We start from the raw sequence: 115,343 nt of genomic DNA on the forward strand, positions 1-115,343 counted from the left end.
CAGGAGAAGCTTGATGCGCGACGTATTTATCTGTGACGCTATTCGCACCCCGATCGGCCGCTTCGGCGGCGCCCTCGCTGGCGTGCGTGCCGATGATCTGGCCGCTGTACCGCTCAAGGCGCTGATCGAGCGCAACCCGGGTGTGAAGTGGGATCAGGTCGACGAAGTGTTCTTTGGCTGTGCCAACCAGGCCGGTGAAGATAACCGCAACGTGGCACGCATGGCCCTGCTGCTGGCGGGCCTTCCCGAGACTATCCCGGGCGTGACCCTGAACCGCCTGTGCGCCTCGGGTATGGACGCCATCGGTACTGCATTCCGTGCCATCGCCAGCGGCGAGATGGAGCTGGCCATTGCCGGCGGTGTCGAGTCCATGTCGCGCGCGCCGTTTGTCATGGGCAAAGCCGAGAGCGCTTACTCGCGCAACATGAAGCTTGAGGACACCACCATCGGTTGGCGCTTCATCAACCCGCTGATGAAGGGCCAGTACGGTGTGGATTCCATGCCTGAAACCGCTGATAACGTCGCAGACGATTACCAGGTTTCGCGTGCCGATCAGGATGCATTCGCCCTGCGCAGCCAGCAGAAGGCCGCAGCAGCCCAGGCGGCGGGCTTCTTCGCCGAAGAAATCGTGCCTGTGCGTATCGCCCACAAGAAGGGCGAAACCATCGTCGAGCGCGACGAGCACCTGCGCCCGGAAACCACCCTCGAGGCACTGACCAAACTCAAGCCGGTCAACGGCCCGGACAAGACCGTCACCGCTGGTAATGCCTCGGGCGTCAACGACGGTGCTGCTGCACTGATCCTGGCCTCGGCTGAGGCGGTGAAGAAGCACGGCCTGACCCCGCGTGCCCGTGTTCTGGGCATGGCCAGCGGCGGTGTGGCGCCCCGGGTGATGGGCATCGGCCCGGTACCCGCAGTGCGCAAGCTGACCGAGCGCCTGGGTGTGGCCATGAGCGATTTCGATGTGATCGAGCTCAACGAAGCCTTCGCCAGCCAAGGCCTGGCGGTGCTGCGTGAGCTGGGCGTGGCCGATGATGCACCGCAAGTCAACCCTAACGGCGGTGCCATTGCCCTGGGCCACCCGCTGGGCATGAGTGGTGCGCGCCTGGTACTGACTGCGCTGCACCAACTGGAAAAGAGCGGCGGGCGCAAGGGCTTGGCGACCATGTGTGTCGGTGTTGGCCAAGGCCTGGCGCTGGCCATCGAGCGGGTTTGACCTGTTCCGGCCTCTTCGCGGGCCAAGCCCGTTCTTACAGGGGACCACGCCTCCCTTGTGAGGGCGGGCTTGGCCCGCGAAGGGGCCGGACTTATGCGACACAAGGCCAATAGCCAGCGCGGAAGCGGAACGAGTGTGTTACTAAGTATGTCTAGACCTACCTAGGACACTCCAGGAGTAAAGCCGTCATGACCTCAACCTATTACACCGGTGAAGAGCGCAGCAAGCGCATCTTCGCCATCGTCGGTGCCTCTTCAGGCAACTTGGTGGAATGGTTCGACTTCTATGTCTACGCCTTCTGTGCAATCTATTTTGCCCCGGCCTTCTTCCCCTCTGACGACCCCACCGTTCAATTGCTCAATACCGCTGGCGTGTTCGCTGCTGGCTTCTTGATGCGGCCTATCGGTGGCTGGATCTTCGGTCGCCTGGCGGACCGCCATGGCCGCAAGAATTCCCTGATGATCTCGGTGCTGATGATGTGTTTCGGCTCCTTGATGATTGCCTGTTTGCCTACCTACTCGAGCATTGGCACCTGGGCTCCGGCATTGCTGTTGCTCGCCCGTTTGATTCAGGGCCTGTCGGTAGGCGGCGAGTACGGCACCACCGCGACCTACATGAGTGAGGTGGCGCTGCGTGGCCAGCGCGGTTTCTTCGCATCGTTCCAGTACGTCACGCTGATCGGTGGCCAACTCCTTGCCGTGCTGGTGGTGGTGATCCTCCAACAAATGCTGACCGAAGAAGAATTGCGTGCCTGGGGCTGGCGCATCCCGTTCGTGGTCGGTTCCATCGCCGCGCTGATCTCGCTGATGCTGCGCCGCTCGCTGCACGAGACCAGCAATGCCGAAACCCGCAAGGACAAGGATGCAGGTTCCATCAAAGGCCTGTTCCGCAACCACACGGCGGCCTTCATCACCGTGCTCGGCTATACCGCCGGTGGCTCGCTGATCTTCTATACCTTCACTACGTACATGCAGAAGTACCTGGTCAACACCGCGGGCATGAGCGCCAAGAACGCCAGTTTCGTGATGACCGGTGCCTTGTTCCTGTACATGGTGATGCAGCCGTTCTTCGGCATGCTCTCCGACCGCATCGGCCGACGTAACTCGATGCTGCTGTTCGGTGCCTTGGGCACGCTGTTCACCGTGCCGTTGCTGATGGCGCTGAAAACCGTCAGCAGCCCGTTCATGGCCTTCGTGCTGGTGACCCTGGCACTGTGCATCGTCAGTTTCTACACCTCGATCAGTGGCCTGGTGAAGGCCGAGATGTTCCCACCGCAGGTGCGTGCGCTGGGTGTGGGCCTGGCTTACGCGGTAGCCAACGCGATGTTCGGCGGCTCGGCCGAGTACGTGGCCCTGGGCTTGAAAAGCCTGGGGATGGAGAACACCTTTTACTGGTACGTGACGGCGATGATGGCCATCGCGTTCCTGTTCAGCCTGCGTCTGCCGAAACAGGCGGCGTATCTGCACCATGATGATTAAGGACGTTGCATGAGCAACCTACTGTTCGACGCCTATTTCACCGCCCCGGCCATGCGCGAGATCTTCTCTGACCGCGGCCGCCTGCAAGGCATGCTCGATTTCGAAGCTGCCCTGGCCCGTGCCGAGGCCGCTGCCGGCCTGGTGCCGCTCAGCGCGGTTGCGGCCATCGAGACAGCCTGCCAGGCCGAGCGCTATGACGTTCGTGCGCTTGCCGATGCCATCGCCACGGCAGGCAACTCGGCAATCCCGCTGGTCAAGGCGCTGGGCAAGGTGGTCGCCAGTGGTGTTCCCGAGGCCGAGCGCTATGTGCACTTGGGCGCCACCAGCCAGGATGCGATGGATAGCGGGCTGGTGCTGCAGTTGCGTGATGCACTGGGGCTGATCGAGGCCGACCTCGCCACGCTGGCCGAAACCTTGTCGCGCCAGGCCCTGCAGCACGCCGACACACCACTGGTGGGGCGTACCTGGCTGCAGCACGCCACCCCGGTGACCCTGGGCATGAAACTGGCCGGCATCCTGGGCGCCGTTACCCGCCACCGTCAACGGCTGCAGGAGCTGCGTCCGCGCTTGCTGGTATTGCAGTTCGGTGGCGCCTCCGGCAGCCTGGCGGCCTTGGGCAGTAAAGCTATGCCGGTCGCCGAGGGCCTGGCTGCACAGTTGAAACTGACCTTGCCCGAGCAACCCTGGCACACCCAGCGCGACCGCCTGGTGGAGTTCGCCTCGGTGCTGGGCCTTGTTGCCGGTAGCCTCGGCAAGCTGGGCCGCGATGTCAGCCTGCTGATGCAGACCGAGGCGGGTGAGGTGTTCGAGCCTTCCGCGCCTGGCAAGGGTGGGTCGTCGACCATGCCGCACAAGCGCAACCCGGTGGGCGCGGCAGTCCTGATCGGTGCTGCCACCCGGGTTCCAGGGCTGCTATCGACGCTTTACGCAGCCATGCCCCAGGAGCACGAGCGCAGCCTCGGCCTGTGGCATGCCGAGTGGGAAACACTGCCGGAGATCTGCTGCCTGGTTTCAGGCGCCTTGCGCCAGGCCCAGGTGATCGTCGAAGGCATGGAGGTGGACGCCGAGCGCATGCGCCGTAACCTCGACCTGACCCAGGGGCTGGTGCTGGCCGAGGCGGTGAGCATCGTTCTGGCCCAGCGCCTTGGCCGCGACCGCGCCCATCACTTGCTCGAGCAATGCTGCCAGCGCGCAGTCGCCGAACAGCGCCATTTGCGCGCTGTGCTGGGCGACGAGCCGCAGGTGACTGCCGAACTGACCGAACAGGAACTCGACCGTCTGCTCGACCCTGCCCATTACCTTGGTCAGGCCCGCGTCTGGGTGGCGCGCGCCGTGGCTGAACATCAACGTTTCACTGCCTGAAGGAGACCGCTGTGGCGCATTTGCAACTGGCCGATGGCGTACTGAACTATCGACTCGATGGCCCGGATGATGCCCCGGTGCTGGTGCTGTCCAACTCCCTGGGGACCGACCTGGGCATGTGGGACAGCCAGATTCCGCTGTGGAGCGAGCATTTCCGTGTACTGCGTCACGACACCCGCGGTCACGGCGCTTCGCTGGTCACCGAGGGTCCCTACAGCATCGAGCAACTGGGGGGTGATGTGCTGGCGCTGCTCGATGCGCTGGATATCGCCCATGCCCACTTCGTTGGCCTGTCCATGGGGGGCCTGATCGGCCAGTGGCTGGGGATCAATGCAGGCGAGCGCCTGCACAGCCTGACTTTGTGCAATACCGCTGCCAAGATCGCCAATGACGAGGTGTGGAATACCCGCATCGACATGGTGCTCAAAGGCGGGCAGCAAGCCATGGCCGACCTGCGCGACGCCTCGATCGCTCGCTGGTTCACCCCCGATTTTGCCCAGGCTCAACCTGAGCAGGCGCAGCGCATCTGCCAGATGCTCGCGCAGACCTCTCCACAGGGCTATGCCGCCAACTGCGCGGCGGTACGCGATGCCGACTACCGTGAGCAACTCGGCCGTATCCAGGTGCCTACGCTGGTTGTCGCCGGTACCGAGGACGTGGTGACCACGCCGGAACATGGCCGCTTCATGCAGGCCGCGATCATCGGTGCCACCTATGCCGAATTCCCGGCAGCGCACCTGTCCAACGTCGAGATCGGCGAGGCGTTCAGCCTTCGCGTACTTGACTTCCTGCTGGCTCGCTGAGGACTCTGCCATGGATGAGAAACAACGCTACGACGCCGGCATGCAAGTACGCCGCGCGGTACTGGGCGATGCCCATGTGGATCGCAGCCTGGAAAAACTCAACGACTTCAATGGCGAGTTCCAGGAAATGATCACCCGCCATGCCTGGGGTGATATCTGGACCCGCCCGGGCCTGCCACGGCATACGCGCAGCCTGATCACCATCGCGATGCTGATCGGCATGAACCGCAACGACGAACTCAAGTTGCACCTGCGCGCGGCGGCCAACAACGGTGTGACCCGTGATGAGATCAAGGAAGTGCTGATGCAGAGCGCTATCTACTGTGGTATCCCGGCGGCCAATGCCACCTTCCACCTGGCAGAGTCGGTGTGGGATGAACTGGGTGTAGAGTCTCGTCAACAGCCGTGAAGCTCACGCCTGTAGGGGCGGCCTTGGGTCGCGCCTACACAGAGCGCAGCGCCACCGGCCCGGCATTGGCCTCTACAGCCTGCTTGAGCGCCGGGCACATGCCCAGCATGAATGCCGCTTCTGCCACCACGAACAGCGGCCCTATGATCAGCCCACTGATATCGTCGACGAAGGCAGGCTTGCGGCCCTCGTAGTAATGCCCGACGAACTGGATGATCCAGCCCAGCACGAACGCTCCTGCCCCGGCACTGAGCCACAGCGCGGTGCTTTGCAGCGCCAATGCCTGGCCAACCCATAGGCACAGCCCCAGCAGCAAGCCCATCACCAAGCCGAAACGCAGGTCCAGGCGCAGGTAGAACCACACCGACGCCGCAGCGGCCAGCAGGGCAGGGGACAGCCACACTCCGGCCACGTCCCAGCCTGGGCGCGACAGCAGGATGGTCACTGCCAGCACGATCAGCGGAATGCCGACGAAGTGGGTAGCGATATTGCGTGGGTCGCGGTGGTAGCTTGCGTACTGGCTCAGGTGTTCGACGAGGTTTTTCATTGTCGTTCCTCCCTCGGTGGCCTGCCTGCATGGGGGTAGCCTGTGCCGCCGTGGTGGGGGCACAGGCCACTCATGATGCTCAGGATAGCCTGTGGCGCACCACCATCATCAGCTTAGCGAATGGTGGCACTGCGAATGGCTGATGGCCGGGGGATCACAACAGGCTCAACGGGTAACTGACGATCAACCGGTTCTCATCGAACGCGTTGGTGCTGAAGTCCCTGCGCATGGTGGAGTTGCGCCATTTCACCGAAAGATCCTTGAAGGACCCCGACTGCACCACGTAGGCCAGTTCGGTTTCCCGCGCCCATTCCTTGCCGTCGTCGATGCTGCCAGAGGTGACATTGTCACCTTTGATGTAGCGGTTCATCAGGGTCAGCCCGGGGATACCGACGCTGACGAAGTTGAAGTCATGGCGCACCTGCCAGGACCGTTCCTTGGCATTGTCGAAGCTGGAGTTGTAGCTGTCGTTGGCCAGGGTGCCACCGCTGGTGCCGTTGACCCGCAACCAGGCATCGTCGCCACTGACTTTCTGCAGGCCGACGTAGAAGGTGTTGCCCTTGTAGCGTGCAGAGAGCATCGCCGAGGCAGTACGGTTGTCGAGCTGGCCTGCACGTTCGGCGCCGTCTTCCTTGCCGATGAAGTAGCCGAGGTTGGCGCCCAGGGTCCATTCGCCCAGCGGCTGGCTATGTACCAGGTTGATGTACTGCTGACGGTAGATGTCCTTGAGCTGGGCATCCCACAGGCCGATCATCGTGCGCTTGTCGTTGAAGGTGTATTCGCCACCGCCAAAGTTGAAACGATCGGAGGTGAACGCCGCTCGGCCGTTGAGCGACATGTCTTCCATGCTTGCGTCGTTGCGTGGGCTGTTGGCGCGGAACTGACCTGCGTACAGGGTCAGGCCCTCGATCTCTTTCGAGGTGAGCTGGCCGCCACGGAAGGTCTGCGGCAGCGACCGGCCGTCATCCGAGCGCAGGATCGGCAGCACGGGCATCCATTCGCCTACTTTCAGCTCGGTCTGCGACAGCTTGGCTTTCAGCGCAACGCCCAGGCGGCCGAAGTCGTCGGCAGGCCGGCCGTCATCGTGGACCGGTAGCAGGTTGGTGTTGGTGGTGCCTTTGCCGCCGTCGAGCTTGACCGAGTACATGCCCAGCACATCCACGCCGAAGCCTACGACGCCCTGAGTGAAGCCGGAGCGGGCATCGAGGATGAAACTCTGTGTCCATTCCTCGCCCTTGGCTTGGGAGTGCGCCGGGTCGACGAAGTTGCGGTTGATGTAAAAGTTGCGCAGGTTGAGGGTGGCCTTGGCGTCCTCCATGAAACCGCCTTCGGCGGCCAATGCGGGGAGGGCGCAGGAGATGGCCAACAGGCCGGGCAGCAGCTGGCGTGCGGGGTGCGAAATGCTCATCTGTCGTGGATCTCTTGTTTTTATTGGCGAACCGGTGCGCTGCAGCGTGCGGCCTGCAGGGCGGGTCTTTTCTGTCGAATTGGCAACGTGTTGCTGGGGAGGATGGTGCGGGGGAGGGCAGCGGTGAGGCAATTCGTCGCAAGCGGAAGCGGGCGATAATCGAACGGAATGTTCCAGGTGGTTAATTATTTGTCAGGCAGCGTGGTGATGTAAAAACATCCCTGGCAGTCATGGCAGCCAGTAAGCGTTTTCAGGGCTGCTACGCACCCCATCGCCGGCAAGCCGGCTCCCACAGGGATCTGGGCTGCTCCCAAAAGATGGAGGGATGTCCGCTATCTGAGGTGGACCTCAGAACTCTGTGGGAGCCGGCTTGCCGGCGATGGGCCGCAAAGCGGCCCCAATACGCTGGACTGACTGGCACCACCGCCAGGGATGGGCTTGGTGCTTTTAACCCGAGCACTCAGCTCTTCGGTGTTGCCGCCGATGCCTGCTGATTGGCCTGGCCAGTCTTCTCATACCAGCCACCGCCGAGCGCTTTGTACAGGTTGACCTCGCTGGTCAGCTGCGACAGGCGATCGGTGATCAGTGACTGCTGTGCACTGAACAGGTTGCGCTGGGCATCGAGGAAGGTCAGGTTGCTGTCGATGCCGATGCGGTAACGGCGTTCGGCCAGGCGGTAGTAATCCTGGTTCGCTTGCACCAGGTCACGTTGCGCCTGCAACTGCTCTTCGAAGGTCTTGCGCGCCGCCAGGCCATCGGAGACTTCCTGGAAGGCGGTCTGGATGGTCTTTTCATACTTGGCGACGTTGATGTCCTTCTGGATCTTCGAATAGTCCAGGCTGGCCTTCAGGCTGCCGGCGTTGAAGATCGGCAGGTTGATCTGCGGCTGGAACAGCCAGGTCCCCGAACCACCCTTGAACAGCCCGTCCATGTCCGGGCTCAGGGTGCCCGCGTTGGCGGTCAGGCTGATGCTCGGGAAGAACGCTGCTCGCGCTGCGCCAATGTTGGCATTGGCGGCCTTGAGCAGGTGTTCGGCTTCCTGAATGTCCGGGCGGCGCTGAAGAAGGTCCGACGGCAGGCCAGCCGGCACTTCCGCCAGCTGGTCGGCATCGAGCTCCAGCGGCTTGGGCAGGTTGGCCGGGATGCCGGTACCCACCAGCACAGCCAGGCTGTTGAGGTCCTGGGCTACCAGGCGCTGGTATTGCGAGTACTTGACCCGTGCCCCTTCCACAGCGGTGCGCGCCTGGCTGAGGTCGAGCGCCGACGCCACACCGACTTCGTTGCTGCGGCGGGTCAGGTTGTAGCTTTCTTCGTAGGTCTTGAGCGTTTCTTCGGTCAGCTTGAACAGCGCCTGGTCGGCCTGCCAGGTGTAGTAGGCGTTGGCCACGCTGGCCACCAGGGCGATCTGCGTGGAGCGACGCGCCTGCTCACTGGACAGGTAGGTTTCCAGAGCCTGCTCGGTCAGGCTGCGTACGCGGCCGAACAGGTCCAGCTCATAGGCGCTGACACCCAGGGTGGCCGAGTACTGGCTGGTGATGTTGGCTTCGCCGGTGGTCGACAGGTCAGCCGGGACGCGCTGGCGGCTGCCGCTGCCAGTGGCCGAAACCGCCGGGAACAGGTCAGCGCGCTGGATGCGGTACTGCGCACGGTAGGCATCGAGGTTCAGCGCCGCCACGCGCAGGTCGCGGTTGTTGACCAGCGAAGTCTGGATCAACTGCTGCAGTGCCGGGTCGTGGAAGAACTGGCGCCAGCCCTGTTCGGCGGCGGCCACATCGGCCGACTCGGTCGGCGAGTACGCAGGGCCTTGCGGCCACTGCGCAGCCACCGGTGCTTCCGGGGTCTGGTAGTCAGGGATCAGCGAGCAGCCGCCGAGAATGAAAGCGGTTACCGCAAGGGACAACAAAGACTTGGTCATTGCCCAGCCTCATAACGTGGAGTTTCAGGGGTGGCGTCCTTTTCCGGCTTTTTGCTGCCGAACAGCGACGACACTGCGACGAAGAACAGCGGTACCCAGAAGATGGCCAGTACGGTCGCACTGATCATGCCGCCAATTACCCCAGTACCGATGGCATGCTGGCTGCCCGCGCCCGCGCCGCTGGAAATGGTCAACGGTACCACGCCCAGGATGAATGCCAGCGAGGTCATGATGATCGGGCGAAGACGCATGCGGCATGCCTCGATCGCTGCGTCAAACAGGCTCTTGCCTTGCTCGTGCAGTTCCTTGGCGAATTCCACGATCAGGATCGCGTTCTTCGCCGCCAGGCCGATGGTAGTCAGCAGGCCGACCAGGAAGTACACGTCATTGGACAGGCCGCGCAGGCTGGTGGCGATCAGCGCACCGATGATGCCCAGTGGAACGACAAGCACGACGGCGATCGGGATCGACCAGCTTTCATACAGTGCAGCCAGGCACAGGAACACGAACAGGATCGAGAGGGCGAACAGTGCCGGCATCTGCGAGCCGGAGAGTTTTTCCTCGTAGGACATGCCGGTCCAGGAGTAGCCGATACCGTCCGGCAGTTCGCCAGCGATACGCTCCACCTCGGCCATGGCTTCACCGGTACTGTAGCCTGGGGCCGGGGCACCGAGGATTTCCATCGCCTCGACACCGTTGTAGCGCGAGAGCTTGGGCGAACCGTAGGTCCACTCGCCGGTGGCGAAGGACGAGAACGGCACCATCTCGCCTTCGCCGTTGCGCACGTACCACTTCTGCAGGTCTTCCGGGCTCATCCGGGCGTTCGCTTCGCCCTGGATGTACACCTTCTTGACCCGGCCGCGGTCGATGAAGTCGTTGACGTAGCTGGCACCCAAGGCAATCGACAGGGTGTTGTTGATGTCGGAGATGGTCACGCCCAAGGCGCTGGCACGTTCGTCATCGATGGTCAGCTGGTACTGCGGCTCATCGTTCAGGCCGTTCGGGCGCACGCCGCTGAGCACCTTGCTCTGGCCGGCCTTGGCCAGGAACTGGTTGCGCGCTTCCATCAGTTTTGCATGGCCGACGCCCCCACGGTCCTGAAGGAAGACGTCGAAGCCGGTGGCGTTACCCAGTTCCATTACCGCAGGCGGCGCGAAGGCGAACACCATCGCATCACGGAAGCTGAAGAAGTGCTGCTGGGCACGCTCGGCCAGGCCGAACACGCTGTTCTCCTTGGTGCGCTCGTCCCATGGCTTGAGCATGATGAACGCCATGCCCGAGCTTTGCCCGCGACCGGCAAAGTTGAAGCCGTTGACGGTGAACACCGACGACACGGTATCGGCTTCGTCCTTGAGCAGGTAATCACGCATGTTGTCGATCACCACCTGGGTGCGCTCGGCACTGGAACCGGCCGGGGTCTGTACCTGGGCGAACAGTACGCCCTGGTCTTCCTCTGGCAGGAACGCGGTAGGGATGCGGGTGAACAGCCAGATCATGCCGACGACAATCAAGACATAGCCCAGCAGGAACGGCACCTTGTTGCGCAGGATGGTGCCCACGCTGCGCTCGTAGCCGGTCACACCGCGGTCGAAGTTACGGTTGAACCAGCCGAAGAAGCCACCTTTGGCTACATGGTGCTCGCCCTTTTTGAGTGGCTTGAGCATGGTGGCGCACAGGGCCGGGGTGAAGATCAGCGCCACCAGCACCGACAGGCCCATGGCCGAGACGATGGTGATGGAGAATTGCCGGTAGATCACCCCCGTGGAGCCGCCGAAGAAGGCCATCGGCAGCAGTACTGCCGACAGTACCAGGGCGATGCCCACCAGCGCGCCCTGGATCTGCTCCATCGACCGCTTGGTTGCCTCTTTGGGCGGCAAGCCTTCCTCGGACATGACCCGTTCGACGTTCTCCACCACGACGATGGCGTCGTCCACCAACAAGCCAATGGCCAGAACCATGGCGAACATGGTCAGGGTGTTGATGCTGAAGCCCGCTGCGGCAAGGATGCCGAAGGTGCCCAGCAATACCACCGGTACGGTCATGGTGGTAATGATGGTGGCGCGGAAGTTCTGCAGGAACAGGTACATCACCAGGAATACCAGGACCACGGCTTCGATCAGGGTGTGGATAACCCCGCTGATCGATTCGGTGACCACCGGTGTGGTGTCATACGGGAATACCGCTTTCACCCCTGGCGGGAAGAACGGCTCCAGCTCGCTGATGGTCTTGCGCAAGGCCGTGGCGGTATCCAGGGCGTTGGCACCGGTTGCCAGCTTGACCGCAAGGCCCGAGGCCGGCTTGCCGTTGAACTGGGCGCTGATGGCGTAGTTTTCGCCACCCAGGCCGACCTGGGCAACATCACTCAGGCGAACCTGCGAACCGTCGCTGTTGACCTTGAGCAGGATCTTCTCGAACTGCTCGGCGGTCTGCAGGCGGGTCTTGCCGATGATGGTGGCGTTCAGCTGGGTGCCCGGCATCGCAGGCAGGCCGCCGAGCTGGCCGGAGGAAACCTGCACGTTCTGCGCGGCGACCGCGTTCTTGACGTCGACCGGGGTCAGCTGGAACTTGTTCAGCTTGGCCGGATCGAGCCAGATACGCATTGCGTACTGTGCACCGAATACCTGGAAGTCACCCACACCTGCCGTACGCGAAATCGAATCCTGCATGTTGGAAACGATGTAGTTGGCAAGGTCATCCTTGGTCATGCTGCCGTCTTCGGACACCAGGCCGATCACCATCAGGAAGTTCTTCACTGCCTTGGTGACGCGGATACCTTGCTGCTGCACTTCCTGCGGCAGCAGTGGGGTGGCCAGGTTCAGCTTGTTCTGTACCTGAACCTGCGCGGTATCAGGGTTGGTGCCCTGCTCGAAGGTGGCGGTGATGGTCATGCTGCCGTCGGAGTTGCTCTCCGAGGACACATAACGCAGGTTGTCGATGCCGTTGAGCTGCTGCTCGATCACCTGCACCACGGTGTCCTGCACGGTTTGCGCCGAGGCGCCCGGGTAGGTCACGGAGATGGCGATAGCCGGCGGCGCGATGCTCGGGTACTGGTTGATCGGCAGCTTCAGGATCGACAAAGCGCCGACGAGCATGATCACCAAGGCGATCACCCAGGCGAAGATCGGGCGATCGATAAAGAACTTCGACATGGTTTACTCCGCTTTGGCGTCTGCTTTGGCCGCGCTGGCCTGATCAGGGCTGCCCGGTTTCTTGACGTTGGTGGCATCGCTGACCTTGACCTCGACACCTGGGCGCACGTACTGCAGGCCTTCGGTGATCAGGCGGTCGCCCGGGTTCAGGCCTTCTTCGATCAGCCAATCGCTGCCCAGGGTGCGGCTGGCCTTGAGCTGGCGCAGTTCGACCTTGTTCTCCTGGTTGACTACCAGCGCAGTGGGTGCACCCTTGAGGTCACGTGTCACGCCTTGCTGCGGGGCCAGGATGGCATTGCTGTTGACCCCGGCCTTGAGCCGCGCGTGCACGAACATGCCGGGCAGCAGGGTGTGGTCAGGGTTGGGGAAGATGGCGCGCAGCGTCACCGAACCTGTGGTCTCGTCGACCGCCACTTCGGAGAACTCCAGGCGACCTTCCTGCTTGAACAGGCTGCCGTCTTCGAGCACCAGCTGGACGGAGGCGGCGTTGTCGCCGGACTTCTGCAGCTGGCCACTTTCCAGGTCACGACGCAGTTTGAGCAACTCGGCGGTGGACTGCGTGACATCGACGTAGATCGGGTCGAGTTGCTGGATGGTAGCCATGGCATTGGTCTGGCCATTGCTCACCAGCGCACCTTCGGTGAACGACGAGCGACCGATGCGGCCACTGATCGGCGCCAGTACCTTGGTGTAGCGCAGATCGATCTGGGCGCTCTTGAGCGCGGCCTCGGCCTGCAATCGTTTGGCATTGGCGTCGTCGTATTCCTGCTTGGACACCGCCTGTTCGTCGATCAGCTGCTTGTAGCGCTCGGCCAGCGAACGGGTAGCCTGCAGGTTGGCCTGGGCGTTGGCCAGGGTCGCCTCGTAGACGGCAGGGTCGATCTGGTACAGCTGCTGACCGGCCTTGACGTCGCTGCCTTCCTTGAACAGGCGCTTGAGAATGATGCCATTGACCTGTGGGCGCACTTCGGCAACGCGATAGGCGCTGGTGCGCCCCGGCAGCTCGGAGGTCAAGGTGAAGGCCTGGGGCTGAATTGTCACGACGCCGACCAGAGGAGCCTGTGCTGCGGGCGCGGCTTCTTCTTTCTTACAGCCACTTAGCAGAGTTGCCAGGGCGACGGCGGAAACCAGAGCGGTAACGGCTGGCTTGAATTGCATGAGGATCCTCGGGTCGCTAGAGCAGGGAGACGCTCAAGAGTAATGGAAGAGTCTTGTCAGAAAAAATGCTATCAGGTTGGATAAATAGCTTACTAACGAATATACTTACATTCATGGTTGTTTGTAAATACCGTAGGGTGGTACTTGGCTACTATCCGGCCCCTTGATTAGCCCATCCGGAGGCGCCCTTCAGAGGTGACCCCGGCGGATTCCCCACCGGCAGCGTGCCTGTGGGCCCAGATGAGGTTGTACTGCCATGGTCCGTCGAACCAAAGAAGAAGCCCAGGAAACCCGAACTCAGATCATCGAGGCGGCGGAAAAGGCTTTCTACAAGCGTGGGGTTGCACGAACCACCCTTGCTGACATCGCCGAGCTGGCGGGCGTGACCCGCGGTGCCATCTACTGGCATTTCAACAACAAGGCGGAGTTGGTGCAGGCGCTGCTCGACAGCCTGCACGAAACCCATGACCATTTGGCGCGGGCCAGTGAAAGCGAGGACGAGCTGGACCCTCTTGGCTGCATGCGCAAGCTGCTGTTGCAAGTGTTCAACGAGCTGGTGCTCGACGCCCGGACCCGGCGTATCAATGAGATCTTGCATCACAAGTGCGAGTTCACCGATGACATGTGTGAAATTCGCCAGCAGCGCCAAGGCGCGGTGCTGGATTGCCACGAAGGCATTACCTTTTGGCCAATGCCGTACGCCGTGAACAGTTGCCGGCCGGGCTGGATGTGGAGCGAGCGGCCGTGGCCCTGTTTGCCTATGTCGATGGCCTGATCGGGCGCTGGTTGCTCCTGCCAGACAGCTTCGATCTGTTGCGCGATGCCGATAAATGGGTGGACACCGGGCTGGATATGCTGCGCTGGAGCCCGGCGTTGCGCAAATGACACTTTGTTAAGGATTGTGAGGGAGTGTTTTCCCTGAGTATTAAGGGATGATTAATACCTTCAAGGTGTGCCCCTAGCGTCCACGCAACTGCCGGTCTGGCAATGCCACCGCCGCGACCAGCCCGAGCATCGCCACTGCGGCGCTGCCCAGCAGCAGGTACCTGAAGGTTTCCAGTAATCGTGCCTGGGTTGCTGGGTCCGCTTCGCCTGCCTGCAGGCTCCCCAGCAACGGATTACCCAGCAACTCGAACCCACCCTGATGCAGCAGTGCCAGCAATACGCTGGACATGCATGCCACGCCCATCGCGCCGCCCAGTGAGCGGAACAGGTTGGTCGTGCTGGTGGCCACGCCGATGTCCTTGCTCTCCACAGCGCTCTGTGTGCCTACCAGCGATGTCGGGAACTGCAGCCCGCAGGCGATCCCGGTGCACAGCATGAAGAGCGCGCTGAGTACGCCCGACTGTGGTGGGGTGATGGCCATGGCGAAGATTGCCACCGGCATCAGCAACGCACCGGCGAGGATCTGCGGCTTGTAGCGGCCAGTGAAGCTGGTCATGCGCCCGCCGGTGAATGCACCGATAGGCAAGCCGATGGCCAAAGGCAGCAGGTGTAGCGCCGCGCTGTCGGCCCCGGCCCCGGTGATGCCCTGGTAACGCAGGGGCATCAGCATGGTCAGAGAGATCGATTGGAAGCTGGCGAAGAAAATCACCGCCCAGCACAGCACGGCAACCCGGTTGCCGAACAGCCCCAGTGGCAGCAATGGCTCCTGGCAGCGACGTTCATGCCCGATGAACAAGGCCGCGCCAAGCCCGGCGCAGGCGAACAGGGCCACCACGGCGGGCGCAGTCCAGGCATGGCCCTGGCCGACCAGGGTAATGCCCAGCAGCAGGCTGCCCAGGCCAAGGATCAACAAAACCGCCCCCACATAGTCCACCTGGGCCCGCCGCCGTTGCACGGGTATGCCCCGTAGGGCGCGGTGGAGGGCCCACAGGGCGACCAAGCCCAAGGGCAGATTGATCCAGAACACCCAGCGCCACGACAGGTATTCGGTCAGCCAGCCACCTAGCACCGGCCCTGCCACACTCGCTGCGGCATACATGCTGCTGAAATAGCCCTGGTAGCGCCCACGCTCGCGCGGCGGCACGAAGTCGCCGATGATCGCCTGGCTCACCGAGACCATTCCGCCCGCACCGATGCCTTGCAGTACGCGCGCCAGCACCAGTTGCTGCATGTCTTGGGCCAGGGCGCAGGCGATGGAGGCCAGGGTGAACAGACTGATGCCGGTAAGGATCATGCGGCGGCGCCCATACAGGTCCCCCAGCTTGCCGTAGATCGGCACCGCCACGGTCATCGCCACCATGTAGCCCGAAATCACCCAGGCCAGCAGCCCGACGTCATTGAACTGCGCAGAAATGGCGGGCAGTGAGACGGCGACGATGGTCTGGTCCAGGGCGCCAAGGAAAATGGCCAGCATCAACGCGTTGAGCACGTTACGCAGGCCGGCAGGAGGCAGGGCGGCGGTCACGGGGGTACCTTTGTTTGAACGACGGCGGTGGCTTTGCCGGCCCGCGGAACGGGTCGGCATGAAGGGCGCAATTGTAACCCGACTTAGGTAGCTACCTATCCACTATCTGCATCGCCTATGCAAGATCGGCATTGGCGCATTCATCCAGTGCTGCATGGCCGCGTGATATCGTGCATAGGCCGCAGAGCCTTGAATCCTGGGGTTGCACCAGCGTGGTGCAACATTATGTCGCAGGTTTCCAGTGCCGCTGTTTCCCACACCTTTTATTCCTCTGCCTGCATGTCGAGCATGACCGCCCAGATGGCGACGGTTGGAACAGGTCAGGTAGACCCGATTCAGGGGTCGGTAGCAACCGTTCAATTTTACGTATAAGCGGAGTGATCATGCCCAAGGCTTCCCATCAAGATCTGCGTTTTGCCTTCCGCGAGCTGCTCGCTTCAGGTTCCTGCTATCACACGGCGTCCGTGTTCGACCCGATGTCGGCGCGTATTGCCGCTGACCTGGGCTTCGAAGTCGGCATTCTCGGCGGCTCGGTCGCCTCGCTGCAGGTGCTGGCCGCACCAGACTTCGCCCTTATCACGCTGAGTGAATTCGTCGAGCAGGCTACCCGCATCGGCCGGGTGGCCCAGCTGCCGGTGCTCGCCGATGCCGACCACGGTTATGGCAATGCGCTGAACGTCATGCGCACCGTCGTCGAACTGGAGCGCGCCGGTGTGGCTGCGCTGACGATCGAAGACACGCTGCTGCCGGCCCAGTTCGGGCGCAAGTCCACCGACCTGATCCCGGTCGAGGAGGGCGTTGGCAAGATCCGTGCGGCGCTGGAGGCACGGGTAGACGCGTCGCTGTCGATCATCGCCCGGACCAACGCCGGTGTGCTCAGCACCGAAGAAATCATCGTGCGCACGCAGAGCTACCAGAAGGCCGGTGCCGACGCCATCTGCATGGTGGGTGTCAAAGACTTCGAGCAACTGGAGCAGATTGCCGAGCACCTGAGCGTGCCGCTGATGCTGGTGACCTATGCCAACCCGAACCTGCACGACGATGAGCGCCTGGCGCGCCTTGGCGTGCGGATCGTGGTCGATGGCCATGCCGCCTATTTTGCCGCGATCAAGGCCACTTATGACTGCCTGCGCCTGCAGCGCGGTCGGCAGAACAAGTCGGAAAACCTCACCGCCACCGAGCTGTCGCACACCTACACCCAGCCTGAGGACTACATCCGCTGGGCCAAGGAATACATGAGCGTCGACGAGTGACCGGCATGGCGCCGTTCCGCCTGGCGGGCGGCGCTCAACGGGCAAGCACCCTAGGGCATTCGTTGGCCGGTGCTTGCCGATACTGCCGCGCTTGGGGCCCAGCCGTTCAGCGGTTGGCGCGCGCTTGCAGCCAAGCCATCAACTCGACCAGCCCAGGCGGCACATTCCTGGCCTGACAGGCCAGGTAATAGCCTTTGCCGGTCATCACCTTGAGCCCGAACGGCATGCACAGCCTGCCGCTTTTCAGGTCGTCACCTATCAGCGCCCAATCACCTATGGCCACCCCGGTGCCCTGGGAGGCCATTGCCATGGCCATGTCCAAGGTTTCGAAATGCTGCCGGGGCCCTTGAGTGTCGAAGGCGACCCCAGCGGCCTGTAGCCATAGGCGCCAGTCATGCTCATCACGCGAGGGGTGCAGCAGCATGTGGCGCTGAAGATCCCCAACCTCTTTCAGTGGCACCGGCCCTGCCAGTAACGAGGGGGCGCATACCGGCGTGAGCTGTTCATCGAACAGCTTGCACACGTGCAGCCCATGTTTCGGCGCATCGCCGTAGACGACCGCTGCATCGAACCCTTCACGACGAAAATCCACGCCATGCTGCACTGTGGTGGTCAGCTCCACAGGCACATCCGGGCGCAGCGCCTGCCATTCCATCAGGCGCGGCAGCAACCAGCGCATCACGCAGGTCGGCGCCTTGAGCTGGAGGGTCGCGCTGCGCCCGCCCACTTCCCGTACGCCCTGATCGATCAAGGCAAATACCTGCTGCACGCGCGGCAGCCAGTCTTGCCCTTCACGGGTCAGGCTCAGGCCACGGGCCTGGCGCTGGAACAAGGCGTACCCCAGGTGCTCTTCGAGCCCAGCGATCTGCCGGCTGACGGCGCCCTGGGTGATATGCAACTGCTGTGCGGCACGGGTGAAGTTGCAGTGCTGGGCGGTGATCAGGAAGGTGTGCAGGGAGGAAAGCGGTGGTAGGCGTTTCATCGCTCAAGCCATGATTTAAAGACATGGCTAGTATGTTTTTTTTTGCCTTGTCGCGATAGCCCCGGTTGGGTCCAATGAGCGCAGATTCCAACGGATACAAGGTGAAGCGTGATGGCTACCTGCGGCGAAGTACTGGTCAAACTCCTCGAAGGCTATGGCGTTGACCATGTTTTCGGCATTCCCGGCGTGCATACCGTGGAACTCTACCGAGGCCTGGCGGGCTCGTCGATCCGGCATGTCACACCGCGCCACGAGCAAGGCGCGGGCTTCATGGCTGACGGCTATGCGCGTACGCGTGGCACGCCGGGGGTATGTTTCATCATCACCGGCCCCGGGATGACCAACATCACCACCGCGATGGGCCAGGCTTACGCTGATTCGATCCCGATGCTGGTGATTTCCAGCGTGCAGTCGCGCAGCCAGCTGGGCGGGGGGCGTGGCAAGCTGCACGAGCTGCCCAACCAGAGCGCCCTGGTGGCTGGGGTGGCCGCGTTCTCGCACACCTTGATGAGCGCTGATGACTTGCCGCAGGTACTGGCGCGCGCGTTCGCCGTGTTCGATGGCGCCCGGCCGCGCCCGGTTCATATCGAGATTCCGTTGGATGTGCTGGTCGAGCCTGCCGACCACTTGCTACCGGGGCGCCCTGTGCGCAGTAGCCGTGCGGGCGCCGCGCCGCAGGCGGTGGCACGGATGGCCGAACGTCTGGGCAAGGCGCGCAAGCCATTGATCCTGGCCGGCGGCGGTGCGTTGGCTGCCGGCCCTGGGTTGGCGCGCATGGCCGAGTATCTGCAGGCACCGGTGGCACTCACCATCAATGCCAAGGGCCTGCTGCCCTCTGACCATCCGTTGCAGATCGGTTCGACCCAGTCGCTGGTCGCTACCCGTGCGCTGGTGGCAGAGGCTGATGTCGTGCTGGCGATTGGCACCGAGCTGGCTGAAACCGACTACGACGTGACATTCAAGGGCGGCTTTGAAATCCCTGGCGCACTGCTGCGCGTCGACATCGATCCGGACCAGACCGTACGCAACTACCTGCCGGAGCTGGCGCTGGTCGCCGATGCCGAGCTGGCAGCGCAGGCACTGCTCGATGCCCTGCACGACCTGCCACAGCCTGCTCGCGATGGCGCGTGGGGGGCGGCACGCGTAGCGCGCCTGCGCGCGTCACTGAGCGCGACATGGGACCCGCCAACCCTGAGCCAGACCCGTTTGCTGACCAGCATTCTGGAGCGTTTGCCCAACGCTATCCTGGTGGGCGATTCGACGCAGCCTGTGTACAGCGGCAACCTGACCCTGGATATGGACCAGCCACGCCGTTGGTTCAATGCCTCGACCGGCTACGGCACCTTGGGCTATGCGCTGCCAGCGGCGATGGGGGCGTGGCTGGGCAGTGCCGAGCGACCCGCCGCGCGTGCCCCGGCAGTGTGCCTGATCGGGGACGGTGGGCTGCAGTTCACTTTGCCGGAGCTGGCCAGTGCGGTGGAGGCCCAGGTGCCGCTTATCGTGCTGTTGTGGAACAACCAGGGCTATGAGGAAATCAAGAAGTACATGGTCAACCGTGCCATCGAACCGGTCGGGGTGGATATCCATACCCCCGATTTCATCGGCGTGGCACGTGCCTTGGGGGCTGAAGCGGAACAGGTCGGCGATGTGCAGCAGCTGCAGGCGGCCCTGGGGAGGGCCGTGGAGCGTAATGGGCCGACGTTGATCCAGGTCGATCAGAACCAGTGGCAGGCAGCGGTCAAAGGCTGAGCCCGCAAACCATCACCCGGCACTGGCCCGCAGCCGTGCCACATCCCGGATCGGCGGGGCGCCATACAGCCGACTGTATTCGCGGCTGAACTGCGAGGGGCTTTCATAGCCCACCCGATAACCTGCCACCGCCGCCTCGAGGCCGTCGTTGAGCATCAGGCGGCGGGCCTCCTGCAGGCGCAATTGCTTCTGGTATTGCAACGGGCTCATGGAGGTCACGGCCTTGAACCTGTGGTGCAAGGTTGACGTGCTGAGGTTGACCTCACGCGCCAGGTGTTCGATGCGCAGCGGCTGCTGGAAGTTCTGGTTGAGCCAGGTAATGGCTTGGCACACCCGGTGCGTCTGGCTGTTGGCCAGGGCTATTTCATACAGGCGGTAGCCCTGAGGGCCGCGCAGCAGTCGGTAAAGGATCTCCCGGCGGATCAGCGGCGCGAGCATGGCGATGTCACGCGGCGAGTCCAGCAGGCGAATCAGGCGCAGCAGTGCGTCGAGCAGTTGCGGATCGGTCCTTTCCACGTACAGGCCGCGGCCTGAGGGCAGGTTGGGCACCAGCATCGGCCCGCTTTCGGCGATCAACTGGCTGATCTCGGCCGGGTCGAGGTCCAGGCGCAGGCCCAGGCTGGGGTTTTCCGGGCTGGCATCGAGCTTCGCGCCGCTGAGCGGCAGGGTCACCGACACCACCATGTAATGCAGCGGGTCGTAGGCATACTGCTCGTCGCCCAGAAACAGCGTCTTGCTGCCCTGGGCAAGGACACACAGAGCCGGCTGGGCCAAGGTCGGCACCGAGCGCACATTCTCGGTGTAGCGCACCAGGTACAGGTCGTCGATGGCCGACGCGGGGCCGTGTGCCTCGCCGGCATGTCGTCCGATCAGCTCGGCCAGTTCCTGGCGCTGTACTTCCAGAGTCGGATCAATGGACGGGACGGGGGTCATGATGGCTTTCCTCTGCTGACCGACGCAGCATAGGTTTGGGCAAGGGTGGGCGCTAGTCCAAAGCTGCACGTCGATTGCCTGATCCTGCCGCGCGGCAGGATCAGGCAATCGACGTGCAGTAATGGCCTAACGCGCCGCGCGAGGGCGCCACTAACCTTGGCAGCCTGGTTTTCCCGTCCATCTGCTCCAAGGAGATCGTGCAATGGCCCTTCTACAATCGGTCACCCATTTGGCTTTCATCCGTGCCAGCAGTGGTCGCTCGGCAGAGCTCGGCGTGCGTTTGCGGGACCTGCTCGAACCCTCGCTGAGCGCGCCTGGCTGCCTGAGCTTTACTGTACAGCGCTCGCAGGCCGATGCCGATCTTTGGCTGCTCAGCGGGAGCTGGCGTGACCAGCAGGCGATGACAGGTTATTTCGAGTCGCCAGCCCTGCAGGTGTTCGGCGAGCTGGTGCAAGCCCAGGTGGTCAGCAGCCTGGATCTGCATACCTTTGGTTGAATGCCACGCCGCGCGGGGTAGAATCCCGCCCCTCGATCAACGACGCGGATTGCAACAATGGCACGTAAAGAATTCCCGCATTTCGAAGCGGTTTCGGCGATGGTCCCGGTGGAGGGCGGCGGTTACCACGCTGCGATCGCGGTCAAGGCCTTGGGCATGGGGGGAGCGCCGCGTTTCCACAAGGTGCTCGATGGCCAGGTGTTCAAGAGCGCCATGGCGGCCGACGAGGCCGCCTGCGCTGAGCTTGATCGCCTCAAGGGCGTGGGTGAAGAAGGCGAATTGCTCTGGTGATCACACCTGTGGCCTTCTCATCTTGAACAGGTTGCCCAGTTCGAAGTAGTCCGCCGGGCCACCGCCTCGCAAGATCGGCTCGGCGGCCGCGGTATCGTAGATACCCTCCTTGAGCAGGTGCTCAGCGATGTGCACCGCCACCACTTCGCCCAGTATCAGCCAGCTCGGCACCGGCTCCTGGTCGGCCCTTGTGAGCTGGACGATCTGGCTCACCTTGCATTCGAAGGCCACCGGGGTTTCGCCCACGCGGGGCACCTTCACCAGGCTCGACGGGGTTGCGGTCAACCCGCTCAAGTCGAATTCGTTGACCTCTGCCGGTACGGCTGCGCAGCTCTGGTTCATGGCTTCGGCCAGCGGGCGGGTGGCCAGGTTCCAGACGAACTCGCCGGTCTGCTCGATATTGTTCAGGCTGTCTTTGCGCCCGACGCTGCAGAAACCGATGATTGGCGGGATGTAGTTGAAGGCATTGAAGAAACTGTAGGGCGCGAGGTTCAAGCGGCCTTCGCGGTCCTGGGAGGAGATCCAGCCGATCGGACGTGGGCCGACGATGGCATTGAACGGGTCGTGGGGCAGGCCGTGGCCTTTGGCGGGTTCGTAGTAGTACATCTGTGGGGCTTGGGGCCCTACCTCCAGAGGGGACGAGGCGCCTAGTGTGCCAAGCTTGTGCCCGCCTGGAAATGATCAAGCCCGACCGAGGCCGGGCTGGTGGCACGCATCAGGGATCAGCTGATGCGGTGGGCGTTGGTGCGATCGAAGCCGTCTTCGGCGAAGCGTTGTGCGCCAGTGCGGTCGAAGCCGTCTTCGGCGAAGCGTTGTGCGCCAGTGCGGTCGAAGCCGTCTTCGGCAAAGCGTTGTGCGCCAGTGCGATCGAAGCCGTCTTCGGCGAAGCGCTGTGCGCCAGTGCGGTCGAAGCCGTCTTCGGCGAAGCGCTGTGCACCGGTACGGTCGAAACCGTCTTCAGCGTAAGTGGCCGCTTGGCTGTGGGCCGCTGCGAAGCTGTGGCTGTTGGTGCGATCGAATCCATCTTCGGCAAAGGCGCCAGTGGCGAAAACCGAGAAGGCCAGGGTAAGGATCAGTTTGTTTTTCATGGTCGTTGCTCCGTTGGGTTCGAAAGGTGTTTCGTTTCTATGGGTTCAATGCTACGCCGATTAATTTGATTAAAAAGCGCAAAAATCCGCGCTAACAGATCGAATTAGTAGATGTTTTGGGGCCCGCCAATGGCGAACATCGCACTTGGTGAAGCCACCGGAACGCCGGTGAGGCAGTTCGCGTGCAATGGCCTTATCAGCGTATGCAGGATGGCGCAGCGGAATTAATGCGGAGTTAAGGCGGGTATTGGGTTGGCTGAAGGGCCGGTGTCACGGGCGGCAGAACACTCGAACCCTGCACTCAGCGGCATCACAAATGCGTTTTTGCACAATGAAAAAAGGGGCGCCCAGTTACTTGGGCGCCCCTTTTCAAACCGCAGGATCACGGTCAGTCAGTCGTAATCCGCGAATGCTGCTTGGTGTCCTTCATGGTTGCGTACACCAACAACGAACAAGCGATGCACGCTGTGACGTACCAGTAGAAACCGCTCTCCATCCCGGCGCTCTTGAACCACAGGGCTACGTATTCTGCGGTGCCGCCGAAGATCGAGACGGTCAGGGCGTAAGGCAGACCGACGCCCAGCGCGCGAATCTCGGTCGGGAACAGTTCCGCCTTGACCACGGCGTTGATCGAGGTGTAACCGCTGACGATGATCAACGCGGCCATGATCAGGAAGAACGCACCCCACCAGGTCTGGATGGTGTGCAGGGTGCTGAGGATCGGCACGGTGAACAGGGTGCCCAGCACGCCAAAGGCAATCAGGATCGGGCGACGGCCGATCTTGTCGGACAGGCCGCCAATGATTGGCTGGAGGCACATGAACAGGAACAGCGTGGCCGCCGAGATGGTGGTCGAATCACTGATGCTCATGCCGACGGTGTTGACCAGGTATTTCTGCATGTAGGTGGTGTAGGTATAGAAGGCCAAGGTGCCGCCCATGGTCAGGCCGACCACGGTCATCAGTTCCTTGGGGTGGCGCATCAGGGTGCGCATCAGGCTTTCCTTGGCCTTTTCCTTCTTGGTGAACGAGGCGGTTTCTTCCATGCCACGGCGCAGATACAGCGCGACCACCGCGCACAGTGCGCCAATCACGAACGGCACGCGCCAGCCCCAGGCATACAGTTGCTCGGTGGTCAGCGTCTGCTGCAGAACGATCAGTACCGCCAGGGCGATGAGCTGGCCGGAGATCAGGGTGACGTACTGGAAGCTGGAGAAGAAACCACGGCGGTCCTTGCTGGCCATTTCGCTGAGGTAGGTAGCCGAGGTGCCGTATTCACCACCTACCGACAGGCCCTGCAGCAGGCGGGCGATGACCAGCAGGACGGGGGCGGCGACGCCGATGGTTTCGTAACCCGGGGTCAGGGCGATAACCAGGGAGCCGGCGCACATCAGCAGCACAGACGCCATCAACGCAGCCTTGCGCCCCTTGCGGTCGGCGTAAAGGCCCATCAGCCAGCCACCGATCGGGCGCATGAGGAAGCCCACGGCGAAAATCGCGGCAGTGTTGAGCAGTTGTGCGGTGGAGTCGCCGGCCGGGAAGAAGGCCTTGGCGAAATACAGCGAGAATGCTGCGTAGACGTACCAGTCGTACCATTCGACCATGTTGCCGATGGAGCCGCTGAAGATCGACTTGAGGCGGCTGGCGGTGGTTCTTTCTGCGGCGGGCGCGACAGCTGCCCCGGTTGGCAGGGAGGTGGCGTTATCCATCAGGGATACCTTCTCGTTGTTTTTGTGGAGCGCGCCGAAGCGCAGCTTGCCAGCAAGATTGCAGAAGGTGTGCCAAACGGGTGCGTGGTGATTCATTTGAGGGCGCGTCGCGCCGTTGGTGGGCGTGCCGGGGCCACGGGAGGCGCGCTGCTGCTGGCCCGTCGCGGTTGCATCGGCGCGAGCTCGCAGGTGAGGAACTGCAGGGCAGGCCTATGAAAATAGGTAGCAGTAAGCGGATTTTTGCTTATTGAGGTAAGTCTATAGGCGGATTTCCGCTCATTCCCTTGCGATGAAATCCTCGCGTACCAGCCCATGGCGCTGCATTTTTTCGTTGAGGGTGCGCCTGGGCAGTTGCAGGTCGTGCATCACCCCTTTGATTTCGCCCTTGTGCAAGCGCAGTGCCGCGCGCAGGCATTGCGCCTCGAACGCTTCCATCTGCGCTGCCAGGGAAGGGCCTGCAGGCAAGCTGTCCAGCCTCGGCGAACCCAAACCCAGGGCGTGGCGTTCGGCGGCATTGGCCAGTTCCCGCACGTTGCCCGGCCAGTCATGGGACAGCAGCTGCGCCAGTTGCGTACCCGACAGCGGCGGGGCTGAGCGGCCGAGTTTCTGCGCTGCGGCATGGGCGAAATGTTCGAACAACAGCGGGATGTCCTCGCGCCGCTCGCGCAACGGCGCCAGGCGCAGCTCGGCGACATTCAGGCGGTAGGCCAGGTCTTCGCGAAAACGCCCGGCCCGCGCTTCTTCAAGCAAGTCAGGCTTGGTTGCAGCGATGATTCGCAGGTCCACACTGATGCTCTGATTGGCCCCCAGCCTTTCCAGCTTCTGCTCCTGGATCACCCGCAGCAGTTTGGCTTGCTGGGCCAGTGGCATGCTTTCTATTTCATCGAGAAAGACCGTGCCGCCGTTGGCATATTCGAGCTTGCCGATGCGCTTGCCCTGGGCGCCGGTAAAGGCACCGCTTTCGTGGCCGAACAGCTCGGCTTCGAACAGCGACTCAGGAATGGCTGCGCAGTTGAGTGCCACGAAGGGTTTGCCGGCACGCGGGCCGAAGTCGTGCAGGCAGCGCGCCACGCGCTCCTTGCCACTGCCGGTTTCGCCGCGGATGAGCACATTGACCGGCAGGCTGGCCAGGTCCAGCACCTGCCGACGCAATTGTTGCAGGCCTTGGGACATACCCAGAAGCGTGGATTCCAGGCGCGACTTGAGGTCTGCCTGCTCATGCAGGCGGCGGTTCTCCAGCACCAGCTGGCGCTTCTCCAGCGCGCGGCGCAGGCTACCGAGCAGGTGCTGTGGGGTGAAAGGTTTTTCCAGGAAGTCATAGGCACCGTTGCGCATGGCTTCCACCGCCATCGGCACATCGCCATGCCCGGTCAGCAGGATGATCGGCAGGTCCGGGTCATCGGCCTGCACGCGCTCGAGCAGCTGCAAGCCACCCATGCCCGGCATGCGCACGTCACTGATCACGACCCCTGGAAAATGACGGGGCAACTGAGCCAGGCAGTCCTCGGCGCGGGCGAACAATTGCACGTTGAAACCTGACAGGTTCAACCATTGCTCGACGGCGCTTCGAATGCTGGCTTCATCATCGACGACGATCACTGAATTCAACATACAGGCTCCAGGTCACGGGGCAGAGTTAGGCTCAGGCGCGCACCGCCTGGCAGGTTTTCGGCCTGCAGCTGGCCGCCGGCCTCATGGATGATGCCATAGGAAATCGCCAGGCCCAGGCCGAGCCCTTCACCCACGGGTTTGGTGGTGAAGAAGGGGTCGAACACTTTGGCCAGGTCGGGCTCGGCAATCCCGCCGCCGGAGTCGAGCACGCTCAGGCGCCATTGATCGTGCTCGGGCTCGATGCGGATTTCCAGGCGTTTGTAACGTTTGTCGGCCATGGCGTCGAGGGCGTTGCGCAGCAGGTTTATCAGCACCTGCTCCAGGCGGATCGCATCACCGCGCACCCATGCCGGGCGGGCCAGGTAGAGCGCCACTTCGACCTCGTCGTTACGGATGCGTGTGTCCAGCAGGTGCAAGGCCTGATCGACGACGGTCGCCAGGTCCAGCCGCTCGCGCAGGCCGACCGGGCTGTTACGGGCGAAGGTTTTCAGGTGGCTGGTCAGCGCGGCCATGCGCGTGAGCATCTGCTCCAGCGGCTCCAGCGCCTGGCGTGCCTCTTCGTAACGGCCGTGATCGAGCAGCAGGCGCAGGGTTTCCAGTTGCATGCGCTGGGTTGTCAGTGGCTGGTTGATCTCGTGGGCCATGGCGGCTGACATCTGCCCCAGTGCGGCCAGCTTGGCCGACTGCACCAGGCCCTCCTGGGCGGTACGCAGCTCGCGGGTGCGCTCTTCCACCTGGCGCTTGAGCTCTTCGCGGCTGCGCCGGCGCAAGCGGGCCAGGCGCAGCCGCTGGCTGACCAACAGTGCGGCGAACACCAGGCTCAGCCACGCGGCGGCCGCGCCCAGGGCTGCGTTACGGCCATCAGCGGCCAGTTGTGGTTTGCGCAACAGGTGCAAGGTCCAGTCTTCACTTTCCAGCGGCAGGCTTTCCCACAGGTACTCGGCCGGCCCATCAGGCCCCTGCACGCGGCTGAGGGTGCTGTTGCTGGCGAAGCGGGTCAGCACCTGATGCTGCAGCGGTATCAGCGGCTGCTTGTCGTACTGGCGGGTCTCGGCCAGTTCTGCGCGATCGGGGCCGCTGAGCGGTTGCAGTTCGCGGTAGCGCCAGCCGTCCTGGTTGGCGATGAAGGTGATACCGCGGGCGTCGCTGACCAGCAGGATGTCGTTGCCCTGGCGCCACTCGCGTTCAAGTTCGGGAAATTCCAGCTTGACCACCATGGCCCCGAGAAAGCGCCCTTGTTCATCGGTGACTGCACTGGACAGGAAATACCCCGGCACGCCGCTGGTCACGCCCACGGCATAGAAGCGGCCGCTGCCCTGGCTGAGAGTTTGCTTGAAATACGGGCGAAAGCCGTAGTTGGAGCCTACGTAGGTGGTGGGCAGCCGCCAGTTGCTGGCCGCCACGGCAAGCCCGGTGCTGTCGAGCAGCTCCAGGGTGGAGGAATTGGCGGCACCATTGATGCGTTCGAGCTTGCGGTTGAGTGCGTTCTGCACCGGCTCGCTGATCGGGCCGCGCAGTGCCTGGATCAGTTCAGGGTCCAGCGCCAGCACCGCAGGCAGGGCGCGATAGCGTTCGATCAAGGTATGCAGCGAGGTGGCGTACAGCCCCAACTGTTGGCTGGCGCGGCGGGCATCCTCCTCCATGGCTTGGCGCTTGGCCTGTTGCATGGCCCAGCCGGCACTGAGCGCAGTGCCGGCCAGGATCAGCAGGGTGATCAGCCCCAAACGCAGGGCGCGAAAGGAAAATGGCATGGGGCAGGTCCGGATGATGGGGTTGTCCGTACCGTCCTGTCGCCGTCAAGCCAGCGAGAGGACGGTAAGGCTTGCAGGGCCGTTACAGCAGGTTGAAGCCCTTTTGTTGCACCGCCTCTGAGTCCAGGCCGACCTGGACATTGAACGCGCCAGGCTCAGCGACCCGCTGCAGCTGCCCATTGAAGAACTTCAGGTCTTCTTCGCTGATACGGAAGGCCAAGGTCCGCGACTCTCCGGCCTTGAGCATCACTTTCTGGAAGTTCTTGAGCTCTTTGACCGGACGGCTCATGGAGGCCGCGACGTCCTGCAGGTACAACTGGACCACGGTCTCACCATCGACGTTGCCGGTGTTCTTCACCGTCACCTTGGCCTCCAGCGTGTCGCCGCGCTTGAGGTCCTCGTGCGACAGGTTCAGCCCCGACAGTTCGAAAGTGCTGTAGCTCAAGCCGTAACCGAATGGATACAGCGGGCCGTTTGGCTCTTCGAAGTACTGTGAGGTGTAGTTGCCCGGCTTGCCTGGGGTGAACGGGCGGCCAATGCGCGTGTGGTTGTAATACATCGGGATCTGCCCGACCGAACGCGGGAAGGTAATGGCCAGCTTGCCCGACGGGTTGTAGTCACCGAACAGCACGTCGGCGATGGCATTGCCGCCCTCGGTGCCAGCGAACCAGGTTTCCAGGATGGCATCGGCCTGTTCGCGTTCCCAGGCGATCGACAGCGGCCGGCCGTTCATCAGCACCAGCACCAGCGGCTTGCCGGTGGCTTTCAGGGCCTTGATCAGCTCGCGCTGGCTGGCCGGGATCTCCAGGGTGGTGCGGCTGGACGACTCGTGGGACATGCCGCGGGACTCGCCCACCACCGCCACCACCACATCGGATTGTTTCGCTGCCTTGACCGCTTCATCGATCAGCACTGCGGCCGGGCGCGGATCGTCAACGATTTCCGGAGCATCGAAGTTGAGGAAGTTGAGGTAATCGACGATCGCCTTGTCGCCGGTAACGTTGGAGCCTTTGGCGTAGACCAGCTTGGCCTTGCCCTCGACGGCGCGACGCAGGCCTTCGCGCACGGTGACCGAGTGCATCGGCTTACCGTCGGCAGCCCAGCTGCCCATCATGTCGATCGGCGCATCGGCCAGCGGGCCGACCAGGGCAATGGTGCCGGTTTTTTTCAGCGGCAGGGTCTGCTTGCGGTTTTCCAGCAGCACCAGGCTGCGGCGCGCCACGTCGCGGGCGGCCTCACGGTGCAGCCGGTCCTCGCCGTAGTAATCCTTCAGGTCGGTTTCGGCTTTGCCGATACGCACGTACGGGTCCTTGAACAGGCCCATTTCATACTTGGCGCCCAGTACTTCGCGCACGGCCTGGTCCAGTTCGGCCTGGGTCACCTCGCCTGACTTGAGCAGCCCTGGCAGCTCTTCGCCGTACAGGGTGTCGTTCATGCTCATGTCGATGCCGGCCTTGATCGCCAGTTTGGCCGCTTCGCGACCATCATGGGCAACGCCATGGCGGATCAGCTCCTGGATGGCGCCATGGTCACTGATGGTCACGCCCTTGAAGCCCCACTCCTTGCGCAGCAGGTCGTTCATCAGCCAGGTATTGGAGGTGGCCGGTACGCCGTTGATCGAGTTCAGCGCTACCATCACCCCGCCGGCACCAGCGTCGAGCGCGGCGCGGTAGGGCGGCAGGTAGTCGTTGTACATCTTGGGCAGGCTCATATCGACCGTGTTGTAGTCGCGCCCGCCTTCCACCGCGCCATACAGGGCGAAGTGCTTGACGATGGCCATGATGCTGTCGGCGTTGGCCGGGCTGCTGCCCTGGAACGAGCGGACCATCGCCTGGCCGATCCGCGAGGTCAGGTAGGTGTCTTCACCGAAGCCCTCGCTGGTGCGGCCCCAGCGAGGGTCGCGGGCGATGTCGACCATGGGCGCAAAAGTCATGTCCAGGGCGTCGGCGGCGGCTTCGATGGCCGAAGTGCGGCCGACCTTGGCGATGGCGTCCATGTCCCAGGTGGCAGCCAGCCCCAGGCCGATCGGGAAAATGGTGCGCTCGCCGTGGATGGTGTCGTAGGCGAAGAACATCGGAATCTTCAGGCGGCTGCGCATGGCGGCGTCCTGCATGGGCCGGTTCTCGGGGGCGGTGCGCGAGTTGAAGGTACCGCCGATACGGCCTGCGGCGATTTCCTCACGGATCTTTTCCCGTGGCATCTCCGGGCCGATGCTGATCAGGCGCAACTGGCCGATCTTTTCAGCCTCGGTCATCTGGCTGATCAGATGCTCGATGAATGCCTGCTTGTCCTGCAGGGGCGGGGCGGTGGGGGCGGCAAGGGCCGCCTGACTGGCAAGGCCCAAGGCCAGGCCCAGCAAAGACAGTTTCATCATGAATCCCGTTGTCGAGGCCTGTGCCGTATCCACAGTGATACGCGCGCGGCAGAAGTTTTCAGGCGGCTATTGTTGTACGATTTACCGGCATTAATTCCAGCGGCGGATTATGCCTGATTATGTCGCTCGCTGAGGATCGCCCGCGTGCCGGGACAACAACTATAAAAACGATCAGAGACCGAAGGCATGACCCCCCTCGACGAATACCAGCAGCGCCAGATCGCTGAGGCCATAGCGCGCGTGGAACGGCGCACCGATGCCGAGCTGGTGACCGTGCTGGCCCGACGCGCCGATGATTACCCCTATCTTCCACTGTTTTGGGCCGCCGTGCTGGCGCTGGCGGGGCCTGGCCTGCTGCAGCTGGTGCTGGGCTGGCCGGTTGGGCACGCGCTGCTGGTGGCCAACCTGCTGCTGTTCATTGGCCTGTGCGCGCTGCTGCGCATCCCACGCCTGAACGCCTGGTTGGTGCCCCCTGCGCTGCGCCGCTGGCGGGCATCGCGCCTGGCCCGGCAACAGTTTCGCGAGCAGAGACTGCATTGCACGGCCAAGGGGGCTGGGGGGCTGATCTTCGTGGCCGAAGCTGAGCTGCATGTGGAGATTCTGGTCGATCAAGGTATCGATCGGCACCTCGATGCCCGTGCGCGTGCGGTGATCGGCGCCCGCTTTGCCGAGCAGGTGCGCCAGGGCCACACCCTTCTGGGCTTCATCGAGTGCATCGAGGCTTGCGGTGAGCGGCTGTGCGAGCACGTGCCACGCACCCACGCAGGCAACGAGCTGCCGAACCGCCTGGTGATTCTGGAGTGAACCACGCCCATCGCGAAAACCTTCGCCTGAGCCGGGCATCAACGTAGAATGCGCGGCATTGTGCAACGCACTCACCGCTATCCGAGGCACCTGTTTTCCATGTCCGCCAGTACTTCCGCTTCCATCGCGCCGGATGCGCGCGCCCAGTTTCTCGACCTGCTGAGTGCTGCCTTGCACGGCAACACCCTGGTCAAGCTGGTGCTGGCGCGCCATGTCGGCGCCGACCCGACCCTGCAGCGGATCATCGCCAAGCCGGTGCAGGTCAAAGGGCAGGCCAACCTGTCGCTGGTCTACCGCCATCAAACGCGCGACATCACCCGTAACGTGCCGCTGGAGCAGGCCCAGGCATTGATTGCCGGGCTGCTGCCGGAAAGCTTTCGCAATGCCCACTTGTTCGACGCCGAGGGCGAAGTGCAACTGACCTTCAGCAAAAAGGGCAAGCCGATGCTCCAGCGCCACGGTGCGCAGGCGCCGCGCGACGCTGCTGCCAGCACGGGCCACGACCGCGAGAAGAAGCGTTACCTGGAACTGTCGCGCCCCTTCCTGCGTGATCTGGGCGTGACCGACGCACAGGGAGCGCTGATCCCGTCCATGTCGCGCAAGTGGAAGCAGATCAACAAGTTCGTTGAAGTGTTCGATCACGCCCTGGCCAATGCGCCGGTGCCGGCTGAGCAGGTGCTGCGGGTGGCCGACTTCGGCTCAGGCAAGGGCTACCTGACCTTCGCCATGCACGACTACCTGACCAACAGCCTGGGCCGCACGGCGCAGGTGACCGGGGTGGAGCTGCGTCCGGACATGGTCGATTTGTGCAATGCAGCCGCTTCGCGTCTGGAACATCCGGGCCTTGAGTTTCAGTGCGGCGATGTGCGCAGCGTCGTACCCGAGGCCATCGAGGTGATGATCGCCCTGCATGCCTGCGACATTGCAACTGATTACGCGATCCACACCGGAATCCGTTGCAACGCCGCGATCATCATGTGCTCACCGTGCTGCCACAAGCAAATTCGCCCGCAACTGCAAAGCCCAGGCTTGCTGCAGCCGATGCTGCAATACGGGCTGCATCTGGGGCAACAGGCCGAGATGCTCACTGACAGCTTGCGCGCGCTGTATCTGGAAGCCTGTGGTTACGAGACCAAGGTGTTCGAGTTCATCTCGCTGGAGCACACCAACAAGAACAAGATGATTCTTGCCGTGAAACGCAAACAGCCCGCACCGGCGCAAGCGTTGCTGGAGAAGATTGCGCAACTGAAAGCGTTTTATGGCGTGCAGGAGCATTGCCTGGAGACGTTGTTGCGAGGGGATGGCTTGATTTAAACCCGTCACGGGGCTAGCGGCCGGTCGGACCGTGGAGTTACGCTAGCCCCGAAAACGATAAACCTGCGCAGCTCTGCCATCAGCGCGCAGTCAGTGAGATCACCGCGACGCCAGCCACGATTACGAGTATTGAAGCAATTTTTCGGAATAAGCTTGTCGGCGCGATATCTTCGGTTAGCGTATTCGGAAAATACCGTGTTGCTACGTAACCGAAGAGAAGAACAAACAGTGGATGTATGCTGACGACGACGGATACCAGTGCAGCTCCACCACCTGCAGACAATGCAGCCATGAAAAAAACATAGCCGCCTACATCCAAGGTATTGGTGGTGCCAAAAATGCAATATTCTTTGGTGGTTAGTCGCTTCAGGTCTTGAGTGATCAGCTTTCGGCAGAAGGGTACTAGCAAGAGCAGTACCCCGCCAAGTGCGTAGCCTGCAAAGTTGAAAAGCAGTACAGATTCCAGGCTTTTTGTTTTGAGTATTTCATCTGAGATGATGGTGGATGCCGCACCGAAAAAAGCGGACACCAAAATCATTGATAGGTGCCTCTTCTGACCTAATCCGCTCATTGTTTTACGTGAAATACAGAGCAGCAGAATACCCCCGGTTATCAGCACGAATCCACTTGCCTGCCCGTATGTGGGGATCGAATTGAATAGCAATGCTGAGGCGATGAGAACGAACAGCGGTTCCGATTGATGAATCGGGATTACGGCGGAGACGTCCATTTCCTCAAGTGAATAGCTATAGGCGAAATATTGCAAGAATATTGCCAGGCCGGACAGTAAGTTTATACTTGCGGTCCAAGGGTCTAGATCAGTTGGTCGAAGCAAAAAGTAAATGCCAATGGCGAAGAATATGTTGCCAATGCTCAGCAGAAAGGTGAATGAAATATAGTGCGATGTGATGTTATTGATCGCAAATTTGTCCACCATGTTAGAGAGACTCCACAGCAGTGGCGCCATCAGCGAAAAATATAACCAGCTCATGTTGGCCTGCCTAGAACTTCAAGAATCGTAGAGCGGCTATGGTTGAGTAATGCCGTCGAAAAATCATCGGTGTCATGGTCGAAAATGAAGGTATTCTGGTACAGAAACGCTTGAGAACTCTCGTAGGAAACGATGTTGTCTAATAAGTCAGGAGCTTCTTCAAATCTGGAGGAGTGATTTAGTTTTAAAAGTTTTATAGCGTTTCCATAATGTGCAGCCTCATCCCGGGCGGCATTTCTAATCCAAGTTGACAGGCAGTCGGGGCCGAGGCTATCAAAGAGGTTGAAGTCTTGTTTGTACGCCCGTGTACTTGTGATTTCATCGAATGCGATAGAAAGCAATACTGTGAATTCATCGGCGAGAAATGGCGCGATTGACCTAAAGTCTGGTTCCCTTGATCTGATTCTCTCATCGATGGATGCCTCACTTTGTCCGTAGAGAACGCTGTTGATTTTGCGGAGGCCTCGATAATGATTTTGCTCGTCCAAGTGCCAAAGGCAGACAAACTCCAGAAACTCATCGCTCAGGTCAAGATCATTCCGGCTTAAGAGGTAGGTGAGGAAATGTTTTGAGTCAAACTCAGAGCTCATGTCATGCCAGAAATTCTCCTCGCGGCTCTTGATTTTTTCTTTGCAACCAGTAATGGAGGTGGGAGACAGATCATTTAGTAACTCTACAGATGACCAGTCATAGGATTTGAGTCCAATAGCCGTTTTTTTGTAATTCATCGATGCATCCCTCATCTATTCAAGGAAGTTTGCAAACTGCCAGTCTTCGTCGACGCCGGCACCGGCACGCTCGTTTGGAAATAGTGCTTTAGATTTACTAAACGGTGTCCAGTCTGTGTAAGCGCCGACCATATCTCCTAAATAACGCTGAGCGACCTCCAGTACGAGTCTAAAATCAATTTCTTCCGCTTCCACAAGCCCCTGCTTAGGATTAGCAATTGCCCATTTAACGCCAGCCAGGACCCCAGCAGCCACTTGCAAGGTGGTGGCCGAACTCTGGGGGTTAAGACGCTGAGCAGTGGAGTTTTCGAGTACTGAGCCATACCAGTAAGCATTCTTTTCATGGCCCATGAGAAGCACGCCCAGATAATCTGAACCGTAAACGATTTCGTCTCCCCGAAGCACTCGTTTACGCGGTTGCGGCTGCCATAAATTGCCACTAAGTTCATGAATGGAAAGAATAGCGTCATTGCAGGGGTGATAGGCATAGTGGACTGTAGGTCGGTAGATGAGCCCACGGTCGTCTTTATAGGTCAGGTATTCTGACAGTGACAACGCCTCGTTATGGGTAATCAGTAATCCTAGGCAGGGGCCGTAGGCAGGTGTCCAGGTTTTTACGCGCACCGACGCGCCTGGGCGATTCAGATTAATTGACTTACTTTCAGATGTTGTATGGAAGTGACCGTCGTCGGGCAAATGTTGTTCGTGAGTTCCCCATCCCAGCTCTGAGGGCTGGCATCCCTCTCCGATAAAACCATCTACAGACCAAGTGTTTAAGAACTCCCCTGGGTTTTTGGATTTATCTGCTACCTGGGTGTCGTGTTCCGCAACGTGAATGGTCTTGATATTCAGTTGCCAAGCTAATCGCGCCCAGTCTTGGCGTGTAATCGGGCTCGCGTTACTGGATGGATGTAGGTCTTGGGAAATATTGAGCAGAGCCTGTTTGGCGAAATGAGACACCAACCCGGGATTCGCTCCATGAGCAATGATCGCGGTTGGCCCATTATGCAATGCGCGCTTTAATGCGAGCATGCTTTCTCGCAAAGAGTAATTTGTTCTGTTTGCAGGTGGAATGCTGGGATCGGTGTAGTGCCCCGCCCATGGCTCAATGCAGGTATCCAGATACATAGCATTATTTTCATGGCAGAGCGCGATCAGATCTAAGGATGAAACGTCGACTGATAGATTGATGAGAAATGTTTCGTCATCAAGTTCCTTCAGAACGGATCTGTAGTTGTATTTTGTTAGTTTTTGATGAGCCCAAGTGACGCGCAGCCCTTGTTCCTTTGTCTCTTTGTCGTTCACTGAAGGGGCGATGATTTTTAGCGATTTTATTTCGTCGCGTAATTCATTGATAAGGAGAGGGAGTACTGCGCTGGATACCGCTCCGTAGCCAATAATGATGAGTTTCATATGCTAAAGCCCTGATTGGTTTTATAGTGTGAGGCTGCACTCGGTGTGTCGGTAATGTCGTTTGTAGTGTTGCCTTTCAGCGCGCGCTTTCGATGTGCTGTTGTGGGCTAGGTATCGCACTTGAATTTAATGTATCTAGGCGATGCATGACGTGATTTTCAAGATGCTGTTGCCTGGTGTCGCATTTCATCGGGTAACGAAGTTTCGTAGTGTCAATACAATAGCTGTATTGCTAATAGGTCAAGGGTATTCTCGTGAATACCTGTTTTTTCAGATGTGTACTACAGATATGGCGCTGCGTTGCGTGGGATTTTTCTTATTAGTGGGTAGTTCGAGCTAGATATTTGAGATCTGGTGTGCACTTTCGAAAGTGCATGGTTGGTACGTGACTATCCAGGCATAGATACGCCACCCATGAGGGAAGTTGATTCATGCCTTCATGATGCCGGAATGGAGTTCGCATCAAGGGAGTACCTCCCTTGGCATCGCCAACGTGCTGGCCTGGTTGCAGACCAGCGGAAGTCATAGCATCGGCCAAGACATGCTGGCCTGACTCAGGATGCGATGGTCACGATGTGTTAAGCGCTCATGCACGCACGATCAAGGGCACACGGCTTTTGCTTATTGAGAGCGAACCCTGGAAGCGGTCTTAACGGCGCACCGTCGGCACTTCGATCGCCAATGCTGCAGCCCCCAGCGGATGCGTACCCGCATCGAAGAAACGCAGCGCTGTGCCCGCCAGATCACCAAACCGTTCCACAAAGTGCTGCTTCTGATTGATCACCGAAGCCTCGCTCAACGGCCGTATGGCAATCGCAACATGGCGCGGCCGCGCCTGGCGAATGGCGTCGAGCAGATGCTGGTCGCTGCTGTCGAGATGCTGCCCGAACAAGCATAGGCCCTCGCTTTCCTGGGCCAACTGGCCCAGGGACCAGCCCAGGTAGTCCGAGTTGCGGATGGCGCGCAGTTTTTCGTCGCTCCGGTCTTCGTTGACGAACAGCGGCACTTCCCCCGGGATGTTCACGGCAAAGCCGTCCAGCAGTTCGGCGCTTTCGGCGCTGCGCTGACGGGTGGTGCCGTCTGGCAGCTTGAGCAGGTGCAGGCCACCGTGCACATGGAGCACGCGCGTCCCTTCGCTGCGGGTGCGGCGTACGTCAAAGAAACCTTGCTCATCGAACAGCGTGGCGAAGCCCTCAGGTGCATGCTGCACTGCCCAAGGCAGGATCAGGTCATAGTTGCTGGTGTAGACACTACGGTAGCCGCGTAAGGCTTGGTTGATGGACGCCAGGGTCGTCACTGGCATCTTTGGCCATGGCAGGTGCACGGTGCGCACGGCGTGGATCAGCGCTTCCTTGATCGAGTAGTAGCGGTTCAGCGGTGCAGTAGAGTTGATCGCCAGCGCCGCATTGGCGCGCACGGTCTGGTTCAGTGTAGTGAGCACCGGTTCGAACAGTTCGGTGCCCAAGGACTTGAACAAGGCTTGGTCGCTGATCGCCAGCCCTTTCTTGCGGCCGGCGCGCTGGGCCTCTTCGAACAGCGAAAAGTAGCCGAATGGTTTCCACAGCACACGGCTGGCGCCATTGCCCAGTAGCAGGGCTTCGCAAGGGTGGCGGTGGGCGAGTTCCTGCCAGGTGGCGAGGTGGGCGTCTAGTGCGGGCATGATGGGTCCATTCGCTGGAGCGGGAAACGGGGGCGACTTTAGCATGTCATGCAATGTGTGCGAGGGTTGCGCTAGAGCCACGACCAGGTTCGCAGAACGAAAGAGGACTTCAGATGCGCAATTGTTTGATCGGGATGCTGGCCTTGGCAGCGCTGGGGCCGGCCTGCGTGGCATTGGCAACGGACGGCAAGGCCCTCGCCGCAGCCCATGGCATACCCTACCCGGCAGTGATCGCTCACCGCGGCGCCTCCTATGATGCACCGGAATCCACCAAGCCCGCTTACCTGTTGGCCCGTGAGTTGGGCGCCGACTATCTGGAACTGGACCTGCAGCGCACGCGCGACGGCGTGCTGGTTGTGGTCCACGACGATGAGCTGTCACGTACCAGCGATGTCGCCAAGCGTTTCCCCGAGCGCAAACACAGCCCAGTCAGTGCCTTTACCCTTGCCGAGCTCAAGTCCCTGGACGCCGGCAGCTGGTTCAACGAGGCCCATCCGGCACGTGCACGGGCGTCGTTCGCCAAACTGCCGATCCTCACCCTCGACGAAGTCATCGATATTGCCGAAGGCAACCCGCAGCGCCAGCCCGGGTTGTACATCGAGACCAAGGTGCCCAGCCAGTTTCCCGGTATTGAGCGCCAGCTCAAGGAGCGCTTGAAGGCCCGTGGCTGGCTCGACCGGCCTGGGCGCGTGGTAGTGCAGACATTCGACCGCAACAGCCTGGCGCTGCTGCACGAGACGATGCCGCAGGTACCGAAGATTCTGCTGCTGTGGGTGGGTACCAAGGCCATCGCACCGGCCTCGGGACACGATTTCGCGGGTTCAGGCGAAAGCGACAAGGCCGCTTTTTATGCCCGCCAACAACCCAAGAGCCGGGCTGAATTCCTGCGCTGGCTGGACTTGGCCAAGCAGGGCGGTGCAATTGGAACCGGGCCTTCTGCCAAGCGCGGCAAGCTGGGCGAACAGAGCTACGCCGATCTCATTGAGCCATGGATGAACCAGGCCAGCCATGAGCGTGGGCTGTTGGTGCACGTTTATACGCTCGACGAGGCGCAGGACTTCGACGCAGCCATGAAGGCGGGGGTGGACGGGATCTTCACCAACAGGGCGGGTGCGCTATTGCGCTTTTATGATCGCGCGGCTGAACGTGAGTCGGCTGTGCTGAAAAGGCTGGGGTACTGAGCGTTTGAAGGTGTCAAGCCGGCCGGCTTGCGGATGATCTTCGCCTCTAGGGCAGCGATGACGTTGCTGGAACGCCATGCGGGGGATGCGGAGTGGAGCGGGTAGAGGGAATCGAACCCTCGTCGGAAGCTTGGGAAGCTACTGTTCTACCATTAAACTATACCCGCGTCTGCGCTCGACTTTTTACCAGAACCTGCCTGGAATTAGAAGCCCTCGTTATAAACCGGTGAAAAAAAACTGTCGGCGCCCTTAGCCTGCAGGCCATGGCTACAGGGCGCCGATGCACTCAGATTGCCCATGCATGCTGCTCTTGGCTGGCGTTGTACGCAGTACGTGCCCGCACCTGGCGCACGGTCGGCTTGAGGAAACCGAGCAACGCGCTGCGGGTGGCTTCGCAGGCCGTCTTGTTTTCCATGTCCAGGAAGTGCCCGGCATCACGGATCACCGTGAAGTGACTGTTGTCGACATGCTTGCCGAACTGGCGAGCGTCTTCGGCTGTGGTGTACTCGTCACGGTCGCCGTTGATGAACAGCACCGGGATGTCGATGTTACGTGCGCCCCGCAGTGCCCGTTCCAGGTCATGCTGCAGTACCTGATTGATGTGGAAGTGCATCTGCGCATATTCATGGCTGTCCAGGCTGCTGACGTGCCGGTAGTTGAAGCGCTTGAACAGCGATGGCAAGTGCTTGCCGATGGTGTCGTTGACCAGGTTGCCGACCTGGTAGCGATCGCAGGCAGCCAGGTACTGGCAACCGCGGTTCAGGTAGTCGCGCATCGGTTCGTTGATCACCGGCGAGAACGAGCTGACCACCGCCTTTTTCACCATACGCGGCTGGTGCGCCAGCGCCAGCAGGGTGCAGGCACCGCCCCAGGAGAACGACATCACGTGGTCGGCCTGGAAGTGCTCGATCAGCTCAAGCAGGATATGCGCCTCGTCTTCCTTGCTGATCAGGCGTTCCTGGCGGTTGTGCGCCTTGGACTTGCCCGAGTAGGGCTGGTCGTACAGCACGACATTGAACTGTGGGTGCAGGTTACGCACCGTCTGGGCGAACGAAGCCGTGGTGGCCAGCGAGCCATTGATCAGGATGATCGTCTTTTCGGCTGCATCCGCGCGATAGAACTCCGTGTAAACCCGATACTGACCTTGGATATCAAGTACAGCGATTTCTGGCCTCATGTCATCGACTCCTGGCGCAAAAAGGGTGTTCGCGTCACCTAGGGTGCACGTTCTTTATGACAGGTAGGCATTTGCCTGAAGGAATTACCGGGCCCTGTGTCGATCCTTGGCACACGTGTCGACGGTATTGTTTTTGGCGGGCAATCTGCCGTGCTCCAAGGCATCGAGGCCTTGGGTAGCCGACAAAAAGATGTCGTGGCGCGCAGCGTGACCGACGAGTCACGCCCGGACCGACAAGTTAGGAGTCAAGCATCGGGTCTGGTATCCCGCAAGTGCCGGCTGGATAAAATTGTGACTTTTCTCGCCGGGCGGTCGTACGACATGTTGGCCGTGCCTGAACCGGTCTAGATCGAGGCGATTTCTGCAGCCGTGAGCGCCCGGAATTCGCCCGGCGCCAAGCCTGGATCGAGCTGTATCGCCCCCATGGTTTCGCGGTGCAGCCCCACAACCTTGTTGTCGAAGTAGCCGAACATGCGCTTGACCTGGTGATAACGCCCTTCAGTGATGGACAGCTGCGCCGTACGCGGGCCAAGGATGTCCAGGTGCGCGGGGAGGGTAGTCAGGTCTTCGAAGGCGAAGTAGAAGCCTGCGCGAAACGTGTCGATGTAGTGCGCGCCGATTTCATCTTCCGTTTCCACCCGATAGCGCTTGGGCAGCTTCGTCGCCGGCTGCGTCAGGCGCCGGGACCACTGGCCGTCGTTGGTCAGGATCATCAGGCCGGTGGTGTTGTAGTCGAGCCGCCCGGCAATGTGCAGGTCCTCGCGCAACGGCGCAGGCAGCAGGTCGAGTACGGTGCGGTGCTGTGGGTCGTGAGTGGCGCTGACGCAGCCGGGCGGTTTGTGCAGCATCAGGTAGCGCGCCGGGCGCCCGGCCTGCAGCAGCTGATCATCCACCTCGATGCGGCTGAACACACGGACTTCGGCCTGCGGGTCGGTTACCGTTTCGCCATCCACCCGCACGCGGCGCTGTACCAGCAGCAAGCGTACTTGCTGGCGGTTGTAGCTGGGCAGGTTGGCAAGGAAGCGGTCGAGGCGCATGGCGTTGAGGTGGTCCAGGGAGGGGCGCGCAGTCTAGCGCTTTTTTGCCTCGATCCGTGCAGGCGCGTCCTCGGCCAGGCCGGCGCCTGCGGCGCAGCGCGGGCACAGGCAGGATTTGTCGCGCAGTTCATCTGGCAGAGCCTGCAGAACTGCAGGGTCGATTGTCACCGCATAGCACCAGCAGGCTGCGGCTGCGGTACGTGGGTCGGCCAGGGTGCACTGGTTGAGGGCGCCACAGGCAGGGCAGTGCTGGCTGTCATTCATACACAAGTCCGGGATTTTCACTGCAGACGCGGTTGCGGCCGGCCTGCTTGGCACGATAAAGCGCACGGTCGGCGCGGGTCAGCAGGGCTTGTAGGGTATCGCCCGGCTGCAGGCCGCTGAGGCCTATGCTGGTGGTCAGGCGCAACGGCTGTTCGTCATGGCTGAAGGTCAGTTGCTCGGTACGCCGACGGATCTTCTCCGCCACGTCGATCGCTTGCCGGCCTTGAGTTTCACGCAGCAGCACGATGAACTCCTCGCCGCCCCAGCGGCACAGTATATCCGACTGGCGCAGGCTGCCCTGGAGCACATTGGCAAACTGGCGCAGCACTTCGTCGCCTGCCAGGTGGCCGTGGTTGTCGTTGAGCGTCTTGAAGTGGTCCAGGTCGATCAACAGCGCCACCAGCGGGGCGCAATCGCGCTGGGCTTGTTGCAAGGCTTTTGCCGCCAGCAGATCGAAGCTGCGCCGGTTGGGCAGCCCGGTAAGGCTGTCGAGCGTGGCCAGGGACTCGATACTGGCCTGATGGCGCCTGAGCATGGCATGCAGCAGCGACACCACCACCAGGCTGATCATCGCGCAGATCGCCAGGTTGAGGTAGAGCGAGTGGCGAATGCGCGCCAAAGCGCCGGCCTCGCGTTTATCCACCAACAGGTACCAGTCAAGTTCGGGCAGGTGCCTTACGTTGAGAAAGTGGCTGTGGCCCTCGCTGTCTTTGTATTCATGGCTGCCCTCGGCGGGTACCGGCTGCTGAGCCTGCAAGGCATCCAGTTCGGGGTTGTCGCGCAGTGGCTGGCCGACCCGCAGGCCATGCGGGCCGCCGTCGGAGCCGGTGAGCAAGATTTTGCCCTTGGCATCGGTGAACAACACCGAACGCTGGTAACGCCGCTGGTAGGTGTCGATCAGCTTGACCACCGTGTCCACGCTCAGGCCCACCCCGGTCGCACCGATGAACCGCTGCTGGTAGTCCAGCACGCGGTAGTTGATGAACACCGTGAGGCTGTCCTGGTTGGCCATGTCCAGGTCGACGTTGATTTCATAGGGTGCTTTCTGGTCGCGCAGGCGGAAATACCAAGCGTCGCGCCAGCTGTCGGGCTCGACCTGCTTGAGCACACCTTTGGCCTGGTAATAGGTCAGGGTGCGGTCGGAGACGAAGAACGAAGTGAAGGTGTCCTGCTTGCCCATGACTTCGCCAAGGAAGCGCGTGATGCGCTGAGTGTCCTGCTCGCCAGCGAGCACCCAGTCACGCAGGAAAGTGTCCTGGGCCATCATCGAGGCGATCAGTACCGGCCGGATGAGGTCTTTCTGGATTTCCGAATAGACCGTGTCGGAGGTCAGCGGCAGTTCAGTGTTGACGATGCCATCGCGGATCGCGCTGCGGGAGGCGAAATAGCTGAGCAGCGAGGTGGCGATGAAACCGCAGGCCAGCAGCATCAAAATGGTGAGGATCAGCGAGCGGTGCGCGAACAGAGCGGAACGTGAGGGCATGATCATCCCGTGATGTGTGCCGAGGCGATCATTCTAGTGATAAGCCTGGGAAAAGACTGCAGGTTTATTGGGGGTATCCAAGCTATTTCAAATTATTGCGGAAATGGCACTGCACGATGGCGACAATGTCATATTCCTTGTCGATGTTCGCTTTGGCGTCGACGCTCGGCAGCGCCGCTGTACGGGCACCCCAGCGGTCCAGGAGGCCGCCATGTCCTATCGAATTCTGTTGATCGCCCTGTTGGGCCTGATGACAAGCGCGTGCGTGCCCTACCACGAGGGTGGCCGTTATTATCGTACCGATTACTACACCGCTGACCGGTATGTCTCGCCGGGCTATTACCGTCATGACCGCTATTACGTCGCCCCCCAGCCGCGCTACTACTATCAGCCGGCGCCGCGCTACTACCGGCCTGCGCCCGTGCCGCAATACCGTGCGCACCCTCAGCCGGCGATGAAGCAGTGGCATGGCAACCCGCGTTACGACTATGGCAATCGCCAGCGTTATGACTACGGCCGTGATCGCGACCGGCATGATTACCGCAATGACAGCCGGCGGTATCAGAACGACCGCTGGCACTCCAATGGCCGGGGTGATCGTGATCGACGTCCGGAGGGTAGGCGCTCAGGTGACCGCAACTGGCAACGGTGAAGGTGTGTCGGGAGGGGCATCGCGGCCCCGGTCAGGCAAGATCTGCCAAGGGATGGCGCCCCTCCCATACCTTCTCAAAATGGGCCTCGACCACGGCCGCCGGCACTTGCGCAACATCCGGCCAGTGCCAGCGTGGCTGGTTGTCCTTGTCCAGCAGGCGGGCGCGCACGCCTTCGCTGAATTCGGGGTGACGGCAGCAATTGAGGCTCATGCTGTATTCCATCTGGAACACCTGGGCCAATGACAGATGCCTGGCCCGACGGATCTGTTCCCAGACCAGGTGCGCCGTGAGCGGGCAGCCCTCGTGCAGGCGTTGGCCAGCAGCGGCCAATAAGGGGTCGTCATGCTGTTTGAGCCCCTCCAGTGCCCGCCACGCGGCCGCCGGGTCGGCAACATCGAGCAGGGCATCGATCAGCTGGCGCCGCGGCAACCACTGCGCCTGCGGCAGTTCGGCATAGGCACGGTGCTGCTCCGCCTTGAGCAGGCTGTTCAACTGCAGGTCGGTCTGTTCTTGCCAGTTGAGTTGCAACAGCTCTTCGATAAGCCCGTCTTGTTGATGCTCGCCAAAGAATCGGTCCGCCAGGCCCAGATCGATGGCATCCCGGGCGTTGATGGGGGCGCCGGTCAGCCCCAGAAACAGCCCAAGCCTGCCCGGCAGGCGCCCAAGAAACCAGCTGGCGCCCACGTCGGGGTACAGGCCAATACTGATTTCTGGCATAACCAGGCGGCTGCTGGGCGTGACGATGCGTACCCCGGCCCCCTGCAACAGCCCCATGCCGCCCCCCAATACATGGCCGTGGCCCCAGCACAGCAAAGGCTTGGGGTAGGTGTGCAGGAGATAGTCGAGGCGGTATTCGGCGGCGAAGAAGGTGGCTGCCAGCGGTGGCACGCTGCCAGGGTGGTCGCGGCAGGCCTGGGCCAGTGCCCGTACATCGCCGCCGGCGCAAAATGCCTTGGCGCCGTTGCCACGCAGCAATACACAGACTACGCCCGGGTCGCGTGCCCAGTCCTGCAGGTATTCGCCGAGCACTTCGATCATCGGCAGGCTCAGGGCATTGAGCGCCTTGGGCGCGTCCAGTGTGGCAATGCCGATGCGAGCGCCATCGGCGCCGGTAAGTACCTCGCAGTGAATGGTCATGGCTACCTCGTTCAAGTCATCGCTCAAGTATGGCTTGCCTGGGCGATCATGCAGGCCACAGGTCGGACCGATTGACAAGGGCAGATGGCTTACCTAGTGTCGCGCCATTGTTTACGGATGGCCCCATGACTGACGACGATCGCATCAAACTCGAACCCAGCTGGAAAAACGCCCTGCGGGCCGAGTTCGACCAGCCCTACATGCACCAGCTGCGTGAATTCCTGCGCCAAGAGTATGCCGCTGGCAAGGAAATCTACCCACCCGGCCCGATGATCTTCAATGCGCTCAACTCCACCCCGCTCGATCAGGTGAAAGTCGTCATCCTCGGCCAGGACCCGTATCACGGCCCGGGCCAGGCGCACGGCCTGTGCTTCTCGGTGCAGCCGGGTGTGCCGACCCCGCCGTCGTTGGTCAACATCTACAAGGAACTGCAGCGCGACCTGAACATCCCCATTGCCAGCCATGGTTACCTGCAGAGCTGGGCCGAGCAGGGGGTGCTGCTGCTCAACACGACCATGACCGTCGAGCGCGCCAATGCCGCTTCGCATGCCAAGAAAGGCTGGGAATTCTTTACCGACCGGATCATCCAGGTGGTCAGCGAGCAGTGTTCGAACGTGGTGTTCCTGCTGTGGGGCGCGCATGCCCAGAGCAAGCAGAAGCTGATCGATGGCACCAAGCATCTGGTATTGAAGTCGGTGCACCCCTCGCCACTGTCGGCGTACCGGGGGTTCCTGGGTTGTGGGCATTTCAGCCGGGCCAATGGCTTCCTCGAACAGCGTGGTCTGGCGCCGATCAACTGGGCGTTGCCGCCGCTTTGAAGGGCAGGGGGCTCTGAGGGGGGAGTGAGCGGCTGCCTTGCCTGCGTTGTCGATGCAGCGCTGCATGGCACCGGCTTCGCCGGTGATCGCCGGCAAGCCGGCTCCCACATGGATTGCGCCGGCTTTTAGAAGATGGTTGCCTCCCCCAGTAAAGCGCAGGCCTGAAGAATTGCGCGGTCGCGGTGGGGGTAACTGTTCTTGCTCAACTTCTAAAAGTTGGCGCGGTTGGGGTGGGAGCCGGCTTGCCGGCGATGGGCTGCGCAGCAGCCCTGATCACACTGACTGCCTGACATCAACCTCAGGTCACCTTCCACAGGCGTTGCGTTAGCTTCAGTCCTGGCCTTTCACCCAGCATCTGAACAGCGGTTCGGCCAGAAACAGCACGAACAGCAAGCGCATCACTTGCAACGCGGTCACCAACGGCACCGACAACTGCAACGTCTCTGCGGTCAGGCTCATCTCGGCAATGCCGCCCGGCATCATGCCCAGCGTCAGCGAGCGCAGATCCAGCGCAGTCATCACGCTCAACCCCCAGGCGGCAGCGCCCGCGATCAACATGCACAGCGCGGTGGCGAGCAACGTGCGCAGCAAGAACGACGGCGCTCGGCGGAAGAATGTGCGGCTGAAGTGGCAGGCCAGGCCACTGCCGATCAACCATTGGCCGATCTGGCTGGCACCGTCGGGCAGGGCAATCTGCAGGTTGCCCGCCAGGCTTAGCGTGGCGGCCACCAGCAGCGGCCCGAACAGCCAGGGGTTGGGCTGGCGCAAGCGCTGCCAGGCGAGAGCGACCGCCACACCCAGCGGTGCGATCAGTGCCAGCCAGCCCCAGCTCACACTGGCGGTATGATTGAGCGGCACACCGTCACCGATCAGGAACTTGAACAGCGCCGGTACGCACAGCACCACCGCCAGCACCCGCAGGCTTTGCGCCGCAGCCACCTGGCTGAGCACCGCGCCGTTACGCGCGCCGAGGTTGACCATCTCCCCGGAACCCCCGGGCATGCTGGCAAAAAATGCCGTGGCACGGTCTTCGCCGGTACGCCGCAGCAACCAGACGCCCACCCCGCTGGAAACCGTGGTTAGCAGCGCGGCAAAGAAGATCAGCACGAAATGGCTGGCCACCTGTTCGATCACGGCAGGGGTGAAGTGCAGGCCGATACCCAGGCCGATGATGCATTGGCCGCATTTGCGGCCATTGGGGAGTTCCGAGAGTTGCCAGGGCGTCAGGCAGCGCACCAGGATGATCGCCAGCAAGGCGCCGACCATCCAAGGCAAGGGCCAGCCGACCAGGCTGGCGAGATACCCGCCCGCCAGGCCGACCAGCCCTGTCGCCCAGTACAGCGGTAACGACCGATCAGGCATCGGCCATCGCCCGGCGCTGCAGGCTGCGCTTGCGCCAGATACGCAGCAGCGGCAGGCAGAGCATGAACACCACCAGTGCCCAGATGCCCATGCTGATCGAGCTCGACCACAGAATGCCCAGTTCGCCATTGGAAATCGACAGCGCACGGCGCAGGTTCTGCTCCATCAGGCCGCCCAGAATGAAGCCGAGCAGGATGGGCGAGAGCGGGAAGTCCAGCTTGCGCAGGATGTAGCCCATGATGCCGATGCCGACCATCAGGAACAGGTCGAAGGTGGTGGCGTGCACGGCGTATACACCGATCGCGGTGATGATCGCGATTACTGGCACCAGCGCCCAGTTCGGTACGGCGAGGATGCGCGTGAAGATGCGGATCATCGGGATGTTCAGGATCACCAGCATGATGTTGGCGACGAACAGCGATGCGATCAGCCCCCAGACAATGTCAGGTTGCTGTTCGAACAGCAGGGGGCCGGGGGTGATGTTGTACAGGGTCAGTGCACCGATCATCACCGCAGTGGTGCCTGAGCCGGGAACGCCCAGGGTCAGCATCGGCACCAGGGCGCCGCAGCAGGACGCGCCGATGGCCGTTTCCGGGGCAGCCAGGCCACGGGCATCGCCCTTGCCGAACTTGCCACTTTCGCCGGCGATACGCTTCTCGGTCATGTAGGCCACGGCGCTGGCCAGGGTCGCACCCGCACCTGGCAGCACGCCCATGATGAAACCGAGCACGCCACAGCGAACATTGATGACGAACACCGAGGCTGCTTCCTTGAAGTTGAACAGCATGCGCCCCGTGGCTTTGACCGCCTGGTGGCCATGATGAGTCTTCTCCAGCAGCAGCAGGATTTCGCTGATCGAGAACAGGCCCAGCACCAGCACCACGAACTGGATACCGTCGGCAAGGTGCACACTGTCACCGGTGAAGCGGTACACGCCGCTGTTGGCGTCGATGCCCACCGCTGACAGGAACAGGCCGATCAGTGCGGCGATGAAGGTCTTCAGCGGTTTGTCCCCGGCCATGCCGCCCAACGCAACGATGGCGAACACCATCAGCACGAAGTACTCCGCCGGCCCGAAGGCGATCGCCCATTTCGCCAGCAATGGGGCGAACAGCACCATGCCGCAGGTGGCGATGAGTGCGCCGATGAACGAACTCCACGCCGACAGCGACAGGGCAACGCCAGCCAGGCCGTTGCGGGCCATCGGGTAGCCGTCCAGGGTGGTCATCACGGTCGAGGCTTCGCCCGGGATATTCAACAGGATCGAGCTGATCCGCCCGCCGTATTCGCAGCCCAGGTAGACCGCTGCCAACAGGATCAGTGCCGACTCTGGGGGCAGGCCGAGGGCGAAGGCGATCGGGATCAGCAACGCCACGCCGTTGATCGGGCCCAGGCCCGGCAGCAGGCCGACCACGGTGCCGATGAGGGTGCCCGAAAGGGCGGTAACCAGGTTGTAGGGGGTCAGGGCAACGCCAAAGCCCTGGCCCAGGTAGCTCAAGGTATCCATCTGTCAGTTCTCCAGTACGCTCAGCAGGCCGAGGGGCAGGGGCACATCCATCACGCGGTCGAACAGCCAGTAGAGGAACAGGCTCATGCCTACCACCACGAGGGTGCTGTGCAGCCAGCGGCCGCCGTACAAGCGCGCCATGGGGATGCCAACCAGGATGGCGCTGAGGATGAAGCCCAAGGCTTCAAAGGTGCTGGCGAAGACCAGCAGCAGGCCGACGCAGACAGCAATCTTGGTCAGGGTCGCGCGGTCCAGCGCAGGCTCGTCGTCCTTGTGCACGATGGGCGTGGGGCGTATGGCGAGATAGAGCAGGCCAAGGCTCATCAGGCCAAGCATCAACAGCGGGTAGGCCCGTGGGCCGACCGGTTCGTAGGAAAAGGCCGCCTGGTAGGGCCAGGCCATCACGGCCAGGACGGCGCACAGCGCCAGCAGAGCCAGGGCGAAGAGGCGTTGCAGGATCATTGGGAATCCTCATTGGGGTTGCAGTGGCCGTGCAGGCCTTTTCGCCGGCTAGCTGGCTCCCTACGCTGTCGCCGTGGGGGCCGGCTTGCCGGTGATGTGGCCCGTACAGGCGCCCAGGCTTACTGAACCAGGCCAAATTCCTTGGCCAGTGCCTTGTAGTCCGCCACTTGCTTCTTCACATAGGTGTCCAGCTCTGCGCCGGTCATTGCGAACGGGAACAGCTCGCGCTGGTCACGCAGCTTGGCGAAGTCTTCAGAGGCAAGCATCTTGTCGAAGGAGTCCTTCCACCAGGCATACTCCTCGTCGCTCACTTTCGGCCCGAGGTAGAAACCGCGCACCACCGGCCAGACGATGTCGTAGCCCTGTTCCTTGGCGGTGGGGATGTTTTTCATCTCCGGCTCGTCGAGGCGGTTTTCCGAGAACACGGCGAGGATGCGCATGTTGCCGCTCTGGATGTGGGGCATGGAGTCGGAGATATCGGTGGAGCCGACCTGGATATGGCCACCGAGCAGCGCAGTGGCGATCTCACCGCCACCTTCCAGGGCCACGTAGCGCAGGTCGCGCGGGTTGATGCCGGCGGCCTTGGCGATCAGGGCGGTCTGCATCCAATCCTGGCTGCCGACGGTACCGCCAGAGCCGATCACCACCTTGCTCGGGTCTTTCTTCAGCGCTGCGACCAAGTCATCCAGGGTCTTGTAGGGGGAATCGCTTTTCACCGCGATGGCGCCGTAGCTGGTGCCGACTGCCGCCAGCCATTTCACGGCATTTTCGTCGAAGCGGCCGAATTTGCCCTGGGCCAGGTTGAGCAAGGAGCCGCTGGACCATGCCACCAAGGTGCCGGCATCCGCTGGGCGCTGCGCTACCACCGCGTTGTAGGCCACTGCGCCGACACCACCTGGCATGTAGGTGACGCGCATCGGTTTGCTGAGGATCTTCTCCTGCACCAGGGCACTTTGCACCAGCTTGCAGGTCAGGTCGAAGCCGCCACCGGGCGAGGCCGGGGCGATGCATTCGGGGCGTTTGGGTTCGGCGGCGATGGCATGGCCGGCCAGCAGCAGGCAGCCGGTAGCCAGGGCGAGGCGGCGCAATGAAAAGGTCATCGTCTATCTCCGTTAGCGTTGTTGTTATGGGTTACCACAGGGCGACGCTGTAGCTCACCAGCAGCCGTACTTCGTCGGCATCGCGGGCGAAATTCGAGCGGAAGGTAGCGTTGCGCAGGCGCACGGCGACGTTTTTCAACGGGCCGCTTTGAACCACGTACTTGAACTCGGTATTACGTTCCCACTCCTTGCCCTCGCTGCCATCGGCGCGGCTGACGTTGTCGCCGTTGATGTAGCGGGTCATGAAGGTCAGGCCCGGGACGCCCAGCGCTGCGAAGTTGTAGTCGTAGCGTACTTGCCACGAGCGCTCGTCGGCCCCGGCGAAGTCGTTGATCTGCACGAAGTTGACCAGGTATGGGTCGGCACCATCGACATAAGGGAAGGCGCTGTCACCTGACAGGTGTTGGTAGGCGGCGCTCACCTTGTGCCCGCCCAAGGCATAGCTGAACATGCCGTTGACGGTGGTGTTGTCGATGCTACCGGCCTTGGCCTGGCCCTGATCGTCGCTCACGGCCAGGCGCAGGTCGGCACCGAAGGTGCCCGGGCCCCAAGGCTGGGTGGCGACCATGCCGAGGAAGTGCTGGCGGTAGATGTCGTCGAGTTGGGCGAAGTGGTAGCTGCCGGTGATGCGATCGGTGAACTGGTAGTCGACGCCCCCCAGGTCGAGGTTGTCGGCCGAGAACGTGCCGCCGAAGCGGCCGTTCTTGTTGTTCAGGGCCAGGTCTTCCCAGTTGGTGTCATTGCGATCCTTGGCCTTCTCCAGGCGCCCGCCGGTGAAGGTGAGGTTCTTGATCTCTTTGGAGGTGACCAGCCCGCCCTCGAAGGTTTGCGGCAGGATGCGGCCATCGTTGGGCTGCAGGGTCGGCAGTTCGGGGATCAGCGAGCCGATTTTCAGTTCGGTCTGGGACACTTTCACTTTGCCGGTCAGGCCGAGTTTGGAGTACTCATCGGCGGCCTTGCCATCATCGTGGGTCGGCAACAGCCCAGAGCCTGCGCGGTCGGGGCTTGAGTCGAGCTTGATGCCGAGCATGCCCAAGGCGTCCAGGCCAAAGCCCACGGTGCCGTCGGTGTAGCCGGACTCAAAGTTGAGCATCAAGCCCTGGGCCCACTCGTCGCGCTTGGACTGCTGCGCACGGGTGCCGTCGCGAAAGTCGCGGTTGAAGTACATGTTGCGGGTTTCGAAGGTTGCCGTGCTGTCTTCGAAGAAGGCGGCCTGGCTCATCGGGGCGACGCCGGCCAGCGCGAAGGCACAAGCGTAGGCGTATGGGCGTGCGGAAAGGGAACGGGTAGGCGCGAACGCCTGCGGCTGCGATGACAGCATCGAGGATGACTCCGTTATTGTTCTTATTGGTTGCACCTTGCTGGTGCTTTTTTTCGGCGCATGGGGCGACCGTGGTGCGATGCTAGGTAACGAACCTTTCGCTAACCTTTCAGCCTGAAAGGTTTGTTACGAGGGGCTTCACAGACCGGGCTACAGCGGTACACTCCGCGCCACCGCCCCACCCGAGCAGGGAGAATCCGATGCGTGTGCTGCTGGTCGAAGACCACGTACAACTGGCCGAAAGCGTGGCCCAGGCCCTGAAGAGCCATGGCTTGACCGTGGATGTGCTGCATGACGGCGTGGCCGCCGACCTGGCGCTGGCCAGCGAGGAGTACGCCGTTGCCGTGCTCGACGTGGGCTTGCCGCGCATGGACGGCTTTGAAGTGCTGGCCCGCCTGCGTGGGCGCGGCAAGACCCTGCCGGTGCTGATGCTGACTGCGCGCAGCGATGTGAAGGACCGGGTGCATGGCCTGAACCTGGGCGCCGACGACTACCTGGCCAAACCTTTTGAGCTGACCGAGCTGGAAGCACGGGTCAAGGCGCTGCTGCGGCGCAGCGTACTGGGCGGCGAGCGCCAGCAACGCTGCGGTCCGCTGGTGTATGACCTTGATACCCGGCGGTTCACCCTGGGCGAGGACACCTTGACCTTGACCTCCCGTGAACAGAGCGTACTCGAGGCCCTGATCGCCCGGCCCGGCCGGGTGATGAGCAAGGAGCAGTTGGCCGCCCAGGTCTTTGGCCTGGACGAAGAGGCCAGCCCTGACGCCATCGAAATCTACATCCACCGCCTGCGCAAGAAGCTCGACGGCCAGCCGGTGGCCATTGTCACATTCCGCGGCCTCGGCTACCTGCTCGAGCACCGCGATGCGTGACAATGGCAGCCTGCGCGGGCGCTTGCTGGGCAACCTGGCGCTGCTGCTGGTCGTGCTGATGCTGGCCAGCGGCCTGAGCGCCTACTGGAATGGGCGCGAGGCTGCCGATACGGCCTATGATCGGACCTTGCTGGCATCGGCGCGGACCATCGCCGCCGGCCTGTCCCAGCGCGACGGCACCCTCAGCGCGGACGTGCCCTACGTGGCGCTGGACACCTTTGCCTACGACAGTGCCGGGCGCATCTACTACCAGGTGCTGGACATCAACCAGAAACTGATCTCGGGCTACGAGAACCTGCCGCCCCCGCCGCCAGGCACACCGCGTACGGACGATTACCCGGCGCTGGCGCGCTTCTACAACGCCACCTACCTCGGGCAGGACGTGCGCGTGGTCAGCCTGCTCAAGGCTGTGAGCGAGCCGAACATGAACGGCATGGCTGAAATCCGGGTGGCCGAGACCGAGGAGGCGCGGGTGAGCATGGCCCGTGGGCTGATGGCCGACACCCTGCTGCGCCTGGGCATGCTGGCGCTCGGGGCATTGGGGATGGTCTGGTTCGCGGTAAGTGCGGCGCTGCGCCCGCTCGAGCGTCTGCGCAAAGCCGTGGAAGAGCGTCAGCCGGATGACCTGCGCGCGCTGCCGCTGGTACAGGTGCAGCGTGAGCTTGACCCGCTGGTGCGTGCCTTGAATCACTTCACCGAACGCTTGCGAGGGCAGTTCGAGCGCCAGGCGCAATTCATTGCCGAGGCCGCCCACGAACTGCGCACGCCGTTGGCGGCCCTCAAGGCGCGGGTCGAACTGGGCTTGCGCGCGAAACAGCCCGAACAGTGGCACCAGACGCTGGAGTCTGCCGCCCAAGGCACTGACAGACTGACCCATCTGGCCAACCAGCTGTTGTCGTTGGCCCGTGTGGAAAATGGCGCCCGGGCAATCGCCGAGGGTGGCGCTCAGCGCCTGGACCTCAGCCAGCTGGCCCGCGAGCTGGGCATGGCCATGGCGCCGCTGGCGCATAAACGTGGTGTGGCCTTGGCGCTGGAGGCCGCGGCGCCGGTATGGCTCAAAGGTGAGCCGACCTTGCTCAACGAATTGCTCAGCAACCTGATGGACAACGCGCTGGCCCATACGCCGGCGGGCGGTAATGTGATTTTGCGGGTGCTGGCGCCAGCGATACTGGAGGTCGAGGATGATGGCCCCGGTATTCCCGAAGATGAGCGCGAGCGGGTGTTCGAGCGCTTCTATCGACGCAGCGCCCAAGGCACTGGCTTGGGGTTGGCGATCGTCGGTGAGATCTGTCGCGCGCACCTGGCGCAGATCAGTCTGCACGACGGCGAGAAGGGCGGGCTGAAAGTGCGCGTGAGTTTTATCGCTGACTGAGGCCTTGCCTGCGCGGCACCGTTGGCGGGCAGGGCACGGCTAGCGCAGCATGCTGCGCGCTTCCAGCAGCTCGCCAACCTCCAGCTCCGTGCCAAACGGCAACCCCAGGTGGCGATAGGCCGGCAACGCCGCCAGAGGCCGGCTGCGCCCGCGCTGGCTGAGGCAGCGGGCGATCTGCACCACGTCGATGTAGTCGATTTTGTCGGTGCGCCGGTCCAGGTCCTGCACCTGGCTTGGCAGGTTGACCAATTGCTCGGGGAATTCCCATGACGAAAGGATCTTGTCCCCCAGCACAGGCTGGATCTGCTCGATCACGTAGTGCAGGCATACCGGGTCCGAGAGCAGTTCGTTGTGCTCTTCGGCGTAGATCAGTACCGGCAGCGCGCCGATCTGGTTGACCAGGCCGCCGAGGGTAGCCTGGTCAGGCTTGAGGTGGGTGAAGCGGCGGCAGATTTCATAGCTGATGCCCGCCACTTCAAGGCTATTGGCCCAGATATCCCTTAATTTTTGCTCGACTGCCGATGAACGTGCGTGGAAGATCTGTTCGATCACCAGGCCGATGGCCAGGTTGCAGCTGTAGTTGATGCCCAGGCGGGTGATGGCCGTATGCAGGTCGGTGACCTCGATCGCCGCCCGCAGCAGGGGGCTGTTCACTACCTTGATCAGGCGGGCGGAGAGGGCCGCGTCGCGGCCAATCACCTTGCTCAGGGCAGCAACGCTGATTTCCGTGTCCTCGGCGGCCTCACGGATGCTCAGGGCAACTTCCGGAAGGGTCGGCAGGACCAGGTCATCGTTGGCGATGGCAGCCAGCAACTGTGCTTGAACCATCTCGGCCAGCTTGTTCATTTACTTCTCTACAGCAGGGGTGGCGGGCTGGTCAGCGCTGGATTTCCCGGTCGCGATCCAGTTCGTAGGGTAGGCTCGAAACCTGCAGGCGCGGGCCTTGCAGGTTGCCCAGGTGCAGGTTGTCATCCTCCACGGCCTCGGCACTGAGTACCGCTAGCAGTTCGCAGCCCTGGCCTGTGCTAGCGGCAATGACCACTTCGCCAACCGATGAGCCATGGGTCGGCGAGAAGATCTGCGCCCCTGGGGCAGGAATAGCTTGCTGGTCCAGCAGCAGGCGGTACTGGCGTCGCTTGAGCTTGCCCAGATACTGCATGCGCGCGACGATTTCCTGGCCGGTGTAGCAGCCCTTCTTGAAACTCACGCCATCGACCGCCTGCAAATTGATCATCTGCGGGATGAACAGCTCACGGGTCGGGCCCATGACCTGGCCGATGCCGGCACGGACCTGCCCCAGCAGCCAGTCGTTCAGCGGTGCTTCAGGCAATGAGGTTGCCAGTTTTTCGCGCACGCTGGCGGCGGCGTCCGCCGGTACCCACAGCTCCACGCGCCCCTCGGAGACGGCCACGGCGATCAGGCCTTCATGGCGTTCGGTGGCGCCCGCGTTGGTCGGCACCTTCAAACCCAAGGCCAGCAGCGCCGCATCACCGCTTTGCAGGCCAAAACGCGCCCAGGCAGCGCTTTCGTCGCTGAGCGTGGCCTTGGAAAACACAGCGTACTTTTTCAGGTCGGCCAGCTGTGCCTCGAGCAGCTCGCTGGCCATGGCCAGCAGGTAGCCGTTGCCTTCGGGCAGGATGCGGAAGCTCGACTGCATACGCCCCTTGACCATGCAGCGGGCGCCCAGGCTAGCGTACTCGGGGCTGAGGTAGTTGATGTTGCAGGTCAACTGGCCCTGCAGGAACTTGCCGGCATCGGAGCCGCGGACGGCGAGGATGCCCTCGTGGGACAGCGGGCAGTAGAAAGCGGAATCGGCCATGGGGGATCGCGGTGGCTAAAGACTGGCGGCCATCATAGAACGCCAGTAACAAAATAGGTAGGTGACTAGACCAACGCCTCGTGCCGCTTCGTGCGCCTGGCTGTATACTGGCCGCCCATTTGAGGAGGGCCCCATGGTCGAACAAACTGAACTCAACCGGCTTTTCTGGCACAGCCGTCGCGGCATGCTGGAACTCGACGTACTGCTGGTGCCTTTCACCCAGGAGGTCTACCCGACCCTGAGCGAAGCCGATCGCGAACTCTACGTTCGCCTGTTGAGCTGTGAGGATCAGGATATGTTCGGCTGGTTCATGGAGCGTACCGAGTCCGAAGACCCGGAGCTGCAGCGCATGGTTCGCATCATTCTGGACCGTGTCCAGCCCAAGTGAATGTTTCGAGTGCCGTTGGCAGGGTTCGCGCCTGCTGCTGGCGGCCTACCTGATCTGCCAGGTGCTGGCGTTGCTGGCCTTGTGGCTGAGTGCGCTGCCCTGGTGGTTTTCCCTCGCTGTCTCAGGCGCTTGCCTGGCCCACGCCCGCTGGGTGATCCCTCGACGCATACTGCTGACCCATGCTCAAGCCGTCACTGGCCTGCGCCGGGATGCATCGGGCTGGCAGCTTTTCAGCCGTGCCGGGGGCTGGCAGGCGGTGCGCCTGTGTCGCGACAGCGTGGCGCTGCCGGGCCTGGTGGTATTGCGGTTCACCAGGCCTGGGCGCTGGCTGGCCGAGAGCCAGTGCGTTGTCGGCGATGCCACGGCGGCTGATCAGCATCGGCGTCTGCGGGTACGGCTGAAGTTCAGCCGGCGCCGGTGGGCAGAGGTAGCGGCCCGCTAGGCAGGCGCTGCGTCTGCCCTTGCGGTTTGCCTGCCAAAGCGGCATCGACCCTCAGGTTGGGCTCAGGATGGTGTCCTTGGCCTCAGCCAGCATCCCGGGGTAGTCCAGGGTGTAGTGCAACCCGCGGCTTTCCTTGCGCTGCATGGCCGAGCGGATCATCAACTCCGCCACCTGTGCCAGGTTGCGCAACTCGATCAGGTCGCGGCTGACCTTGTAGTTGCTGTAGAACTCGTCGATCTCGTCCAGCAGCAGGCGCACGCGGTGCTCGGCACGCTGCAGGCGCTTGCTGGTGCGCACGATGCCCACATAGTCCCACATGAACCGCCGCAGTTCGTCCCAGTTGTGGGCAATGATCACATCCTCATCCGAGTCGGTGACCTGGCTGGCATCCCAGCAGGGCAGGGCTTTGGGCATGGCGATCTGGGCCAGGCGGTCCTCGATGTCTGCGGCAGCCGAACGGCCGTAGACGAAACACTCGAGCAGCGAGTTGCTGGCCATGCGATTGGCGCCGTGCAGGCCGGTGAAGCTGGTCTCGCCGATGGCGTACAGGCCCGGGACGTCGGTATGGCCGCGATCGTCGACCACCACCCCACCACAGGTGTAGTGGGCGGCCGGCACTACCGGGATCGGTTGGCGGGTGATGTCGATACCGAAGGTCAGGCAGCGCTCATAGACGGTCGGGAAGTGGCTTTTGATGAAGTCGGCCGGTTTGTGCGTGATGTCCAGGTAGACGCAGTCCACACCCAGGCGCTTCATCTCGTGGTCGATGGCCCGGGCCACGATGTCGCGCGGAGCCAGTTCTTCACGGGGGTCGAAACGCGGCATGAAGCGCTCACCATTGGGCAGGCGCAGCAGGGCGCCTTCGCCGCGCAGGGCTTCGGTGACCAGGAAGCTTTTGGCTTGCGGATGATAGAGGCAGGTCGGATGGAACTGGTTGAATTCCAGATTGGCAACCCGGCAGCCGGCGCGCCAGGCCATGGCGATGCCATCGCCGCAGGCACCATCTGGGTTGCTGGTATACAGGTAGACCTTGGCGGCACCGCCGGTAGCGAGCACGGTAAAACGCGCGCCGAAGGTATCCACCTCACCACTGTTGCGGTTCAGCACATAGGCGCCCAGGCACCGCTCGCCGGGCAGGCCAAGGCGCCGCTCGGTAATCAGGTCGACCGCTACGCGTTGCTCGAGCAGTTCGATATTGGGGCGTTTGCGGGCTTGCTCCAGCAACGTGGTGAAAATGGCCGCGCCCGTGGCGTCGGCGGCATGGATGATGCGCCGGTGACTGTGCCCGCCTTCGCGGGTCAGGTGAAATTCGAAACCGCCATCGTCAACGCTGGCGTGCTCATCGCGGGTAAAAGGCACGCCTTGCTCGATCAGCCACTCAATGGCTTCGCGGCTGTGCTCGACGGTGAATCGCACCGCCTCTTCATGGCACAGGCCGCCACCGGCGTTGAGGGTGTCCTCGACATGGGACTGCACGGTATCGGAATCGTCCAGCACCGCCGCCACGCCGCCTTGCGCCCAGAAGGTCGAGCCATTGGCCAGGTCGCCCTTGCTCAGTACGGCGATGCGCAGGTGGGCGGGCAGGTTGAGTGCCAGGCTGAGACCGGCTGCGCCGCTGCCGATCACCAGGACATCATGTTGGAATTGTTGGCTCATGTCGGGACACTAGTAATCTTTGGAGGGGGCACGGCACAATAGTCACGCGTAGATGGCATTGTGAAACTATCGTGAATAGCGGCCGGGTTGCCTTTATAGCAGCCTGTGGTGGCCAATTTCCATGCCACTTGCGACGTAAGGGTAATCTTCCTGGGAACTTTCCTACATGGCTGGAAATCCTAGGAAGGCTGCCCGTGCGCCACCATTTCGCGCGGCGACGCGAGGCGGCGGCTCTATCCGGGCTGACACCTGCGTATCCGAAACCTGATTATCGACGCTGCCGGCCTTGCCCGCGCTGCGTCTTCCGTGCGAGCCAGTCAAGGGCCGCAGGAAACTTGCTTGGAGGAGAGAACTTTTGCGAAAAGCCCGAGTCTATGTTTGCAAGCCTGAACGATGGCTGATGCAACGCTCCTTCGAGTCCACTGAGGAGTGTTCATGCTAACCCAGGAAGAGGATCAGCAGCTTGTAGAGCGCGTGCAGCGCGGCGACAGGCGAGCGTTCGATCTGTTGGTGCTGAAGTATCAGCACAAGATTCTCGGGTTGATCGTGCGGTTCGTTCACGATACCCACGAGGCCCAGGATGTGGCGCAGGAAGCCTTTATCAAGGCCTACCGTGCGCTTGGCAATTTCCGCGGCGACAGCGCGTTTTATACCTGGCTGTACCGCATCGCCATCAACACGGCGAAGAACTATCTGGTGTCCCGTGGAAGACGGCCGCCAGACAGCGATGTGAGCTCCGAGGATGCGGAGTTTTACGACGGCGATCATGGCCTCAAGGATCTCGAGTCCCCAGAACGCTCCCTGTTGCGGGATGAAATCGAAGGCACAGTCCATCGCACCATCCAGCAACTGCCCGAAGATTTGCGCACGGCACTGACCCTGCGTGAGTTCGACGGGTTGAGTTACGAAGACATTGCCAGTGTCATGCAATGTCCGGTGGGTACCGTGCGCTCTCGAATCTTCCGCGCTCGGGAGGCCATAGACAAAGCCCTGCAGCCGTTGCTGCAGGAAACCTGAGACAGCGGCGATAGCCAAGAGAGGAACCGCCATGAGTCGTGAAGCTTTGCAGGAATCGCTGTCCGCGGTAATGGATAACGAAGCGGACGAACTGGAATTGCGACGGGTGCTGAGCGCCGTCGACGATGCCGAAACCCGTGCCACCTGGTCGCGTTACCAGGTTGCCCGCGCAGCGATGCACAAGGAGCTGTTGCTGCCGAAACTGGATATCGCCTCGGCGGTGTCTGCCGCCCTGGCTGACGAAGCCGTGCCGGCCAAGGTCAACAAAGGCCCATGGCGCAGCATTGGCCGTCTGGCCGTTGCCGCTTCGGTGACTGTCGCTGTGCTGGCGGGTGTGCGCATGTACAACCAGGACGAGATCACCGGTGCCGAACTGGCTGCGCAACAACCTGCCCAACAGGGCCTGAGCATGCCACAAACTCAGGGCCCAGCCGTTTTGGCAGGCTATAGTGAAAGCAGTGAGCAACCGACCGGGCCGATGGCCAATGGCGTGCTGCAGAACCAGGCCGGCTGGGATCAGCGTCTGCCGGGCTATCTGCGTCAGCATGCGCAGGAATCCGCGCTCAAGGGTACTGAAACTGCCCTGCCGTATGCCCGCGCCGCCAGCCTGGAAAACCGCTAAGTAAGGAGGATCATGCGCGCGCTACCTCTCTTGTCGCTGCTTTTAGGCAGTTGCATGACGGTGCCAGCGTTGGCAGCCAATTCGTCGCCTGAGGCAAGCGAATGGCTGAGCAAGCTGGCACAAGCCGAACAGAAGCAGAGTTATCAGGGCTCCTTCGTTTACGAACGAAATGGCAGCTTCTCCTCCCACGATATCTGGCATCGGGTGCATGACGGCAAGGTCAGCGAGCGGCTGTTGCAGCTTGACGGTACCACTCAGGAAATCGTGCGCGTGGATGGCAAGGTGCAATGTATTGGCGGTGCCTTGGCAAGTGGTGTGAGCGACTTGCCTGATGCCGCGCCGCGCATGCTCGACCCCCTCAAGTTGATGAGCTGGTACGACTTGGCTCTAGCAGGCAAGTCACGTGTCGCCGGGCGCGATGCGGTCATTGTCACCCTGACACCGCGCGACCAGCATCGCTACGCATTCGAATTGCATCTGGACAGCAAGACCGGCCTGCCGCTGCGCTCGTTGATGCTCAACGACAAGGGGCAATTGCTCGAACGCTTCCAGATGACGCGCCTGGATACCGATGACTTGCCAACCGATGCCGATCTGAAGGCCAGTGCCGCCTGCAAACCGGTGGAGCGGGTGGCCAGCACCAAGACCGAAGCGGTCGCAGGCTGGCGCTCGGACTGGCTGCCGCCGGGTTTCGAGCTGATCAACAGCGCGGTGCGGCGTGACCCGTCTCGCAACAGCACCGTCAGCAGTCTCATGTACGACGATGGCCTGGCGCGCTTCTCGGTGTTTCTGGAGCCGGTTACCGAAGATGCCAGTGCAGATGTACGTACTCAACTGGGCCCCACCTCTGCCGTTTCACGTCGCCTGAACACGCCCAAGGGCAAGGTGATGGTCACCGTGGTCGGCGAAATTCCGCTGGGTACCGCAGAACGCGTCGCACTCTCGATGCGGCCACAGGATGCTCAGGCGCGCCAGTAATGGCGCCCTTTTTCGGCTCATGCCAAGGCGCACGGACATGCAGCTGAAATGAAATTAAAGCATTGTCATTTGCAATCCATCTGTAAATTTTCTATAGGTCAGGCTTCTTGGAGTCTGACCTTTCCTGCTTTTGCAGGCGGTCTTATGTTAACTACGCTCGTTGTGACGGGAGCCGTATGTCAATACCACGCTTGAAATCCTATCTATCGATGTTCGCCGCCGTGCTGATGCTCGGCCAGGTGCTGACTGCCCAGGCCGAGGAAGCCTTGCCTGACTTCACTACTCTGGTCGAGCAGGCCTCGCCGGCAGTGGTCAACATCAGTACCAAGCAAAAACTGCCGGACCGCCGTATTGCTGCCGGGCAGATGCCGGACCTCGAAGGGTTGCCGCCGATGTTCCGTGAGTTCTTCGAGCGCAACATACCGCAGCAGCCGCGCTCGCCCCGAGGTGACCGTCAGCGTGAGGCCCAGTCGCTGGGTTCAGGCTTCATCATTTCCAGTGACGGCTATGTGCTGACCAACAACCACGTGGTTGCCGATGCCGACGAGATCATCGTCCGTCTGTCGGATCGCAGCGAGCTGCAGGCCAAGCTGGTCGGCACCGACCCGCGCACCGACGTGGCCCTGCTCAAGGTCGACGGCAAGAACCTGCCCACCGTCAAACTGGGCGACTCCGAGAAGCTCAAGGTGGGTGAGTGGGTGCTGGCCATCGGTTCGCCGTTCGGTTTCGATCACTCGGTGACCAAAGGGATCGTCAGCGCCAAAGGCCGCACCCTGCCCAATGACACCTATGTGCCCTTCATTCAGACCGACGTGGCCATCAACCCGGGCAACTCCGGTGGGCCGCTGTTCAACATGAATGGCGAAGTCGTGGGTATCAACTCGCAGATCTTCACCCGTTCGGGTGGTTTCATGGGTCTGTCGTTCGCCATCCCGATCGATGTCGCGCTCGATGTTTCCAATCAGTTGAAGAAAGACGGCAAGGTCAGCCGCGGCTGGCTGGGTGTGGTCATTCAGGAGGTCAACAAGGACCTGGCTGAATCCTTCGGTCTCGACAAGCCGGCCGGCGCCCTGGTGGCGCAGGTGCTGGAAGATGGCCCGGCAGCCAAGAGCGGCCTGCAGGTGGGCGACGTGATCCTGAGCATGAACGGCCAACCGATTGTCATGTCGGCCGACCTGCCACACTTGGTCGGCACCCTGAAAGCTGGCGCCAAGGCCAAGCTGGAAATCATCCGCAATGGCAAGCGCCAGAACCTGGATGTGACCATTGGTGCGATGCCTGATGACGATGCCGATATCGGTACCGGCACGGGTGCCGATGGCAGCGCAGAGCGCAGCAGCAACCGCCTGGGTGTTTCCGTCTCCGACCTGACTGCCGAGCAGAAAAAGTCCCTGGAGCTCAAGGGCGGCGTGGTTATCAAAGAAGTCCAGGATGGCCCGGCTGCCATGATTGGCCTGCGTCCAGGTGACGTGATCAGCCACTTGAACAACCAGGCGATCGCCTCGGCCAAGCAGTTCACCGAAATTGCCAAGGAGCTGCCGAAGAACCGTTCGGTATCCATGCGCGTGCTGCGCCAGGGCCGTGCCAGCTTCATCACCTTCAAGCTGGCCGAATAAGCCGGCTTGTCAGTCGCAAAGGGCAGCTTCGGCTGCCCTTTTTCATGAACGTTCACAATTATTGGGGGCACTCAGCCTGTATCGTGCGTCAGAGGAATCTCCCATATCCCTGCTGGTTGAGGTACAATTCCCGGCTATTTTTCGGCGGGCGTCCGGCTCGCAGCCTTTTCGAGTGTTGACCCGTGAGTGATTTGAGTCATATCCGCAATTTCTCCATCATCGCCCACATCGACCATGGCAAGTCGACGCTGGCCGACCGTTTCATCCAGTTGTGCGGTGGCCTGACGGCACGCGAAATGGAAGCTCAGGTTCTCGACTCCATGGACTTGGAGCGCGAACGCGGGATCACCATCAAAGCCCACAGCGTCACGCTTCACTACAAGGCGCTGGACGGCAAGACCTACCAGCTGAACTTCATCGATACCCCCGGCCACGTCGACTTCACCTATGAAGTCTCGCGTTCCCTGGCGGCGTGTGAGGGTGCGCTGCTGGTGGTGGACGCCGGCCAGGGCGTCGAAGCCCAGTCCGTCGCCAACTGCTACACCGCCATCGAGCAAGGCCTTGAGGTCATGCCGGTCCTGAACAAGATGGACCTGCCCCAGGCCGACCCTGATCGGGTCAAGGACGAGATCGAGAAGATCATCGGCATCGACGCCACCGATGCGGTAGCGTGCAGTGCCAAGAGCGGCATGGGCGTCGACGAGGTGCTCGAGCGTCTGGTCCACACCATCCCCGCGCCTGTGGGCGAAATCGATGCCCCGTTGCAGGCGTTGATCATCGACTCCTGGTTCGACAACTACCTGGGCGTGGTTTCGTTGGTGCGCGTGCGCCAGGGCCGCGTCAAGAAGGGCGACAAGATCCTGGTCAAGTCCACCGGCAAGGTGCACCTGGTCGACAGCGTGGGTGTGTTCACCCCGAAACATACCCAGACCGCTGACCTGAAAGCCGGTGAAGTTGGCTTCATCATTGCCAGCATCAAGGACATCCATGGTGCGCCGGTCGGCGACACCCTGACCCTGTCCTCGACCCCCGAGGTCGAAATGCTGGCAGGCTTCAAAAAGATTCAGCCGCAGGTTTATGCCGGCCTGTTCCCGGTCAGCTCCGACGATTTCGAGGACTTCCGCGACGCCCTGCAGAAGCTGACCCTGAACGACTCGTCGCTGCAGTACATGCCCGAGAGCTCCGACGCACTGGGCTTTGGCTTCCGTTGCGGCTTCCTGGGCATGCTGCACATGGAGATCATCCAGGAGCGCCTGGAACGCGAGTACGACCTGGACCTGATCACCACCGCGCCAAGCGTGATCTACGAGCTGGAACTCAAGACCGGCGAAACCATCGTGGTCGACAACCCGTCGAAGCTGCCTGACGTTTCATCTGTCACCGACTTCCGCGAGCCGATCGTCACCGCGACCATCCTGGTGCCGCAGGAGCATCTGGGCAACGTCATCACCCTGTGCATCGAGAAGCGTGGGGTACAGCGCGACATGCAGTTCCTCGGCAGCCAGGTGCAGGTGCGTTATGACATGCCGATGAACGAAGTGGTCCTGGACTTCTTCGACCGCCTCAAGTCGACCAGCCGCGGCTATGCTTCGCTGGACTATCATTTCGATCGCTATCAATCGGCTAACCTCGTCAAGCTGGATGTACTGATCAACGGCGACAAGGTCGATGCCCTGGCATTGATCGTGCACCGCGACAACGCGGCCTACAAAGGCCGTGCGTTGACCGAGAAGATGAAGGAACTGATCCCGCGGCAGATGTTCGATGTGGCGATCCAGGCAGCCATTGGCGGCCAGATCATTGCGCGGACAACCGTCAAGGCGCTCAGAAAGAACGTACTGGCCAAGTGCTACGGTGGTGACGTCAGCCGTAAGAAAAAGCTGCTGGAGAAGCAGAAGGCCGGTAAGAAACGCATGAAACAGGTGGGCAACGTGGAGATTCCACAAGAAGCCTTCCTCGCCGTGCTCAGGTTGGATAGCTAGGTCCTATGTCGCTAAATTTCCCGCTGTTGCTAGTCATCGCCGTAGCCGTTTGCGGTCTGTTGGGCTTGATCGACCTGCTGTTCCTGGCTCCGCGCCGGCGGGCGGCGGTCGCCAACTACCAGGGTAGTGTCACTCAGCCAGAAATGGCGGTGGTCGAGCGCCTGAACAAGGAACCGCTGCTGGTCGAGTACGGTAAGTCGTTCTTCCCGGTGCTGTTCATCGTACTGGTGCTGCGCTCTTTCCTTGTGGAGCCGTTCCAGATTCCTTCGGGGTCGATGAAACCGACCCTGGAAGTGGGCGATTTCATCCTGGTGAACAAGTTCTCGTATGGCATTCGCCTGCCGGTGATCGACAAGAAGGTCATCGAGGTGGGTGACCCGCAACGCGGTGATGTGATGGTGTTCCGCTACCCAAGCGACCCGAACGTCAATTACATCAAGCGTGTGGTGGGCCTGCCAGGCGACCAGATCCGCTACACCAGCGACAAGCGGCTGTTCGTCAATGGCCAGCCAGTGGCCGAGCAATTGGTCGGTGCCGAGCCAGGTACCCTGGGCAGCGCCGAGCTGTTCAAGGAAAAACTTGGCGAAACCGAGCACTTGATCCGCAAGGAAATGACCCGTTATCGCATGCCGCCGGACCAGCAGTGGACCGTGCCGGCTGGCCATTACTTCATGATGGGCGACAACCGCGACAACTCCAACGACAGCCGTTACTGGGATGACCCGAACATTCCCAAGGAACTGCACGGCATGGTTCCGGACCGGAACATTGTCGGCAAGGCCTTCGCGGTCTGGATGAGCTGGCCAGAGCCAAAGCTCAGCCACTTGCCCAACCTGTCGCGGGTCGGCCTGATCCATTGATACCCTTCGGCGCTGTCCAGCAGACAGCGCCGAATGCATTTCTGACATAGGCTGTGTTCTCAGGGATCGAGAGATTCGTTGCTCGCCGCGACGGGCCACAGCCAAACAGTCTTTCAGGATGTTGATTTGAACAACGCGTTGAACAACCAGCGGGTGGCTGCATGAGCGCTTCCCTTGCCCGTCTCGAGCGCAAGCTCGGTTACACCTTCAAAGACCAGGACCAGATGGTGCTGGCCCTGACCCATCGCAGCTACGCCGGGCGCAACAATGAGCGCCTGGAGTTTCTTGGCGATGCCATTCTCAACTTCGTGGCCGGCGAGGCGCTGTTCGAGCGCTTCCCGCAGGCCCGCGAAGGGCAGTTGTCGCGCTTGCGTGCCCGTCTGGTCAAGGGTGAGACCCTGGCCCGTCTGGCCCGTGGTTTCGACCTGGGTGAGTACCTGCGCCTGGGCTCCGGTGAGCTCAAGAGCGGCGGTTTCCGCCGCGAGTCGATCCTGGCCGACGCCCTCGAAGCCCTGATCGGCGCCATCTATCTTGATGCCGACATGCAGACCGCCCGCGAGCGCGTGCTGGCCTGGCTGACCGACGAGTTCGAAAGCCTGACCCTGGTCGATACCAACAAAGACCCGAAAACCCGCCTGCAGGAGTTTCTGCAGTCGCGTAGCTGTGAGCTGCCTCGCTACGAGGTGGTGGACATCCAGGGCGAACCGCACTGCCGTACCTTCTTCGTCGAATGCGAAGTGGTGCTGCTGAACAACAAGAGCCGTGGCCAGGGCGTGAGCCGGCGTATTGCCGAGCAAGTCGCCGCCGCCGCCGCATTGATCGCCCTGGGCGTGGAGAATGGCAATGACTGAGAACAATCCGACCCGCTGCGGTTACGTGGCCATCGTCGGCCGCCCCAACGTGGGCAAGTCCACCTTGCTCAACCATATCCTCGGCCAGAAGCTGGCGATCACCTCGCGCAAGCCACAGACTACCCGCCACAACATGCTCGGCATCAAGACCGAGGGTGATGTGCAGGCGATCTATGTCGATACCCCCGGCATGCACAAGGCCAACGACAAGGCCTTGAACCGCTACATGAACCGCAATGCCTCGGCGGCCCTCAAGGACGTCGATGTGGTGATCTTCGTGGTTGACCGTACGCGCTGGACCGATGAGGACCAACTGGTGCTCGAACGCGTTCAGTACGTGACCGGCCCGCTGATCATTGCCGTCAACAAAACCGACCGCATGGACGAGAAAGCCGAGCTGATCCCGCACCTGCAGTGGCTGCAGGAGCAACTGCCCAATGCCGAGGTGGTACCCATCTCTGCCCAGCAAGGTCACAACCTCGACGCACTGGAGGCGCTGATCGCCAAGCACCTGCCGGAAAACGATCACTTCTTCCCGGAAGACCAGATCACCGACCGCAGCAGCCGTTTCCTGGCCGCTGAACTGGTGCGTGAGAAAATCATGCGCCAGCTGGGTGCTGAGTTGCCCTACCAGATCACCGTGGAGATCGAGGAGTTCAAGCAGCAGGGTCATGTGCTGCACATCCATGCGCTGATCCTGGTTGAACGTGACGGCCAGAAGAAGATCATCATTGGCGACAAGGGCGAGCGCATCAAACGCATCGGCTCCGACGCCCGCAAGGACATGGAAACCCTGTTCGACGCCAAGGTCATGCTCAACCTCTGGGTCAAGGTCAAAGGCGGCTGGTCCGATGACGAGCGCGCACTGCGCTCGCTGGGCTACGGCGACCTGTAACCCTTCCAGTGGCCCGGATCTCTCCGGGCCGCTTTGCTTTCAGGCCACACTTCATGGAACAACCTGTCGGCCAACCAGCCTACGTGCTGCACAGCCGTGCCTATAAGGAAACCAGCGCGCTGGTGGACTTTTTCACGCCGCAAGGGCGCGTGCGCGCGGTGTTGCGCCGAGCACGGGGCAAGGGTGGCAGCCTGGTGCGGCCGTTCGTGCCGCTGGAAGTGGAACTGCGCGGGCGCAGTGAGCTCAAGAACGTCGGGCGCCTGGACAGCATGGGCGTCGCTGCCTGGCTGCATGGCGATGCACTGTTCAGCGGCCTCTACCTCAATGAGCTGCTGATGCGCCTGCTGCCTGCCGAGGCACCACAACCCGAACTTTTTGAGCACTACGCACTGACCCTGCAGGCCCTGGCCGCCGGGCGGCCGTTGGAGCCCCTGCTGCGCTCCTTCGAGTGGCGCCTGCTGGAAGACCTGGGTTACGCCTTTGCGCTTGACCACGACGTCAGCGACGAGCCTATCGAGGCTGATGGGCTTTACCGCTTGCAGGTCGATGCCGGCCTTGAGCGCGTTTACCTGGTGCAGCCTGGTTTGTTCAATGGCGCGCAGCTGTTGGCCCTCGCCCAGGCGGACTGGGATGCACCTGGTGCTCTGCTGGCGGCCAAGCGCCTGATGCGTCAGGCGCTGGCGGTCCATCTGGGGCCAAAACCGCTGGTCAGTCGGGAACTGTTTCGCAAGCGCTGAGCACGTCGTATGCTGTGGGGCTAAATCTTCAGGAGAGCCTTTCGTGACTCAAAGCAACCGTATGCTTCTCGGCGTCAACATCGACCACGTGGCTACCTTGCGCCAGGCCCGCGGCACACGCTATCCGGACCCGGTCAAGGCTGCGCTGGATGCCGAAGAAGCAGGCGCCGATGGCATCACCGTGCACCTGCGCGAAGACCGCCGGCATATCCAGGAGCGCGATGTGGTGTTGCTCAAGGACGTGTTGCAAACCCGCATGAATTTCGAGATGGGCGTCACTGAAGAGATGATGGCGTTCGCCGAGAAGATTCGCCCGGCACACATCTGCCTGGTGCCTGAAACACGCCAGGAACTGACCACAGAGGGCGGCCTCGACGTGGCTGGCCAGGAGGCACGGATCAAGGCAGCGGTAGAGCGCCTGTCGCGCACTGGCGCTGAAGTGTCGCTGTTCATCGACGCCGACGAGCGGCAGATCGAGGCATCCCGCCGCGTCGGGGCCCCGGCGATCGAATTGCACACCGGCCGTTATGCCGATGCTCAAACGCCGACTGAGGTGGCTGAGGAGCTCAAGAGGATCGTCGATGGCGTCGCTTTTGGCGTCGGCCAGGGGCTGATCGTCAATGCCGGCCATGGTCTGCATTACCACAACGTCGAGGCGGTGGCGGCAATCAAGGGCATCAATGAATTGAACATTGGCCACGCCTTGGTGGCCCATGCACTGTTCGTAGGTTTCAAGGCGGCGGTGGCAGAGATGAAGGCGCTGATCGTTGCAGCTTCGCGCTGATCATCGCTGCGTGGCTGTTTGCGGACGGTGCAGGGGTTAGTGCCGTCAGTCAGGCAGTTTGGGGCCGCTCTGCGGCCCTATCGCCGGCAAGCCAGCTCCTACAGGTACAGCGCAGTTCTTGAGGTTTGCGCTGGATCTGTGGCGGCCTTGGTGGCCCAAGATTAGTGCCAGTCAGTCAGGCAGTTTGGGGCCGCTCTGCGGCCCTATCGTCGGCAAGCCAACTCCCACAGGTACAGCGCAGTTCTTGAGGTTTGCGCCTTACCTGTGGGAGCCGGCTTGCCGGCGATAGGGCGGTTAGCAACTGACTGGCATGACGCTGCGCAAAGCCTTCATTTGCGCGCCAACAGGGTGGCGCGGCGTGGGGCGGGCAATCCCTCAATGGTCTTGCTGTGGTCGTGCGGGTCGAGGAAGTCCCCCAGCGACTGGTAGCGCATCCACTCGGTGCTGCGCTGCTCCTCCACACTGGTCACACTGACATCCACACAGCGCACATCGCTGAAACCCGCACGGCGCAACCAGCGCTCCAGCGCCGGTACCGATGGCAGGTACCAGACGTTGCGCATCTGCGCATAGCGGTCTTCAGGCACCAGTACCTGCTGCTCGTCGCCCTCGACCACCAGCGTCTCCAGTACCAGCTCACCCCCTTTGACCAGGCAGTCCTTGAGCGCCAGCAGGTGCTCGATGGGGGAGCGGCGATGGTAGAACACCCCCATGGAAAAGACCGTGTCGAAACCTTCCAGGTTGGCTGGCAGCTCTTCCAGCGCAAACGGCAGGTGCCAGGCCGGCAAATCGGGCAGGTACCGCTGCACGGCCTGGAACTGGCAGAAAAACAGCCAATTGGGGTCAACGCCGATGACCATGTCGGCGCCTGCACCGAGCATGCGCCATTGGTAATAGCCGTTGCCGCAACCCACATCGAGCACACGCTTGCCCTGCAGGTTCAGGTGCGGAGCCACGCGCGACCACTTCCAGTCCGAGCGCCACTCCGTGTCGACATGCACGCCGAACAGGTCGAACGGCCCTTTGCGCCAAGGCGACAGGCCCATCAGGGCCTGGCGCATCTGCGCGCGGGTGGCATCGTCGCAGTCACAGTCCAGCCGCAGGCCGTCGACCAGGTCGATTTCGCTTGGCAGCAGTGCCGGCAGGGCGTCCAGCGCACCGCGCCAGCGCTCGAGATCGCCGTGGCCTTTCTCCAGCTTGGCTTGAAGTTGCGCTTGCAGGCCTTGCGACCAGCAAGCCAGTGGGGTGCCCGCCAGGCGGCGGACGAGAGGGGACAGATCGATCATGGCAGGGCTATCAGCGAGGCGAAATTAAGGCATTGGAACCACGGCACCACCTTGCTGAAGCCTGCCGCGTGCAGGCGCTCGGTGTGGGTGTGCAGGGTGTCGGGCTTCATCACGTTCTCGATGGCGCTGCGCTTCTGGGCGATTTCCAGTTCGCTGTAGCCATTGGCACGTTTGAAGTCCAGGTGCAGTTCATTGAGCAGATCCTGCTCTTGGTCATCGGCGAAACGCAGCTTTTCCGAGAGGATCAGTGCGCCACCGGGCAGCAGTGCCTGACGGATGCGGCCAAGCAACGCCAGGCGCTGTTCCGGGGCGATGAACTGCAGGGTGAAGTTCATCGCCACGACCGAGGCGGGCTCGAAGGGCAGGGCCAGTATGTCGGCCTCCAGTACCTGAACCGGCAGCAGTTCCTGGAACATCGAGTCCTGCGCGGTGAGGTACTGGCGGCAGCGCTCGACCATGGCGGCGGAGTTGTCCACGGCGATGACCCGGCAGCCCTCGCTGCGCACATGGCGGCGCAGCGCCTGGGTAACGGCGCCCAGCGATGCGCCGAGGTCATACAAAGCGGTATCAGGCTGGGCGAAGCGCGCGGCCAGCACACCAAGGTTCTCGACGATGGTCGGGTAACCGGGCACCGAGCGCTTGATCATGTCCGGGAACACACGCACCACGTCTTCGTTGAACACGAAGTCGGGAACTTGCTCCAGAGGCTGGGAGAAAAGGCGGTCGGGTTGTTTGCTCACGGTGAATCCAGGCGGCTGACGATTGGCAGGGCCGGCATTCTAGCCAAACCGTGCCAAGGATGCATGGTCGGCTGACCAGCGCTGTGCGTTCAGTCGACCCGCACCGCGCAATCGAAGGTCTGCACCGGCCGAACTTCCGGGGCCCAGGGCTGCTGATAGACCAGCACCAGATGGCCTTCGCCGGCGGCGCGGGCTTCGAAGCGCCAGGTGGATAAGCCCGCGCTGCCGACGATGCCGGCGTCCTCGGGCGCGCTGTAAACCTCGGGGCCAAGGCTGCGCAAGATGTTCGAGGCCGGGTTCTGCACCAGCCAGCGGTAGCCGGTGGAGGGATTACTGGGCAGGGTCAGGGTGAGCGGCTGGCCGATCTTGAGGCGCTGGGGGCATTCACTTTCAGCGTCAAGTTCGACGGTGTGCCTGGGCTGCTGGGCGCAGGCGGTGAGCAGGGCAAGGCTCAGGGGAACGAGCAGACGAGGGGCAGTCATGGTGGCTCCAGAGGCTGGCGAAGGCCTGAGGATAACCGAACAGAGAGGGGTTTTGTGTTGTCAGTGCCGGCCTCACCGCCTGCAAGTCGGCCCCCACCGGTACTCCACTGAACCACAAACAATTGGAATACCGGGGGTGGCCTTACAGGCGATGGGGCCGTCGCGGGTCAGAACAGCACTTTGGCCACGTCGGCAAAGCGCTTGGCGAAGTGTACGGTCAGCCCTTCACGCAGGTAGTCAGGCAATTCTTCGAAATCCCCGCGGTTGGGCTCGGGCAGGATCAGTTCGAAGATCTTCTGCCGCCGCGCCGCGATGACCTTTTCGCGTACGCCACCAATCGGCAGGACCTGGCCGGTGAGGGTCAGCTCGCCGGTCATGGCCACCCCTTTTTTCGGTGCCTGGTCACGGGCCAGCGAGAGCAGTGCGCTGGCCATGGTGATACCGGCGCTCGGGCCATCCTTGGGCGTGGCACCTTCCGGCACGTGCAGGTGAACGAAGGCTTCGTTGAAGAACGCCGGATCGCCGCCGAATTGCTTGAGGTTGGAGCTGACGTAGCTGTAGGCGATCTCGGCAGACTCCTTCATCACATCACCCAGCTTGCCGGTGAGCTTGAAGCCGCGATTGAGCGTGTGGATGCGGGTTGCCTCGATCGGCAGGGTCGCGCCACCCATGCTGGTCCAGGCAAGGCCGGTAATCACGCCTTTGCCTGCCAGCACCTGCTCACTGCGGAACACAGGTATGCCGAGTGCGGCCTCCAGGTCCTTGGTGCCGATCTTGAGCTTGGCATCCGGGGCATCCAAGAGCTTGATCACCGCCTTGCGCACCAGTTTGCCCAGCTGTTTTTCCAGCTGGCGGACGCCGGCTTCGCGGGCATAGCCCTCGATCACGGCGCGCAGGGCGCTATCGCTGATGGCCAGGCTGGTCTTGGCCACGCCGGCCTTTTCCAGCTGTTTGGGCCAAAGGTGGCGCTTGGCGATGGCCAGCTTCTCTTCGGTGATGTAGCCGGACAGGCGGATCACTTCCATACGGTCGAGCAGTGGGCCGGGGATCGAGTCCAGCGTGTTGGCGGTACACACGAACAATACCTTGGACAGGTCCAGGCGCAAGTCCAGGTAATGGTCGAGGAAGTCGACGTTCTGTTCTGGGTCCAGGGTTTCGAGCAGCGCCGAGGCCGGGTCGCCCTGATAGCTCTGGCCCATCTTGTCGATTTCGTCGAGCATGATTACCGGGTTCATCACCTCGACATCTTTCAGCGCCTGCACCAGCTTGCCTGGCTGGGCGCCGATGTAGGTGCGCCGGTGCCCCTTGATCTCGGCCTCGTCGCGCATGCCGCCGACACTGAACCGGTAGAACGGGCGGCCGAGCGATTCGGCGATGGATTTGCCGATGCTGGTCTTGCCCACGCCAGGCGGGCCCACCAGCAGGACGATCGAACCACTGATCTCGCCCTTCCAGGCGCCCACGGCGAGGAACTCCAGAATGCGTTCCTTGATGTCATCGAGGCCCGCGTGATGCTGGTCGAGCACCTTGCGCGCATGCTTGAGGTCGAGCTTGTCCTTGCCGTATACGCCCCAGGGCAGGGCACTGGCCCAATCCAGGTAGTTGCGGGTGACGGCGTACTCGGGGGAGCCGGTTTCAAGGATGGCCAGCTTGGCCATTTCTTCATCGATGCGCTTTTTGGCCTGCTCTGGCAGGGTCTTGCCTTGCAGGCGCTGTTGGAACTGTTCGAGGTCGGCACTGCGGTCGTCCTTGGTCAGGCCAAGCTCTTGCTGGATGACCTTGAGCTGTTCCTTGAGGAAGAATTCGCGCTGGTGCTCGCCGATCTGCCGGTTGACCTCGGCCGAAATCTCATTCTGCAGGCGTGCGACCTCGACCTCTTTGCGCAGCATCGGCAAGACCTTTTCCATGCGTTTGAGCATGGGCACGCAATCGAGCACTTCCTGCAACTGGTTGCCGGTGGCGGAGGTGAGGGCGGCGGCAAAGTCGGTAAGAGGCGATGGGTCGTTGGGGCTGAAGCGGTTGAGGTAGTTCTTCAGCTCTTCGCTGTACAGCGGGTTGAGCGGCAGCAGTTCCTTGATCGCGTTGATCAGGGCCATACCGTAGGCCTTGACCTCGTCGGTCGGCTCGCTTGGCTGGCGTGGGTATTCGACTTCGACCAGATAAGGCGGGCGATGGTGCTTGAGCCAGGTGCGGATGCGCACGCGAGTCAGGCCCTGGGCGACGAACTGCAGTTTGCCGTTTTCGCGGCTGGCATGGTGCACCTTGACCAGGGTGCCGTACTCGGGCAAGGCCGCGGTGTCGAAATGGCGGTGATCTTCGGGCGGGGTGTCCATGAAGAACAGGGCGAGGCAGTGATCCGGTGTCTTGGCCACCAGATCGAGGGTTTCGGCCCAGGGTTCTTCGTTGACGATGACCGGCAGTACTTGTGCGGGGAAGAACGGGCGGTTGTGAATCGGAATCACGTAGACCTTGTCTGGCAATTGCTGGCCGGGCAGGGCTAGTGCGTGGCCAGGCGCGCTTTGGGCCTGACCCTCAAGGTGTTCAATTTCGCTGTTTTCGTCGGGTTGTTCCGGAAAATCCTGCTGGTCGCTCATGGGGCACCTGCGTGAATGGCTATGGTGCTTAGATGGGGCGCTGGCTCATGGGTTTCAAGCTTCAAGCTTCAAGCTTCAAGCTTCAAGCTTCAAGCTGCAAGAAAAAAGCGGGACCGCGCAGGCCCCGCTCTCGCTTGTAGCTTGTAGCTTGCAGCTTGCCGCTTGCAGCTTACTCGGCCAGTTTGTAAGCGATGATGTAATCGCCCATTTTGGTGCCCAGGGAACCGTGGCCGCCGGCGACGATCAGCACGTACTGCTTGCCGTCCTTGCCGGTGTACGTCATCGGCGTGGCCTGGCCACCCGCTGGCAGGCGGGCTTTCCACAGCTCCTTGCCATTGTTCACGTCATACGCACGCAGGTACTGGTCCAGCGTGCCGCTGAGGAAGCCCACACCACCGGCAGTGACGATCGAGCCGCCCATGCTCGGCACACCCACCGGCAGGCCGATCGGAATCGGCGTGCTGTCACGGGTGGTGCCGTTCTTGCGCTTCCACACCACCTTGTTGGTGAACAGATCGATGGCTGCCACGTAACCCCAGGCCGGCGCCTGGCACGGAACGCCCAGCGGCGACATGAACGGGTGCATGATCACGGCGTAAGGCGCGCCAGTGTTGGGCTGAACGCCGCTGGTTTCACTTTCGCGCTTGCTGCCGGCGGCAACCTGTTCGCGCGGCACCATCTTCGACACGAAGGCCATGTAGTTCGGCGAGGTGAACAGCAGTTGGCGCACCGGGTCGACCGAGACGCTGCCCCAGTTGAACACGCCGACGTTGCCTGGGTATACCAACGAGCCTTGCTCGGACGGTGGCGTGTACTGGCCCTCGTAGCGCAGTTCACGGAACTGGATACGGCATAGCATCTGATCGAACGGCGTGGCGCCCCACATGGCCTGTTCAGTCAGGTCCGGGCCCAGCAGGTTGAGGTCGGAGCGGGCTTGGGTCGGTGCAGTGTGGTCACCCTTGACCGCACCTTGCGGCACCGGGATCTCACGGATCGGCACGATGGGGGTACCATCACGACGGTCGAGTACGTACAGGCTGCCCTGCTTGGTCGGTACGATGATCGCGGGCTTGACGCCTTCCTTGGTCTTCAGGTGAACCAAGGTTGGCTGGCTGCCGACGTCCATGTCCCACAGGTCGTGGTGAGTGAACTGGTAGTTCCAGCGCGCCTTGCCGGTGGCAAGGTCCAGGGCCACCACGCCAGCGCTGTACTTCTCTGCACCCGGGGTGCGGTTGGCGCCATACTGGTCGGGTGTCTGGTTGCCCAGCGGCAGGTAGACCATGCCCAGGTCTTCATCGACGCTGGCCAGCGACCACATGTTGGCCGAGTTGCGGCTGTAGGTCTTGCCCGGGGCCAGTGGCTGGGTGTCTTCGGGGTTGTTGCTGTCCCAGTTCCAGACCAGGCGACCATCGTGCACGTCGTAGGCGCGGATCACGCCGGAGGGCTCGTTGGTCGACTCGTTGTCGGTGACATGGCCGCCGATGATCACCAGGCTGCGGGTGATCGCCACCGGCGAGGTGGAGTAATAACCGCCGGCAGTGAACGGCCCGATACCGGTAGTCAGGTCGATCGCGCCCTGGTTGGCGAAGCCTTCGCAGACTTTGCCGTTGTCGGCATTGATGGCGATCAGGCGGGCGTCGGCCGTCGGCAGGTAGAGGCGGCGCGGGCAGGCTTGAGCGACAGCCTGGCCTGCGTCGGAGACTTTCGGCGCCGGGCTGCCATCGCGGCTGACGTAGTTGTTCTCGTCATAATACGAAACGCCGCGGCAAGTCATGTGGGCGAAGCCCTTGAAGGTACCCACCGGGCTCTTGATCTGCGGGTCGTAGCGCCAGATCTCGGCGCCGGTGTCCGGGTCCAGGGCCAGCACCTTGCTGTGGGCGGTGCAGGCGTACAGCATGCCGTTGGCCTTCAGCGGCGTGTTTTCGTTGGTCAACTCGACCGGGTCGTTGTCCGTTGGCAGGTCACCGGTGCGGATGCGCCAGGCTTCTTCCAGGCGGTAGGCATTTTGCGGGGTGATCTGGCGCAGCGGCGAATAACGGTCACCATGCTCGGTGCGGCCATAGGCTTGCCAGTCGCCGTCGGGCATCGCGGGGGCGGCACTGCCCATTTCGCTGTTGTCGCGGCCCAGTTCGCCAAACACTTCACCCGGGTGGGTGAACTGGCTGCCCAGCGCGCAAGCGCCCGAGGCGAGCACGGCAACGCTGAGCAGGGCGGTATTGGCCTTGTTGCCCGGCCCGGTCAGCGGGCGGCGTGCCCAAGGCAGCAGCAGCACAACGCCGATGGCGAACCAGATGGCCAGGCGTGGCACCAGTTGCCACCAGTCCAGGCCCACCTCCAGCAGTGCCCAGGCCGTGCTGCCCAGCAGCACCAGGCCGTACAGGCCCAGGGCAAGCCGGCGCTGAGCCAGCAGCAGTGCGCCCGCCACGGCGAAGCCGATACCGGCGATCAGGTAATAAAGTGACCCGCCGAGCTGGCTGAGCTTGATACCGCCCGCCAGCAACGCCAGGCCCATCAATAGCAGCAGTACGCCTATCAGGCGCGGTAGCCAGCGGCTTCCATTCTTGGCACCGTCAGTGCTCATCGTATGTTCTCCGTTAGGTGAAGGGTTGTCAGAAAGTGCTTTGGATCTTCAGGCCGCCGATCAGGGCATCGTCCACCTGCGACACCCCGCCCGGATGGCGGATGTACTGCAGGTTCGGGCGCACCGTGAGCCAGTCGGCCAAGTGAATGCCGTAATAGAGTTCAGCGCTGTACTCGGTGTCCTGCACGGGCAGGTAACCGGGATTGTCGTAGTCGTAAAGGCCGGCTGCCTGGTTGGCCAGGCGGGCGTTCTTGCGGTAGGCGGGGTTGACGTGCACGCGGGCGAGGGCGAAACCGATGTCGTCCTTGGCGCGGGCATCGAAGGGGCCCTTGTATACCAGTCCTGCCTGCACATAGTTGTCGATGGCATTGGTCTTCTTGTCGTGCACTGTGGCATTGGCGAACAGGCTCAGGCCGCGCGACTGGTCAGTGGCCAGCGAGGTAACCTGCTGCTGGGCACCGATCCACAGGCCGTGCTTGCTCGAACTGCTGCGGTAGGTGGCGCCACTGATGGCGGCCGGCCGGCCGTCGCTGTCCTTCAGAACATCCTGTGCCTTGGCATTACTGTAGTAGTACCCGGCGCGATATTCCCCTTTCAGGCCATTGACCCGCGGGCTCCACACCAGTTCGATCGGCATTACGGCACCCTGGGTACCGCTGCCGCTGAGTTTGAAACCGTTGCCAGATTCCAGGTTGGAGGGGTTTTGTTCGAACACGCCGACCTGAGCGTAGAGCGCGTCGTTGATGTTGTAGCGCACGCGCAGCGCCCACTGGCTGACGGGCCAGTTGTACCAGATGCCGCCAACCCAGTTGCCCACCTGCGAGCCGCAGAAGGCCAGGTTCTGGAAGTCGCACGGGAAGCTGTTGAAGTCCTCGCCTTCACCGAAGCGGCCGAATTTCACGTCCAGGGCGCCATCGAAGTATTTCTGCCTGATCCACATCTGGGTCAGCCGCCAGGTTTCACCGCGGCCCCAGACTTCCTGGGCTGAAGTGAAGCCGCCGACCCGCGGGTCGTTGATGCGGTCGTTGCTGATATTGTCCCCGTGGCGTCCGGTGATGGTCAGCTGCAGTTCGGTGTCTTGCCAGCCCAGGATCTTTTCCAGGTCCAGGTGGCTGCCAAAGGTGAACTGGTCGCTGTAACGCGCGGTGCGATCATGGTCGTAGCCGCCGTGCAGGTTGCTGCCCATCTCGCCGGTGTAGCCGAGGTTGAAGTCGTAGCCTTTTTCCAGCAGTTCGCTGCGGGTGCCGCCCCAGTCACCCAGCATCCATGGCGAGTCGCTGGCGAACATTTCACTGGCGCTGGTGGTGGACGTAAAACAGGCGGTCATGGCAAGCAGAGCGGTGCCGGTGTAGCGAATGTTGGGCAGTGAGAACATGAGATAGCGCTATCTTTTGATTGTCGAAAAAACGGCAAGCGCACCGATGAGCGAGCTCTTCGATGGAAATGGCGACAGGTGAGGTAAGTGAAGCGATTCAGCTTGCGGCGGGGAGGATATAGGGGAACTTGTAAGAAAAAAAGACAAATTGTCGCAGTGGATTATTGTCGCAGCGGTAACAGTGAGGGAAAGGGGCGCAGCGCGCCCCTAGGTGGTCAGAAGGTTGTACGCAGGCCCACTTCGACGCTGCGCCCCGGCGCCGGCGCGATATCGCGCAGAATCGAACTGGCGTAACGCACGGTCTGATCCGTCAGGTTTTCACCGCGCACGAACGCCAGCCACTGGCTCTGGCCGATATCGAAGCGATAGCCGACACTCGCGCCCAGGGTGGTGTAACCCTCGGTGCTGGTCTCGTTCGCCGGCTTGCGATGCTGCGACGCGGCATGCTGCACATCCACACGCGCCTGCCAGCGGTCCCGTTCCCAGACCAGTGCGCTGTTCAGGCGCAACGGCGCGATGCGCGGCAGCGGCTCGCCGCTGTCGAGGTTCTTGGCACGGGTATAGTCGCCCGACAGCTCCAGGGCGAAACTGCCGTAGCGGTTTTCGACCAACTGCCAGCGGTCCTGGGCTTCGACCCCGTAGAAGCGCGCCCGTACGCCCCGGTACTGATACTCAGGGAAGCCGCCATCGTCGTGATCATGGTCGTCGTCGCCATCATCGTGGTCATGGCCCTCGCGCAGGGTGCCCGTGCCAATCAGGCCGATGTAGTTGCGAAAGTGGCTGTAGAACACCCCGACGCTGCCCTTGTGGGTGCCATTGTCGAAGCGCAGCGCCAGGTCGGCGGAGAGGGCTTTTTCCTTGTTCAGGCTGGCGTCGCCGACTTCATAAGCCCCGGTGGCGACGTGGGCGCCGTTTGCGTAAAGCTCGTAGAAGGTCGGGGCCCGCTCGGTGTAACCGACGTTTGCAGCGAGCGCCCAGACCGGGTCGAGTTGATACACCGCCCCCGACGACAGGCTCAGGGCATTGAAGCTGCTGGCGCTGTCGGCATCGACGAAGTTTTCGTTGCCTTTGGCATCCGGGTCGACGCGGGTGTGTTCCAGGCGCGCACCCAGGCTCAGGTTGAGCCGTTCGGTGGCCTGCCATTGCTCGAGCATGAACAACGCCAGGCTATCGGTATCGGTGTGCGGCACGAAGGCTTCTTCACCCAGCGCCGAGAATTCGTTGCGACTGACCTGGGCGCCGATCACGCCTTCCACAGGGCCGATCGGTTGGTGCCTGGCCTCGATCCGCGCCTCATAGCCCTTGTTCTTGAAGGTGGTGTGCACTTCGCCTTCTTCGATTTCGCTGTGCTCGTAATCGGTGTAACCGGCATCGAGCTTGACCGAGCTGAAGGGGCCATCGAGGTCACGCAGTTCCGAGGCGAAGCCGTAGTGATCCTGCTTCATGTCCAGGCGCACGCCGGACTCGGCCACTGAGCCGTAGTTACTGTCGTAGCGGCTGTAGGACAGGCCCGCATAGCCGTGATCCCAGTGGTAGGACCCGCCCACTGCGCCGCCATCCTGGCGACCGTCGCTGTTTTCCAGGCGGTGCTTGCTGCCGGGCTCGTCAGCGTCACGCACCTTGGAACTGCGGGCGTAGCCCGGGATGCGCAGGTCGTTGAACTGGCGGCTGTTGGCATCCAGGTGCAGGGCGAAGGTGCCGTCACCGGCTTCCAGTTTGCCGGCACTGCTGCGCGTGGTATCGGCACCGCCGTAGCGTAGTTCGCCGGCACCGTGAATACCCTCGATGGGCGCATCGGGGATGCGGTTGTCGAAGGTATTGACCACCCCACCGATGGCGTTGCCGCCGTAGAGCAGGGCGGCGGGGCCCCGGACGATTTCGACGCGCTCGACGGTGACCGGGTCCAGTGGCACGGCATGGTCGTAAGACAGCGCCGAAGCGTCGAGGGCGCCGACGCCGTTGCGCAGGATGCGGATACGGTCACCGTCCAGGCCGCGAATCACCGGGCGGCTGGCGCCTGGGCCAAACCAGGTGGAGGCGACGCCGGGCTGTTTGTTGAGGGTTTCGCCCAAGCTTCCGTGCTGCTGCTGCAGCAGGTCGTCGCCTTCGAGCACGGTGGTGGGAGCAGCCAGTTCGCGGTTGCCCAGAGGGTTGGCAGTGATGACCTGGGGATCGAGCTCAACAGCCTGGCTGGGTGATGAGACGAGCAAAAGCGCAACGGCGAGCGGAGAGAGGCGTAGGGGAGAGCACAACATGGAAAGTAGCGGTCCTTGGCAGAGGTAATATATTGTTACTATATAACGTCGCTATTTCAGCACAGAGGTTTCACCGCTTGCCAGTGGTTTTTGTAATGGCAGTGCTGCGCCCCCTTCATCACTACACTCGTGTAATGTGCGCATCTTTTTATCCGCGGGAGTACTGGCATGAGCACGGCCAACCACAATGCGCTGCACGGCAAGACCCTCGAGCAGATCCTCACCGAGCTGGTGGCGCACTACCAATGGCAGGGCCTGGCCGAACGCGTGGATGTGCGCTGCTTCAAGAGCGACCCGAGCATCAAGTCGAGCCTGACCTTCCTGCGCAAGACGCCCTGGGCCCGGGAGAAGGTCGAGCAGCTGTACGTGAAACTGCAGCGCAACGCCTGAGATGCCGCGTCATCCCTGGCTGACCCTGGCCGCAGTGCTTGGCTGGTTGGGCCTTGCTGTGCAGGTCTACCTGGTGCTGCTGGCGCGCTGGCAGGAAGCGGCGAGCCTGATCGGCGGGCTGATCAATGTGTTCGGCTATTTCACGGTGTTGACCAATACCCTGGTGGCGACGGTGCTCAGCTATGCGGCGTTCGGGCGGGAATCGCGCGCCAAGCGCTTGTTCCTTTCGCCTTCGGTAAGTTCCGCTGTGACCGCCAGCATCGTGCTGGTGGCGCTGGCCTACAGCGTGCTGCTGCGGCACCTGTGGCAACCCCAGGGTTGGCAATGGCTGGCGGACGAACTGCTGCACGATGTGATGCCGGCGCTTTACGTTGTGTACTGGTGGTTCGCCGTGCCCAAGGGGCATTTGCGGCTCTGGCACCTGGGGCCGTGGGCGCTGTACCCGGCGGTGTACTTTGGCTATGCACTGTGGCGGGGGAGTGAGATCGGGGTTTACCCGTATCCGTTCATAGACGTTGCAAGCCTTGGCTACGGGCAGGTCATGCTCAATGCTCTGGGCGTGCTGGCCGGGTTTTGGGCCATTGCGTTGGTATTGCTCGGGCTCGATTGTTGGCGCGGGCGCTGGCTTGCCAGGCCGGTGCAGGCCCCTTCGCGGGTGAAACCGCGAAAGGACCGGGCCTGACAACACAGGTCACTCGTCGTCCGCTGTGCCTTCTGCCCGCCAATAGGCAGCCGCTTTGAGGGCATCTTCGGGGGCACCCTTCTCCAGCAGCAGCGCCTTGGCCTGCCGGGTCAGCGATTTCTCCAGTGCCACCCAGCTGTACAGCTTGCCCTCAGGCAAGCTCAACCCCTGCACCAGCGCGAGTAGATCCTCATCCCGCTTCACCCAGATCACTTCAACCTCAGCCTTGCTCGGCAGCGCTTGGCGCTCCTGCTCATCTTCGATCTGGATGATCGCCAGTACCCGCCGGCCTGCCGGCAGTTCTTCAAGGCGACGGCCGATGGCCGGAATCGCTGTTTCGTCACCAATGAGCAGGTAGCTGTCGAAGATGTCCGGGACCACCATCGAAGCCCGTGGCCCGGCAATGTTCAGCGTCTGCCCCGGTTCAGCCTGTGCGGCCCAAGTGGATGCAGGGCCATCGCCGTGCAGGACGAAATCGATGTCCAGTTCCTGGTTGGCCAGGTCGATGCGCCGCGGCGTGTACTCACGCATGGTGGGCCGCGCTCCGCCGTCGCGGCCCATGTTGCGGGCGTCGATGGCCTGCTGTTGTTCGGTGTTTTCGGCGAACAGCAGCTTGATATGGTCGTCACTGCCCAGGCTGGTGAAGCCTTGCAGCTCGGGGCCGGTGAGGGTGATGCGGCGCATGCGCGGGGTCAGGTCGGTGACCCGCAGCACCTGCAGGCGACGCTGGCGGATTTCGTGATTGACGCGGTGGATGGTGTCACTCATGGAGATTCTCCGTAGCAGGGGCCGGCCCGTCGGCGATGGCCTTGGCAGTGTCGTTGAGCAGGGCGCGGACCCGCTCGATTTCTTCCGGTGTCCAGCGGCCGCTGTGCATATGCAGGGCGTGGCGCAGGTTGCCGACGGCTTCGTGAATTTCTGGTGGGCGGTCGTGACCACGCAGGGCGCGCTTGCCGACTTCGATGCGCATGCGCACGCCGTCCAGGGCCACGGCCTGGTCAGCCAGGGCGGCGCTACCGGCTTGGGTGATGGCGTAGAGACGTTTGCTGCCTTGCACCTGGCCGTAGATCAGCTCCGCTTCCTCGAGAAAGTTGAGGGTGGGGTAGATGACCCCGGGGCTGGGCGTGTAGCTGCCATCGAACAAGTTCTCGATCTGGCGGATCAGGTCATAGCCGTGCCCAGGTTGCTCGGCCAGCAGCGACAGCATCAACAGCTTCAGGTCGCCGGGGGCGAATACCCGTGGGCCGCGTTCACCCCGGCCGGGCCGGCGCTCGAAAGGGTCGTGGGCGGAATGTTCACGCATGGCAGCGAGGCTCCGTGTGTTTAGATATATCGCAAGATATTACTCAAGATATATCTAAACACAAGCGGTCAAATGCCGATGGTTATCATTCAAATATTAGATGGGTTACTCGGGAGCATCGCAATCTTCGGTGGTTTGCACGCGTTCGGATTGCCAGGCTCAAGGTAGGGCATGAGGATCGGCGCCATGCCCTTGAGCACCTGCACCGGCAGCGCCGAGGTGAACTTGAACGCCTCTGCGGAGCGCCCGGGCACGAATGCGGTCAGCGTGCCGAAGTGGTTGTCACCGAGGAAGAATACGAAAGTGGCGGTGCGGTTCAGCGAACGCGAGCCGATCAACCGGCCACCGGCGCCGAAGCTTTCGATGCGGTTGTCGCCGGTGCCGGTCTTGCCGCCCATCACCAGCGGGGTGCCGTCATGCAGCTTGAAGCTGCCGGAAATACGCCGCGCCGTGCCTGCGTCGACCACTTGCGACATGGCACCCTTGAGTGCCCGGGCGACTTCCACGGGGAGAATTCGCTGGCCACGGTCGGGGTCGCTGCTCAGCTTGGTTTCATAAGGCGTATCGGCGGCGAAGTGCAGCGTATCGATGCGCAGTGTGGGCAGGCGCACACCGTCGTTCTGAATGATGCCGACCAGCTCGGAAAGCGCCGCCGGCCGGTCGCCGGAGCTGCCGATGGCGGTGGCCAGCGACGGCACCAGGTGGTCGAACGGGTAACCCACGCCCTTCCAGCGCCGGTGAATATCGAGGAAGGCTTCGATTTCCACCATGGTGCGGATACGGCTGTCGCGGGCACCCTGATGGCGGCTCTTGAACAACCAGCCATAGACTTCCTGACGCTCGAAGCGGCTGGCATTGACCATCTCTGTGATTGAGGCGCTCGGGTTCTTCAGCAGGTAGCCGAGCAGCCACAGGTCCAGCGGGTGAACCTTGGCGATGTAGCCTTGGTCGGGCAGGTCATATTTGCCTGGGCCGTAGGCCTCGTACATCTCTGCCAGGCGGCCATCGGTAAGTTTGCTCAGGGCGCGCTTGTCTTCCTTGAGGTGCGCGCGCACGAAAGCATTGAATGTTTCCTGGCCCGCTGCCGGGAACAGATAGCGGTGTACTGCGGCCAGGCGCTGCGGTGTGACGCGCATGCTGTCGAGGAAGGTATCCAGGCGTTGCTGCGAGGTTTTGCGCTGGTACTTGCGCCAGAAGCGCATCAGGTAGCTGGTGCCTTCCTTGTCGGCAAAGCGTGCCAGGTATTCCTGGCGGCGCGGGTCCGAATCGTCCTTGAGCAGTGGCACGCGGTTGAATGGCTGTTGGTAGGTCACATAGCGCACCAGATCGCGCATCAGGCGAATGAAGGGCAGGTTGATCGACTCGCGCAGGGCTGCCTTGAGCGTCGGGTTGCGGCTGTTGTCCTCCTTGCGGAAGTTGTTGAACACGTGCATGCCGCCGCCGGTGAAGAACGCTTCGCCGGTGTTGGCCGAGTACTTGCGCTCCAGCGCCGCGTCGAGCATGGCATCCAGGCTCTGGTTCTTGCTGTTCTGCGCCAGCCATTCCAGCGACCATTGGGTGATGCGATCGAGTTCGGCGACCTCGACCTTCTTCAACTCGGCGGCTGGCATGCCGGCGTACTTGTCGTGCAGCTCGGCGATTATCTGCAGGTAGGTGGTGAGCACTCGCAGCTTGGCCGTCGATCCCAGCTCAAGCTTGCTGCCTTCGTTGATGTCGAAGGGCTGGTCGGTGCTGTCAGTCTGCACCCGCACCCGTGAGCCATCGGCAGTGCGCTCGAACAAGGTGAAGCTGTAGCGCACCTGGTCGGTGGTCTTGCTGGTGAGCAGGCGCTCGCCGATCAGGCCAATCTGTGCAGCGAATTCAGGGTCGGAGAGGTTCTTCAGGTACTGGCTGACCTGTAGCTGAAGGTCGGCCTGCAAGGTGCTCGTTGCCGAGAGGTCGAGGCGGTCAAGGTCATACAGCGGGCGGTTGAGCATGCCTGACAGGCGGTTCCGGGCCAGGCTGATGCCTTTGTTGGTGATGATCGGAACGATGGTTGGCTGTGCCACCCAGTCCCGGTACAGCGCCTTGCTGGCCAAGGCTGCGTCGGCCAGGGCGCGATCGATGATGCCGTTGGCAGCGAGCACGCGGATGTGCGAATCGGTGAGTTCGGCCAGCTCGACGCGGCCCTTGGTCAGGTAATGCGAGGGGCGGCGCTGGGCAATCATCAACGACAGTACCTGACGCAGGGCCAAGCCGCGTGCGGCCATGCTGTCGGGGTCTGTTGCGGTCGAGGTGAGGGCCTGGTTGACCTGGTCGAAATCGGCGCCGTACCACACACGCAGGCCTTCGGCCATGCCATGCACTTCGCCATGGCCGGGCACCGCCGACAGCGGCACGCTGTTGAGGTAGTCGCGCACGATGCGCTGGCGGGCTTCGGTGGTATCAGGCCCGCCCTGATAGGCACGGACGCTGGCGGAAATCATCTGGCGGATCTTCTCGGCACCGGAGACAGTCAGGCCGTCCGGTGAATGGCGGTATTTTTCCAGCTGCGTGGCCAGGGTGCTGCCACCGGCGGACTGGCCGGGCAAGGCCAGGTATTTGGCCACCTGGCTGTAGGCGGCCTTGGCGAAGCGCGGCCAATCGACTGCCGGGTTGTTTTGCGGGTCCTTCGGGTCCAGCAGGTCGCGGTTTTCGATGAACAGCAGGCTGTTGACCATCACGGGTGGGATTGCGGCGAAGTTCGGGTACAGGTATTGCGGGTAGTTGTACTGGTACAGCGTCTCGCCGCGGCAATCGGTGATCGACAATCCGGCCTGGATTTTCTCGATGTAGGGGGCGAACAGGCCGTGATCCACGTAGTTCATCAACGCAGGCGAAAACCGTACCTGCTCGCTGATCAGGTAGTCGCGCTTGAGCAGCCGCGGCAGGAACTCGCCCAGCGCGCTATAGCCCAGGCGTTTGTCGAACGGCCCCTCGCCGGGGTAGACGATGGCATCACTGGGGCCGGGCTGCAGCGAATAGGTAAGGGTGCTGGCCAGCTTGCTGAATTCGCGGGACTGCAGGTCCGATGTACGGAACTCGTCATAGGCGGCGAAGCCGATGGCGGTGATCGCGACCAGCAGGATCAGCAGGATCAGCCGCCACCAAAGCCGACGCTGACGTGGGGGCTTTGGCTGCGGCGTCTCGGCCAGAGGTGTTTCGGGTGCTTCCGTTCTGGATGGTTCCGATTGCCACAGTGCGCCCATAGTCTTCAATCCGGCCAGGTATTTTCGTCTTGCTTGTCTGAAGCTTAGACGTTGAAGGCAGTAGGTGAAAAATTTGTAGAAAGTGCAGAAACCTCATGTGCCCTCTGCGCCTTTGGTGTGGGTTTTTTCGTACAACCCTGTTGCCGGGGTAGCTGGGGTGAGCCAGGAGGGTGCAGCAGACGTGCGGGTTTCTCTCCAAATTTTTGGTTATTTATAGTGAAAAGCCCTACAGCGAGCTTCCTATACTGCTCGGCCCCTTCGCCCTGCCGGGCCGCTCTACACCGGCACACGGGCCGGCCCACAAGGCCAGCCTGGCAAGCCAACGCCACGCCTATCGGCATGGCCGGCGCTGCACGAAGGTCTAATCCAATAACAAAATGAGGTTGTATTGCTATGCCAGTCGGCAACCACCCTGCCCATGGCGAGACCGCACAAGGCGGCCCGCTCAAGCGTGAACTGGGCGAACGGCACATCCGCCTGATGGCGCTGGGCGCCTGTATCGGCGTCGGTCTGTTCCTCGGTTCGGCCAAAGCCATTGAGATGGCCGGCCCTGCGATCATGCTGTCCTACATCATCGGGGGCCTGGCGATCCTGGTGATCATGCGCGCCCTTGGCGAGATGGCCGTGCACAACCCTGTCGCCGGGTCATTCAGCCGCTATGCCCAAGACTACCTTGGCCCGTTGGCGGGCTTTCTGACCGGTTGGAACTACTGGTTCCTGTGGCTGGTGACCTGCGTTGCGGAAATCACCGCCGTGGCGATCTACATGGGCATCTGGTTCCCGGACGTGCCGCGCTGGATCTGGGCCCTGGCGGCGCTGGGCAGCATGGGCGCGGTGAACCTGATCGCGGTCAAGGCGTTCGGCGAGTTCGAATTCTGGTTCGCCCTGATCAAGATCGTCACCATCATCGCCATGGTCCTGGGCGGCATCGGCATCATCGCCTTCGGCCTGGGCAACGACGGTGTGGCAGTCGGCATCTCCAACCTGTGGAGCAACGGCGGCTTCATGCCCAACGGCGTGACCGGTGTGCTGATGTCGTTGCAGATGGTCATGTTCGCCTACCTGGGCGTGGAAATGATCGGCCTGACGGCCGGCGAAGCCCGCAACCCGCAAAAAACCATCCCGCAGGCCATTGGCTCGGTGTTCTGGCGCATTCTGCTGTTCTACGTCGGTGCCCTGTTCGTGATCCTGTCGATCTACCCGTGGAATGAAATCGGCAGCCAGGGCAGCCCGTTCGTCATGACCTTCGAGCGCCTGGGTATCAAGACTGCCGCCGGCATCATCAATTTCGTGGTGATCACCGCCGCCCTTTCGTCCTGCAACGGCGGTATCTTCAGCACCGGGCGCATGCTCTACAGCCTGGCGCAAAATGGCCAGGCGCCGGCTGTCTTCGCGCGCACTTCAAAAAGCGGTGTGCCACGCAACGCGTTGCTGCTGTCCATCGGCGCCTTGCTGCTGGGTGTGCTGGCCAACTACCTGGTGCCGGAGAAGGTGTTCGTCTGGGTGACATCGATCGCGACCTTCGGCGCGATCTGGACCTGGGTGATGATCCTGCTGGCGCAGCTCAGGTTCCGCGCCGGGCTATCGGCCGCCGAGCGCACGGGCTTGAAGTACCGCATGTGGCTTTGGCCGCTGAGCTCCTACCTGGCACTGGCCTTCCTGGTACTGGTGGTGGGCCTGATGGCGTACTTCGAGGATACCCGTGTGGCGCTGTACATCGGGCCGGCGTTCCTGGCACTGCTGACGGTGCTGTACTACACGTTGCGCCTGGCGCCCAAAGCAGTACACGGGGTAGCCAGTTCCGCTTCCTGATCTGCAACTGCAGGGGCTGCAAAGCGGCCCCCGCGTTCGCTCAGGCCGCCACCTCATCGTGCGGCTCAAAGCTGTCCGCCCGCGCCAGTTGCCACATCCGCGAATAGAACTGCCCGTTCACCTCGCCATTGAGCAGCTCCCCCGGTTTCAAGAACACATGCATTTGTGAGAACAGCTTGATTTCGGTGGCCGAGGTGCGCCGCACCAAGTGCTTGGCTTCCAGTTGCGCCGGGTGTTCCAGGCCGGCCGCTGCGAGCATTTCTGCCAGGGCGCGCAAGGTGTTGTGGTGGAAATTCACTACCCGCTGGGCTTTGTCCGGGACCACCAGCGCACGCTGGCGCAGCGGGTCTTGCGTAGCGACGCCAGTGGGGCACTTGTTGGTATGGCAGCTCTGCGACTGAATGCAGCCGATGGCGAACATGAAGCCGCGCGCTGAGTTGGCCCAGTCGGCACCGATGGCCAGCACGCTGGCGATGTCGAAGGCGCTGACGATCTTGCCGCTGGCGCCGAGCTTGATCTTGTCGCGCAGGTTCAGACCCACCAGGGTGTTGTGCACGAACAGCAGCCCTTCGCGCAGCGGCACGCCGATATGGTCGGTGAACTCCACGGGGGCCGCCCCGGTACCGCCTTCCTTGCCATCGACCACGATGAAGTCGGGGAGGATGCCGGTTTCCAGCATGGCCTTGGCGATGCCCATGAATTCCCAGGGGTGGCCCAGGCAGAACTTGAAGCCCACCGGCTTGCCGCCGGACAGCTCACGTAGTTGAGCGATGAACTGCATCATTTCGATGGGGGTGGAGAAGGCGCTGTGGCGCGATGGCGAAATGCAGTCCTCACCCATGAGAATACCGCGGGTCTCGGCAATTTCCTGGGTTACCTTGTGCTTGGGCAGGATGCCGCCGTGGCCGGGCTTGGCGCCCTGGCTCATCTTGATCTCGATCATCCGCACCTGCGGGCTGCGCGCCTGGGCGGCAAAGCGCTCGGGGTCGAAGCGCCCGTCTGCCGTACGGCAGCCGAAGTAGCCGCTGCCCAGCTCCCACACCAGGTCGCCGCCGTGTTCGCGGTGGTAGGGGCTGATGCTGCCTTCGCCGGTGTCATGGTGGAAGTTGCCCAGCTTGGCCCCTTGGTTGAGCGCGCGGATGGCATTGGCGCTCAGCCAGCCAAAGCTCATGGCAGAAATGTTGAAGATCGATGCCGAATACGGCTGGCTGCACTGCGGTCCGCCAATGTGGATGCGAAAGCTTGCAGGGTCGGCCAGCGGCGCCGGGCGCATGGAGTGGCCGATGAACTCGAAGCCGGACTCGTACACGTCGATCAGCGTACCGAAGGGTTTGTCCGACGCCTCGTTCTTGGCCCGCGCGTACACCAGCGAGCGTTGCGCGCGGGAAAAGGGCAGGGCATCGCTGTCGGCTTCCAGCAGGTACTGGCGGATCTCCGGGCGAATACCCTCGACCAGGTAGCGGATGTTGCCCAGTATCGGGTAGTTGCGGCGTACCGCGTGGCGTCGCTGCAGCAGGTCGAACAGGCCGATCAGGCTGAGCACGGCCGTGGTCAGGGTGAATGGCCACAGCCATTGGTGGTGGAGCAGCGGCAGGCTCGCCAGGGTGAACAGAACACAGGCGGCAAACACTGCGTAGCGACTGAGAAGTGACAGGCTCATACGGGGTCCTTACGATGGCGCGGTCAGGCTCAGGGCCTGGGGAAACCCCGACCATAGCCCGGTTGGGCAGCGCTGAACATGAAAATCGGCTTATCGAAAATCATTCGCGCAGCAGTCTCTGCCGCCACCGTTGCTGCTCGTCATCCGTGGTTAGCACAAGGTAGGTGTATCGGTTGGCGACTCGCACGGCCACCGGCACGCCATCGCGGTACAACACACGATTGCCGCCGGCCGCCGGTACCTTCGCTCCGGGCAGCAGCGACCCAATCAGGTTCAGCGGGTCACTGGCACTGACCACCACCAGCGCGCCCTCCATCTCGCGTCGGCGCACCTGGCGCAGCAGCCCGACTGCCTCCGGCAGGGCGAACTGCTCACCGGCCAAGCCGGCGATGAAGCGCCCGCCGCGAATCTCGCCGCGCGCCTCAAGCCGGTGGTAGCAACGCAGCAGCTCACGCCAGGGTGGCAGTACATCACTTTCGCGCGCCAGCAGCCGCCAACAGATCACGCCATAGCGCCTCAACAGGGTGCGAGCGACGTGTTCCAGCCGTTGCCCGTGGTCATCTTCGGCATTGCCCCTGCGTAACAATGCCCAGCGCCCGGCGTGTGCCATGCTGGTGGAAATCGGCGCATGGCCGCGCCGGCTGTTGCGCGCTGAGCGTTTCGCCGCCGGGGTGATCAGGCTACGCAGCCCTGTAAAGCTGTCGGCGCTCGCCAGGCCGGAACCGACCAATTCCTGTAACGCTGTTTCCAGCTCGCTGGGCAGCAAGTGGGCTCGCTGGGTCAATTCGTCGAAGAACAGTGCACCGTGCGCCTGCAGTACTTCGTGCACACGTTTGGCACGCGGGCTCAGCTCATCCAGAGCCGGCGCAGGCACCAGGCTGCGCCACAAGCCCAGGTGTTGACGTGGCAGCAGCACCAGCGGCGTACTCGCCAGCGTACTGCTCGACACCTTGCCCGCCAGGCGGCTCCAGGCGAACTGCCCGCTGCGGCACACCTCATCGAGCCAGTGCGTGCTGTAGTCGTTGATTCTTGCCGGCAGTAGTTCTGCCTCCCAGGCGCCAGCCGCGCCAGGGAACCCCTGCAACTGGTCGAGCACCTCGGCCACGGCTTGAGGCCCACGCAGTTTTTCGTCGGCCGCCAGGTGCTGCCAGTCAAACAGAAAGCGCATGAAGTCCTGCAGACTTACCGGCTCGATCTCCCGGCGCAGGCGTTTGACGGTATAGCGATGGATACGCGCCAACAGGTGGCGTTCGCACCATTGCCGTTGGACCTCTCCCGGGCTGAACTGGCCGCGCAGTACGTAGCCCTCTGCTTCCAGGCGGGCCAATGCCTGTTCGATGGCTGGCTGCGGCTTGCCCAGTGGTGCGGCGATCTGCGCCAGGGTCAGGGGGCCGTGGCCGCTCAGGCGGGCGCGCAGCAGCTCGCTCAGAGCGCTGTCCGGGTCCAGGGCCTGGTCGAAGCCGGGGAGCACATTGAGCTCGGGCTCCAGGCGTGCATCCGGGTACACAGTTTGAAGCAGGCTCAGGCGCTCGCGGGCCAGCCACAGGTGTTGGTCGGGCAAGCGTAACGCTCGGCCTGCCTTGGCCAGTTGCCGCAGCAGCAAGGCCCAGCCCGGGTTGGCCTGGACTTCGTGCTGGCTGACGGCGCCCAAGGTCATCAAGGCTTCGTGCATCTCGTCGGCGCTGCCGGGTTGCGGCCAGGCCTCTGCCTGGACAGCGCTGATGGCATCGGCGTCCAGCGCGCCCAGGTCATCGCTACTGTGCACCTCGTTCCAGCGCCGGTTGAGTACCGCCTGGGTGCGGCGCTCCTCCAGTGGGGCATCGTCAAGGAATGCATAAGGCCTGGCATTGAGGATGGCCGAGGCCAGCGGCGAGGGGGCCGGCAGGTCGCGGCACAGCAAGCGCACCTGGCCACTCTCCATGCGCCTCAACAGGGCCAGCCAGCCCTCGCTGTCCATGGCTTCGTGCAGGCAGTCGTCGAGGGTTTGCTCGACCAGCGGGTGATCCGGGATTTGCCGTTCACCGACGATGTTTTCCAGGCAGGCGATCTGGTCGGGGAAGACTGCGGCGATCAGGTCTTCACTTTTCATGCGCTGGACCTGTGGCGCGACCTTGCGCCCCCCGACGTAGCGTGGCAAGGCCATCGCCACGGCTGCGTTCCAGCGCCATCGCACACCGAACAACGGGGCCTCAAGCAGGGCCTGGATGAGTATCTGCTCGGCGCTGCGACTGGACAGGTAGCGCCACACTTCGTCCAGTTCGAAACTGTGGCTGGTCGACAGCGACAGCACGATGGCGTCCTCGCTGGCTGCCGCCTGCAATTCGAAATTGAACGTGCGGCAGAACCGTTTGCGCAGGGCCAGGCCCCAGGCGCGGTTGATGCGGCTGCCATAGGGCGAATGGATGATCAACTGGGTGCCGCCGGACTCGTCGAAGAAGCGTTCCATCACCAGTGTGCTCTGCGAGGGCAGGGCGCCCAGCACTTCACGGGTACGGCCCAGGTAATCGAGCAGTTGGCTGGCGCAGGCCTCGTCCAGTGCATAGGTACGCTGCAGCCAAGACAGCACTGGGGCGAAAACGCCGTTACTCAGCCCCAACTGCTCATCGATGCGTGCCTGCAGGCGGGCAACGGCGGCGGACAGTTCATCACTGCGTCCCGGCGCCTCGCCAAGCCAGAACGGAATGGTCGGCGGCAGGCCGTGGGCATCTTCGACCCTTACCCGGCCGGGTTCCACCCGCAGGATGCGGTAGGACGCATTGCCCAGCTGAAAGATGTCGCCAGCGATGCTCTCCACGGCAAAGTCTTCGTTGACGCTGCCGATGTTCAGCGCCTGCGGCTCCAGCAGCACTGCATAGTCGGCGGTTTCGGGGATGGTCCCGCCGCTGGTGAGCGCGGCCAGCTGGCTACCCCGGCGCCCGCGCAAGGTGCCAGTCACTGCGTCGCGGTGCAGGTAGGCGCTGCGGATGCCTTGGCGCCCGTTGTAGCCCTCGGCGAGCATGCTCAGCAGGGCCTGGTAATGTTTGCTGTCCAGCGCTGTGTAGGGCGTTGCCTGGCGCAGGCAGTCGAACAATGCCTGTTCCTGCCACGGCTGGTTGCTGGTTTCGGCGACGATCTGCTGAGCCAGTACGTCCAGTGGCGCTTGAGGTATGTGCAACAGGTCGAGCTCGCCTTGGCGCACGCAGTCGAGCAAGGCGGTGCACTCGATCAGGTCATCCCGCGAGGTGGCGAACAGGCGCCCTTTGGGGATGCCGTCGACCTGATGCCCGGAGCGGCCGACCCGCTGCAAAAAGCCGGCGATAGAGCCTGGCGAGGCGATCTGGCAAACCAGGTCGACATCACCGATATCGATGCCCAGCTCCAGGGAAGCGGTGGCCACCAGCACCTGCAACTGGCCGTTTTTCAGGCGCTGCTCCGCATCCAGGCGCAGCTCCTTGGCCAGGCTGCCGTGGTGTGCGGCCACGGCCTCGTGGCCAAGGCGGTCGCTGAGGTGGCGGGTGAGGCGCTCGGCCAGGCGCCGAGTGTTGACGAAGACCAGCGTGGTGCGGTGTTCGCGGGCCAGCGCTGCCAGGCGATCATAGACCAGGTTCCACACATCCGTGGCCATCACCGCGCCCAAGGGTACAGGGGGCACTTCAAGGGCAAGGTCGCGCTGGCGGGTGTGGCCGATATCGACGACCGCGCAGGGCCGTTGGTGGCCAACCAGAAAGGCTGCCACGCGCTCCACCGGACGCTGGGTGGCAGACAGCCCGATGCGCCGCAGCCTGCGCCCGGTGAGCGCCTGAAGGCGCTCCAGGGTCAGGGCCAGGTGCGCGCCGCGCTTGTTGCCGGCCAAGGCGTGAATCTCATCGACGATCACCGTGTGCACGCCGCTCAGGCCAGCACGGCCCGAGGCAGACCCCATCAGTACGTACAGCGACTCAGGTGTGGTCACGAGGATGTGTGGGGCCAGCTTGCGCATGGCCGCGCGCTCTTTTTGCGGCGTGTCGCCGGTGCGTACGGCAGTGGTGATGCGAGGGGGCGTCAGCCCTTGGTCTACCAGTGCCTGGCTGATGCCCTCCAGCGGCGCCTGCAGGTTCAGGCGGATGTCGTTGGACAGTGCCTTGAGCGGCGAAACATACACCACCTGGGTTCGCGCAGGCAGTTCGCCCGCGTGTTCAAGGCCCTGGCGAAACAGTTCATCGAGCACCGCGAGAAAGGCGCTCAAGGTTTTGCCCGACCCGGTCGGCGCTGCCAGCAGCGTCGATTGGCGCGCGTGAATCAACGGCCAGGCGCGGGCCTGGGCGTCGGTGACCGTGGCGAAATGGCGACGGAACCAGGTGCCGATCGCCGGGTGGAAAAGCTCCAGCACGGGGTGCTGTTGGGCAGGCAGGTTCATGAGAAGGTTATGGAGGGGCGCTGGCGGATTGGCAAGGGACCGTTCGTCTGTGCAACCGCCTTGCCCGGTAACAGGGCCCTATGGGATCCTCAGCGGCTTTCAAGAGCGAGCCTGACCATGCCCAACGTTATCCGCATTGCCGCTGCCCTGCTGATCGACCCATCGGGTCGAACCCTGCTGGTACGCAAACGGGGTACCCAGGCGTTCATGCAGCCTGGGGGCAAGATCGATGCGGGGGAAACGCCGCTGCAGGCGCTGGTGCGCGAACTGCAGGAGGAATTAGGGGTGTGCATTGACCCTGCTCAGGCCATCCCGATGGGCCGTTTCAGCGCCCCGGCCGCCAACGAACCTGGCTACGAGGTGCAGGCCGAGCTGTTCCGGGTCGACAGCGCCGAGACCGTGGTCCCGGCGGCGGAAATCGAGGAAGTGCTCTGGTTGGCCGCAGACCAGGAATCGATGCCTGAGCTGGCGCCGCTGACCCGCGACCTGATACTGCCGCTCTACCGCAAGGCCCTCAGCGTACCGCGCTGACCCCATCGAGCGTGGCGAACGAGGTGTCCTTGGCGGTGAGCAGGAAGTCGCGCATGTAGGGGGCATCGAGCATGTCGGTGCGCACGGCCGCATACAGCGTGGCGAACAGGCCTTTCTCGCCAAGGCGTTTGCCCTTCACATAGCCGCGCGAGCTGTACTCATGCAGCGCCCAGTGCGGCATGCCGCAGACCCCGCGGCCGCTGGCCACCAGTTGCATCATCATCACGGTCAGCTCCGAGGTGCGCACGGCCGCCGGCTCGATGTCGGCCGGTTCCAGGAAGCGGGTGAAGATATCCAGCCGATCGCGCTCCACCGGGTAGGTGATCAGCGTCTGGTCGAGCAGGTCCTGGGGCACGATGTAAGGCTTGTTGGCCAGCGGGTGCTGGTTGGCCACGGCGAGCATGGCTTCATAGGTGAACAGCGGTACGTAAGTGATGCCGGCAAGGTCCAGTGGGTCGGAGGTCACTACCAGGTCCAGGTCGCCACGGGCAAGGGCGGGCAGTGGCGCGAATGCGAAGCCTGACGCCAGGTCCAGCTCCACTTCCGGCCAGGCATCGCGGAACTGGTCGATGGTGGGCATCAGCCACTGGAAGCAGCTGTGGCATTCGATGGCCATGTGCAGGCGCCCGGCAGTCCCCCCCGCCAGGCGGGCGATATCACGCTCGGCGCTGCGCAGCAGCGGAAGGGTGGCATCTGCCAGCTGCAGCAAGCGCAGGCCGGCGCTGGTGAAGCGGATAGGTTTGGTCTTGCGTGCGAACAGCGGCAGGCCCAGGCGTTCTTCAAGCTCCTTGAACTGATGCGACAGTGCCGACTGGGTCAGGTGCAGCCGTTCTGCGGCCTCCACCAGGCTATCGGCCTCGCGCAGGGCATGAAGGGTTTTCAGGTGGCGGATCTCCAGCACGGCTGACTCCGAGAGCATAATTTGTGTGAACAGCGAATGAGTTGAGTTTCTCTCATGTTGCGCTGGCTGTCGACTGGACCTTGCGCCGCACCACTGGGCGGGGTTCATCAAATTGTCACGCAACTGTGGCAGCGCGCCCGAATGAATTTCATCAGACTCGCGCTCTACTGGGGATCTGCATTCTGGTGTTTCTTTCATGCGGGCTTTTTTGCTTTTTTTCGTGTTCTTTCTCAGCGTGCCAGCGAGCCTCGCCGATCAGCGTTGTGACACTCATGTCCCGGTTCAACGGGCCGAGGCGGGCGATCTGAGCCTGGTTTACCAAAGTGTCGGCGCGCCGCAGGACCCTGCGTTGCTGCTGGTCATGGGGCTGGGTGGGCAATTGATCCACTGGCCCGATGACGTGGTCCAGGCCTTGTGTCTGCAAGGCTTTCGGGTCATTCGCTATGACAACCGTGACGTTGGCCTGTCGCGCTGGAACCAACAGCCGGCCTCGGCCAACCTCACGGTCGAGCTGTTGCGCTACAAGTTCGGCCTGCCGGTTGCCGCGCCCTATACGCTGACCGACATGGCCGGTGACGGGCTGCGCCTGATGGACGCATTGGGGATTGGCCAATTCCATGTGCTGGGTGTGAGCATGGGCGGGATGATCGCCCAGCACATGGCCGCGATTGCGCCGCAGCGGGTGCGCAGCCTGACCCTGGTCATGTCCAGCTCTGGTGCGGCAGGGCTGCCGGCGCCGGCGCCAGCCGTGGTGCAGTTGCTGGCCCGGCGCAGTGCGCCGAACCGGGAAGTGGCCATCGAGCAGCAGGCTGACCTGCTGGCGGCATTGGGCAGCCCGCGGGTGCATGATGACCGGGCCGCTTTGTTGCAGCAGGCTGCGGCGGCTTATGATCGGGCGTTCAACCCTGAAGGTGCCAAGCGCCAGATCATGGCGATCCTGGCCGAGCCAAGCCGGGTAGCGCTACTCAACCAGCTGCGCGTTCCGACATTGGTGGTGCACGGTACGGCTGACCCGTTATTGCCGGTGATGCATGGGGTGCACCTGGCGGCGCATATCCGTGGTAGCCAGCTGCGGCTGATCCCGGGGTTGGCACATCGTTTCCAGGAACCCTTCAAGGCACCCTTGCTGGGGGCCGTGCTGCCTTATCTGCAGTCACATCGTGAGGACGTGGCGCACCTTGCCGGGTTATGACAGTGCGCAGGCCCGTCAGGTGGGCGTTCAGCCCAACCCGTACTTTTTCACTTTGTCGAACAGCGTGGTCTTGGCCATGCCCAGCTCCTGGCTGGCTTGGCTGAGGTTGCCGCCGGTGCGCTGCAGGGCATCGCTGAGCAGATTGCGCTCGAACGCCTCGACCGCTTCGGCGAAGCCCAGCCCTTGGCTGGCGCCACCGCTCGGGCCTTTCTTGAATGCCGGCAGGCCCAGGGCATAGCGCTCGGCAACGTTGCGCAGTTCACGCACATTGCCGGGCCAGTCGTGGGCCATCAGGCGCGACAGGGTCTGGCTGTCCAGTGTCGGTACTTCCCGGTCGAAGCGCAGCGCCGATTGCTGCAGGAAGTGTTCGAACAGCTGCAGCACGTCTTCACGGCGTTCGCGCAACGGTGGTAACTCCAGGGTCACCACGTTGAGGCGGTAGTACAAGTCGCTGCGAAACTGCCCGCTTTTGCCAAGCGAATCGAGGTCGGCCTTGGTCGCAGCGATCACGCGGCAGTCCACCGCAATGCTCTGGTTCGACCCCAGGCGCTCCAGGGTGCGCTCCTGCAATACCCGCAGCAGCTTGATCTGCAGGTTGATCGGCATGCTCTCGACTTCATCGAGGAACAGCGTGCCGCCGTTGGCATGCTCGATCTTGCCGATACGACGCTTGCCCGCGCCGGTGAACGCATTGGCCTCGTGGCCGAAGATCTCGCTTTCGAACAGGTTTTCCGGCAGGCCGCCACAGTTGAGCGCCACAAAAGGTTGGCCCTGGCGTCGGCTGAAATCGTGCAGGCAACGTGCGACCAGCTCTTTGCCGGTGCCGGTCTCGCCCTCGATCAGCACGTTGGCCGAGGTGTCGGCAACGTTGGCAATCAGCTCGCGCAGTTGCTCCATGGCGGGGGAGCGGCCAATGATGCGGCCTTCCAGGCTGCTCTTTTCGGCCAGTTGGCGGCGCAGGGCCAGCACTTCGCGCGAGAGCCCGCGCTGTTCGAGTGCGCGGCGCACCACGTCGACCAGGCGTTCCGGCGAAAAGGGCTTCTCCATGAAGTCGTAGGCACCATTGCGCATGGCGCCGACGGCCATGTCGATATCGCCATGGCCGGTAATCAGGACCACCGGCAGGCTGCGGTCGCGCGCCTTGAGGCGGTTGAGCAGTTCCAGGCCGTCGATACCCGGCAGGCGGATGTCACTGACGACGATGCCGGCGAAGTCATCGCCGATCCGTTCCAGGGCCTGTTCGGCGCTGCCGACCCCCTCGCAGGCGATATCTTCCAGGGCCAGCGCCTGCTGGCAGCCGAGCAGCACATGCGGGTCGTCTTCGACGATCAGGACGGTAAGAGGCGCTTGGTTCATGGGAGCTCTGCCGGTTCATTAGGGGGGGACACCAGTGGCAGGGTGAGAACGAAGGCCGTTCCGCCACTGACAGGATGCTCGACGTTGAGGCTGCCCTTGGCGGCGGCAGCAAGGCTCGCCGACAGGGTCAGGCCCAGGCCCAGGCCGTGTTCGCCCGGTTTGGTGGTGAAGAAGGGTTCGAACAGGTGCTTGCGCGCCTCGTCATCGATACCGTGGCCATTGTCACGTACCCGCAGGCGATACTTGTCGCCCTGCAACTCGCCCTCCAGCCACAGCTCAGGTGCCGGCTGGGTTGCCATGGCATCCAGGGCGTTGCCGATCAGGTTGACCAGAATTTGCTCCAGGCGGGTCTGGTCAATGGCCAGTTGCAGGTCGTCGAACTGGCTGTGCAGCTTCAGGTGACAGCCACTGATGCGAGTGGCCAGCACCTGCAAGGTGGCCTCCACTGCCTTGGCCAGCGAGGCCTGGCCGCGGTCGTCACCGCGGCGGGCGAACGAACGCAGGCTGGCGGTGATGCGGCCCATGCGATCGATCAGTTCGTTCATGGTGCGCAGGTTGGTACTGGCGGTGTCCAGCGCGCCTCGTTCGAGAAAGCGCACGGTGTTGCCGGACAGTGTGCGCAGCGCCGCCAGGGGCTGGTTGAGCTCGTGGGCGATGCTGGTGGACATCTGCCCGATGGCGGCCAACTTGCCGGCCTGAACCAGTTCGTCCTGGGCGTGGCGCAGGGTCTGCTCGGCGTGACGGCGTTCGCGGATTTGCCCCTTGAGCCTTTCGTTGCTGGCGCGCAGGTCGGCAGTGCGCTCAGCGATGCGCCGCTCCAGCTGGCTGTTGGCCTCCTCGAGCGCTTCGCGTGCAGCCAGGCGGGTGGCGATCACCTTGCGCCGCTCGTTCCAGGCGATACCCAGGATCGCCAGCAGGGCGAACGCCACGCCTACCAGAATGCCTTGCACCATCGACTCGCGGCGCAGGTCCTGCAGGGGAGTGAGCAGGGTGAAATGCCAGGGCGTATCCACCAGGCGCCGGGTTTGCGCCAGGTAGGCGACCTCATGCGGTTTGCCGTGGGCGGTTTCACTGTTGGCCGGGAACGTCAGTTTCTCTACGCCATCGGCGAGCGTCTCACGGGCCAGTGGCTGCAGCTCGTTCAGCGGCCACCAGTAATATTGCAGGCTGCGCGCCAGGCGCTCCTTGATCTGCGGGGTCATGGGGCGCACCGACTTCAGGCGCCGCGCCGGGTCGCTGGAGAGGATGATGATGCCGTTTTCGTCGCTGACGAACGCTTCCAGGCGGGCGCGCTGCCAGCGCTCTTCCAGGGTGTCCAGGCGTACCTTGATCACCGCTACGCCAATGATCTTGCCGTGTTCTTCAAGGCCGTGGGCCAGGTAATAACCGGCCTCGCCGGTGGTGCTGCCAATGCCGTAGAAACGGCCCGGCTCGCCGCGCACGGCGGTCTGGAAATAGGCGCGGAAAGACAGGTCTTCACCGAGGAACGAGTCGGCATCGCGCCAGTTGCTGGTAGCCTGTACCCGGCCATTGGTATCGAGCACGAAGATGGCCCGGCTGCGGCTGCGGCGGTTGAGGCCTTCGAGGTATTCGTTGACGGCCTGGCGTGAGCCGCCGTCGGGGTCGGTGAGCAGGTGCGAGACGCTGTCTTCGAGCTCCAGCAGGCTCGGCAGGTAGGTGTACTTGCTGATTTCGCTTTCGACCGTACGCGCATGCAACTCCAGCTGGCGCTCGCCGTTTTCACTCAGGGCGCGTATGCCGTTGCTCTCGCTGATCAGGTAGCCAGCCAGGCCCAGCCCGACCATCAGCAGGATGATCAGGGGCGGCAGCAGCAATTGGCGGATCAGGCGGGATTTCACGGCAGGCTTGGCAGGGAGAAGAAGCGAGGGGTCGCATTTCATCACAGTGGCCTTGTCACGACCAGCATCCGCTGCCCGGTGAAGCCCTGGGCAGCGGTTACTGTGGCCGGCTCAGTGTTGCAGGATCTTGCTGAGGAAGTGCTGGGTGCGTTGGTCGCGGGTACCTTGGTCACCGAAGAACTCTTCCTTGGTGCAGTCTTCGATAATGCTGCCCTTGTCCATGAAGATGACCCGGTTGGCGACCTTGCGGGCGAAGCCCATCTCGTGGGTCACGCACATCATGGTCATGCCTTCGTTGGCCAACTGCACCATCACATCCAGCACTTCGCTGACCATTTCCGGGTCCAGCGCCGAGGTCGGCTCGTCGAACAGCATGACGATCGGGTCCATGGCCAGGGCGCGGGCGATCGCCACACGTTGTTGCTGGCCACCGGAGAGTTGGCCTGGGTGCTTCTTGGCGTGGGCGCTGAGGCCGACCCGCTCGAGCAGGGCCAGGCCCTTCTTGGTGGCCTCCTCTTCACTGCGGCCCAGTACCTTGCGTTGAGCGATGGTCAGGTTCTCGGTGATGGTCAGGTGCGGGAACAGCTCGAAGTGCTGGAACACCATGCCGACGCGCGAGCGCAACTTGGGCAGGTTGGTCTTGGGGTCGGCGATCGACGTGCCATCGACCACGATGTCGCCTTTCTGGAACGGTTCCAGGGCGTTGACGCACTTGATCAGTGTGGATTTACCCGAGCCCGAAGGGCCGCACACCACCACCACTTCACCTTTCTTGACCTCGGTGCTGCAGTCGGTCAGTACCTGGAAGTCGCCGTACCACTTGTTGACGTTCTTGATGGAAATCATACGGTGATCCTTTTTTGCAGGCGCTTGACCAGCCACGAAGCGGAGAAGCTGATGAGGAAATAGACGACCCCGGCGAAGATCAGGAACTCATGGGAGCGCCCAATGATGTCGCCGTTGGAACGGGCTGAGTTGAGGAAGTCTACCAGGCCCACGGTGTAGACCAGCGAGGTGTCCTGGAACAGGATGATGCTCTGCTGCAGCAGCAGCGGGGTCATCTTGCGGAAGGCCTGGGGCAGGATGATCAGGCGCATGGTCTGGGCGTAGTTCATGCCCAGTGCTTGCGCGGCGCCCATCTGGCCTTTGGAAATCGACTGCACGCCGGCGCGGACGATTTCACAGAAGTAGGCGGCCTCGAACATCATGAAGGCCACCACGCACGAGGTGAAGGCACCCACCGGGGTGTCCTCCCCGGTGATCCAACGCAGCACGAAAGGCACGGCCAGATAGAACCAGGTGATCACCAGCAGCAGCGGGATCGAGCGGAAGTAGTTGACGTAGGCACCGGCGAGGTTCGAAAGCAGCTTGCTCGACGACAAGCGCATCAATGCCAGGAGGGTGCCCAGCACGATACCGCCGATCACGCCCATGACCATCAGCTTGAGGGTCATGACCATACCTTCCCAGAGGGCGGGCAGGGCCGGGATGATTTCGCTGAAATCCATTTCCATTTACTTGCCCCCCACGGAAATCAGGCCAGGCACGGCGACTTTTTTCTCGATCAGGCGCATCAGCAGCATCAGGCCCATGTTCAGGGTGAAGTAGATCAGCGTGGCCAGGGTGAACGCCTCGAACAGGTTGGCGGAAAACTCTGCGGTCTGTTTGGTCTGTGCCAGCAGCTCCATCAGGCCGATCAGCGACGCCACCGAAGAGTTCTTGAACACGTTGAGGAACTCGGAGGTGAGCGGCGGAATGATGATCCGGTACGCTTGCGGCAAGAGCACGTTGTTGTAGATCTGCGGCAGGCTGAAGCCCATGGCGCGGGCGGCAGCTTCCTGGCCGCGCGGCAACGCCTGGATGCCGGTGCGCACCTGTTCGCACACGCGGGCAGCGGTGAACAGGCCCAGGCAGATGACCACGCTGATCAATGCCGAGGTGGTCGGGTTGAGGTCCTGCTTGAACCACTCCTGCAGGCCTTCAGGCAGCAGGTCTGGTATCAGGAAGTACCAGATGAACAGTTGCACCAGCAGCGGTACGTTGCGGAACAGCTCTACGTAGGCGGTGGCGATACCCGCTACCAGGCGGTTCGGCACGGTACGCATGACGCCAAGCAGCGAGCCCAGCAGCAGCGCGATGATCCAGGCGGAGATGGCGATGGCGATGGTCCAGCCCAGACCGGTGATGTACCAGTCCAGATAGGTTTCGCTGCCCACGCCGGTGGACTTGAAGAACACGCCCCAGTCCCAGTTGTAATTCATCGGGATTTCCCCTCAGACGGTTGTTTCACGGGCACCTTCGAGCATCCGGGGGCGCTTGGCGCCCTCGGAGGAAAGGTTAGACACTAATGAGTGGCTTGCAGGATTGATTCGTGCGCGTGCGCACCAGGCCACTAACTGAGGATCAGGATTTCTTCTCGTCCGCGGCCTTGTCGGTCGGCTCGGCGATCAGCTTTTTCAGTTCATCGCTCATCTGGAAGTTGAGGTTCAGACCTTTAGGCGGGATCGGCTGCATGAACCACTTCTCGTAGCTCTTGTTGACCTCGCCGGATTTGAAGTAACCCACGATGGCATCGTCGACGGCTTTCTTGAAGCTCTTGTCACCCTTGCGCATCATGCAGCCGTAGATCTCGTAAGACTGCGGCGTGCCGGTGATCACCCAGTCCGCAGGCTTGCGCGCTTTGGCCATTTCACCGGCCAGCAGGGCATCGTCCATCATGAAGGCCACGGCGCGGCCGCTTTCGAGCATGTTGAAGGCTTCACCGTGGTCCTTGGCGGAAATCACGTTCATCTTCATCTGCTTGTCGGCGTTCATCGCCTTGAGGATGCGCTCGGAGGTGGTGCCGGCGGTGGTCACCACGTTCTTGCCGCCCAGGTCGGTAAAGTCTTTATAGGAGGGTTGGCCATCCTTGACCTTGGTCAGCAGGCGCGTGCCGACTTCGAAGATGCCCACCGAGAAGGCGACTTGCTGCTGGCGCTCGACGTTGTTGGTGGTGGAGCCGCACTCAAGGTCGACGGTGCCGTTCTGCACCAGCGGGATACGGGTCTGGGAGGTGACGAGGTTGTACCTGACCTTGATGTCGGTGCCCAGTTGCTTCTTCAGGGCGTCGACCACGGCCATCTGGATGTCGTGGGAGTAGCCCACAGGCTCGGGTTTACCGGCCAGGTAGGAAAACGGGATGGAGGAGTCGCGGTGGCCCAGGGTGATGGTGCCCGAATCCTTGATCTTCTTCAGGGTGCCGGTCAGTTCTTCGGCCATGGCCGGCGAAGCGATCACAGCGGCCGCGATGGCGGCGCCCAGCAATTGACGAACGATACGCATCAAATTTTCCTCGACGTGTTTGTTTTTTTTATGGAGCCGTTGGCGGACTCTTTCGTTCAACGAATACAGCAAGAAGCGAGTGCATTCGGCTACCAAGTGTAGAGCATGAGTCGTGCCAAGCCCTGTGACAGATCATAACCCCGCGCAAAGCCTGGGCATGAACCCTCTGTGAAGGTTTTTCTGCACCACGGATTGGTCGGAACACCGAATGAGTTGATAAGTCGCGTTCGGCAATCCGAACGATTACTTGCACCGCGCTCCGCTCCCAGATTTAAGTATCACCTGAGGGCGCGAAACACATGATGAGCTCGCTGGCTAACCACCAGGAGCTCATACCGTGTCCGCCATTGCGATTCCTTCCGATTCCGTCGATGCCTTCATCGCCGGCCAGTTGCCAGGCTGGTTGAAGTCTGCCGATGTCGATCTGCTTCTCACCCTGCACCGGGCGTTGCGTCATCAGCAGGCCGCTGCTGAAGGCGTCAGAAACCTATTGGCGCAGATGCCAAGCATCGAGGCCTTTGCCACGCCGCTGCTCGAGACTGCGCTGGGGCAAAGTGGCCTGGCCGACGCAGACGTGCGCAACATGAAGGTCTACATCGAGAACGATGTGCCTTTGCCCAGTGCGGCGCCCCGACTGCATACCCCGTGGACGACGCTACATAGCAACCAGCCTTTGCTGACGGCGGCGTTGCACAACTTTCATGAGGCCGAGACGCGTCCCTCGGTTCATCGCCGTGCCCATCTGCAGGACGTTCACGGCATCAAGCTGCCGCTGGCATTCGAAGCGTTTGCCAGCTGTTGCAGAACGCTGGATATAGGGGGGCGCTACCAGGAAATGTTGCACGCGCGGCTGTTTCCGAAAAGCAGGCCCCCTGCGCCAGAGGGGTTTGCCCGCGCGGCGGTGGAGCGTGTGCTCGAAGAAAATCTGCGCGCGAAGATGGAAGTTGCGGTGCGCATGGCCAGGATCAAGTCCGAGCTGGACGATGTCGACTACCTGCGTCTGTTGCCTGTGTGCGCAAGCAAACCTATCGTGCCGGCGGCATCAGGCCTCGCCACGCCTCGCCAGCTGTACCTGTTGGGCAAACGCATCCATGGCCCCGTGGCCTTCGAGATGCGCGACAGTGCCGCAGGGCCGCTGTCGGGAATCATCAGTTGGATACCACAGGATCCCTCCCGGCAGATCGCCAGGTACCCCACCTGGGCCGCCCTCTATCAGTCGTTGTCCAAACAGCTGCGTGCGCCCCATTACCGTTCGTTTTTCTGTCGATTCATCAGTGAGCGTGATAAACCGACCTTCACGGCAACCCTCGAACGCCTGATCCAGGCGAGCGACGGCAAGCAGCCAGTTGATCTGGATGGGCGCAATTTCTCGATCGATATGCCCTTGTTCGCCTATCTGCGGGCCCAGCAGGTGGACAAGATACTCGATGATGCAAGGGTCCTGGCGGTGCCCACCGGTGACGAGACTGCGATCGAGCGACATCAGCGCCTGGAAGTGCTCAAGAGTGCTGGCTTCGATCTGCTCAACCTGGCGGCGCTGTTCGTTCCGGTGTTGGGCGAGGTGATGATGGCCGTGGCAGCGGTGGACGTTGTCAGCGAGGTGTACAAAGGTTATGCCGACTGGCGCATTGGCGATCGCCAGGGGGCGCTGGATCACCTGTTTGGCGTGGCAGAGAACCTGGCGGTCGGCACGGTGATCGGCGCCGCGCAGGTAGGCGTAGGCCGGGTGCTTGAGCGCATGCCTTTTGTCGATGCACTTACCCCCTTGCACGAGGGTGAGGGGCGATACCGGCTGGCGGACCGGCCCGTTTCAGCTCACCACATCGACGGTGGTGGGGCACTTTTGCGCAGCTTAGGTGGGCGTTGGGCGCAAATATCAGACCAAAGTGCCGAAACGCTACTACGCGTCACCGGGTTAGAGCAGGATCACCTGCGCCACGTGCACCTGCAGGGCGAAGCTCCTCCTGCTCGCCTGCTCGATGCCCATGAGCGCCACGAACTCCATACCCTTGAGCCGCACCTGCAGGGGGCCGCCCTGGAGCGTGAACTGGCAGCTCGGCAAGATCAGCCTTCTGCTGCTGGCGCATTGCTGATCAGGGTCTTCCCTGGGCTGTCCGTTCGCGGCGCTGAAAGCGTGCTCGAACAGGCCAGTGGTGAGCAGGTCAAGGCGTTGCTCACCACTGGCCGTATACCCTTGGAAATGGCCGAGCGCGCCCGTTGGCTCTTGCGCGAAAGTCGCCTGGACCGTGCGTTGCTGGGGTTCGAGCACCAAGGCGCGGTCAACGATGCCACTCAGCGCCTGGTGCTCAAGTGGGTCAACGAACTCGCGCCCTGGCCGGCTTCGGTTCGCATTGAACTGCGCCTGGGCGAAGCGAAGGGGCGGCTGCTCGCATCGGTGGGAAGCACCACTGCGACCCGCGTACGGTGCCTTGTGCAGACCGAGCAGGGCTATCAGCTGAGTGATGCCCCGCAGCCAATGATTGGCCAAGGGTTGTTGGCCTGCCTGATTCAGACACTTGAGGAGGGCCAGAAAGTGGCGCTCGGGGAGGGCTTGGTAGACGCCCGTGCTTTGGGCAACAGGGTTGCTCAAGCGGCCAGCGCTGACCGGCAAAAGACAGCTCAGTTGATGGGCTTGCGGCCGATCGCAGAACGCTTTCGCCCGCCGCAGCGCTTCGCTGACGGCCGTTTCGGTTATGCACTCAGTGGAAGGGGAGAGAGTAGCCGTCAGGCGATTCGCCGCGGGATACATGAAATCTTCCCAACCCTGACCGACGCACAACTTGACGCCTACCTGGGCGACCTGATGCAGCGCCGCATCGGGCTCTGGGACCACCTCAGCACGCTGCAGCGGCAGCTGGATAGCTTGCGCGACGCGCTGGATGCCTGGCAACGTGAGCGCGTGAGCTTCTTGGATGGGCGCAGGCGACAACGTGTGGCCAGCCAGATCCGCCGGGCCTGGCGGCGCAAGACGGCAGGCTTGGCAGGTGACGATTTCAGCCTGCATATCGAGGGTGAACGGGTGGGCAGCCTGCCGATCCTCCCCGAAGGCGTCGAATTCGCTCATGTCCAGCGGTTGACGTTGCGTAACATGAGCCTCGACCACATGGATGAACAGTTCCTGCTCAGGTTCAGCGGCGTTCGTGAGCTCGACCTGCGGGACAATCAGTTGGTCACCCTGCCGGCAGGCCTGGAGCGCCTGACCGCTCTGCGCAGGCTGCATCTGGCAGGGAACCGGATTGCCTTCGATGCTCAGAGCAATCTCCGGTTGGCAAGCCTTTCCATGCTGCAGCAGCTGGATCTGACCTACAATCCGCTGGGCCTGGTCCCCGACCTTTCCGGGTTGCGCCACTTGCGCGAAGTATCGTTGCGCGCCACAGGGCTGCAAGCGTTGCCCGACGCTTCGGCGTTGCCGTGGAGGGGGCTTGTCGATTTCCGTGAAAACCAGATCCGCCAAGTCACCGATGATCTACGCAACCTCAATGGTCGATTGCAGCGCCTGTCGTTACACGACAACCCGCTGGATGAGGCCAGTGAGTCATTGCTTGCGCGCAGTGCCAGCAGTGACTACCCCGCGAATCGGCGCAGCTCTTACCATCACGCCATCGCCGATGCCAACCTGCAAGAGCGGTGGTTGGGCAGCATTACCGGGGACTTGCTGGAACAGCGCAGAGCGCTATGGGCGAGGTTGGCCGAAGAGCCGCAATCGGCAGACCTGTTCAGGTATCTGGCGGATTTTGCCAGGTCTGACGATTTCCGTGACCACCCGCGCTACTACCGTGCCAGGGTATGGCGGATTCTTGAGCTTTGTGCAGACAACACCGATGTGCGTGAGGCCGTTTTCTGGCAGGTGCAAGGGCCCAGAACCTGCGAGGATCAGTTGCTGCTCATACTCAGCCAACTGGAAGTCAGGGCCCACATCGCCTTGCACAGCGCGGAGGCTGGCACAGCGCGCGCCGAAGCCACCTTGCTACGGCTGGGGCGCTCGCTCTATCGCCTCGATCAGGTCGACAGTATCGCGAGCCGGCACATCGAGGAGATGCGCCAGAACCCTTACGCGTCGGTGGATGACATTGAGGTTTACCTTGCCTATCGGGTCAACTTGGCTGACCCCCTGGGCTTGCCGGCCCAGCCCCAGCACATGCATTACCCCGAGCATAGCGGTGTAACGGGAACACGGATTCTGCGCGCCCGCGCACAGGTCGTTGCCGGTGAAAGTACCGAGGCACTGAGCAATGCGCTGGCGCAGCGGGAGTTTTGGCAAGGCTATGTGCGCAATCGCTACGCCGAGCGTTTCGAAGCGCTCGCTGCGCCTTACCATGAGCAGTTGGAGGCTTTCGAGCGCGAGACGGGCGAGTCTGGCGAGCAGCTTTACCTTGAGCGTGCCGATGCATTGATGGCCGCGCTCAATGCCGAGGAGCGTGCGCTTTACCTGGAGCTGGCCAGGGAGGCATACGAGCGGGAAGTCTGAGAACCGGCGACCGCCTGGCGGTCGCCGTGCAAGGTTCAGGCAGCGTCGCTGCGAGCATCGCTTTGCGCAAGGTAATCGGCCAATGCGCGTTGCTCGCTCTCGCTGGTGAACAAACCCAGCTTGGTCCGCCGCCAGAGGATGTCCTGGGCACTGATGGCCCACTCGCTATCGCGCAGGTAATCGACTTCACGGGCGAACAAACCACCGCCGATCGCCTGGCCAAGATCGTCAGGGCCGTTGACCCCCTCCAGCAGCTGCCAGGTGCGGCTGCCATAGGTCACGGCCCAGCGCTTGGCGATATCCACGGCAAGCCATGGATGCTGGGCCAGCAGTTCCTCGACCAGTACCTGAGGCGTGCTCATGCCTTCACCGCCGGGCAGTGCTGAGCTGGCGGTCCAGCTCTGGCCCATCTGGCTGAAGAACGGCTTGAGTTCTGCCATGGCCGACTCGGCAAGCTTGCGGTACGTGGTCAGTTTGCCGCCGAACACCGACAGCAACGGCGCCTCGCCCTGAGTTGCCGACAGTGCCAGGGTGTAGTCACGGGTGACTGCCGACGGGTTGTCCGATTCGTCGTTGCACAGCGGACGCACGCCAGAGTAGGTGTGCAGGATATCGCCGGCGCTCAACTGATGATTGAAATGAGCGTTGACCACGTCGAGCAGATAGCCGGTTTCCTGCTCGGTGATCGCTACCTTGGCGGGATCGCCGCTGTATTCGCGATCGGTGGTGCCGACCAGGGTGAAGCGGTCCAGGTACGGGATGCAGAATACAATCCGTTGGTCCTCGTTCTGCAGGATGTAGGCATGATCCCCTTCGTACAGGCGCGGCACGAGGAGGTGGCTGCCCTGGATCAGCCGAATGCCGTACGGCGCAGTGAGCTTGAGGTCATCCTTGATGAACCGGGCGACCCACGGACCGGCGGCGTTGACCAAGGCGCGCGCGCGAATGGTCTGCAGGCTGCCGTCGGCATGCTGCAGCTCTACCTGCCACAGGCCGTCGACACGTTCTGCGCGCAGGCAGCGGGTGCGGGTACGAATGTGCGCGCCATGTTCGCGTGCGGCCATGGCGTTGACCACCACCAGGCGGGCGTCGTCGACCGCGCAGTCGGCATATTCGAAACCGCGGGTGATCGCCGGTTTGAGCGGGTAGCCCGGGCCGAAGCGCAGGCTGCGCGAGGCACCCAGACGCTTGCGTTTGCCCAGGTGATCGTAAAGGAACAGGCCGGCACGGATCATCCACGCCGGGCGCAGGTGCGGGCGGTGCGGCAGCACGAAGCGCATCGGTTTGACGATGTGCGGTGCCTTGGCCAACAGCACTTCGCGCTCGGCCAGGGCCTCCCGTACAAGGCGGAATTCATAATGTTCCAGGTAACGCAGGCCGCCATGGATCAGCTTGCTGCTGGCCGACGAGGTGTGCTGGGCCAAGTCGTCCTTCTCGCAGAGGAAGACCTTCAGGCCACGCCCTGCGGCGTCGGCAGCAATGCCCACGCCGTTGATGCCACCGCCGATCACGGCAAGGTCATAGCAATCGGCAAGTAGGGGCTGGGACGAAACGGGCTGGGACACGGGCAAGGCCTCCTGGGGCTGTTCACATCGAATATGAACATTAATGTTCGTTTCCGAAAATACTAGCGCAACAGAACGCCCATCGCCAGTCACCGTTTATAGAAAAAACTGATCGGATGGCAAGAAAGTGAACAATATCGAAAATTACGAGCCCTTCCGGGCCCGCTTGCGTTTCACACCACGTCGAGGCGGATCTTGTTCTGGTTGAGCAATTCACTCAATGCAGGCGATGGCGGCTGGTCGGTCACCAGGCAGTCGACCAGGCTGATCGAGCCCAGACGTACCATGGCGTTACGCCCGAATTTGCTGGAGTCCGCCGCCAGGATGACCTGGCGGGCGTTGGCGATGATCGCCTGAGATACGCGTACCTCTTGGTAATCGAAATCCAGCAGGCTGCCGTCTTCATCGATACCGCTGATGCCGACCAAGGCGAAGTCGACCTTGAACTGGCTGATGAAGTCGACGCTGGCCTGGCCGACCACGCCACCGTCACGGCGTACGGTGCCACCTGCGACCAAGACCTCGAAATCATCCTTGGCTGCCAGGATCGCGGCCACGTGCAGGTTATTGGTGATGACCTTCAAGTGGCTGTGGTTGAGCAGCGCCCGGGCAATCGACTCGGTGGTGGTGCCGATATTGATGAACAGCGAAGCATGATCAGGAATTTGCCGGGCCACGGCATCGGCAATGCGCTGTTTTTCGTCACGCATCTGGTCGGCGCGCATGGCGTAAGCAGTGTTCTCGATACTCGAGTCATAGGCTGCCCCACCGTGGTAGCGGCGCAGCAGATTGAGCTCAGCGAGCTGATTGATGTCGCGACGGATGGTTTGCGGAGTGACGACGAATAACTGCGCCATTTCCTCGATGCTGACGTAGCCGCGTTCGCGGACCAGCTCGAGGATTTGTTGTTGGCGTGGGGGCAGATTCATGGGCGGTCCTTATGGGCTGCCGGACAAATTCTGCAATGATGCCGTAGGAAACAGACTACGGCCAGTAGGCCATGGCATGGCGGGGCCGCGAAGCAGCCCCTGCCCAGGGTGATCAGGCCTCGTGATCTTCCCAGTCGCGGGTGCGCTCGACGGCTTTGCGCCAGCCGGCGTAGAGTTTTTCCTTCTGCGCTTGCTCAAGCTGCGGGCTGAATTCGCGCTCGATGATTGCCTTGTCACGCAACTCGTCCAGGCCACTCCAGAAACCACAGGCCAGGCCCGCCAGGTAAGCGGCGCCAAGGGCCGTGGTTTCACGCATTTTCGGGCGCTCTACGCAGGTGCCGAGGATGTCGGCCTGAAACTGCATGAGGAAATTGTTGGCCACCGCGCCACCGTCGACGCGCAACTCGGAAAGGCGTTGGCCGCAGTCCTGCTGCATGGCGTCGAGCACGTCGCGGGTCTGATAGGCGATCGACTCCAATGCCGCGCGGATGATGTGGTCGACTTTCACCCCGCGGGTCAGGCCGAACAGCGCGCCACGGGCGTAAGGGTCCCAGTACGGTGCGCCCAGGCCAGTGAAGGCGGGCACCAGGTACACCCCATTGCTGTCCTTGACCTTGCTGGCGAAGTACTCGGTGTCCAAGGCATCGTTGACGATCTTCAGTTCGTCGCGCAGCCATTGCACGGTGGAACCGCCGTTGAACACTGCGCCTTCCAGGGCATAGGCCACTTCACCTCGTGGTCCGCAGGCAATGGTGGTGAGCAGGCCGTGGGACGAGGTTACGGCTTTGTCGCCGGTGTTCATCAGCAGGAAGCAACCCGTGCCATAAGTGTTCTTGGCCTGGCCGGGTTCCACGCACATCTGGCCGAACAGCGCTGACTGCTGGTCACCGGCGATACCGGCGATGGCGATGCCGCTCTTGGTGTGGCCGTAGACTTCGGAAGACGGGCGCACCTGGGGCAGCATCTGGCGCGGGATGCCGAGAATTTCGAGCAGCGTGTCATCCCACTGCAGGCTGTGGATGTTGAACATCAGTGTGCGCGAAGCGTTGGTGTAGTCGGTGACATGCACCTTGCCGCCGGAAAACTTCCAGATAAGCCAGGTATCCACGGTGCCGAACAACAGCTCGCCGCGTTCGGCCCGCTCACGTACGCCCTCTACATTGTCGAGGATCCACTTGAGCTTGGTGCCGGAGAAGTACGGATCGGTGACCAGGCCGGTGGTCTCGCGAATGTATTGTTCATGCCCGTCGCGCTTGAGTTGTGCGCAGATCTCTGTGCTGCGGCGGCACTGCCAGACGATGGCGTTGTACACCGGGCGCCCGGTTTCCTTGTCCCACACCACGGTGGTTTCACGTTGGTTGGTGATGCCCAATGCGGCGACCTGGGCATGGCTGATGCCGGCCTGCGCCAGGGCTTCGACCATGGTCGCGCTTTGTGTGGCGAAGATCTCCATCGGGTCATGTTCGACCCAGCCGGCTTGCGGATAATGCTGGGCGAACTCGCGCTGGGAGGTGCCAACCACATTGGCGTCACGGTCGAAGATGATCGCCCGCGAGCTGGTGGTGCCCTGGTCCAAGGCGATGATGTAGTTCTTGTCCTGGGTATCTGTCATGGTCATAGGCCTTGCAAAATGAGGAGGTCAGGGCGCCAGCATCAGTTGGCTTGAGTATCGCCCTGGCGATTGCCGTTTGTCTCTGGGTCCGCGCATTGAGCCGTCGGCAGGTTGCGGGCGATCAAGCCACGATAGGTCGCAGCACCCAGGCAGGCACCGAAGATCGGCGCGAACACCGGAACCAGGAAATAAGGGATGTCCCGACCGCCAGTGAAGGCGATTTCGCCCCAGCCGGCCAGGAAGGTCATCAGTTTGGGCCCGAAATCGCGGGCCGGGTTCATCGCGAAGCCGGTCAGCGGGCCCATGGCGCTACCGATCACGGCGATCAACAGGCCGATCAGCAGCGGTGCCATCGCACCACGGGGCAAGCCGTTGTTATCGTCGGTCAGGGCCATGATGACCGCCATCAGGATTGCAGTGATCACCACTTCGACCAGAAACGCTTGTGCGGTGGAAAGCGATGGGTGCGGGTAGGTGGAGAACACCGCCGCCAGCTCCAGGCTTTCGCGACTGCCGCGCAGCATGGCGTGGGCTTGTTCGAAATCGAAGAACAGGTTGCTGTACAGGGTATAGACCAGCGCTGCGCCGCAGAAGGCGCCACAAACCTGGGCCAGCATGTAGAACGGCAGTTTGCGTTTGTCGAAGCTTGCGAACAGGGTAAGGGCGATGCTCACGGCCGGGTTCAGGTGCGCACCAGAGATGCCGGCGGTGAAGTAGATCGCCATGCTCACGCCGACGCCCCAGATGATGCTGATTTCCCACAGGCCAAAGCTGGCGCCCGCGACCTTGAGGGCGGCGACGCACCCTGTGCCGAAAAAGATGAGCAGTGCCGTGCCGAGGAATTCGGCCAGGCATTGGCTGGACAGCGTAGGTTCGCGTAGAGCAGTCGTCATGTATGACCTCTTTGTTTTTGTTGTGAGGCGCTAAGCGCTCGACAGCAAAGTCCGGCGTCCATCCCCATTGACCCCGGGCACAGGTAGGAATGCACTTAAAAAGTGCACCATTTATTCAGAAACGAAAAAATATAGACAAGAAACGCTTATGTCAAAGGTCGAAAGTGAACGATCAGTCACGATCTGAGCGTTGAATGCGGTCCTGAATCACAAGCTAGAGCGGCGTGTCAGTTGCTAACTGGCTGGAGTGTAGGATTTGCCCTAAAGTAGCCGCCGAATTGTCTCGGAGCGGAGCACTGCATGACCCCGGCCCTCGATCTTCTGAAAAAAACGCGCGCGCCACATCGCGTGCACAGTTACGAACACGATCCCAAGTCGGCGTCTTATGGGCTGGAGGCGGCTGAAAAACTGGGGCTGGAACCGCAGCAGGTGTTCAAGACCTTGTTGGCCAGCAGTGAGAAGGGTGAGTTGCTGGTTGCTGTAGTGCCTGTTGTGGGAACGCTGGACCTCAAGGCGCTAGCTCACGCCGCCGGCGTAAAAAAATGCGAGATGGCTGACCCCATGGCAGCTCAGCGTGCCACCGGCTACCTGGTGGGTGGAATCAGCCCGCTGGGGCAGAAAAAGCGTCTGCGCACCTTCATCGACGAATCGGCGCAGCGTTTTGCAACTATCCATGTCAGTGCGGGGCGGCGGGGATTGGAAGTCGAACTGGCTGCCGCTGTACTGGCCGAGCACACCCAGGGCACCTTCGCCAGTATCGGCCGGGGTTGACCAGCGCAAGGGGCCGCCTGGCAGCCCCTTGGCCGAATCGCCGAATCAGGTCGCTGAGCTGTAGCGACGCACCCCGTTCTCCTGCCGTGGCAACTGCGCCGCGACACTGCCAGGGACCGGGAACAGCACCAAGTGGTCAGCTTTCACGCTAATGCCGACCTGCTCGCCTACCTGGTGATCGACATGGCTGGGGAAGATCGCTTCCAGCTGGCTGCCTGTCGGCAACTGCAGCCGGTACAGCGTCGATGCACCCAGGAAGCTCTTGCCCACGATGCTCGCGCGCAGAGCGCTGTTCGCGTCCGGGACGATATCGTCAGGGCGCAGCAGCACGTCTACCGAGCTGCCGGGCGCCATGATGTAGGCGCGGTTACCCCGCAGCTCACCGAGCTCGGTGTTGACTGCCTCATGGCTGCTCATCTGGCCACGTATGAAATAACCCTGGCCGATGAAGCTGGCGACGAATGGCGTCTGCGGCTCATGGTAGAGGTTGTAGGGCGTGTCCCACTGCTCCAGCCGGCCTTCCTTGAACACACCCACATGGTCGCTGACCGCGAAGGCTTCTTCCTGGTCATGGGTCACCAGAATCGCGCTGGTACCGCGGCTTTTGAGGATGTCACGGACCTCGTGGCTCAGGCGCCGGCGCAACTCGACGTCCAGGTTGGAGAACGGCTCATCGAGCAGCAGCAATTGCGGCTCGGGGGCCAGCGCGCGGGCCAGGGCCACGCGCTGTTGCTGGCCACCAGAGAGCTCGTGTGGATACCGCCCGCCGAGCCCACCGAGCTTGACCAGGTCGAGCATTTCCTCGACCACCTGCCCCTGGGCGGGGTGCTTGGCGATGCCGAAGGCAATGTTTTGCGCCACGGTCAGGTGGGGGAACAGCGCATAGTCCTGGAACACCATGCCTATGCGGCGCTTCTCCGGGGACAGGGTGAAACCGGCGCGGGAAATCACTTCGCCCGCGAGCTGGATCTCACCTTCGTGGACCGGCTCGAAGCCGGCGATGGCGCGCAAGGTGGTGGTCTTGCCGCACCCCGACGAACCCAGCAGGCAACCAATGTCGCCTGCGTTCAGGTGCAGGTTGAGGTTCTGGACGATGCGCTGGTCGCCGTAGCCGCAGGCGAGGTTGCGCAGGTTGAGCAGTAGGGTTTGACTCATGCGTGGTGGTAAGCCGGTTCGACAAGGAATTCGAGAAGGGCCTTCTGTGCATGCAGGCGGTTTTCAGCCTGGTCCCACGCGACCGAACGGGGGTCGTCGAGCAGGTCATGGCTGATTTCCTCGCCGCGATGGGCGGGTAGGCAGTGCATGAACAGGGCATCGGGTGCCGCCAGGTCAAGCAGTTCGCGGGTGACCTGGTAAGGCGCGAAATGCGCCAGACGCCGTGCAGTTTCCTCTTCTTGGCCCATGGAAGTCCAGACATCGGTGGTCACCAGATGCGCGCCACGTACGGCTTCACGCGGATCTCGGATGATCTGCACGCGATCTGCGCCCAGTGCCATGAAGCGTGGGTCCGGGTCATAACCCTCCGGGCAGGCGATACGCAACTGGAAATCGAACTGCCGGGCGGCCTCGATGTACGAGTTGCACATATTGAAACCATCGCCGATCCAGGCCACGGTCTTGCCTTGGATGGCGCCACGGTGCTCGTGGAACGTCTGCATGTCGGCCAGCAATTGGCACGGGTGCGACTCATCGGACAGGCCATTGATCAGCGGTACACGCGAATTGGCGGCGAATTCGGTGAGGGTGCTGTGCGCGTGGGTGCGGATCATCACCGCATCGACCATGCTCGACAGCACGATGGCGCTGTCGCTGATCGGCTCGCCCCGGCCCAGCTGGGTGTCGCGTGGCGACAGGAAGATGGCCTGGCCGCCGAGCTGGATCATGCCGGCTTCGAACGACACCCGGGTCCGGGTGGAGGATTTCTCGAAGATCATGCCCAGCACACGATTTTTCAGCGGTTCGAACAGCACGCCGCGCTTGCGCAGGTCCTTCAGCTCGATGCCTCGGCGGATCACACCGAGCAATTCGTCGGTGGTGAAATCCAGCAGGGAGAGAAAGTGCCTAGCGCTCATGATTGACTACCTTATCTGCAACGGTATGCAGGTCGACCGTATGGTTTTTTTGACAACGGGAGTGACCTGCGGCGTAAGCCGCACGGGGCGGACGAAATCGGGAAAGGCGCAATACTATAATTAAATGTCGCCTGAAACCAAGAGGGGTAACAGCGGCTCTGTTGCAAAGGGTGTCATTACCCCTTGAGCCTGCGCTGTTTTTTATTTGCTACACAGGTTTTACACGGCTTGCTGGCAATTTGGCAAATGGCTGTCGCAAATCGTGCGCCTGATGTCGGGAGATTCACACAGCGAAGCGCGCTGGCAGGGTGCGGGGCGGGGGCCCATAGTCGAGGTTCGATAATTGCGAGGCAGAGGCCGCCATGACCAAGACCCTGCACCACCGTGCCTGCCACCTGTGTGAGGCGATCTGCGGGCTGAACATCGAGGTGAGCCACGAAAACGACGGGAGCGCGCGCATCAGCGCGATCAAGGGCGATCCCCAGGACCCGTTCAGCCGTGGCCACATCTGCCCAAAGGCCGTGGCGCTGCAGGATATCCAGGATGACCCGGACCGCCTGCGCCAACCGCATCGACGGGTTGGGGGCCAGTGGCAGGCCATCAGCTGGGAGGAGGCGTTTGCCCTGGCCGCCGACAAGCTGTGGTCGATACAGCAGGCGCATGGGCGCAACGCCGTGGCGGTTTACCAAGGCAACCCGAGCGTGCACAACTATGGCTTGATGACCCACAGCAACTACTTTCTGGGGCTACTCAAGACACGCAACCGTTTCTCCGCAACTTCGGTGGACCAGTTACCGCAGCACCTGACCAGTTACCTGATGTACGGCCACGGCCTGCTGTTGCCGGTCCCGGACATCGATCACACCGATTTCATGCTGATCCTCGGTGGCAACCCGTTGGCCTCCAATGGCAGCATCATGACCGTGCCGGATGTGGAGAAGCGCCTCAAGGCCTTGAAAGCCAGAGGCGGGCAACTGGTGGTGGTGGACCCGCGGCGCAGTGAAACTGCGGCCATCGCAAGCCAGCACCTGTTCGTGCGCCCCGGCGGCGATGCGGCGTTGCTCTGCGCTTTGCTCAACACCCTCTTCGACGAAGGCCTGGCGAGAGGTTCGCATCTGCCAGTCAACGGCCTGGAGCAGGTGCGCACGGCGATCCAGCCGTTCACCGCCGAGGCCATGAGCGCCCAGTGCGGCATCGACGCTGCCAGCATTCGCCAGCTGGCGCGGGATTTCGCCGCTGCGGACAAGGCGGTCTGCTATGGCCGCATGGGTGTGTCGACACAGGCGTTCGGCACCCTGTGCCATTGGCTGGTGCAAGTGATCAATCTGGTAACCGGCAACTTGGATCGTCAAGGTGGTGCACTGTGCACCGAGCCTGCCGTGGACCTGGTGGCCAGTACCTCGGGCGGGCATTTCAATGCCTGGCAGAGCCGCGTATCGGGGTTGCCCGAGTACGGTGGTGAACTGCCCGTGGCGGCCTTGGCCGAGGAAATGCTCACGCCGGGCGAGGGGCAGGTGCGGGCCCTGGTCACCGTGGCCGGTAACCCGGTGCTGTCCACACCCAATGGCAGGCAGTTGGACGTGGCGCTGCAGGGGCTGGAGTTCATGCTCAGCATCGACCTGTACATCAACGAGACGACCCGCCACGCTGACCTGATCCTGCCGTCTACCTCGGCACTGGAAAACGACCATTACGACAGCACCTTCAACCTGTTGGC

92 protein-coding genes, 1 tRNA gene and 1 pseudogene (1 of these 94 only partly in view) are annotated in these 115,343 nt (G+C 62.4%); 37 read left to right on the top strand and 57 right to left on the bottom strand.

The window, feature by feature from the left end; translation table 11 throughout:
* Positions 1–10: 10 nt before the first annotated feature.
* The 5 genes from pcaF to pcaC all read left to right on the top strand — a co-directional run bounded on the left by pcaF (position 11) and on the right by pcaC (position 5,268).
* Positions 11–1,216, top strand: coding sequence for a 3-oxoadipyl-CoA thiolase (pcaF, locus tag ACIPZC_RS14775; RefSeq protein ID WP_400627694.1), 1,206 nt, complete (start codon positions 11–13; stop codon positions 1,214–1,216).
* A 188-nt stretch (positions 1,217–1,404) separates the two neighbouring features.
* Positions 1,405–2,694 (top strand): MFS family transporter, encoded by a 1,290-nt coding sequence (locus ACIPZC_RS14780; RefSeq protein ID WP_241804782.1) that lies wholly within the window; start codon positions 1,405–1,407, stop codon positions 2,692–2,694.
* Positions 2,695–2,703: 9 nt separating this feature from the next.
* Positions 2,704–4,056, top strand: coding sequence for a 3-carboxy-cis,cis-muconate cycloisomerase (locus ACIPZC_RS14785; RefSeq protein WP_400627696.1), 1,353 nt, complete (start codon positions 2,704–2,706; stop codon positions 4,054–4,056).
* Positions 4,057–4,067: 11 nt separating this feature from the next.
* The gene (gene pcaD, locus ACIPZC_RS14790) at positions 4,068–4,859 is read left to right on the top strand and encodes a 3-oxoadipate enol-lactonase (protein ID WP_400627698.1); all 792 of its coding nucleotides are present in this window, start codon (positions 4,068–4,070) and stop codon (positions 4,857–4,859) included.
* 10 nt (positions 4,860–4,869) lie between these two features.
* On the top strand, positions 4,870–5,268 hold the full coding sequence (pcaC, locus tag ACIPZC_RS14795; protein ID WP_241804785.1) for a 4-carboxymuconolactone decarboxylase: 399 nt from the start codon (positions 4,870–4,872) through the stop codon (positions 5,266–5,268).
* Between the two features lie 34 nt (positions 5,269–5,302).
* Here pcaC and ACIPZC_RS14800 read toward each other — a convergent pair whose 3' ends face one another.
* From ACIPZC_RS14800 to ttgA, 5 genes are all read right to left on the bottom strand, one after another.
* Positions 5,303–5,815 (bottom strand): DUF962 domain-containing protein, encoded by a 513-nt coding sequence (locus tag ACIPZC_RS14800; protein WP_241804786.1) that lies wholly within the window; start codon positions 5,813–5,815, stop codon positions 5,303–5,305.
* Between the two features lie 154 nt (positions 5,816–5,969).
* Positions 5,970–7,223, bottom strand: coding sequence for an OprD family porin (locus ACIPZC_RS14805; RefSeq protein WP_400627701.1), 1,254 nt, complete (start codon positions 7,221–7,223; stop codon positions 5,970–5,972).
* 460 nt (positions 7,224–7,683) lie between these two features.
* Positions 7,684–9,138, bottom strand: coding sequence for an AdeC/AdeK/OprM family multidrug efflux complex outer membrane factor (locus ACIPZC_RS14810; RefSeq protein WP_241804788.1), 1,455 nt, complete (start codon positions 9,136–9,138; stop codon positions 7,684–7,686).
* On the bottom strand, positions 9,135–12,287 hold the full coding sequence (gene ttgB / locus ACIPZC_RS14815) for a multidrug efflux RND transporter permease subunit TtgB (RefSeq protein ID WP_241804789.1): 3,153 nt from the start codon (positions 12,285–12,287) through the stop codon (positions 9,135–9,137). The genes ACIPZC_RS14810 and ttgB overlap by 4 nt, the downstream gene beginning before the upstream one ends.
* 3 nt (positions 12,288–12,290) lie before the next feature.
* The gene (ttgA, locus tag ACIPZC_RS14820; RefSeq protein WP_012312947.1) at positions 12,291–13,445 is read right to left on the bottom strand and encodes a toluene efflux RND transporter periplasmic adaptor subunit TtgA; all 1,155 of its coding nucleotides are present in this window, start codon (positions 13,443–13,445) and stop codon (positions 12,291–12,293) included.
* Positions 13,446–13,701: 256 nt separating this feature from the next.
* On the opposite strand from ttgA, the pseudogene ACIPZC_RS14825 reads away from it, so the two are divergent.
* Positions 13,702–14,330: pseudogene (locus ACIPZC_RS14825) on the top strand (TetR family transcriptional regulator).
* A gap of 73 nt (positions 14,331–14,403) precedes the next feature.
* On the opposite strand, the gene ACIPZC_RS14830 reads toward ACIPZC_RS14825, so the two are convergent.
* Positions 14,404–15,855 carry an MDR family MFS transporter gene (locus ACIPZC_RS14830; protein WP_400627704.1) on the bottom strand — a complete coding sequence of 484 codons (1,452 nt, stop codon included), beginning with the start codon at positions 15,853–15,855 and terminating at the stop codon, positions 14,404–14,406.
* 383 nt (positions 15,856–16,238) lie between these two features.
* Here ACIPZC_RS14830 and ACIPZC_RS14835 point away from each other — a divergent pair, with 383 nt between their 5' ends.
* Positions 16,239–17,108, top strand: a complete 870-nt coding sequence (locus ACIPZC_RS14835) for an oxaloacetate decarboxylase (RefSeq protein ID WP_241804793.1) — start codon at positions 16,239–16,241, stop codon at positions 17,106–17,108.
* Positions 17,109–17,214: 106 nt separating this feature from the next.
* Here the strand turns inward: ACIPZC_RS14835 and ACIPZC_RS14840 are convergent, their stop codons facing one another.
* Positions 17,215–18,090, bottom strand: coding sequence for a LysR substrate-binding domain-containing protein (locus ACIPZC_RS14840; RefSeq protein WP_400627706.1), 876 nt, complete (start codon positions 18,088–18,090; stop codon positions 17,215–17,217).
* A 111-nt stretch (positions 18,091–18,201) separates the two neighbouring features.
* On the opposite strand from ACIPZC_RS14840, the gene ACIPZC_RS14845 reads away from it, so the two are divergent.
* The gene (locus ACIPZC_RS14845; protein WP_400627708.1) at positions 18,202–19,839 is read left to right on the top strand and encodes a 5-guanidino-2-oxopentanoate decarboxylase; all 1,638 of its coding nucleotides are present in this window, start codon (positions 18,202–18,204) and stop codon (positions 19,837–19,839) included.
* Between the two features lie 12 nt (positions 19,840–19,851).
* Here ACIPZC_RS14845 and ACIPZC_RS14850 read toward each other — a convergent pair whose 3' ends face one another.
* On the bottom strand, positions 19,852–20,772 hold the full coding sequence (locus ACIPZC_RS14850) for an AraC family transcriptional regulator N-terminal domain-containing protein (protein WP_400627710.1): 921 nt from the start codon (positions 20,770–20,772) through the stop codon (positions 19,852–19,854).
* Between the two features lie 202 nt (positions 20,773–20,974).
* Between ACIPZC_RS14850 and ACIPZC_RS14855 the strand changes: the two genes are divergently transcribed.
* Positions 20,975–21,268, top strand: coding sequence for an antibiotic biosynthesis monooxygenase family protein (locus tag ACIPZC_RS14855; protein WP_400627712.1), 294 nt, complete (start codon positions 20,975–20,977; stop codon positions 21,266–21,268).
* A 57-nt stretch (positions 21,269–21,325) separates the two neighbouring features.
* Positions 21,326–21,559: a hypothetical protein gene (locus ACIPZC_RS14860; RefSeq protein ID WP_349976197.1), complete on the top strand. Its 234-nt coding sequence runs from the start codon at positions 21,326–21,328 to the stop codon at positions 21,557–21,559.
* Here the strand turns inward: ACIPZC_RS14860 and ACIPZC_RS14865 are convergent, their stop codons facing one another.
* The 6 genes from ACIPZC_RS14865 to bglX form a co-directional block, all read right to left on the bottom strand.
* Positions 21,560–22,165 (bottom strand): flavin reductase family protein, encoded by a 606-nt coding sequence (locus ACIPZC_RS14865; RefSeq protein WP_400627715.1) that lies wholly within the window; start codon positions 22,163–22,165, stop codon positions 21,560–21,562.
* Positions 22,166–22,281: 116 nt separating this feature from the next.
* Positions 22,282–22,647 carry a heme utilization protein gene (locus ACIPZC_RS14870; RefSeq protein ID WP_349976199.1) on the bottom strand — a complete coding sequence of 122 codons (366 nt, stop codon included), beginning with the start codon at positions 22,645–22,647 and terminating at the stop codon, positions 22,282–22,284.
* 388 nt (positions 22,648–23,035) lie between these two features.
* A complete protein-coding gene (locus tag ACIPZC_RS14875; protein ID WP_241804801.1) occupies positions 23,036–24,355 on the bottom strand; it encodes an MFS transporter in 1,320 nt (439 codons plus the stop codon).
* A 276-nt stretch (positions 24,356–24,631) separates the two neighbouring features.
* Positions 24,632–25,966 carry a sigma-54-dependent transcriptional regulator gene (locus tag ACIPZC_RS14880; RefSeq protein WP_400627718.1) on the bottom strand — a complete coding sequence of 445 codons (1,335 nt, stop codon included), beginning with the start codon at positions 25,964–25,966 and terminating at the stop codon, positions 24,632–24,634.
* Positions 25,960–27,717 (bottom strand): ATP-binding protein, encoded by a 1,758-nt coding sequence (locus ACIPZC_RS14885; RefSeq protein WP_400627720.1) that lies wholly within the window; start codon positions 27,715–27,717, stop codon positions 25,960–25,962. Before ACIPZC_RS14885 ends, ACIPZC_RS14880 begins: the two co-directional genes overlap by 7 nt.
* 82 nt (positions 27,718–27,799) lie before the next feature.
* Positions 27,800–30,091 carry a beta-glucosidase BglX gene (gene bglX / locus ACIPZC_RS14890; protein ID WP_400627722.1) on the bottom strand — a complete coding sequence of 764 codons (2,292 nt, stop codon included), beginning with the start codon at positions 30,089–30,091 and terminating at the stop codon, positions 27,800–27,802.
* Between the two features lie 186 nt (positions 30,092–30,277).
* Between bglX and ACIPZC_RS14895 the strand changes: the two genes are divergently transcribed.
* Together ACIPZC_RS14895 and ACIPZC_RS14900 are read left to right on the top strand one after the other, a co-directional pair.
* A complete protein-coding gene (locus tag ACIPZC_RS14895; protein WP_400627724.1) occupies positions 30,278–30,895 on the top strand; it encodes a TPM domain-containing protein in 618 nt (205 codons plus the stop codon).
* A 99-nt stretch (positions 30,896–30,994) separates the two neighbouring features.
* Positions 30,995–32,209, top strand: coding sequence for a class I SAM-dependent methyltransferase (locus ACIPZC_RS14900; protein WP_400627726.1), 1,215 nt, complete (start codon positions 30,995–30,997; stop codon positions 32,207–32,209).
* A 79-nt stretch (positions 32,210–32,288) separates the two neighbouring features.
* Here ACIPZC_RS14900 and ACIPZC_RS14905 read toward each other — a convergent pair whose 3' ends face one another.
* From ACIPZC_RS14905 to ACIPZC_RS14920, 4 genes are all read right to left on the bottom strand, one after another.
* A complete protein-coding gene (locus ACIPZC_RS14905; RefSeq protein WP_400627728.1) occupies positions 32,289–33,200 on the bottom strand; it encodes an EamA family transporter in 912 nt (303 codons plus the stop codon).
* Positions 33,197–33,928, bottom strand: coding sequence for a hypothetical protein (locus ACIPZC_RS14910; RefSeq protein ID WP_241804808.1), 732 nt, complete (start codon positions 33,926–33,928; stop codon positions 33,197–33,199). The genes ACIPZC_RS14905 and ACIPZC_RS14910 overlap by 4 nt, the downstream gene beginning before the upstream one ends.
* 15 nt (positions 33,929–33,943) lie before the next feature.
* Entirely contained in the window at positions 33,944–35,341 is a 1,398-nt protein-coding gene (locus tag ACIPZC_RS14915; protein WP_400627730.1) for a saccharopine dehydrogenase C-terminal domain-containing protein, read from the bottom strand.
* A gap of 649 nt (positions 35,342–35,990) precedes the next feature.
* Positions 35,991–37,001: a DUF4917 family protein gene (locus ACIPZC_RS14920; protein ID WP_400627732.1), complete on the bottom strand. Its 1,011-nt coding sequence runs from the start codon at positions 36,999–37,001 to the stop codon at positions 35,991–35,993.
* Between the two features lie 113 nt (positions 37,002–37,114).
* On the opposite strand from ACIPZC_RS14920, the gene ACIPZC_RS14925 reads away from it, so the two are divergent.
* Positions 37,115–38,182 (top strand): glycerophosphodiester phosphodiesterase, encoded by a 1,068-nt coding sequence (locus ACIPZC_RS14925; RefSeq protein WP_400627734.1) that lies wholly within the window; start codon positions 37,115–37,117, stop codon positions 38,180–38,182.
* A gap of 93 nt (positions 38,183–38,275) precedes the next feature.
* Here ACIPZC_RS14925 and ACIPZC_RS14930 read toward each other — a convergent pair.
* The 5 genes from ACIPZC_RS14930 to ACIPZC_RS14950 all read right to left on the bottom strand — a co-directional run bounded on the left by ACIPZC_RS14930 (position 38,276) and on the right by ACIPZC_RS14950 (position 42,143).
* A tRNA-Gly gene (locus ACIPZC_RS14930) sits at positions 38,276–38,349 on the bottom strand.
* Between the two features lie 119 nt (positions 38,350–38,468).
* Positions 38,469–39,359, bottom strand: coding sequence for an alpha/beta fold hydrolase (locus tag ACIPZC_RS14935; protein ID WP_400627736.1), 891 nt, complete (start codon positions 39,357–39,359; stop codon positions 38,469–38,471).
* Between the two features lie 344 nt (positions 39,360–39,703).
* Positions 39,704–40,396: a pseudouridine synthase gene (locus ACIPZC_RS14940; protein ID WP_400627738.1), complete on the bottom strand. Its 693-nt coding sequence runs from the start codon at positions 40,394–40,396 to the stop codon at positions 39,704–39,706.
* Positions 40,397–40,429: 33 nt separating this feature from the next.
* Positions 40,430–40,660: a cysteine-rich CWC family protein gene (locus tag ACIPZC_RS14945; protein ID WP_400627740.1), complete on the bottom strand. Its 231-nt coding sequence runs from the start codon at positions 40,658–40,660 to the stop codon at positions 40,430–40,432.
* Positions 40,653–42,143 carry a sensor domain-containing diguanylate cyclase gene (locus ACIPZC_RS14950; protein ID WP_267821307.1) on the bottom strand — a complete coding sequence of 497 codons (1,491 nt, stop codon included), beginning with the start codon at positions 42,141–42,143 and terminating at the stop codon, positions 40,653–40,655. The genes ACIPZC_RS14945 and ACIPZC_RS14950 overlap by 8 nt, the downstream gene beginning before the upstream one ends.
* Positions 42,144–42,354: 211 nt before the next feature.
* Between ACIPZC_RS14950 and ACIPZC_RS14955 the strand changes: the two genes are divergently transcribed.
* Positions 42,355–42,795 carry a hypothetical protein gene (locus ACIPZC_RS14955; protein ID WP_400627742.1) on the top strand — a complete coding sequence of 147 codons (441 nt, stop codon included), beginning with the start codon at positions 42,355–42,357 and terminating at the stop codon, positions 42,793–42,795.
* Between the two features lie 31 nt (positions 42,796–42,826).
* On the opposite strand, the gene ACIPZC_RS14960 is transcribed toward ACIPZC_RS14955, so the two are convergent.
* Positions 42,827–43,933, bottom strand: coding sequence for an enoyl-CoA hydratase/isomerase family protein (locus ACIPZC_RS14960; RefSeq protein WP_400627744.1), 1,107 nt, complete (start codon positions 43,931–43,933; stop codon positions 42,827–42,829).
* A gap of 125 nt (positions 43,934–44,058) precedes the next feature.
* On the opposite strand from ACIPZC_RS14960, the gene ung reads away from it, so the two are divergent.
* The gene (gene ung, locus ACIPZC_RS14965; protein ID WP_241804817.1) at positions 44,059–44,751 is read left to right on the top strand and encodes a uracil-DNA glycosylase; all 693 of its coding nucleotides are present in this window, start codon (positions 44,059–44,061) and stop codon (positions 44,749–44,751) included.
* A gap of 330 nt (positions 44,752–45,081) precedes the next feature.
* On the opposite strand, the gene ACIPZC_RS14970 is transcribed toward ung, so the two are convergent.
* The 5 genes from ACIPZC_RS14970 to ACIPZC_RS14990 all read right to left on the bottom strand — a co-directional run bounded on the left by ACIPZC_RS14970 (position 45,082) and on the right by ACIPZC_RS14990 (position 50,503).
* Entirely contained in the window at positions 45,082–46,113 is a 1,032-nt protein-coding gene (locus ACIPZC_RS14970; protein ID WP_400627746.1) for an AbrB family transcriptional regulator, read from the bottom strand.
* Positions 46,106–47,620: a tripartite tricarboxylate transporter permease gene (locus tag ACIPZC_RS14975; RefSeq protein WP_241804819.1), complete on the bottom strand. Its 1,515-nt coding sequence runs from the start codon at positions 47,618–47,620 to the stop codon at positions 46,106–46,108. Before ACIPZC_RS14975 ends, ACIPZC_RS14970 begins: the two co-directional genes overlap by 8 nt.
* A 3-nt stretch (positions 47,621–47,623) precedes the next feature.
* Positions 47,624–48,082 (bottom strand): tripartite tricarboxylate transporter TctB family protein, encoded by a 459-nt coding sequence (locus tag ACIPZC_RS14980; protein ID WP_400627748.1) that lies wholly within the window; start codon positions 48,080–48,082, stop codon positions 47,624–47,626.
* Positions 48,083–48,201: 119 nt separating this feature from the next.
* A complete protein-coding gene (locus ACIPZC_RS14985) occupies positions 48,202–49,182 on the bottom strand; it encodes a tripartite tricarboxylate transporter substrate binding protein (RefSeq protein WP_241804821.1) in 981 nt (326 codons plus the stop codon).
* Positions 49,183–49,213: 31 nt separating this feature from the next.
* Positions 49,214–50,503 (bottom strand): OprD family porin, encoded by a 1,290-nt coding sequence (locus tag ACIPZC_RS14990; RefSeq protein WP_400627751.1) that lies wholly within the window; start codon positions 50,501–50,503, stop codon positions 49,214–49,216.
* 200 nt (positions 50,504–50,703) lie between these two features.
* On the opposite strand from ACIPZC_RS14990, the gene ACIPZC_RS14995 reads away from it, so the two are divergent.
* Together ACIPZC_RS14995 and ACIPZC_RS15000 are read left to right on the top strand one after the other, a co-directional pair.
* Entirely contained in the window at positions 50,704–51,375 is a 672-nt protein-coding gene (locus ACIPZC_RS14995) for a response regulator (RefSeq protein WP_241804823.1), read from the top strand.
* Positions 51,368–52,747 carry a sensor histidine kinase gene (locus tag ACIPZC_RS15000; RefSeq protein ID WP_241804824.1) on the top strand — a complete coding sequence of 460 codons (1,380 nt, stop codon included), beginning with the start codon at positions 51,368–51,370 and terminating at the stop codon, positions 52,745–52,747. Before ACIPZC_RS14995 ends, ACIPZC_RS15000 begins: the two co-directional genes overlap by 8 nt.
* A gap of 39 nt (positions 52,748–52,786) precedes the next feature.
* On the opposite strand, the gene ACIPZC_RS15005 is transcribed toward ACIPZC_RS15000, so the two are convergent.
* Both ACIPZC_RS15005 and ACIPZC_RS15010 read right to left on the bottom strand, forming a co-directional pair.
* Entirely contained in the window at positions 52,787–53,593 is an 807-nt protein-coding gene (locus ACIPZC_RS15005) for an HDOD domain-containing protein (protein ID WP_267821332.1), read from the bottom strand.
* A 31-nt stretch (positions 53,594–53,624) separates the two neighbouring features.
* Entirely contained in the window at positions 53,625–54,566 is a 942-nt protein-coding gene (locus ACIPZC_RS15010; RefSeq protein ID WP_400627754.1) for a YgfZ/GcvT domain-containing protein, read from the bottom strand.
* A 133-nt stretch (positions 54,567–54,699) separates the two neighbouring features.
* Between ACIPZC_RS15010 and ACIPZC_RS15015 the strand changes: the two genes are divergently transcribed.
* Both ACIPZC_RS15015 and ACIPZC_RS15020 read left to right on the top strand, forming a co-directional pair.
* The gene (locus tag ACIPZC_RS15015) at positions 54,700–54,954 is read left to right on the top strand and encodes a succinate dehydrogenase assembly factor 2 (protein ID WP_008094993.1); all 255 of its coding nucleotides are present in this window, start codon (positions 54,700–54,702) and stop codon (positions 54,952–54,954) included.
* Positions 54,938–55,396, top strand: coding sequence for a protein YgfX (locus ACIPZC_RS15020; protein WP_400627757.1), 459 nt, complete (start codon positions 54,938–54,940; stop codon positions 55,394–55,396). The genes ACIPZC_RS15015 and ACIPZC_RS15020 overlap by 17 nt, the downstream gene beginning before the upstream one ends.
* A gap of 51 nt (positions 55,397–55,447) precedes the next feature.
* Here ACIPZC_RS15020 and nadB read toward each other — a convergent pair whose 3' ends face one another.
* Positions 55,448–57,052, bottom strand: coding sequence for an L-aspartate oxidase (gene nadB / locus ACIPZC_RS15025; RefSeq protein ID WP_267821337.1), 1,605 nt, complete (start codon positions 57,050–57,052; stop codon positions 55,448–55,450).
* A 435-nt stretch (positions 57,053–57,487) separates the two neighbouring features.
* On the opposite strand from nadB, the gene rpoE reads away from it, so the two are divergent.
* The 10 genes from rpoE to pdxJ all read left to right on the top strand — a co-directional run bounded on the left by rpoE (position 57,488) and on the right by pdxJ (position 67,394).
* Positions 57,488–58,069 carry an RNA polymerase sigma factor RpoE gene (gene rpoE / locus ACIPZC_RS15030; protein WP_003252049.1) on the top strand — a complete coding sequence of 194 codons (582 nt, stop codon included), beginning with the start codon at positions 57,488–57,490 and terminating at the stop codon, positions 58,067–58,069.
* Between the two features lie 31 nt (positions 58,070–58,100).
* Positions 58,101–58,691: a sigma-E factor negative regulatory protein gene (locus tag ACIPZC_RS15035; protein ID WP_241804834.1), complete on the top strand. Its 591-nt coding sequence runs from the start codon at positions 58,101–58,103 to the stop codon at positions 58,689–58,691.
* Positions 58,692–58,703: 12 nt separating this feature from the next.
* A complete protein-coding gene (locus ACIPZC_RS15040) occupies positions 58,704–59,669 on the top strand; it encodes a MucB/RseB C-terminal domain-containing protein (RefSeq protein WP_400627760.1) in 966 nt (321 codons plus the stop codon).
* Between the two features lie 209 nt (positions 59,670–59,878).
* Positions 59,879–61,285, top strand: a complete 1,407-nt coding sequence (locus ACIPZC_RS15045) for a DegQ family serine endoprotease (protein WP_400627884.1) — start codon at positions 59,879–59,881, stop codon at positions 61,283–61,285.
* Positions 61,286–61,467: 182 nt separating this feature from the next.
* On the top strand, positions 61,468–63,267 hold the full coding sequence (gene lepA, locus ACIPZC_RS15050; RefSeq protein WP_241804837.1) for a translation elongation factor 4: 1,800 nt from the start codon (positions 61,468–61,470) through the stop codon (positions 63,265–63,267).
* A 5-nt stretch (positions 63,268–63,272) separates the two neighbouring features.
* The gene (lepB, locus tag ACIPZC_RS15055; RefSeq protein ID WP_241804838.1) at positions 63,273–64,127 is read left to right on the top strand and encodes a signal peptidase I; all 855 of its coding nucleotides are present in this window, start codon (positions 63,273–63,275) and stop codon (positions 64,125–64,127) included.
* A gap of 161 nt (positions 64,128–64,288) precedes the next feature.
* Positions 64,289–64,978, top strand: a complete 690-nt coding sequence (gene rnc / locus ACIPZC_RS15060) for a ribonuclease III (RefSeq protein ID WP_012312992.1) — start codon at positions 64,289–64,291, stop codon at positions 64,976–64,978.
* A complete protein-coding gene (gene era, locus ACIPZC_RS15065; RefSeq protein ID WP_046787792.1) occupies positions 64,971–65,873 on the top strand; it encodes a GTPase Era in 903 nt (300 codons plus the stop codon). Before rnc ends, era begins: the two co-directional genes overlap by 8 nt.
* A gap of 53 nt (positions 65,874–65,926) precedes the next feature.
* Positions 65,927–66,610, top strand: coding sequence for a DNA repair protein RecO (recO, locus tag ACIPZC_RS15070; protein WP_400627764.1), 684 nt, complete (start codon positions 65,927–65,929; stop codon positions 66,608–66,610).
* A 61-nt stretch (positions 66,611–66,671) separates the two neighbouring features.
* Positions 66,672–67,394 carry a pyridoxine 5'-phosphate synthase gene (pdxJ, locus tag ACIPZC_RS15075; RefSeq protein WP_372490472.1) on the top strand — a complete coding sequence of 241 codons (723 nt, stop codon included), beginning with the start codon at positions 66,672–66,674 and terminating at the stop codon, positions 67,392–67,394.
* 329 nt (positions 67,395–67,723) lie between these two features.
* Here pdxJ and cmoB read toward each other — a convergent pair whose 3' ends face one another.
* The 7 genes from cmoB to ACIPZC_RS15110 all read right to left on the bottom strand — a co-directional run bounded on the left by cmoB (position 67,724) and on the right by ACIPZC_RS15110 (position 78,707).
* On the bottom strand, positions 67,724–68,680 hold the full coding sequence (gene cmoB, locus ACIPZC_RS15080) for a tRNA 5-methoxyuridine(34)/uridine 5-oxyacetic acid(34) synthase CmoB (RefSeq protein WP_241804841.1): 957 nt from the start codon (positions 68,678–68,680) through the stop codon (positions 67,724–67,726).
* Positions 68,677–69,420, bottom strand: a complete 744-nt coding sequence (cmoA, locus tag ACIPZC_RS15085) for a carboxy-S-adenosyl-L-methionine synthase CmoA (RefSeq protein ID WP_241804842.1) — start codon at positions 69,418–69,420, stop codon at positions 68,677–68,679. Before cmoA ends, cmoB begins: the two co-directional genes overlap by 4 nt.
* 89 nt (positions 69,421–69,509) lie before the next feature.
* A complete protein-coding gene (locus ACIPZC_RS15090) occupies positions 69,510–69,902 on the bottom strand; it encodes a protease inhibitor I42 family protein (protein WP_267821355.1) in 393 nt (130 codons plus the stop codon).
* A 167-nt stretch (positions 69,903–70,069) separates the two neighbouring features.
* Complete coding sequence (gene lon / locus ACIPZC_RS15095) at positions 70,070–72,496, bottom strand: endopeptidase La (RefSeq protein WP_400627767.1); 2,427 nt, start codon at positions 72,494–72,496, stop codon at positions 70,070–70,072.
* Positions 72,497–72,665: 169 nt separating this feature from the next.
* Complete coding sequence (locus ACIPZC_RS15100) at positions 72,666–75,077, bottom strand: glucose/quinate/shikimate family membrane-bound PQQ-dependent dehydrogenase (RefSeq protein ID WP_241804845.1); 2,412 nt, start codon at positions 75,075–75,077, stop codon at positions 72,666–72,668.
* A gap of 28 nt (positions 75,078–75,105) precedes the next feature.
* A complete protein-coding gene (locus ACIPZC_RS15105) occupies positions 75,106–76,452 on the bottom strand; it encodes a carbohydrate porin (RefSeq protein ID WP_400627769.1) in 1,347 nt (448 codons plus the stop codon).
* A gap of 215 nt (positions 76,453–76,667) precedes the next feature.
* Complete coding sequence (locus ACIPZC_RS15110) at positions 76,668–78,707, bottom strand: TonB-dependent receptor (protein WP_400627771.1); 2,040 nt, start codon at positions 78,705–78,707, stop codon at positions 76,668–76,670.
* A gap of 168 nt (positions 78,708–78,875) precedes the next feature.
* On the opposite strand from ACIPZC_RS15110, the gene ACIPZC_RS15115 reads away from it, so the two are divergent.
* Complete coding sequence (locus ACIPZC_RS15115) at positions 78,876–79,097, top strand: VF530 family DNA-binding protein (protein WP_012313003.1); 222 nt, start codon at positions 78,876–78,878, stop codon at positions 79,095–79,097.
* Position 79,098: 1 nt separating this feature from the next.
* Entirely contained in the window at positions 79,099–79,779 is a 681-nt protein-coding gene (locus ACIPZC_RS15120; protein ID WP_400627773.1) for a Pr6Pr family membrane protein, read from the top strand.
* A gap of 9 nt (positions 79,780–79,788) precedes the next feature.
* Here ACIPZC_RS15120 and ACIPZC_RS15125 read toward each other — a convergent pair whose 3' ends face one another.
* The 3 genes from ACIPZC_RS15125 to ACIPZC_RS15135 all read right to left on the bottom strand — a co-directional run bounded on the left by ACIPZC_RS15125 (position 79,789) and on the right by ACIPZC_RS15135 (position 84,309).
* Positions 79,789–80,547: a siderophore-interacting protein gene (locus ACIPZC_RS15125; RefSeq protein WP_400627775.1), complete on the bottom strand. Its 759-nt coding sequence runs from the start codon at positions 80,545–80,547 to the stop codon at positions 79,789–79,791.
* Positions 80,540–81,082, bottom strand: coding sequence for a PadR family transcriptional regulator (locus tag ACIPZC_RS15130; protein ID WP_241804849.1), 543 nt, complete (start codon positions 81,080–81,082; stop codon positions 80,540–80,542). Before ACIPZC_RS15130 ends, ACIPZC_RS15125 begins: the two co-directional genes overlap by 8 nt.
* 89 nt (positions 81,083–81,171) lie before the next feature.
* Positions 81,172–84,309: a transglycosylase domain-containing protein gene (locus ACIPZC_RS15135; RefSeq protein WP_400627777.1), complete on the bottom strand. Its 3,138-nt coding sequence runs from the start codon at positions 84,307–84,309 to the stop codon at positions 81,172–81,174.
* 393 nt (positions 84,310–84,702) lie between these two features.
* Between ACIPZC_RS15135 and ACIPZC_RS15140 the strand changes: the two genes are divergently transcribed.
* Positions 84,703–86,121, top strand: a complete 1,419-nt coding sequence (locus ACIPZC_RS15140) for an amino acid permease (RefSeq protein ID WP_400627779.1) — start codon at positions 84,703–84,705, stop codon at positions 86,119–86,121.
* A gap of 40 nt (positions 86,122–86,161) precedes the next feature.
* On the opposite strand, the gene ACIPZC_RS15145 is transcribed toward ACIPZC_RS15140, so the two are convergent.
* Together ACIPZC_RS15145 and ACIPZC_RS15150 are read right to left on the bottom strand one after the other, a co-directional pair.
* Positions 86,162–87,781: an FMN-binding glutamate synthase family protein gene (locus ACIPZC_RS15145; protein ID WP_400627781.1), complete on the bottom strand. Its 1,620-nt coding sequence runs from the start codon at positions 87,779–87,781 to the stop codon at positions 86,162–86,164.
* Positions 87,782–87,881: 100 nt separating this feature from the next.
* Positions 87,882–92,156, bottom strand: a complete 4,275-nt coding sequence (locus tag ACIPZC_RS15150) for a DEAD/DEAH box helicase (protein WP_400627783.1) — start codon at positions 92,154–92,156, stop codon at positions 87,882–87,884.
* Between the two features lie 117 nt (positions 92,157–92,273).
* Between ACIPZC_RS15150 and ACIPZC_RS15155 the strand changes: the two genes are divergently transcribed.
* Positions 92,274–92,687 (top strand): NUDIX domain-containing protein, encoded by a 414-nt coding sequence (locus ACIPZC_RS15155; RefSeq protein WP_400627785.1) that lies wholly within the window; start codon positions 92,274–92,276, stop codon positions 92,685–92,687.
* Here the strand turns inward: ACIPZC_RS15155 and metR are convergent.
* Complete coding sequence (metR, locus tag ACIPZC_RS15160) at positions 92,671–93,588, bottom strand: transcriptional regulator MetR (RefSeq protein WP_241804855.1); 918 nt, start codon at positions 93,586–93,588, stop codon at positions 92,671–92,673. The genes ACIPZC_RS15155 and metR overlap by 17 nt on opposite strands.
* Before the next feature lie 196 nt (positions 93,589–93,784).
* On the opposite strand from metR, the gene ACIPZC_RS15165 reads away from it, so the two are divergent.
* Positions 93,785–94,780, top strand: coding sequence for an alpha/beta fold hydrolase (locus ACIPZC_RS15165; RefSeq protein ID WP_400627787.1), 996 nt, complete (start codon positions 93,785–93,787; stop codon positions 94,778–94,780).
* 27 nt (positions 94,781–94,807) lie between these two features.
* On the opposite strand, the gene ACIPZC_RS15170 is transcribed toward ACIPZC_RS15165, so the two are convergent.
* The 6 genes from ACIPZC_RS15170 to ACIPZC_RS15195 all read right to left on the bottom strand — a co-directional run bounded on the left by ACIPZC_RS15170 (position 94,808) and on the right by ACIPZC_RS15195 (position 101,316).
* Positions 94,808–96,136, bottom strand: coding sequence for a sigma-54 dependent transcriptional regulator (locus ACIPZC_RS15170; protein WP_267821381.1), 1,329 nt, complete (start codon positions 96,134–96,136; stop codon positions 94,808–94,810).
* Entirely contained in the window at positions 96,133–98,037 is a 1,905-nt protein-coding gene (locus ACIPZC_RS15175; RefSeq protein WP_267821383.1) for an ATP-binding protein, read from the bottom strand. The genes ACIPZC_RS15170 and ACIPZC_RS15175 overlap by 4 nt, the downstream gene beginning before the upstream one ends.
* 69 nt (positions 98,038–98,106) lie before the next feature.
* Positions 98,107–98,841 carry an amino acid ABC transporter ATP-binding protein gene (locus ACIPZC_RS15180; protein WP_241804858.1) on the bottom strand — a complete coding sequence of 245 codons (735 nt, stop codon included), beginning with the start codon at positions 98,839–98,841 and terminating at the stop codon, positions 98,107–98,109.
* Entirely contained in the window at positions 98,838–99,509 is a 672-nt protein-coding gene (locus ACIPZC_RS15185) for an amino acid ABC transporter permease (protein WP_241804859.1), read from the bottom strand. The genes ACIPZC_RS15180 and ACIPZC_RS15185 overlap by 4 nt, the downstream gene beginning before the upstream one ends.
* Positions 99,510–100,256 (bottom strand): amino acid ABC transporter permease, encoded by a 747-nt coding sequence (locus tag ACIPZC_RS15190; protein WP_241804860.1) that lies wholly within the window; start codon positions 100,254–100,256, stop codon positions 99,510–99,512.
* Between the two features lie 142 nt (positions 100,257–100,398).
* Positions 100,399–101,316 (bottom strand): glutamate/aspartate ABC transporter substrate-binding protein, encoded by a 918-nt coding sequence (locus ACIPZC_RS15195; protein WP_400627793.1) that lies wholly within the window; start codon positions 101,314–101,316, stop codon positions 100,399–100,401.
* 337 nt (positions 101,317–101,653) lie between these two features.
* Between ACIPZC_RS15195 and ACIPZC_RS15200 the strand changes: the two genes are divergently transcribed.
* On the top strand, positions 101,654–105,784 hold the full coding sequence (locus tag ACIPZC_RS15200) for an NEL-type E3 ubiquitin ligase domain-containing protein (protein ID WP_400627795.1): 4,131 nt from the start codon (positions 101,654–101,656) through the stop codon (positions 105,782–105,784).
* Between the two features lie 35 nt (positions 105,785–105,819).
* On the opposite strand, the gene glpD is transcribed toward ACIPZC_RS15200, so the two are convergent.
* The 4 genes from glpD to ACIPZC_RS15220 all read right to left on the bottom strand — a co-directional run bounded on the left by glpD (position 105,820) and on the right by ACIPZC_RS15220 (position 110,783).
* The gene (gene glpD, locus ACIPZC_RS15205; protein ID WP_400627797.1) at positions 105,820–107,349 is read right to left on the bottom strand and encodes a glycerol-3-phosphate dehydrogenase; all 1,530 of its coding nucleotides are present in this window, start codon (positions 107,347–107,349) and stop codon (positions 105,820–105,822) included.
* A 173-nt stretch (positions 107,350–107,522) separates the two neighbouring features.
* Positions 107,523–108,278 (bottom strand): DNA-binding transcriptional repressor GlpR, encoded by a 756-nt coding sequence (gene glpR, locus ACIPZC_RS15210; RefSeq protein ID WP_241804864.1) that lies wholly within the window; start codon positions 108,276–108,278, stop codon positions 107,523–107,525.
* Between the two features lie 112 nt (positions 108,279–108,390).
* Positions 108,391–109,890: a glycerol kinase GlpK gene (gene glpK, locus ACIPZC_RS15215; protein WP_267821395.1), complete on the bottom strand. Its 1,500-nt coding sequence runs from the start codon at positions 109,888–109,890 to the stop codon at positions 108,391–108,393.
* Between the two features lie 41 nt (positions 109,891–109,931).
* Complete coding sequence (locus tag ACIPZC_RS15220) at positions 109,932–110,783, bottom strand: MIP/aquaporin family protein (protein WP_349976223.1); 852 nt, start codon at positions 110,781–110,783, stop codon at positions 109,932–109,934.
* 300 nt (positions 110,784–111,083) lie between these two features.
* Between ACIPZC_RS15220 and ybaK the strand changes: the two genes are divergently transcribed.
* Entirely contained in the window at positions 111,084–111,554 is a 471-nt protein-coding gene (ybaK, locus tag ACIPZC_RS15225; protein ID WP_241804867.1) for a Cys-tRNA(Pro) deacylase, read from the top strand.
* A gap of 45 nt (positions 111,555–111,599) precedes the next feature.
* On the opposite strand, the gene ACIPZC_RS15230 is transcribed toward ybaK, so the two are convergent.
* Together ACIPZC_RS15230 and argF are read right to left on the bottom strand one after the other, a co-directional pair.
* On the bottom strand, positions 111,600–112,709 hold the full coding sequence (locus tag ACIPZC_RS15230; protein WP_400627800.1) for an ABC transporter ATP-binding protein: 1,110 nt from the start codon (positions 112,707–112,709) through the stop codon (positions 111,600–111,602).
* Positions 112,706–113,626 (bottom strand): ornithine carbamoyltransferase, encoded by a 921-nt coding sequence (argF, locus tag ACIPZC_RS15235; RefSeq protein ID WP_046787764.1) that lies wholly within the window; start codon positions 113,624–113,626, stop codon positions 112,706–112,708. The genes ACIPZC_RS15230 and argF overlap by 4 nt, the downstream gene beginning before the upstream one ends.
* Before the next feature lie 362 nt (positions 113,627–113,988).
* Here argF and ACIPZC_RS15240 point away from each other — a divergent pair, with 362 nt between their 5' ends.
* On the top strand, positions 113,989–115,343 hold the 5' portion of the coding sequence (locus tag ACIPZC_RS15240; protein ID WP_400627803.1) for a molybdopterin oxidoreductase family protein. The gene runs 754 nt beyond the window's last position; only the first 1,355 of its 2,109 coding nucleotides appear in the window; the start codon lies at positions 113,989–113,991; its stop codon lies off the right edge, out of view.

The sequence above is a fragment of the Pseudomonas sp. NPDC089743 genome, from assembly GCF_044748785.1.
In the GTDB taxonomy this organism is placed as follows: domain Bacteria; phylum Pseudomonadota; class Gammaproteobacteria; order Pseudomonadales; family Pseudomonadaceae; genus Aquipseudomonas; species Aquipseudomonas putida_X.

Bases quoted from the DNA above. Each gene is read 5' to 3' on its own strand.
- ACIPZC_RS15040 (WP_400627760.1), top strand. From the start codon at position 58,704: ATGCGCGCGCTACCTCTCTTGTCGCTGCTTTTAGGCAGTTGCATGACG.
- ACIPZC_RS15090 (WP_267821355.1), bottom strand. From the start codon at position 69,902: ATGACTGCCCCTCGTCTGCTCGTTCCCCTGAGCCTTGCCCTGCTCACC.
- ACIPZC_RS15190 (WP_241804860.1), bottom strand. From the start codon at position 100,256: ATGAATTACAACTGGGACTGGGGCGTGTTCTTCAAGTCCACCGGCGTG.
- ACIPZC_RS15195 (WP_400627793.1), bottom strand. From the start codon at position 101,316: ATGCGTATCGTTCGTCAATTGCTGGGCGCCGCCATCGCGGCCGCTGTG.
- ACIPZC_RS15000 (WP_241804824.1), top strand. From the start codon at position 51,368: ATGCGTGACAATGGCAGCCTGCGCGGGCGCTTGCTGGGCAACCTGGCG.
- ttgB (WP_241804789.1), bottom strand. From the start codon at position 12,287: ATGTCGAAGTTCTTTATCGATCGCCCGATCTTCGCCTGGGTGATCGCC.
- ACIPZC_RS15140 (WP_400627779.1), top strand. From the start codon at position 84,703: ATGCCAGTCGGCAACCACCCTGCCCATGGCGAGACCGCACAAGGCGGC.
- lon (WP_400627767.1), bottom strand. From the start codon at position 72,496: ATGAGCGACCAGCAGGATTTTCCGGAACAACCCGACGAAAACAGCGAA.
- ACIPZC_RS15130 (WP_241804849.1), bottom strand. From the start codon at position 81,082: ATGCGTGAACATTCCGCCCACGACCCTTTCGAGCGCCGGCCCGGCCGG.
- recO (WP_400627764.1), top strand. From the start codon at position 65,927: ATGGAACAACCTGTCGGCCAACCAGCCTACGTGCTGCACAGCCGTGCC.
- ACIPZC_RS15230 (WP_400627800.1), bottom strand. From the start codon at position 112,709: ATGAGTCAAACCCTACTGCTCAACCTGCGCAACCTCGCCTGCGGCTAC.
- ACIPZC_RS14985 (WP_241804821.1), bottom strand. From the start codon at position 49,182: ATGACCTTTTCATTGCGCCGCCTCGCCCTGGCTACCGGCTGCCTGCTG.
- ACIPZC_RS15010 (WP_400627754.1), bottom strand. From the start codon at position 54,566: ATGGCCGATTCCGCTTTCTACTGCCCGCTGTCCCACGAGGGCATCCTC.
- ACIPZC_RS14805 (WP_400627701.1), bottom strand. From the start codon at position 7,223: ATGAGCATTTCGCACCCCGCACGCCAGCTGCTGCCCGGCCTGTTGGCC.
- ACIPZC_RS14875 (WP_241804801.1), bottom strand. From the start codon at position 24,355: ATGGATAACGCCACCTCCCTGCCAACCGGGGCAGCTGTCGCGCCCGCC.
- ACIPZC_RS15150 (WP_400627783.1), bottom strand. From the start codon at position 92,156: ATGAACCTGCCTGCCCAACAGCACCCCGTGCTGGAGCTTTTCCACCCG.
- ACIPZC_RS14945 (WP_400627740.1), bottom strand. From the start codon at position 40,660: ATGAATGACAGCCAGCACTGCCCTGCCTGTGGCGCCCTCAACCAGTGC.
- ACIPZC_RS14905 (WP_400627728.1), bottom strand. From the start codon at position 33,200: ATGAGCTGGTTATATTTTTCGCTGATGGCGCCACTGCTGTGGAGTCTC.
- ACIPZC_RS14950 (WP_267821307.1), bottom strand. From the start codon at position 42,143: ATGCCCTCACGTTCCGCTCTGTTCGCGCACCGCTCGCTGATCCTCACC.
- ACIPZC_RS14870 (WP_349976199.1), bottom strand. From the start codon at position 22,647: ATGAAAAACAAACTGATCCTTACCCTGGCCTTCTCGGTTTTCGCCACT.
- ACIPZC_RS14880 (WP_400627718.1), bottom strand. From the start codon at position 25,966: ATGTTGAATTCAGTGATCGTCGTCGATGATGAAGCCAGCATTCGAAGC.
- ACIPZC_RS14960 (WP_400627744.1), bottom strand. From the start codon at position 43,933: ATGACCATTCACTGCGAGGTACTTACCGGCGCCGATGGCGCTCGCATC.
- ACIPZC_RS14895 (WP_400627724.1), top strand. From the start codon at position 30,278: ATGACCCCCCTCGACGAATACCAGCAGCGCCAGATCGCTGAGGCCATA.
- ACIPZC_RS15220 (WP_349976223.1), bottom strand. From the start codon at position 110,783: ATGACGACTGCTCTACGCGAACCTACGCTGTCCAGCCAATGCCTGGCC.
- pdxJ (WP_372490472.1), top strand. From the start codon at position 66,672: ATGCTTCTCGGCGTCAACATCGACCACGTGGCTACCTTGCGCCAGGCC.
- cmoB (WP_241804841.1), bottom strand. From the start codon at position 68,680: ATGATCGATCTGTCCCCTCTCGTCCGCCGCCTGGCGGGCACCCCACTG.
- rnc (WP_012312992.1), top strand. From the start codon at position 64,289: ATGAGCGCTTCCCTTGCCCGTCTCGAGCGCAAGCTCGGTTACACCTTC.
- ACIPZC_RS15045 (WP_400627884.1), top strand. From the start codon at position 59,879: ATGTTCGCCGCCGTGCTGATGCTCGGCCAGGTGCTGACTGCCCAGGCC.
- rpoE (WP_003252049.1), top strand. From the start codon at position 57,488: ATGCTAACCCAGGAAGAGGATCAGCAGCTTGTAGAGCGCGTGCAGCGC.
- ACIPZC_RS15155 (WP_400627785.1), top strand. From the start codon at position 92,274: ATGCCCAACGTTATCCGCATTGCCGCTGCCCTGCTGATCGACCCATCG.
- ung (WP_241804817.1), top strand. From the start codon at position 44,059: ATGACTGACGACGATCGCATCAAACTCGAACCCAGCTGGAAAAACGCC.
- ACIPZC_RS15105 (WP_400627769.1), bottom strand. From the start codon at position 76,452: ATGTTCTCACTGCCCAACATTCGCTACACCGGCACCGCTCTGCTTGCC.
- ACIPZC_RS15110 (WP_400627771.1), bottom strand. From the start codon at position 78,707: ATGTTGTGCTCTCCCCTACGCCTCTCTCCGCTCGCCGTTGCGCTTTTG.
- ACIPZC_RS15100 (WP_241804845.1), bottom strand. From the start codon at position 75,077: ATGAGCACTGACGGTGCCAAGAATGGAAGCCGCTGGCTACCGCGCCTG.
- ACIPZC_RS14860 (WP_349976197.1), top strand. From the start codon at position 21,326: ATGGCACGTAAAGAATTCCCGCATTTCGAAGCGGTTTCGGCGATGGTC.
- ACIPZC_RS15115 (WP_012313003.1), top strand. From the start codon at position 78,876: ATGAGCACGGCCAACCACAATGCGCTGCACGGCAAGACCCTCGAGCAG.
- ACIPZC_RS14800 (WP_241804786.1), bottom strand. From the start codon at position 5,815: ATGAAAAACCTCGTCGAACACCTGAGCCAGTACGCAAGCTACCACCGC.
- ACIPZC_RS15120 (WP_400627773.1), top strand. From the start codon at position 79,099: ATGCCGCGTCATCCCTGGCTGACCCTGGCCGCAGTGCTTGGCTGGTTG.
- ACIPZC_RS14995 (WP_241804823.1), top strand. From the start codon at position 50,704: ATGCGTGTGCTGCTGGTCGAAGACCACGTACAACTGGCCGAAAGCGTG.
- ACIPZC_RS14845 (WP_400627708.1), top strand. From the start codon at position 18,202: ATGGCTACCTGCGGCGAAGTACTGGTCAAACTCCTCGAAGGCTATGGC.
- ACIPZC_RS14885 (WP_400627720.1), bottom strand. From the start codon at position 27,717: ATGCCATTTTCCTTTCGCGCCCTGCGTTTGGGGCTGATCACCCTGCTG.
- ACIPZC_RS15165 (WP_400627787.1), top strand. From the start codon at position 93,785: ATGCGGGCTTTTTTGCTTTTTTTCGTGTTCTTTCTCAGCGTGCCAGCG.
- era (WP_046787792.1), top strand. From the start codon at position 64,971: ATGACTGAGAACAATCCGACCCGCTGCGGTTACGTGGCCATCGTCGGC.
- pcaC (WP_241804785.1), top strand. From the start codon at position 4,870: ATGGATGAGAAACAACGCTACGACGCCGGCATGCAAGTACGCCGCGCG.
- ACIPZC_RS15135 (WP_400627777.1), bottom strand. From the start codon at position 84,309: ATGGGCGCACTGTGGCAATCGGAACCATCCAGAACGGAAGCACCCGAA.
- ACIPZC_RS15175 (WP_267821383.1), bottom strand. From the start codon at position 98,037: ATGAAATGCGACCCCTCGCTTCTTCTCCCTGCCAAGCCTGCCGTGAAA.
- ACIPZC_RS15005 (WP_267821332.1), bottom strand. From the start codon at position 53,593: ATGAACAAGCTGGCCGAGATGGTTCAAGCACAGTTGCTGGCTGCCATC.
- ttgA (WP_012312947.1), bottom strand. From the start codon at position 13,445: ATGCAATTCAAGCCAGCCGTTACCGCTCTGGTTTCCGCCGTCGCCCTG.
- ybaK (WP_241804867.1), top strand. From the start codon at position 111,084: ATGACCCCGGCCCTCGATCTTCTGAAAAAAACGCGCGCGCCACATCGC.
- ACIPZC_RS14970 (WP_400627746.1), bottom strand. From the start codon at position 46,113: ATGCCTGATCGGTCGTTACCGCTGTACTGGGCGACAGGGCTGGTCGGC.
- ACIPZC_RS14900 (WP_400627726.1), top strand. From the start codon at position 30,995: ATGTCCGCCAGTACTTCCGCTTCCATCGCGCCGGATGCGCGCGCCCAG.
- ACIPZC_RS14840 (WP_400627706.1), bottom strand. From the start codon at position 18,090: ATGAAACGCCTACCACCGCTTTCCTCCCTGCACACCTTCCTGATCACC.
- bglX (WP_400627722.1), bottom strand. From the start codon at position 30,091: ATGATGAAACTGTCTTTGCTGGGCCTGGCCTTGGGCCTTGCCAGTCAG.
- ACIPZC_RS14990 (WP_400627751.1), bottom strand. From the start codon at position 50,503: ATGCTGTCATCGCAGCCGCAGGCGTTCGCGCCTACCCGTTCCCTTTCC.
- ACIPZC_RS14780 (WP_241804782.1), top strand. From the start codon at position 1,405: ATGACCTCAACCTATTACACCGGTGAAGAGCGCAGCAAGCGCATCTTC.
- ACIPZC_RS14975 (WP_241804819.1), bottom strand. From the start codon at position 47,620: ATGGATACCTTGAGCTACCTGGGCCAGGGCTTTGGCGTTGCCCTGACC.
- ACIPZC_RS14915 (WP_400627730.1), bottom strand. From the start codon at position 35,341: ATGAAACTCATCATTATTGGCTACGGAGCGGTATCCAGCGCAGTACTC.
- ACIPZC_RS15180 (WP_241804858.1), bottom strand. From the start codon at position 98,841: ATGATTTCCATCAAGAACGTCAACAAGTGGTACGGCGACTTCCAGGTA.
- ACIPZC_RS14835 (WP_241804793.1), top strand. From the start codon at position 16,239: ATGCCCAAGGCTTCCCATCAAGATCTGCGTTTTGCCTTCCGCGAGCTG.
- ACIPZC_RS15125 (WP_400627775.1), bottom strand. From the start codon at position 80,547: ATGAGTGACACCATCCACCGCGTCAATCACGAAATCCGCCAGCGTCGC.
- ACIPZC_RS15015 (WP_008094993.1), top strand. From the start codon at position 54,700: ATGGTCGAACAAACTGAACTCAACCGGCTTTTCTGGCACAGCCGTCGC.
- ACIPZC_RS14980 (WP_400627748.1), bottom strand. From the start codon at position 48,082: ATGATCCTGCAACGCCTCTTCGCCCTGGCTCTGCTGGCGCTGTGCGCC.
- ACIPZC_RS14910 (WP_241804808.1), bottom strand. From the start codon at position 33,928: ATGAATTACAAAAAAACGGCTATTGGACTCAAATCCTATGACTGGTCA.
- ACIPZC_RS15145 (WP_400627781.1), bottom strand. From the start codon at position 87,781: ATGAGCCTGTCACTTCTCAGTCGCTACGCAGTGTTTGCCGCCTGTGTT.
- glpK (WP_267821395.1), bottom strand. From the start codon at position 109,890: ATGACAGATACCCAGGACAAGAACTACATCATCGCCTTGGACCAGGGC.
- lepB (WP_241804838.1), top strand. From the start codon at position 63,273: ATGTCGCTAAATTTCCCGCTGTTGCTAGTCATCGCCGTAGCCGTTTGC.
- ACIPZC_RS15170 (WP_267821381.1), bottom strand. From the start codon at position 96,136: ATGAACCAAGCGCCTCTTACCGTCCTGATCGTCGAAGACGACCCGCAT.
- ACIPZC_RS14810 (WP_241804788.1), bottom strand. From the start codon at position 9,138: ATGACCAAGTCTTTGTTGTCCCTTGCGGTAACCGCTTTCATTCTCGGC.
- nadB (WP_267821337.1), bottom strand. From the start codon at position 57,052: ATGAGCCAACAATTCCAACATGATGTCCTGGTGATCGGCAGCGGCGCA.
- ACIPZC_RS14920 (WP_400627732.1), bottom strand. From the start codon at position 37,001: ATGCCCGCACTAGACGCCCACCTCGCCACCTGGCAGGAACTCGCCCAC.
- ACIPZC_RS14925 (WP_400627734.1), top strand. From the start codon at position 37,115: ATGCGCAATTGTTTGATCGGGATGCTGGCCTTGGCAGCGCTGGGGCCG.
- ACIPZC_RS14855 (WP_400627712.1), top strand. From the start codon at position 20,975: ATGGCCCTTCTACAATCGGTCACCCATTTGGCTTTCATCCGTGCCAGC.
- ACIPZC_RS14940 (WP_400627738.1), bottom strand. From the start codon at position 40,396: ATGCGCCTCGACCGCTTCCTTGCCAACCTGCCCAGCTACAACCGCCAG.
- ACIPZC_RS15035 (WP_241804834.1), top strand. From the start codon at position 58,101: ATGAGTCGTGAAGCTTTGCAGGAATCGCTGTCCGCGGTAATGGATAAC.
- argF (WP_046787764.1), bottom strand. From the start codon at position 113,626: ATGAGCGCTAGGCACTTTCTCTCCCTGCTGGATTTCACCACCGACGAA.
- ACIPZC_RS15185 (WP_241804859.1), bottom strand. From the start codon at position 99,509: ATGGAAATGGATTTCAGCGAAATCATCCCGGCCCTGCCCGCCCTCTGG.
- ACIPZC_RS14850 (WP_400627710.1), bottom strand. From the start codon at position 20,772: ATGACCCCCGTCCCGTCCATTGATCCGACTCTGGAAGTACAGCGCCAG.
- glpR (WP_241804864.1), bottom strand. From the start codon at position 108,278: ATGAATCTGCCCCCACGCCAACAACAAATCCTCGAGCTGGTCCGCGAA.
- ACIPZC_RS14935 (WP_400627736.1), bottom strand. From the start codon at position 39,359: ATGAGGCCAGAAATCGCTGTACTTGATATCCAAGGTCAGTATCGGGTT.
- ACIPZC_RS14785 (WP_400627696.1), top strand. From the start codon at position 2,704: ATGAGCAACCTACTGTTCGACGCCTATTTCACCGCCCCGGCCATGCGC.
- ACIPZC_RS14865 (WP_400627715.1), bottom strand. From the start codon at position 22,165: ATGTACTACTACGAACCCGCCAAAGGCCACGGCCTGCCCCACGACCCG.
- ACIPZC_RS14955 (WP_400627742.1), top strand. From the start codon at position 42,355: ATGTCCTATCGAATTCTGTTGATCGCCCTGTTGGGCCTGATGACAAGC.